Source organism: Bacillus sp. Leaf49, assembly GCF_001426125.1.
Classification (GTDB): domain Bacteria; phylum Bacillota; class Bacilli; order Bacillales; family Bacillaceae; genus Bacillus; species Bacillus altitudinis.
Genome location: NZ_LMRK01000023.1, coordinates 1 through 115,343, shown reverse-complemented (window position 1 = coordinate 115,343; position 115,343 = coordinate 1). Strand labels below are relative to the sequence as shown.

The window sequence follows — 115,343 nt, the reverse complement described above, 5'->3', positions numbered from 1 at the left end:
GAAAAGCCATTCTTTACGTCTCAACATATGCAGCTTTCAAACTGTCAAGAAAAGGCGTCCTAAATAGGGGTTGCCTGCTGAATGAAACATGATATGTAAAGGGGAGAAAGGTATGAAAAAGTGGATGAAAATGTCTGGGAGTATTCTTTACGCGCTGGTCTTCACGATGATGATTGTGTGTATTATTGTCGTGTTGTCATCAAGGACAACAGGCGGAGATCCTCAGATTTTTGGTTATGAGTTCAAGCAAGTATTATCTGGATCAATGGAACCGGAATTTTCGACTGGTTCATTGATTGTTGTGAAACATGTCACCTCACCTGAAACACTCAAAAAAGGGGATATTATTACGTTTCAAACGAAGCAAGACCAATCCTTTGTGACTCACCGCATTGTTGGGGTGAAAGGAAAAGGAGTAAATAAAGCCTTTGAGACAAAAGGAGACCACAATATGTATCAAGACGGCACGCTCGTCAAAGCGAATCAAGTGACTGCGCAGTATACGGGCGTGAACATTCCTTATGCAGGAAAGCTTCTTTCGTATGCAGGAACTTCTGCTGGGACCGCTCTTTTGCTCATTATTCCAGGGGTGATGCTGCTTGTTTATTCAACCATTCATTTTGTTGGTGCTGCCAAACATCGAAGACATACGGCTGAGTTACATATGTCAGAGGAACAAGCATAAATTTTCGTTTGTAACCTAAATCAGGTTTCAATAAAACAATTTATTAGGGGGTTCAATCATGGCAATGAAAAAATCAATTCGTTTAGGTGTTTTATCGGGAGCGTTAGGTCTTGCTTTAATTGGCGGGGGAACGTGGGCTGCATTTAATGATGTTGAGACGGCAAACGCGGTCTACTCTACAGGAGAGCTGAATCTATCTGCAAAAGAGAATTCCGGCGCCATCAACCTTGCGAACATAAAACCTGGTGACCGTATAAAGAAGGAATTTAATTTTGAAAATAAAGGGTCTCTTGCAATTAATCAAGTGCTGATGAGTCTTGATTATAGCCAGTTTCAAGATGGAACATCAGCGAAGAATGGCGGGAAGAATACAGCTGAAGAATTCCTCAGCCAATTTCAGGTGAGTGTTCTAACGGTTGGAGCCGAAGGTGGGAATGGATACCCGAAAAATATTATTTTAGACCATGCAAACCTGCTTGACCTGCATCTATTAACGTCAAAGCAGGATCAGACCGCATTTGAAAAGCTTCGTCATGCCGTCGATGAGAAGTTTTTACATGAAAGTGGTAAAATTAATGTTGCCACCGTTGATGGATCAACAGCTCCAGAGTATGACGGCATTCCAAAGAATCCGTTTGATTACGATAAAATGGAAATGATCATTGAATTTGTCAATGACCAGACGAAGGATAAAGCGGGTAACTATATCCAAAATAAATACCAAGGCGATGCGATTCAAGTTGATCTTTCCTTCGAAGCGACTCAGTGGAATGGTTTAACGATCAATCCAAAAAAGCATACGGATGAAAAAGGCTACGTGAAAGAAAACGAAAAAGCACACAGCGAAGATAAAAAATAAAGTCAGTCTTTAGACTGATAACAAGATCTGCATAGCAATTGGAGGAGTATGCGCTAAAATATGCGCATTACTCCTCTTCTTGCTTTTTTTTCCAGATTTGATAATCTAAAAATTCACGAAATTGCTTTTTCGAAACCCCTGATGTCATTGCATCTCGAACTAGTTTTTCCCATTCACTATCTAATTGACCATCGTATTCGGTTTCATCATTTTCGTTTAACAGTGTATGAACCGAGACGTCCAGAACAGCGGAGACTTTTTCAAGAAATTGAATGGAGGGGTTTGTTTGCAAGTTTCTTTCTATTGAACTTAAATAAGACTTCGCTACCCCAGCCTTTTCGGCCAGTTCTGATAGTGAGTAGCCTTTTTCATTGCGGTATTGTTTAATACGCTGGCCAATCAATGTCATCACCTTCCTTTCGATATTATAGCACATTCAGAAAGGTTTGATAGAATGACTTCTTGCCATAGGGGGAGACTCAGAGGACTTTTCGCGTGATTTGAGAAAATGACGGACTTCTTCTGCTGTTAGTCCTGCTTTGCGCGCTTCGCGTAATAATTGAACCCATTCACTGTCTAATAACTTCGTTTTCTTTTCCATACAAATACCCTCCTAAAATACTGAATCGTGTATTTCAGGCACTTAACGCATGAAATGGAAAAACACAGGTGATAAGACCTCATAGATTGCTTGCGTCATGTTTCCGCCCAATACAAACAGACAAACGTTGCTTTTGATTGATCGAAAATTTGATATCACATGAAAGGGAGGGAGACTCGCTAAGTCAGCCTCCTCTTTTTTGCTGTAAGTAAAAAAGTCCGCCATTTTCAATCGTAAGACTGATTTTTGGTTCGTATAAAGTTTTAAGTGCTTGTCTTTCTATTTCATATTCTACAGATGTGTCTGAAGTCCCTTCATAAAATTGGTTTAAAAGTTCCGAGTCTTCTTTCCACTTTTGAACAGCTCTTACCGCCCAATCATCCGGCTCTTCATTGGCATAACGTTCCATCAGGCTGTAAAGCCGTTTGACGCCGCTCTCTGGCTTAATCATCGTACTCATTGTGAAGCAATAATCAGGAATTTGAGACGATAGCTCACGTGCTTCTAGCTTCTCTTGAAATTGTTCGATGACTTCTCCGCGTATTAGATGAAGTCCAAGAGACAGCAGTTTGTCTTTTTTACGGTCTGCCAGATAGGATATTTTGACATTGAGACCAAGCCACGGCTCCAGTGCGATCTGGCTGTTTGTGAGCGGTCTGACTTTTTCGTACAGCCGAATAAAACGGCCTTGCTGTTTCACAACCTCGAATATTTGGAATAAACGAGGGGAGCCGAAGTGGACAAATTCTCCTTCGACCGAGTCATCAGCTTTTTTTTGATCGGTGATCAAAGTCAATTGCCGCGGCTCAGGTACGCCTCCCGTTTTTTCGAGCCAATGCCAATAAAAAGGACGGTTCATGATCAATTTATCCATTTCGATTGTCAGCTGTACGGTTAGGTGCCCTGCACTTTCTTCAAGTATGTCGCATTGATTTGCCTGAAAGAAACGGAGAAGAAATGTGTGAATCTCGCGCTGCTCCATTGGTCAACTCTCCTTTATGAACCTTGCTGTCTTTCTTCTAAAAGCGGTGTTTGTGTTTCTGTTAAATAGGAAGCAAATTGGGTTAATTTCTTTTTCATGTCTACGTCAGACTCGTGTTGGAAGAGAATTTGATGCAATTCTGTTTCAGCATCTTGGATATCAATTCGGGTTAAAATATCATCTAGATCGCCAATGACGTTTTCAAACAGCTGAATTTTTTCATATAAAAGTTTTAAAATATGTTCTTCGACTGTCCCGCTAGTTGCCATATTGTAAATGTGGACATCCCGCTCTTGACCGAGCCGGTGAATACGTCCAATTCTTTGTTCCAAGCGCATTGGGTTCCACGGAAGGTCGTAGTTGATGATTTGGTTGCAAAACTGAAGGTTGATCCCCTCGCCGCCTGCTTCTGTCGCGATGAGCACTTGCGCCCGCTCTCTAAATAAATCTTTCATCCAATCTTTTTTACTCCGTTTAAACCCGCCTCGAAAAGGAACCGAACTGATGCCGTTTTGCTGGAGAAACCATTGTAAATAAATTTGTGTCGCACGGTATTCAGTGAAGATAATGACTTTTTCATTTAATTGTTGAATGAGTTTAACGACTTCAAGTGCTTTAGAATTTTGTTCTACCTGGTTGATTTTCTCCATGATGTGCATCATCGCAGAAGCACCTAGAATGTGTTTTTCCTCTTCTTGCATTTTTTTAATGGTCATATAGACGGCCTCACGACTCGAACAGCATTCTCGTTCTAAGGTCATAATTGAAAACATGTGCTTCGTATAGGAAGGGTTTTCTTTTAACTGACAAATTTCATCATATAGTGCTTGTTCTGTCGGGGAGAAATCAATAGAAATCGTCTTTACATGCCGCTTTGACCATTCGATGCCAGTGTCTTGTCTACGGTTCCGAATCATGACTTTATTGACTAACTGTTTTAGCCGGTCATGGTCCTCAAGTTGAAGGTCTTTTTTGGCAAAGAGATCTTTAAACTGTGTTTCATTACCTAAATGGCCTGGCTTCAACAGAGAAACGAGATTAAAAATTTCTCCTATCCGATTTTGGATAGGTGTGGCTGTGAGCAGTAAGCAGAACTTTTTATTCAAATTTCTCACAAACTCATAGTTTTTCGTTTTATTGTTTTTCAGTTTGTGTGCTTCATCAATAATGACCATATCGTAGGAGATGGATAAGATCGTGTCTCGATGTGGCTGTCTTTTGGCTGTATCAATTGAGGAAACCACAACATCGCACTGCTCCCACACATAGCTCTTCTTTTGCTCGACAGCATCTATGTAAAATTTCGTCCGCAGTTCTTGTACCCATTGGGACACAAGGGATGCGGGTACGAGAATGAGAATCTTCTTGGCCAGTCCGCGAATCATGTATTCTTTGATAATTAGTCCTGCTTCAACGGTTTTTCCAAGACCCACTTCATCTGCTAAAATGGCTTTCCCATTCATCTCTTCTACAACTCTTCTAGCGACTTCGAGCTGGTGTTTTAAAGGAGTAAATGCAGGCAGGTGCGCAGGTGCTTGCAGTCCTTCAAATGAATCAATGGCTGTCACTTTTTGTACTTGTGCTGCTAAACGGTACATATCCCAATTCGCCCAGGGACCGTCTGCTGTAAGCCGCTTTTGAAATTCACTTGCCCATTTTTGATCAAATATCGTTTGAATATTCAATGTGACCGCCTGCCTTTCTGGTAGAGTGATGATAAAATCGTTCTGTTTTTAAACGCTTCATTTTTTCATAGCGATTTAAAAGATGTTATATATCAATAAAAGCGAACGATAATGAATGATTATTTTAAAAATGTTAATGATTTTTCTGTTGCTCTTCATCCATTTCTAATGGTAGGATGTTGGTAAGTGATCTAGAGAATAAGTCACCCATTTTGATAGTATGTCCAATAAAGGTGAAGAATATGAGCGGATGATGGTATGGGGAGAGACCTAGCGGTTATTTTGCACTGACAGGCGCCGAAGGAGCAAGCTGAATTGGTTCAGTGAATCTCTCAGGCAAAAGTACTCTTACCGGACGCAACTCTGGAGAGTGTTTGCGCAGCGATTTTTAGCAAACCACCAAAGGGGAAAACGCACAATGATGTTGTGCTGTAAACTTTCAGGTGCAAGGACAGAGACTTCTTTTTGATAAAAGGGAGCGCTCTGTCCTTTTTTTGCTGTGATTTTTTTTCTGAAAATTCAGCTTGTAATGTGCACTGTAAGAAAAAAGGGGGAAACGATTGATGTTGAAACGAACACCGCTTTTTCATGCGTATGAAACGTTTGGCGCAAAAACCATTGACTTCGGGGGCTGGGAATTACCTGTCCAATTTTCTTCCATTAAAGAAGAACATGAAGCTGTTCGAACAAAAGCAGGGCTGTTTGACGTGTCTCACATGGGTGAGGTGGAAGTCACAGGTCAGGGAGCCCTTCCTTTTTTACAAAGGTTATTAACCAATGATCTGTCAAAGCTGACAGACGGTAAGGCACTATATACAGCCATGTGTTATGAAGATGGCGGAACGGTGGATGATCTGCTTGTCTACCAAAAAGAAAAGAACAACTATTTACTTGTGATCAATGCTTCAAATATTGAAAAAGATGTGGATTGGCTGTTGAAACATCAAGGTGAGGAAGACGTTTTCATTAAAAATGTCTCTGATCAAACCGCCTTGTTAGCCCTTCAAGGACCTCTTGCTGCTGACATCATCAAAGATGTTGCGGATGAAGAGGTAACATCACTGAAACCATTTGCGTTTTTATCAAAAGCGATAATTGCGCAAAAAGAGGTGCTTGTCTCAAGAACCGGCTACACAGGAGAAGATGGCTTTGAAATCTACTGCCAGTCAGAAGATGCTGTTCACCTTTGGAGCGCTTTATTAGAAGCCGGACAGCCGAAAGGACTGATCCCATGTGGACTCGGTGCACGTGACACCTTAAGATTTGAAGCAAGACTCCCGCTTTATGGCCAAGAGCTCACGAAGGATATTTCTCCTTTAGAAGGCGGCATTGGTTTTGCTGTTAAAACGGATAAAGAAGCAGATTTTATCGGAAAAGATGCACTTAAAAAACAAAAAGAAGAAGGACCGAAGCGAAAGCTTGTCGGGATTGAAATGATAGATAAGGGGATTCCTCGGACAGACTATCCGGTCTTCTCAGGAGATAAGCAGATTGGTGTAGTCACAACCGGTACACAATCTCCAACATTAAAGAAAAATATTGGGCTTGCCTTGATTGAAACATCAGAGGCGCAGCTTGGGACAGAAGTGGAAGTGCAAGTTCGTAAAAAACGTCTAAAAGCCAAAATCGTCGCCACACCATTTTATAAAAGAGCCAAATAACGAGGAGGAATAGAGGATGAAGCACAGGTATTTGCCGCAAACAGAGCAAGATCAAAAAGAAATGCTGGATGTCATCGGTGTTCAGTCAATTGATGAGCTTTTCTCAGATATCCCAGAGAAAGTCAGATTCAAAGGTGCGTACAACATCAAAGAAGCCGCATCTGAAACAGAGCTAGTGCGGGAATTGTCTCGTCTTGCTGCAAAAAATAAAGATACAGTGGCCTATGCCTCGTTTTTAGGTGCTGGTGTGTATGATCATTACCAGCCTGTGATTGTCGATCATGTGATTTCACGTTCTGAATTTTATACAGCGTACACACCTTATCAGCCTGAAATTTCTCAAGGTGAATTGCAGGCAATTTTTGAATTCCAAACAATGATTGCTGAGCTGACTGGCATGGATCTTGCCAACTCCTCGATGTATGATGGCGGAACGGCATTAGCTGAAGCGGCGATGCTGGCAGCAGGACATACAAAAAAGAAAAAGATTGTGGTCTCTGAGACGGTTCATCCTGAATCAAGAGCGGTGCTGAAAACATATGCGAAAGGACAGCATATTGAAGTCGTCGAGGTACCTGCGCGAAAAGGTCAGACCGATCTAGCCGCATTAGAAGAAGCCGTCTGCGACGAAACAGCAGCGGTCCTTGTACAATACCCAAACTTCTTCGGTGTTGTTGAACCATTAAAGGACATTGAACCGATTGCGCATAAAGGGAAAAGTTTATTCATCGTCTCAAGTAACCCGCTTGCACTTGGTTTACTGACACCACCAGGAAAGCTTGGGGCAGATATTGTCGTTGGTGATGCGCAGCCATTTGGCATTCCAGCTGCATTTGGCGGACCTCATTGTGGATATTTCGCTGTGACGAAAAAATTAATGCGGAAAGTGCCGGGGCGTTTAGTCGGGCAAACAGAAGACGAGAACGGTGTGCGAGGATTTGTGCTGACCCTTCAAGCGCGAGAGCAGCATATCCGAAGAGACAAAGCGACTTCAAATATTTGTTCAAACCAAGCATTAAATGCGTTAGCCGCTTCTGTTGCGATGACGGCGCTTGGGAAAACAGGTATCAAAGACATTGCCTATCAAAACGTACAAAAAGCCCATTATGCCAAGACGCAGGCAGAAAAACATGGGTTACAGGCTGAAATAGAGGGCGCTCATTTTAATGAATTTGTGTTGAAACTGAATGAACCTGTGAAAGAAGCGAATGAGCGATTGCTTAAAAAAGGAATCATCGGTGGATATGACTTGGAACGGGATTATCCAGAGCTTCAGCAGCATATGCTCGTCGCTGTGACAGAACTAAGAACAAAAGAAGAAATTGATACGTTCATCAAGGAATTGGGGGATCGTCATGAATAAACAAGATCAGCCGCTTATTTTTGAATTATCCAAAGAAGGAAGAATTGGTTACAGCCTGCCTGATTTAGACGTACCTGAGGAGAAGCTCCCAGATTTATTTGATGAAGCGTATATCCGCCATGAAGATGCGGAGCTGCCAGAGGTTTCTGAACTGGATATTATGCGTCACTACACAGCATTATCTAGGCGTAATCACGGGGTCGATTCTGGCTTTTATCCTCTAGGCTCTTGTACGATGAAATATAATCCAAAGATTAACGAAAAGGTGGCACGTCTTGCAGGTTTCTCGCATGTGCATCCACTTCAAGAGGCAGACACTGTGCAAGGTGCATTAGAGTTACTTTATGATTTAGGTGACCATTTAGAAGAAATTACAGGAATGGACGCCGTGACATTACAGCCTGCGGCAGGAGCACATGGCGAATGGACGGGGCTCATGATGATTCGTGCATACCATGAAGCAAGAGGAGATCTTAAACGAACAAAAGTCATCGTGCCTGATTCTGCTCATGGAACAAATCCCGCATCTGCAACAGTAGCAGGATTTGAAACGATTACGGTGGCATCTAATGAACATGGGCTTGTCGATTTAGACGACCTGCGCCGTGTTGTCAACGAAGAAACAGCGGCTCTCATGCTCACAAATCCAAATACACTCGGCCTTTTTGAAGAAAATATTTTAGAAATGGCTGAAATCGTTCACGGAGCAGGCGGGAAGCTTTATTATGATGGAGCGAACTTAAATGCTGTATTAAGCAGAGCAAGACCGGGGGATATGGGATTTGATGTGGTTCACTTAAATCTTCATAAAACCTTTACAGGTCCACACGGAGGAGGAGGCCCTGGTTCAGGTCCAGTTGGCGTGAAAAAGGATTTGATTCCATATTTGCCAAAGCCAGTGCTTGTGAAGAAAGAAGGTCGTTATTTCTTTGATTACGATCGTCCAGAATCCATCGGCCGTGTGAAACCGTTCTATGGCAACTTTGGCATCAATGTCAGAGCGTATGCGTATATCCGCTCTATGGGACCAGACGGCTTAAAGGCTGTAACGGATCATGCGGTGTTGAATGCAAACTATATGATGCGCCGCTTATGTGCTCATTATGATTTGCCATTTGACCGCCACTGTAAGCATGAATTTGTCCTTTCAGGTAAACGTCAAAAGAAACTAGGTGTGCGGACACTTGATATTGCCAAACGATTACTTGATTTTGGCTATCATCCGCCAACGATTTACTTCCCGCTAAATGTAGAGGAATGTATCATGATTGAACCAACTGAAACAGAATCAAAAGAAACCCTTGATGCATTTATTGAAGCGATGATTCAAATTGCAAAAGAAGCGGAAGAGAACCCAGAAATCGTACAGGAAGCACCACATACAACCGTTGTGAAACGAATGGATGAAACAAAGGCTGCACGGAATCCAGTGCTGGTTTTTGAAAGAAAATAAAAAGACTCATGGGGGCAATAGCTCCCAGAGTCTTTTTTGTTAGTTCTTTGTTTTAATGCGGCCGCCCCATTTTTTAAAGCCACCCTTTAAATTATAAATCTCACGACAGCCATTTTTACGTAACGTTTGAGCAGCTTTTCCGCTTCTCAAATTATTTTGGCAATAGAGATAAACAGGCTTGTCAGGGCGTATTTCATTTTTGCGCTGCTTTAATTGTGAAAGGGGAATGTTTCTTGCGCCTAAAATATGTCCGCCTTCAAACTCATTTGGTTCTCTCACATCAATGAGTTGGGCTTTGCGGTAACCTTTGATAAATTCTGCTTCCGTCAGCGTTTTCATTATGCGCTGCTGATAAATGTAACTGCCGATGGAATAAAGAACGAAAAGTCCACAAAGTGAGAGGACGATATAGTTGAATATTGGCAATACGACTCGACTCCTTCTTGAGCATCAGCACAGTCACCTGTCTGATGGTACGTTTTAGACAAATACTATTATAGTAAAGCAAAAGAAACTTGTCATCATAAATGGTAAGAATTATTTTCAATTCCTTCCCTATTTGATAGACTGATGAAGAGAGAAAATCGGTGGTCACCACCATTATCTAACATTGACTACGTAAAAGAGAAGGGATTTTATATGCAAAAAGAGAAATGGTGTTTCATTGATACAGGAAACCAAGACCCTGCCTTTAACATGGCCATGGACGAAGCCTTGCTTTATTGGCATAGCGAGAAGCTGATCCCGCCTGTGATCCGTTTTTATGGTTGGAATCCAGCGACATTATCTGTTGGATATTTTCAACATGTTGAAAAAGAAATCAACATGGAAGCGGTTGAGCGCTATGGTCTTGGATTTGTCCGCAGGCCTACAGGAGGTCGCGGTGTTCTTCATGATCAGGAATTGACCTACAGTGTGATCGTGTCAGAAGAGCACCCAGAGATGCCGGCGACGGTGACAGAGGCATATCGCGTCATTTCAGAAGGGATTTTAGAGGGCTTTAAAGAACTAGGACTCGATGCGTATTTTGCCATTCCTCGTACAGAAAAAGAAAAAGAAAGCTTAAAAAATCCAAGATCGTCTGTATGTTTTGATGCGCCTTCATGGTACGAGCTTGTCGTAGAAGGCAGAAAAGTAGCAGGCAGTGCGCAAACAAGACAAAAAGGTGTGATCCTCCAGCATGGCTCGATCTTAATTGATCTTGATGAGGACAAATTGTTTGATTTATTTCTGTATCCAAACGACCGGGTGAGAGAGCGGATGCAGCGCAGCTTTAAAAACAAAGCGGTGGCGATCAATGAAATTTCAGATCGAACATGTACGATAGACGATGCGCGTGTTGCATTTAAACGAGGGTTTGAAAAAGGATTAAATATCGAGCTTGTGCCTTATGAGCTGACAGATGAAGAGTTGGCATTTGTTCATCACCTCGCCAAAACGAAATACGCCACAGATGATTGGAATTACAAGCGTTAAGACGAAGGACTCTTCTTGTTTTTTAATGGGCGATGGTGTAGAATTGTTATGATTATTAAGTAAAGGTGCATTTTGGAGGGGTTTTATGACTACACCTAGTATGGAAGATTATATTGAACAAATTTATATGCTGATAGAAGAAAAAGGATATGCAAGAGTATCTGATATTGCAGAAGCCCTCGCTGTCCATCCCTCCTCTGTAACAAAAATGGTTCAGAAGCTAGATAAAGATGAATACCTCATTTATGAGAAATATCGTGGTCTAATTTTAACCCCGAAAGGCAAAAAAATTGGAAAACGTCTCGTATACAGACATGAACTGCTAGAGCAATTTTTAAGAATCATTGGTGTAGATGAAGAGAAAATTTATGATGATGTAGAAGGTATTGAGCATCATCTCAGCTGGAACAGCATTGACCGCATCGGCGACCTCGTCCAATTCTTTGAAGAAAACGATGAGCGATCCGTTCAGCTGAAAGCGATTCAAAAGAAAAACGAACAAACAAATCAAGAATCTTAAGAAAAAGGACACCTGGCGAAGGGTGTCCTTTTAAATTGTTGACAAAGGGGTAAAATGTACTTTATTTTAGCTCTTTGTCTTCTTTTCAGCGTGAAAGAAAACCTTTGCAGTCTAGGAAGGACGAGCATCGGAGCGGAGCGAATTTGACATTCGTGAGCACCGGAGCGCAGGACTGACACCGAATGCGAGGGTTTGTCTACACGCTGAAAGGACACCTGGCGAAGGGTGTCCTTTTTGAATATAGTTCTAATGAAAGGCAAATGCTCCTACACTATTAATAGTGTGACAGAAAAGGGGGCTCCTTGATGAAGATAGATGGTGTGTTCTCAGGTGGAGGCATTAAGGGTGCAGCACTTGCAGGCGCCTATGAAGCGCTTGAAGCAAGAGGATTTCAATTTGTCCGTCTCGCTGGAACAAGTGCGGGAGCGATCATTGCTTCACTCATCGCAGCGGGTTTTACGAGTCAGGAGATTCGGGAGCTGTTAGACGAAATGGATGAGCATCAATTGCTTGATCGAAGGTGTCAATTCATCCCGTTTAAAATGCTCAGGTGGGTGTCTATTTATTGGCGTCTTGGCCTTTACAAAGGTGACCGTCTAGAAAAATGGCTGACAGACGTGTTAAAACGAAAAGGCGTCACCGTATTCGGTGATCTGAAAAAAGATACGCTCAAAATCGTCGCTTCTGATTTAACAAATGGCAAAATCCTTGTCCTTCCAGATGACCTTCCTTCCTATGGGTTAAATCCAGAACGGTTTTCTGTCGCCAGAGCCATTCGGATGAGCTGCAGTCTGCCGTATTTTTTCGAACCTGTCAAACTGAGGTCTTCAAAAGGAATTTGTACCATCGTGGATGGCGGCGTGCTCAGCAACTTTCCGATTTGGCTTTTTGCTGAAGAGAAAAAAAGACCGTTTGTCGGTGTCACATTAACCCCAAACGAAAAAGAACGCCCTCAACATTCCATCCGCAATGCGTTTGAACTGTTTGGCGCTCTATTTGAAACGATGCGTGGTGCTCATGACGAAAGACATATTGCCACAAAACACGAACGTCATATTATTTTTATTCCTGTAGAACACGTCATTGCCACTGATTTTCAGCTGATGACAGAAAAGAAAAAGGTGCTCGTCGATCTAGGCAGACAGAAGGCCGAGCAATTTTTAAAGAGCTGGACATTTTAAAATAAGGCGCGATTTTTCTTTTTGTTTTTCTTGCCTTCAATGACTGTCAAATGTGTTTGGCTTTTCTTTTTGAGAAGGACGGGCTTAGACTTGTGGTCAGTCGGCACGCTTCGCAAATGAGTGACCCGGTTTTTCATCTGGCTTTTCGTTTTTGGTTTAGGCTGCTGGTAGCGACGTTTTGATTGTTTGACTGCTTTACGATAAAGATTTCCTTCTGTTCCAGTTCTTCGATTCATCAGCCATCTAAATAAGAAAAATAGAACCGCTCCAATGATCACAACTGATAGCAGCATCGTAAAGAGTCTGCCTGGATTCGTTGTGAGTAAATACACAAATCCCAAAACACCTAAAGCGAAAATAATGGTAAAAGCAGGATGTACTCGGCGATTCATAACTGTCCACCTCCGAAAGAATTTACCGGATTTATAAACTAGATCACTTGATGAGCAGAATCTGATGCTTGTTTCGCAGATGCTTCCTCTAAACGAAGAAGTTCATTAAAACTTGCAATGGCTACCTCGACTTGATCATCAGAGGGTTCTTTTGTTGTGAGCAATTGCAGCCAAAGGCCAGGATAGCCAAGCACTTTAAGCACTGGCACGTCACGGAGTTTGTTTGTGAGCTGAAGCACTTCAAATGAAATGCCCAGAACAACCGGAATAAGCGCCAAGCGATTCAGAACTCTCACCCATAAAGGATCTGTCGGTACGAGTAAATAGACGAACATGCCGACAATGACAGTGAATAAAATAAAGCTGCTGCCGCATCGATAATGCAGGCGAGATTGGCTTTGGACATTTTCCACTGTGATGTCAAGATTCTGTTCATAGCAGTTTATGACTTTATGTTCTGCCCCATGATATTGAAATACCCTTTTAATTAAAGGGGTCATGGAAATAAAGTAAATATAGCCTAATAACAGGATCAATTTAAAGAATGTTTCCACTGCAATTTGTGCGAAGTTTCCAGAAAACACCGGACGCACAAGTTCGGCTAAAAAGACAGGCACTAAAGTAAAGACAAATTTACTAAAAAGAAGAGAGAGAACTCCGATCACAGCAATGCCAAAGATCATTGATAATTTCGAGCTTTTTTGTTCTTTTTCAAGAGAATGATCTTCAGAAGGATCTAAGTCATAGCGCTCGCTGGAGAAGTTTAAGTGCTTACTGCCGTTTGCGCTTGCTTCAACAAGTGCAGCAACACCCCTGACAAAAGGGATTTTCTTAAGAAAGGCGGTTCGTTTATTGGAGGTCCGGGGAAGCTTTAAAAACTCAATCGACTCATCCTTACGCCGAATCGCTGTCACATAGTTCTTTTTACCTCCGAACATGACACCTTCCACAACTGCCTGCCCTCCATATGCTGGAGGTTTTGTTTGATTGGACATATTTCATCAACCTGCCTGTTTCCTGTAATTTACATGCATTTCCTTATACCTTTATTGTACAGGAAAAGAGGGGAAATCACTAGCTCACAGGTCGATTATCTACTAGAATTCTATCTACCTCTTTTTAGCCAGTATACCCTGTTATAAAAATTTTACACTCTCACACGGAAATCCTTTTTTTTCATGACATTTTGGACATACTACTTGCTGGAGGTGTTCATATGAAACGTGATGAAAAGAAAAACCAAGAAGAAAAAAATCAATCAGTACAAACGTCTTCAATGGTGGCAAGGGCAGCAGCCACAGGTTTTGTCGGCGGAGTTTTTTGGGGCTTTATCGGATTTCTGACCCATATGTTTCATTTTTCAGAGGTGAGTCCAAATATGCTGTTGCAGCCATTTGTGCTTGGTGAATGGAAAAAAGGCGGACTTGGTACATTTATGAGTATTGTACTTTTAGGGATTTTATCTATTGGAGCAGCCTTTATTTATTATGGACTGCTCAAACGGCTCAAAGGTTTTTGGATGGGACTGATTTATGGCGCAATTTTGTGGCTGCTTGTTTTTTATGTATTTAATCCTATATTCCCCGATGTGAAGCAAGTGCAAGATTTGCAGCAAAGCACCATTGTGACGACATTTTGCCTATATATTTTATATGGCATGTTTGTCGGGTACAGTATTTCATTTGAATATAATGAATTAACGAGTCAGAAGCTTGCAAGGGCACTCGGGAAAAAGACAGAATAAAGTGTAAATCCACCTTTCATATGATAAAATTATTTTTGGAAACGAAAGGTTTCTAAGGAAAAAGAAACAGACATCGATATAGAGTGAATTAGGGTGAAGGAGTGGTCATATGCCTCATTTTCTAGTGCTGAATGGGCCCAACTTAAATAGGCTCGGCAAGAGAGAGCCAGGAGTTTATGGAAGTAAAACATTAACAGATTTAGAAACGGATTTGTTTCAGTTTGCAGAAAGAGCAAATATTCAATTGACGTTCTTTCAATCGAATCACGAGGGAGATTTGGTCGATGCGCTCCATGAAGCAGAAGATCAGTACGATGGCGTCGTGTTTAACCCGGGTGCTTTTACCCACTATAGCTATGCACTGAGAGATGCCATTGCAAGTATTACGTTACCTGTCATCGAAGTACATATCACAAATGTTCATAAGAGAGAGGAATTCCGCCATCATTCGGTTCTTGCTCCAGTATGCCAAGGTCAAATCGTTGGACTTGGTTTAGAAGGATATAAATTGGCGATTCGTTATTTAGTCAGTGAAGGGGGAGCAGTATCATGAAACTTGAAAAACTAAGAAAACTTTTGGCCGAATTAGACATAGATGGTTTAGTGATTACAAGCAGCTTTAATTTACATTATATGACGAGTTTTACTGGATCAGCCGGTCTTGCCATCGTTTCAAAGGATCGAGCCGCCTTTATTACGGATTTTCGTTACACGGAACAAGCCAAGGATCAAGTAAAGGGCTATGACATCATTGAACATAAAGGAAACATTGTGGAAACTGCTGTCCAAACGGCAAACGAATTTGGGGTGAAACGTCTTGGTTTTGAACAAAACCATATGACATTTGCCACCTACCAGCAGTACTCGGGGAAAGCAAGCGGTATCGAGCTTGTTCCAGTCTCGGAATCAGTTGAAAAGTTGCGCTTGATTAAGTCTAATGAAGAGATTAAGATATTAGAGGAAGCTGCGAAGATTGCAGATCATGCCTTTGATCATATTCTCACGTACATCAAGCCGGGCCTGACAGAAATTGCGGTCATGAACGAGCTTGAATTTTTCATGAGAAAAGAAGGGGCAGAAGGATCTTCATTCGATATGATTGTTGCCTCTGGCGTTCGTTCAAGCCTGCCACACGGGAGAGCGAGCGAAAAGGTGATTGAATCTGGCGACTTGGTGACACTGGATTTCGGTGCCTATTATAAAGGCTATTGTTCAGACATGACAAGAACCATTGCTGTAGGAACACCAAGCGACAAATTAAAGGAAATATATCATATCGTATTAGAAGCAGAAAACGCTGGTGTGGATAAAATCAAGCCAGGCTTAACAGGAAAAGAAGCTGATCGCATCACACGAGACATCATTGAAAAGTATGGCTACGGTCAATACTTCGGGCATTCGACTGGACATGGTCTTGGTATGGAAGTACATGAAGCACCTGGCCTTTCCTCACGCTCAGATGTCGTGTTAGAAGAGGGAATGGTTGTGACAGTTGAACCAGGCATTTACTTGCCAGATGTCGGCGGCGTGAGAATTGAGGATGATATTGTCCTGACAGCTGACGGCAATAAACGATTGACCCACTCACCGAAAGAACTTATCATATTATGATGGTGAAATGTAGGAGGATGACAAAATGATTTCAGTAAACGATTTTCGTACAGGCCTGACAATTGAAGTGGACGGCGGTATTTGGCGTGTAGTGGATTTCCAACACGTAAAACCAGGAAAAGGCGCAGCGTTTGTCCGTTCGAAACTGCGTAACCTACGTACAGGTGCGATTCAAGAGAAAACATTCCGTGCAGGTGAAAAAGTAGCGAAAGCTCAAATTGAAACAAAAACAATGCAATATTTATATGCAAATGGCGATCAGCATGTATTCATGGATACAAGTTCATACGAACAACTTGAACTAAGCGAAGCGCAAATCAAAGATGAGCTGAAATATTTGCTTGAAAATATGTCGGTTCAAATCGTCATGTACGGTGATGAAACACTTGGAGTAGAACTTCCAAACACTGTAGAACTAGAAGTAGTAGAAACAGAGCCTGGTATTAAAGGTGATACGACATCAGGTGGATCAAAACCTGCAAAAACAGAAACTGGTTTAATCGTGAACGTTCCTTTCTTTGTGAACCAAGGTGATAAACTAGTGATCAATACATCTGACGGTTCATACGTTTCAAGAGCGTAATGAACGGAGAGAGACTGTAAACCTCGTGTTTACGCGTGCTGGTGCTCACGAATGTCAAATTCGCTCCGCGCCAGTACTCGTTCTTCCTAGACTGCAAAGGTTTTCTATCACGCTGAAAAGAAGACAAAGGGATAAAATCAAGTTCATTTTATCCCTTTGTCAACTATCTGAGACTGTAAACTTCGTGTTTACAGTCTTTTTTTATTTGAAAAATAGGACGCCTCGTTATGACACCCCTTACTCTATTCTCTCATCCATCTCTCTTCCTTTTGAAAAACAAGACTACTTCTAGCTAGTGAAGCATATAGTGTAAAAAAAGCTGGAGGTTCTATATGAAACAATTTCTCCCGGGTATACACCCATCAGTCGCTGCCATGGCAGGGATGAGGTTTTTATCTGCTGCGATTGAACTGACGGCCGCCATCCTCATTTTAGTGACAAATGATGTGCGTAAAGCGGTTGTCATCAATAGTATATTAGCGATCATCGGGCCGCTCATTTTTATTATCACGATGACGATTGGAATCTATCAAATTGCAGGGCAGTTATCCTATGCGAAGCTTGTGTTTATTTTCATAGGTGTCGTATTTATTCTTGTTGGAATTTATAAGTGAAATGGCTTGGCATAATTAACGGCATACATCATACATTTTAGAGAAGAAAAAAAGGAGGGGAATTCGTTGCGGAGTTTGTTGGATATTCTCCCGCACTCAATTGGACAAGAACTCAGCATGTTAAAAGAAGCAGAGTGGGCGCAAATAGAAGAAATCCGCATTCGCACCGATCGCCCGATTGAGCTGATGCAAGGTGGAAAACCACGCTTTCTTTCCTATCATACAACAGGTGAAGATGCGGCTCAGCTATTAGGCAGGCTCAGTAATTACAGCATGTACACACTTGAGGAAGAGTTAAAACAGGGCTATATCACCATATCTGGCGGACATCGGGTTGGGCTTGCTGGAAAGGTGATCGTCGAAAATGGATTCGTCAAAGGCTTAAGAGATATTTCTTCATTTAATATTCGCATCGCAAAAGAGAAGATCGGAATTGCTTTGCCGTTTCTCCCTTATTTATATGAAAAACATTGGTGTAACACACTGATTATAGGTCCGCCGCAAACCGGGAAAACGACATTGCTGCGTGATCTAGCACGTCTTGTCAGTACAGGAACAACAGCCATTTCTCCTAGAAAAACAGGGATTGTAGATGAACGATCTGAAATCGCAGGTTGTATAAGAGGAGTGCCGCAGCATTCTTTTGGGCACCGGATTGATGTACTTGATGCGTGCCCAAAGGCTGAAGGATTAATGATGATGATCAGATCCATGAGCCCAGAAGTCATCATTGTCGATGAAATCGGAAAAAGTGAAGATGTACAGGCACTGTTAGAAGCAATCCATGCTGGAGTCACCATTATCGTCTCAGCTCATGGGTATTCACTTGAAGACTTATCTAAACGGCCATCATTTGAACCGTTATGGCAGCTTCGTGTGTTTGAGCGATATGTGGAATTAAATAGAGAAAAAGGGCCTGGCACGATCGGACGGATATTTGACCAAGAGGGACAAGAGCTGAAGCGGAGGCGGGGAGTGGACGTATGTTAAAGCTTATTGGTGCTATTTTCATTGTTGCGGCTACGACATGGGGAGGATTCGAGTTTGCGAAGCGGTACAGTGATCGGCCAAAGCAAATCCGCCAGCTCCGATTTGCACTCCAATCTCTTGAAGCTGAAATTATGTATGGTCAAACTCCTTTAGCTAGAGCCGCTGACCAAATTGCGTCCCAAGTAGGACCGCCTGTGAATCGGCTATTTGAACAATTTGCAGAAAAACTCAACGTCGGAACTTTTTCTGCGAGGCATGCATGGAATGAAAGTCTAGAGGATGTATGGAAAAAAACCGTATTAAAAAAAGGCGAATATGAGGCGCTGAAGCACTTTGGAGAAACCCTTGGTCAGCATGATGTGACGGCTCAACAAAAATATATCAAGCTAGCTTTAGGCCATTTGGAATCAGAGGAGAAAGAAGCTGAAGTCGCCCAAGCAAAAAATGAAAAAATGGTGAGAAGTCTTGGTTTTCTAAGTGGGTTACTACTGATTCTGTTATTGATGTGAGAGGAAGGGAGTCGAGAGCATGGGCGTTGATGTAAACGTCATATTCCAAATTGCGGGAGTGGGTATCGTCGTGGCTTTTCTCCATACGATTTTAGATCAAATGGGGAAAAAAGAGTACGCACAGTGGGTGACACTGCTTGGATTTATCTACATTTTATTTATGGTTGCTACCATTGTGGATGATTTGTTTAAGAAGATTAAAGCCGTATTTCTATTTCAAGGATAGGGGAGGGCTTACAAATCGAAATCATTCAAATTGTTGGACTTGGTTTAATCGCTACTTTTCTAGCATTAATCGTCAAAGAACAAAAGCCAACCTTCGCCTTTATGCTTGTTGTGTTTACTGGGTGTGTCATTTTCCTTTATTTAATCGATCAAATCTATGCCATTATCTCCATGATTGAAAAAATTGCAGCAAGCGCAGGCGTCAATATGAAATACGTTGAAACCATTTTGAAAATCATTGGCATTGCCTATATTGCAGAATTTGGTGCCCAGCTCACAAAGGATGCTGGACAAGGCGCCATCGCTTCAAAAATAGAGCTTGGCGGCAAGATTCTTATTTTGGTCATGGCGGTACCGATTTTAACGGTCATCATTGAGACGATCCTAGGTATGATCCCGTCCATGACTTGATGGAAAAGAGGTGATGATGATGAAACGGGTGACAGCTGTGCTGGGGTTTATGATGTTCTTTTGGATGATCGTTCCGTATGCAGGTGCAGAAGAAAGTGTGCCTTTATCAAGTGAAGAACCGGTCGCAGAAGAAGTTGCGGGTGGACAGGCTGATGCCTTAGAGCTTCATTCTATCAGTGACTTTTGGGAAACGATATTGGACGAGTATGGCGGCTTTCTGCCTGAAAGCCAAAAAGGTACAGTGAAGGAAATGATCGATGGCGATAAAGAGCTGTCTCCCCAAACGTGGCTGAAGGCTTTTGTTCATTATCTGTTTCATGAGCTGATTGCCAATGGAAAGCTCTTAGGCACACTTATATTACTCACCATCTTTTGTTCGCTTTTGCAGCTTTTGCAAAATGCGTTTGAACAAAGCACTGTTAGTAAAGTTGCATACGCTCTTGTTTATATGGTGCTTATCATTATTGCATTAAACAGTTTTCATGTTGCGATCTCTTATGCAACAGAAGCCATTCAAACGATGACTAGTTTTATTCTTGCTCTTATTCCTCTTTTATTAGCACTTATTGCCTCATCAGGCGGGCTTGTCTCAGCCGGATTCTTTCATCCTGTGATTTTGTTTTTAATGAACACGAGCGGTGTTTTTATTCAATATGTCGTTCTTCCGCTCATCTTTTTATCAGCGATCTTGAGCATAGTCAGTACATTGACCGAACAATACAAAGTGACCCAGCTTGCCCAGCTGTTAAGAAATGTGGCCATTGGCGGGCTGGCAGTTTTTTTAACTGTATTCCTCGGCGTCATTTCTGTACAGGGGGCATCTGCTGCTATCACTGATGGAATCGCTCTTCGTACAGCCAAGTTTATTACCGGAAATTTCATCCCTGTCCTTGGCAGAATGTTTACTGATGCGACAGATACCGTTATCAGCGCCTCTGTGCTGCTGAAAAATACGGTTGGCCTTGTAGGCGTCGCCATTTTGATTTCAATTGCGGCTTTCCCAGCGATTAAAGTGCTGTCGCTCGCTCTGATTTATAAACTGGCCGCTGCGATTCTTCAGCCTTTAGGGGGCGGGCCAATTATTAGCTGCCTTGATGTCATTTCAAAAAGTGTTCTTTATATATTTGCTGCATTAGCTGTTGTATCGCTTATGTTCTTTTTAAGCATTACCGTTATCATCACAGCTGGCAACCTCACCATGATGATGAAGTAAGGAGGGGAGACCATTTGAGTTTTCTCACAGAATGGATCACAAGTATTATCCTATTTATTTTATTTGCGATTGTGATTGATCTTTTGCTTCCCAATTCAAGCATGCAGAAGTATGCAAAAATGGTCGTGAGCTTATTGTTAATTGTCGTGATGCTCAATCCGATCTTTGCGTTATTCCGGGCAGATCCGGACCAAATTTTCTCAGAAATCATGAAAGGGAAGGACCAAGCGCAATCAGAAGAAATAAAAAATCAGATGAATTTAGAAAAAAAAGAAATACAAGCTTCACAGCGTGCATATATTTTAAAGCAAATGGCTGTCCAACTAGAAAAAAGCGCAAAGGAGCCACTGGAGAAGGAGAGCTATGAAATGAAACACGTAGAAGTGTTGGCAGATGAGGAGCACCTTGATCAGAATATGGAGGCAGATCAATTTCGCATCAAAGCAGTCCTTGTCCCGCTCACAGGTGATGCTGTAGAAACGGTGGCAAAGGTCGACATTGATCTCTCCAGGCAAAAGGAGGAAAGCGCCGAGACGTCAGCAAAAGAGATGGCGAGGGTGAAAGAGACGCTTGCAGATGTATGGAATACACGGCCTGAACACATTGCGCTCAACATTGAGGGAGGTGACGCAGCAGATCATGAATAACAAGGACTGGAGACAAAAACTGAAATCAATGTTCCAAGCACCTGAAAAAGGTGAAGGGAAACCAAAATTAACGAAGCACCATTACTTACTGCTTGTCTTCATCATCGGCGTGTCATTCATGTTAGTCAGTCAAATTCTGTCACCGCCATCAAGCAAACAAGAGGCTGCTGTTCCTGCGTCTAAAAAAACATCCTCAGAAGAGCAGGCGGTGTTCAAACCATCCTCTTCAGGTAAGTCAAACAACTCGATAGAGGATGTTGAACAAGAATACGAAAATCAGCTGAAAGAGATTTTAGAAACGATCATTGGTGTTGAGGATGTTTCCATCGTGGTAAATGTAGACGCAACTTCTTTAAAAGTGTTTGAAAAAAACAAATCCAATAAAAGCACTACGACCGAGGAAACAGACAAAGAAGGCGGCGTGCGAAGTGTCACGGATCAAACAAAAGAAGAAGAGGTTGTCATTATTAAAAATGGCAATGAAGAAACACCTGTTGTTGTCCAAACGAAAAAGCCAGACATTCGAGGTGTCCTCGTTGTTGCTCAAGGAGTAGACAACGTTCAAATAAAGAAAACCATCATTGAAGCGGTTACACGAGTGCTTGATGTACCGAGCCATAGAGTGGCTGTTGCCCCTAAAAAAATCAAGGAGGATTCGGAATGATGTTAAAAAAACAAACGGTTTGGCTATTAACGATGCTAAGTTTAGTTGTCGTATTAAGTGTGTACTATATCATGTCCCCACAAGGTGAGAATGCTGTGACAGTAGAAGATACAAAATCAAAAGGAATGGAAGAGAAAAAGGCTGAGCCAGAAAAAGGGACTGATAAAGGAACCGAAAAGAACGCAGAAGAGAAATCAACTGACAAAGAAACCAATGCGAAACAAGAAGATGTTGAAACAAGTGGAGAAGAAGGAAAGGCTGTTTCAGAGCAGACCGACGATGAACTTTTCACAACCTACAGACTTGAACTTGAAGATAAGCGCAGCAAGCAGCGTGAAGAGTATAACGAAATCGTGTCTAGCGATGATGCAACAGCGCAAGAAAAAAGTGAAGCTTATGATCAAATGACAGCGCTTAGTGAGGCCGAAGGAACAGAGCGTCAGCTGGAGACATTAATCAAAACAAAAGGGTATAAAGATGCGCTCGTCAGTGCAGAAGGAGATAAAGTGAACATCACGGTTCGTTCTGATAAAAAATCAAAGTCCCAAGCAGCAGATATTATTGATTTGGTCACAAAAGAAATGAGAGGGCTTGATAACGTAGCCGTCACTTTTGAGCCATCGAATCAATAAAAAATGCACAAGCGCCCTTTTCTGAAAAGGGCGTTTTTTCATGCGGGTTGACGCCCTTTTTCAGGTGCTTGCGCGAGGTGTCTCATCACATTAATAGTTGAATTCAACGAAATCCTCCTGTAAGATGGTTATAGTATGTACTTTTAGTACTAGCCTATAAAAAAAGATAAATCCATACATAGGGGTGCAAATCCATGTTAAAAATTGAAGAGATTCATGAACTAATTAAATTAATTGACGAATCAACAATTGATGAATTTACGTACGAAAATGAAGGCGCAAAAATCAAGTTAAAGAAAAATAAAGAAGTCGTTCAGCAAGTTGCGGCACAAGCACCAGTGGCTCCTGTCCAAGTAGCTCCAGCTCAACAAGCTCCTAAAGCACAAGCTCCAGCTCAGACCGAAGCCCCTGCACAAGAGGGAGCCGCGTCTGAAAACCTGCATAAAATCACATCCCCAATGGTTGGCACATTTTACGCTTCTTCTTCACCAGAAGCAGATCCATATGTGACAACAGGTTCTAAAGTGAAGGAAAACTCAGTTGTATGTATCGTTGAAGCGATGAAACTGTTTAATGAAATCGAAGCAGAAGTAAAAGGCGAAATCGTCGAAGTATTAGCTGAAAACGGTCAGCTTGTAGAATTCGGACAACCCCTCTTTCTAGTGAAAGCAGAGTAAGGAGTACGATCATGATTAAAAAGCTATTAATTGCAAACAGAGGAGAAATCGCAGTTAGAATCATCCGTGCTTGTAAAGAGCTTGGAATTGAAACAGTTGCGGTATTTTCTGAAGCGGATCGTGATGCGCTGCATGTTCAAATGGCTGATGAAGCATATTGCATCGGACCGACTGCTTCAAAAGATAGTTATTTAAATGTGACAAATATTGTCAGTGTGGCAAAACTAACAGGTACTGATGCCATCCATCCAGGATATGGTTTTCTTGCTGAAAATGCAGACTTTGCAGAGCTTTGCGAGGAATGTAATGTCATCTTTGTTGGACCAACTGCGTCAGCAATTTCCAAAATGGGAACGAAAGATGTGGCAAGAGAAACAATGAAGCAAGCTGGTGTTCCAATTGTCCCTGGTTCTCAAGGAATTGTAAAAGATCTTGATGATGCTGTTTCAACAGCAGCTGGTATTGGGTATCCTGTCATTATTAAAGCAACTGCAGGCGGCGGTGGTAAAGGTATCCGTGTGGCTCGCACAGAAGAAGAGCTCATTAACGGTGTCACCATTACGCAGCAGGAAGCAGCACAAAACTTCGGGAACCCAGGTGTCTATTTGGAGAAATTCATTGAAGACTTTAGACACGTTGAAATTCAAGTCCTTGCTGATCAGCATGGGAATACCATTCACTTAGGTGAACGTGATTGTTCTATCCAAAGAAGAATGCAAAAGCTTCTGGAAGAAACGCCATCACCTGCACTAAATGCAGATATTCGTGAGCAAATGGGTGAAGCTGCCGTAAAAGCAGCCGAAGCTGTTGAATACACAGGTGCTGGAACGGTTGAATTCATTTACGATTATAATGAAGAGAAGTTTTACTTCATGGAAATGAATACACGTATCCAAGTAGAGCATCCTGTAACGGAAATGGTCACTGGTGTTGATTTGATCAAAGAACAGATCAAAGTAGCTTCAGGTGAAAAGCTTTCCCTTACGCAAGAGGATGTCGTATACGAAGGCTGGGCGATTGAATGTCGTATTAATGCAGAGAACCCTGAGAAAAACTTCATGCCTTCTGCTGGTGAAATTAAAATGTACCTCCCGCCAGGCGGTTTAGGAGTACGTATTGATTCTGCCGCGTATCCTGGTTATGTGATTCCGCCATATTACGATAGTATGATTGCGAAAGTGATCACATATGGTAAAACGAGAGAAGAAGCAATTGCAAGAATGAAACGTGCGCTGCAAGAGTTCGTCATTGAAGGAGTCTACACAACGATTCCATTCCACCACAGATTACTAGAGCACGAAACATTTGTGAGCGGTAATTTTAATACGAAGTTTTTAGAAACGTATCAAATTATGAAATAATAACAGCTTTCGGAGGTGAATGATCGTGTCAGAAAACAATTTGCTTGAAATGAACCTTGATGAAGATCAATTGGGAAAAGTGCAAATTGCGCCAGAAGTGATTGAAGTCATTGCTGGGATCGCTGCATCAGAGGTCGAAGGAATTGCGGAAATGCGCGGCAACTTCGCTGCTGATGTGGCAGAACGCTTTGGGAAGAAAAATCACCGTAAAGGTGTGAAAGTAGATGTCTCTGATGAAGGCATCACAATTGATGTGTATTGTGTGGTTGAATTTGGCCTATCCATTCCAAAGGTATCCACTGCTGTTCAAGAAAATATCCGTCAAACCCTTTTAAACATGACGGCTTTAACGATTAATGAAATCAACATTCATGTCGTTGGCATTCAATTTGATACAAAAACAGCTGAAGCTGAAGTTGATCAAGAAATGTAAAAAGGGTTGAAGTGAAACCAAGGAGGCATTGCCTCTTTGGTTTTTTAAAGCCCATTTTTGGGAAAATTCCACATGATGATTACGTCACGCATGGAGTGATTCGTTTTTCGTCACAGCTCGCATGGATCTTGGTGCGACTACGGTCAAAATATGTTATGATCTCTGTATGGCTTAACGACAAGCGGATAAAGTGGTTAAAGGAGTAAATAATGAAAAGAAGAACTGCAAGAGAAAAGGCGCTACAAACATTATTTCAAATTGATGTCAGCAATATTGATCCGAAAGAGGCCATTACACATGCGCTGGATGAACAAGAATCAGATCCTTTTTTCGAGGAACTGGTTTTCGGTGTGCTCGAACAAAAGGACAAGCTCGATGACATGATTTCACAGCATCTTGTGAATTGGAAACTTGATCGTATTGCGAACGTAGACAGAGCCATTTTAAGGCTGTCTGTGTACGAAATGGTATATCAAGAAGATATCCCGTTGAGTGTTTCAATGAATGAAGCCATTGAACTGGCTAAATTGTTCGGTGACGATAAGGCGCCGAAATTTGTAAATGGTGTACTTTCAAACATTAAAAACGACCTAAAGCAGCAATAGGAGGATTCGACATGACAGCAACAATCATCGATGGGAAAGAAACAGCAAAAGAAAAGCGTGAACAATTAGCAAAAGAAGTAGAAGAGCTAAAACAAAAAGGAGTCACACCTGGTCTTGCCGTTATTCTAATCGGTGATGATCCGGCTTCACTTTCTTACGTACGCGGGAAGAAAAAAGCAGCAGAAGCCATGGGCATGCATTTCCAGCTTGATCATTTAGATGCTTCTTTAACAGAAGAGGAATTGCTAAAGATGATTGATCAGTACAATGCGAATGATCAATTCCACGGAATTCTTGTTCAGCTTCCACTGCCAAAACATATTTCTGAAAAAGCCGTCATTGAACGAATTTCACCAGAGAAAGACGTAGATGGTTTTCATCCGCTGAATATCGGGAAAATGCTACTTGGGGAAGACACATTCCTCCCTTGCACACCAGCAGGTATTGTTGAATTATTGAACAAAACAGGTGTGGATCTCTCTGGCAAAGAAGTGGTCGTTGTAGGACGAAGCAATATCGTCGGCAAACCAGTTGGACAATTGCTACTAAACGAAAATGCAACTGTCACCTACTGTCATTCAAGAACGGCGAACATTTCAGAACATACGTTAAAAGCGGACATTTTAGTTGTTGCCGTCGGTCGAGCAAACTTTATTAAAGCTGACCAAATTAAAGAAGGCGCTATTGTCATTGATGTAGGAGTCAATCGTCTAGAAACAGGGAAACTTGTAGGCGACGTTGACTTTGAAGCAGCAAAAGAAAAAGCTTCTTACATCACACCAGTCCCTGGCGGAGTAGGTCCAATGACAATTACGATGCTTGCACACAATACGGTTAAATCAGCAAAACGTACATTATCATAAGCTTGATCCATTCATCCACCTGCGTGCTGCCGGTGGATGAATGTGCGTTTTTGAAGAGGAGGAATACGTCATGAGTGAAAAAGCCTTTGTGACGGTCACAGCCCTTACAAAATACATAAAAAGAAAATTTGATGTTGACCCTCATTTAGAAGATATTTGGATCAAAGGTGAGTTATCAAATGTGAAGATTCATTCAAGAGGTCATGTTTATTTCACCTTAAAGGACGAAAATGCACGTATGCAAGCTGTTATGTTCCAGCGCTCCGCGTCCAAGCTGCCTTTTTCACCAAAGAGCGGAATGAAAGTGTTCGTACGTGGCGGAATTCAAGTCTACGAACCGAGCGGAAGCTATCAATTATATGCAAAAGAAATGCAGCCTGATGGTGTTGGTGCTCTTCATCTTGCCTATGAAGAGCTGAAGAAGAAACTAGCAAGTGAAGGCTTATTTGATGAGCGCTATAAAAAAACAATTCCTGAATATCCAGAGGTTGTTGGTGTCATTACATCCCCAACAGGAGCAGCTGTTCGAGATGTCATTACCACGATCAATCGGCGCTATCAGCAGGCCAAGATCATTGTGCTTCCGGCATTAGTCCAAGGAGAAAATGCTCCGCGTTCGATTGTGGAACGGATTAAAGAAGCCAATGAAAAACAGCTTTGTGATGTCTTGATTGTCGGGAGAGGCGGAGGATCGATTGAAGAACTTTGGGCCTTTAATGAAGAAGCAGTCGCAAGAGCGATCTTCGCATCAGACATTCCAATCATTTCTGCAGTTGGGCACGAAACAGATTTTACCATTAGTGATTTCACTGCAGACATGAGAGCACCCACACCAACAGGAGCAGCAGAACTAGCTGTTCCAAGCACCGCTGATTTAATTGAACGAATCAAATCAATCGACATTCGGTTAACAAGAGCAGTAAAAAATCGAACGTCACAAGCAAAAGACCGTCTTGTGGCACTTCAATCCTCTTATGCTTTCCGATTTCCAAAACGATTACAAGAGCAAAAAGAGCAACAATTCGATATGGTATTTGATCGTTTTCAAAAACAGCTGACAAGACAAATGGAACAAAAACGCAGTCAACTGGACCGCCAAACATATAGACTGAAGCCGCTTCATCCTAAAGAGCAGCTGCTTCAGGCGAAAAAACGTCATGCCAATGAAACAGAACAGCTCGTTCGGAGCATGAATGTGCAAATGAAAACAATTCATTCGCAGTTCCAATCGGTTCTTGGTAAACTAAATGCATTAAATCCGCTTCAAGTCATGGAAAGAGGCTATAGTTTAGCTTATAAAGAAGATGAGCTCATTAAAAGTGTGAATCAAGTAGAAACGAAGGATCAACTGACGATTACAATGAAGGATGGACGTCTGATTTGTGAGGTTATTGAGAAGGAGGGCAATCATCATGACAGAATCAAATAAACAAAAAGAAGAACAAATGACATTTGAAGAGGCCATGAAAGGACTTGAAGAGATTGTGGGAAAGCTCGAAGAAGGCGATGTACCGCTAGAACAAGCTATCCACTATTTCCAAGAGGGTATGACGCTCTCAAAACTTTGCCATGAAAAATTACAGCATGTTGAAAAGCAAATGGATTTCATTTTAAAAGAGGACGGTGAACTGGCTCCTTTTTCTGTGAAGGAGGCAGATGCTGGTGACAAGTAACTTAAACGAATTTTTAACAACACGAAAACAAGCAATTGAAGACTATTTATTTACATATGTGCAGGAATTGTCTATTCCAGAAGAGCTGAAATCTTCTATGCTTTATTCTCTGAAAGCTGGCGGAAAAAGACTGCGTCCTGTGCTTGTTCTTGCTCTTTTAGATGCGTATGGGAAAAAGGAAGAAGACGGTATACCAGTAGGTTGTGCAGTGGAAATGATTCATACGTATTCCTTGATACACGATGATCTTCCTTGTATGGATGATGATGATCTGCGCCGAGGAAAGCCGACCAACCATAAAGTATACGGCGAGGCAACAGCTGTTCTTGCAGGTGATGCGCTGCTCACTGAAAGCTTCCGTCTCATTACATCGCAATTATCTGACGATGTACCTGCTGATCAAAAGCTTCGAATCATCGATGAACTTGTTACATCAGCAGGTGCACTCGGAATGGTTGGCGGGCAATTTGATGATATGGAAGCAGAACAGAAACAAATCCCTCTTTCTGAATTAGAATCGATTCATGCCCGCAAAACAGGAAAGCTACTCACCTTTAGTGTGGTTGCTGGTGCGATACTGGCAGGTGCATCTGATGATGAGATCGAAAAGCTGAGAGAATTCAGCTATCATATTGGCATTGCTTTTCAAATCCGTGACGATATTTTAGATCTTGAAGGCAGCGAAGAGAAAATAGGAAAGCGGATCGGCTCCGATACAGCAAATGAAAAGTCGACATATCCTTCTTTATTAACGCTTTCAGGAGCAAAAGAAAAGCTGGATGAACATATCACTCGTGCGAAAGAAATTGTCTCAAATCTTGAGTTGGAGCAAAACTTGCTGCATGATTTATGCGATCTGATTGCCTCACGAGATCACTAAAAACAGCCTAGATTTGAGGGTCCTCGAGCAATTGTGGTAAACTGTAAACAGTTTATCATGATGAGACAACTCTTATTCCTGAATTGGTTTTCATAGGAATAAGGCATTATATATGTAGATAGAAATTTTGTTGAAAGCGAGTTGATCCTGATTGGATCTTTTATCAATAAAAAATCCAACGTTTCTAAAAGGAATGTCTAATGCAGAATTAGAGGAGCTTAGTGCGGACATTCGCACGTTTTTAATTGAGTCGTTAGCGAACTCTGGTGGGCACATTGGTCCAAACCTTGGTGTCGTTGAACTTACTGTTGCACTTCACAAAGTATTTGACAGCCCGAAAGACAAATTTCTTTGGGATGTTGGACATCAGTCTTACGTTCACAAGCTGTTAACTGGAAGAGGCGCCGAGTTTGATACACTTCGTCAATATAAAGGGCTCTGCGGTTTCCCTAAACGAAATGAAAGTGAACATGATGTTTGGGAGACTGGACACAGTTCAACCTCATTATCTGGTGCAATGGGAATGGCGGCAGCGCGTGACATTAAAGGAACAGATGAATACATTCTCCCGATTATCGGCGATGGTGCACTAACCGGCGGTATGGCGTTAGAAGCACTGAACCATATCGGGGATGAAAAAAAAGACATGATTGTGATCTTAAACGACAATGAAATGAGTATTGCACCAAACGTTGGTGCGATCCATACAATGCTTGGCAGACTACGTACAGCTGGTAAATACCAATGGGTAAAGGACGAGCTTGAATACTTATTCAAGCGTATCCCAGCAGTAGGCGGGAAGCTTGCTGCAACAGCAGAACGTATCAAGGACAGTCTGAAGTATTTGCTTGTCTCTGGTATGTTCTTTGAGGAAATGGGCTTTACTTACTTAGGACCAGTAGATGGACATTCCTATGAAGATTTGTTTGAGAATCTTGAGTACGCAAAGAAAACAAAAGGCCCGGTTCTCCTTCATGTCATCACGAAAAAAGGAAAAGGCTATAAGCCGGCCGAATCTGATAAGATCGGCACATGGCACGGAACAGGACCATACAAAATCGACACAGGTGACTTTGTGAAACCGACAGCAGCCGCACCGTCATGGAGTGGTCTCGTCAGTGAAACCGTCAGAAAGCTGGCACGGGAAGATGGGCGAATTGTCGCAATTACACCTGCAATGCCCGTTGGCTCAAAGCTTGAAGGGTTTGCAAAAGAATTCCCAGAGCGAATGTTTGATGTTGGAATTGCAGAGCAGCACGCTGCAACAATGGCAGCTGGACTTGCTACACAGGACATGAAGCCATTTTTAGCGATTTATTCAACGTTCCTCCAAAGAGCCTATGACCAAGTGCTGCATGATATTTGCCGTCAAAATCTCAATGTGTTCATTGGAATTGACCGTGCAGGTCTTGTCGGTGCAGATGGAGAAACGCATCAAGGTGTGTTTGACATTGCTTTCATGCGTCATATGCCGAATATGGTTCTCATGATGCCAAAGGATGAAAATGAAGGACAGCACATGGTCAACACAGCCATTCAATATGATGATGGTCCAATTGCCATGCGCTTCCCGCGTGGAAATGGACTAGGCGTCAAAATGGATGAACAGCTGAAAACCATCCCAATTGGTTCTTGGGAAGTTCTTCGTCCCGGGAAAGATGCTGTCATTTTAACATTCGGTACAACCATTAAAATGGCGCTGCAGGCAGCAGAAGAACTGCAAAAAGAAGGAAAATCAATTCGTGTTGTCAATGCACGTTTCATTAAGCCTCTTGATGAAGGCATGTTAAATGAGATACTGTCTGAAGGTTTGCCAATTTTAACAATAGAAGAAGCGGTGCTTCAGGGTGGATTTGGCAGCAGCGTACTAGAATATATTCACGACAAAAAAGCGTCTCATATAAAAGTAGAACGTATGGGCATTCCAGATGAATTTATTGAGCATGGAAGTGTCGATGCGCTACTTGAGGAAATTGGACTGACGAAAACACAGGCTGCTGAAACGTTACGTGACCTGCTTCCCGCAGCACCAAGAAAAGGAATTGGATCATGACATCAAAGAAAGAACGACTTGACGTTTTATTAGTCGAACAAGGACTAATGGAAACGAGAGAGAAAGCAAAACGCGCCATTATGGCAGGGATCGTTTACTCAAATGAAAACCGTTTGGATAAGCCAGGAGAAAAAATCGCTCGTGATACCCCGCTGACTGTGAAGGGGAATCCGCTGAAATATGTCAGCCGAGGTGGGCTAAAGCTCGAAAAGGCACTTCAAGAATTTGATTTAACCGTTGAAGGAAAGCTTTTAATTGATATCGGCTCATCAACAGGGGGATTTACAGATTGCGCACTCCAAAATGGAGCAGTCAAATCCTATGCTGTGGATGTTGGCTACAATCAGCTTGCGTGGAAATTACGACAGGATGATCGGGTGATCGTCATGGAACGCACCAACTTCCGCCATTCTGTTCCGGCAGATTTCACCGAAGGATTACCAGAGGTTGCATCTATTGATGTATCATTTATCTCGCTCAAACTCATTCTTCCCGCATTAAAGCATATTCTTATCCCAGGCGGCGACTGTATTGCGCTAGTAAAGCCGCAGTTTGAAGCGGGCAGAGAGCTTGTTGGAAAAAAAGGCATTGTGCGAGAACCTTCTGTACATCTTGGTGTGCTAGAAGAAATGAATCAATTTGCTGCAAAAGAAGGCTATGATGTAAAGGATGTTTCGTTTTCACCGATTACAGGTGGAGATGGAAATATCGAATTTCTCCTCCACTTGGTCCTGCATCCCGATCAAGAAGAGAATACGGCACTTCCAGTATTTGAACTTGAAAAAGTCGTCAAAGAAGCCCATGCCGTATTGAAAGAAAAGAAAAACAGTCCTGAGCCGGCTGACACATGAATTATTGAAACAAAAGGAATAATAGCTCGCTATTATTCCTTTTAGATTGTTGACAAAGGGCTAAAATGAACTTGATTTTAGCCCTTTGTCTTCTTTTCAGCGTGATAGAAAACCTTTGCAGCCCTAGGAAGGACGAGTACTGGCGCGGAGCGAATTTGGGATTCGTGAGCACCAGAGCGCAGGACTGACAAAGAATGCGAGGGTTTGTCTACATGCTGAACGGAATAATCGCTCGCTATTATTCCTTTTTACATGGTCAAAAGATCAGAATTGACCGTTTCTCACGTAATGCTTGTTTTTTGAAGTGTGCATCATATAACATAGAACGTAAAGACAAACTGAGATTCTAACGTCTAGGGGGGTCAAAATGAACAAAGGTCAAAGACATATTAAGATTAGAGAAATTATCGCAAGCCAAGAAATCGAAACACAAGACGAATTAGTCGATATTTTGAAAGCGGATGGATATAACATCACACAGGCGACCGTATCAAGAGATATCAAAGAACTGCATTTAGTCAAAGTGCCAACAAATAATGGAACATATAAATACAGCCTTCCTGCAGATCAGCGGTTTAACCCGCTATCGAAATTAAAGCGTTCCTTAATGGACGCATTTATTAAAATGGATGCTGCCAGTCATTTAATCGTTCTAAAAACAATGCCTGGGAACGCTCAAGCCATCGGTGCTTTAATGGATAATTTAGATTGGGAAGAAATTATGGGAACCATTTGTGGGGATGATACCATCTTAATCATTTGCCGCACGCCAGACGATACGGATACCGTTTCGTCCAAAATTTTAGAGCTTCTATAAAGAGATCAGGTTTACAAAAAGAGGTGTCAAATGAGTGTTAGCAGAACTAACCATTAAAAACTTTGCAATCATTGAGGAGTTAACGGTTTCGTTTGAAAAAGGACTCACAGTTCTAACAGGGGAAACAGGTGCCGGAAAATCAATCATGATTGACGCTGTCTCACTTCTCGTAGGGGGAAGAGGATCATCTGAATTTGTCCGTTATGGCGAAAAAAAAGCAGAGCTGGAAGGTCTTTTTCTTGTACCAGCAGATCATCCTGTATTTGCCCTTTGCGAGGAGCAAGGAATTGATGCATCTGATGAAATGATGATTCTTCGCCGTGATATCAATCAAAGCGGGAAAAGCATTTGCCGCATTAATGGTAAGCTTGTCACCATCTCGCTTTTAAGAGAAGTTGGCCGGCTTTTGCTTGATATACATGGACAGCACGATAATCAGCTGTTAATGGAGGATGAAAATCATTTGCATTTGCTTGATCAATTTGGAGCAGATGAAATTGCACCTGCTCTCTCGCAGTATCAAGAAGCGTATGATCAATATATGAAGACGGCGCAAAAACTCAAACAGCTGTCTGAAAATGAACAAGAAATGGTTCACCGGTTAGACTTATTGCAATTTCAGCTGGAAGAGATTGAAGCGGCACAATTAGAGCCTGGAGAAGATGAGAAGCTTCAAGAGGAACGTCATCAAATCAGCAATTTTGAAAAAATCTTTTCCTCGCTTCAAAACGCATATAATGCTCTGCGTAATGAGCAGGGAGGACTTGATTGGGTTGGAATGGCTTCAAGCGAGCTTGAGCAAGTTTCTGAGATCAACGACGATCTGAAAAAGCTCTCTGAGCAAGTGTCAAACTCCTATTATTTATTGGAAGATTCTACTTTTCAAATGCGCAGCATGCTTGATCAATTAGAATTTGATCCAGCCCGTCTTGATTTTATTGAGTCTAGGCTAAATGAGATGAAGCAGCTGAAGCGAAAGTACGGCACAACCGTTGAGGAAATTTTAGAATATGCGGCTAAGATTGAAGAGGAGATAGACCAAATCCAAAATCGAGACAGCCATTTGCAGACACTTAAAAACAAACTTGATGCGATAAGCCGGGATGCATTGCTTGAAGCGCTCAACGTGTCAGAGCTCCGTAAAAAATGGGCGAAAAAACTGGCGAAGCACATTCAAGCTGAATTGAAGGATTTATATATGGAGAAGTCTTCTTTTGATACCGCTTTTACGATTCGATATGCACCTTTTGGCAGTACGGACTGCCCGCTTTTAGATGGAAAACCCGTACAGCTCGGGAAAAATGGCATAGATCAAGCGCAATTTGTCATTTCTACAAATCCGGGTGAACCGATGAAATCTTTGTCAAAAGTAGCATCTGGAGGAGAAATTTCACGTGTCATGCTGGCAGTGAAAAGTATTTTCTCAGCGAAACAAGAAGTGACGTCCATTATATTTGATGAAGTGGATACGGGTGTTAGCGGCAGAGTCGCACAAGCCATTGCTGAAAAAATTTATAAAGTAGCAGCAGGCTCACAAGTACTCTGTATTACCCATCTGCCGCAAGTTGCAGCAATGGCTGATACACATCTTTTTATTTCTAAACGCGCTAAAGCTGGTAGAACAATGACGAATGTCAAACCACTCAGTGATGATGAAAAAGTGAGTGAAATTGGCCGAATGATTGCTGGTGTAGAAGTCACTGAGCTCACAAAACAGCATGCAAAAGAATTACTGCACCAAGCAAATGATGTCAAAACGACAGGGTAGCTGAAACAACAGCTGCCTTTTTTATATTGTCTCATATTCGCCGTATATACGCATGAAATCGTCTTTTTCTTTTATCAATTTATCCAATCATTTTCTAAAGGTGTCGGTTATAAATCCTCGCTAAGAAGGCAAAAGTAAAGATGTAGCCAAAACATTAATGTTCTGGTGTGGGTAAGGAGCGAGGAGAGTGAAAAATGAATGCCCGAAAAGATGAGAAAAGCCATTGGTGTGATTCTCCTTGTTTCTTTAATAAGTACAGGGTTTATGAGCATAGTGAAGGAATATATCAGCATTCCAACAACTGTCGCAGTATTTGAACACGAGAAGCATTCGATTGATACATCCATTGAAGCGTCAGCCAATGCTTCTTCACCAGCCTTTAGTCTTTCAGAGAAAAAGAATCAACTTGAAGTAACGGGACAAAAGGCGGGAAAAGCCGAAATTGTTTATGATTTTAAAGGATTTCCTATTAAGAAAACAAAAGTCGATGTTCTTCCCGAATTAAAAGTCATTCCTGGAGGACAATCCATTGGCGTCAAACTCCATTCTGTCGGAGTTCTCGTTGTCGGTTTTCATCAAATCGCAACAGCAGACGGCAAAAAATCACCAGGTGAAGCTGCAGGCATTCAATCAGGGGATATGATCATTGAGATCAATGGTCAGAAAATGGAGAAGATGAATGACCTCACCCCATTTATTCAGAAAGCCGGAAAAACGGGGGAAACCCTTCATTTACTCATAAAAAGAGACCATAAAACCTTTCAAACGACATTAACACCCGCGAAAGATGCAAGTGAAGGTACTTATCGAATCGGTCTTTATATTCGTGATTCCGCAGCAGGAATCGGGACGATGACCTTCTTTGAACCATCTTCTAAAAAATATGGCGCCCTTGGGCATGTGATTTCTGACATGGATACAAAAAAACCAATCGTGGTCGACAATGGTGAAATTGTCAGATCAACTGTCACATCCATTGAAAAAGGGACAGGAGGCAACCCTGGAGAAAAATTGGCCAGGTTTTCTTCCGAAAGAAAAACGATAGGTGATATTTCACGTAACAGTCCATTTGGTATATTTGGTACGTTAACCGAAAAACTTGAAAATCATGTAGCAGACAAACCACTTCCAGTCGCATTATCAAGTGAAGTAAAAGAAGGTCCAGCCGAAATATTAACGGTTGTGGACCATGATAAAGTAGAGAAATTTGATATTAAAATCGTCAGCACAACACCGCAAAAATTCCCGGCAACAAAAGGAATGGTGCTTAAAGTAACAGATGAACGCTTATTAAGCAAAACAGGAGGGATCGTTCAAGGAATGAGCGGAAGTCCGATCATCCAAAATGGCAAAGTCATTGGAGCGGTCACTCACGTGTTCGTCAATGACCCGACAAGCGGATACGGCGTACACATTGAATGGATGCTGTCAGAAGCAGGAATTGATCTTTATCAAAAAAACAAAAAAGCAAGCTGATGAAAAACTGCCGCGAATCTTCCGGCAGTTTTTTTCTACCCTTTCTTTCTCTTCCATCATGTTATAAAATAAGGAAAAAGAGATTTTTCGACAAAATGGAAAACAGTTTGTTGTCAAATTGCAATAATCGTCGATTCATTAAGAAAAACGTAGAAAAAGCTAGATAATGCTCTATTATTCGGAAAATTAAACTTTTTTAAAGGGGATAGCATGGTTTTGTCGAATTGAACACTCAGAAGAGAAATGCAAAAGACTAAGGAATCGACATTGGGGAGGAAAGAACGTGGAGAAAATTAAAGTGTGTGTAGCTGATGACAATCGAGAACTTGTTGGCCTTTTGACAGAGTATATTGAGGGACAGGAAGATATGGAAGTACTTGGCGTGGCGTATAATGGTCAGGAATGTCTGACATTATTTAAAGATAAAGAGCCCGACGTTCTCCTCTTAGATATTATCATGCCTCATTTAGACGGTCTTGCTGTACTGGAACGCCTCCGTGAAAACAATGAAATGACCAAACAGCCAAGTGTCATTATGCTGACGGCTTTCGGACAAGAAGACGTAACGAAAAAAGCAGTCGATTTGGGCGCATCCTATTTCATTTTGAAACCATTCGATATGGAAAACCTCGTAGGTCATATTCGTCAAGTCAGTGGAAACGGCACACAAGTCAGCCATCGATCTTCATCTATCCAAAACAGTGTCCTTCGCAGCAAACCTGAACCGAAACGTAAGAACTTAGATGCGAGCATTACGACGATTATTCATGAGATTGGCGTGCCAGCTCATATTAAAGGCTATTTATACTTAAGAGAAGCCATTTCGATGGTGTACAATGATATTGAACTACTCGGCAGTATTACAAAAGTGTTGTACCCAGACATTGCAAAGAAATTTAACACGACAGCCAGCAGGGTAGAACGAGCGATTCGTCATGCCATTGAAGTGGCTTGGAGCAGAGGGAATATTGACTCCATTTCGTCACTCTTTGGTTACACAGTCAGCATGTCAAAAGCCAAACCGACCAATTCCGAATTTATTGCCATGGTGGCTGATCGTCTGCGCTTAGAGCATAGAGCAAGCTAAGTCACCTTCCATAAAAAAACGTTTCTTCAATGAGGCGTTTTTTTATTTTTGTAAAATATTGCTAAAAAATGGTTATGTTGATAAAATCATCTTTAATGTTTAAATTGGACAAACGGGTCGCTTTATTTTCAGAATAAAATGAAAAATAAAGCATGAAAGAAATGAATAGGACATAAAATAGTGGTAATCAGCTACGCTAATCAATTGGCTTATAGAAGAAGAAAACGCTCATTCGTAAGAAAAAGGATGAGAGGAAAAGGTCTTATGTAATTAGTAAATAAAGTAAATGAGATCGAAAGTTCTATTTCTATTGACCTGATTGGTTGGCGTTTTAAAGTCACTGGCTTCTTAGAGATTGTGCCATTTGAACTGAATATTCCCATTGTCGAATTTAATAATTTTCACATTCTTTTACTATGCTATAATAATGAAAAGAAGAGGGTGAGGTTATGGGAAAGCTGAAAATCCACTCTGCTGAGGTTGCGAACGAAATTAGCAAGTGGACGAGGGTCATTTCTCAGAATGACCTAGAAAAATCTGCTGTCTATAAAGAGAAAATTCAGAATTTGCTAAAAAATACAGATGAGGATCGAGAAGTTCTTCTTTATTATCAGCTAGTCGACGGCAGACATGAAATGTTACTTGGAAATATTGAAAAAGCCAATCAGATTATGAAAAGTGTCGGAACGCTGGATGAAAAAGCAGATGACATTATTAATTTTTATTTTTACTTTTATAAAGGCCAATATGCTGCCTATGTCAAAAAATATGATGAGGCGATTAGTTTTTATAAGATTGCTGAGCAGCGGCTAAAACGTGTGAATGAAGATCTTGAAGTAGGAACTTTTCATCATAAAGTCGCTTCCATTTATTACGAACTGAAGCAAAATTTCATTTCCATTAATCATATTAAAAAAGCCATTGATACGTTTAAAGCGCATGAGGAATATACCGCACAGGCGATAGACAGCTTAATTTTACATGCGAGCAACTGTATTGATTTACTACAGTTTGATGAAGCTGAAGAAAAGTACCAAGAGGCACTTGAGAAAAGTAAGCGCATTAACAATGAAGTGCTGATTGGAAAGTGCTATCACAATTTAGCGGTTCTTTATTACGCAAAACATGATTATGAAAAAAGCGCACAATACGCCAAAAAAGGGATGAGCATTCAAATTCATCGCGACAATAGCCATTATTTCATCCAATCTTTATATGTTCTCGCAAATGCCTTAGTTCATTTAGGAGATCATGAGGCGAAAGAATATATTAAAGAGGGGATTCAATATAGCTGCGATATCCAAAATAATGAATATATAGTAAAATTTGAAATTTTGGATTTGATGTGCGAAAATAGTGGAGCAGCAGACGTATTCTCTGAAAAATTAGACTACATAGAAAAAAATAGATTATATGTGGAGCTTGAGGATTTGTCTGAACAAATATCGAAATACTTCAAGGAACGAAATGATTATCAAAATGCCATTCGTTTTCTTGAAAAGAAATTCGATGCACAAATACTTCAAAAGAAAGTGGAGGTTATCTTATGAAAAAGTTGTTGTTAAGTGTAACAATCGTTACAGCAGTCGCAGTTGTTTCTTCCCTTTTTGCTCTTGACGCAGAGACGACAGAGCAAGCCATCAGAGCGATTACGTGATCGAATTTACCTGTCAACCTCTTCTCACTTATCAGAAGAGGTTTTTTTATGTACTCAAACTGGCAAAACGAAAAAAGACACGTCATAATATAGGTAATCATCATATTTAGAGGTGGCATATGACGAAAATTTTTGCACATAGAGGCTTTAAAGGAAACTATCCAGAGAACACCATGATTGCCTTTGAGCACGCACTCCATTCTGGAGCGGATGGGATTGAGCTTGATGTTCAGCTCACCAAAGACGGCAGGCTGGCTGTCATTCACGATGAAAAGCTGAATCGAACGACCAATATGAAAGGGTTAGTGAAAGACTATACATATGAAGAGTTAAAAAGAGGAGATGCCAGTCATTCTTTCTATGAAGAAACGGGTGCGGTCACCATTCCTCTTTTAGAAGAAGTATTAGAGTTAGTGACGCAGAGATCATCCTTTATGATCAACATTGAATTAAAAAACTCTATTTATCGATATCCAGGGATTGAAGAGAAAGTAAAAGAGCAAATTGAGCACTTTCAAATAGAGGATCGTGTGCTTGTCTCATCATTTCATCACGGCAGTTTAGCTCTTTTTCACAAGCTGATGCCGCACATTGAACTGGCGGTCCTCACAATGGATGTGATTCATCAGCCGGACATGTATTTAAAAACAATCCCGGCAAAGGGCTACCATCCGAATATAAAGGGCGCTGGGGTGACAAAAGAAGTAGTAGCCGCTCTCCATGCGGACCAACAAGTGATTAGACCGTTTACTGTAAACAGTGAGAAGCAAATAAAAAATATGTTGAGATTGGGTGTTGATGGAATCTTTACTGATTTTCCTGATCGAGCCGTCAAAATAAGAGAAGAAATCAAATAAAGACCCGCTATCAACAGCGGGTCTTTTTCATGATTACCTTTGCTTAAAACGAGTTGTTACTTTATTTCGTTTACGGTCCCTATATAAAATAAATCCTGCAACAACATAAAGACCTCCCCCTAAAAATAACAACCCTGCAATTCCTTGCAGCCATAAATATGGAAATGGTGCAATGATGATGCCGAAAACAGTGTCACGCAGCAGCTTAATGCCAAGTGCTGCAAAGGCTCCAGGTATTAAAATAATCACTAATGCCAGTATTCTCCCCATCAAATGTCCCCTTAAACGTCATTTACTTCCATTGTCTAATTCAAAAAATATTTTGTCAAGAAAGGAAAACGTGGTAATATAGGTGTTGTGCAATTTTTTGCAACGGAAAAATATGGTGTGCAAATTTTTTCATATAAAGGGGTAACGGGATGCAGAGAGTCTTGATTGTCGGTGCAGGACAAGGTGGATCAGCACTGCTTGAAACATTGCTGAAAACAAATACGGTTCAAATCATTGCGATTGCCGACCTTGATCTCGAGGCACCGGGGATGGATGAAGCGAAAAAGAATGGAATTGAGACGACGACGGATTGGAAAGAATACATAAAAGATGACATTGATATCATCATTGAAACCACAGGCAGTTCTGCTGTACTGAAAGAATTAATTGAACAAAAACCAGAGCATGCTGTGATTGTGCCAAGCTCGATGGCATACGTCATGTCAGAATTAATGGCAGAGAAACAACAGCTTATTCAAATATTGAAGGAACAAACCTATAAACATGACCGCATTTTTAATGCAACGAATGATGGCATGATTTTTATTAATATGGACGAAGAAGTGGTCTTGTTTAATCGATCGGCTGCCAAAATGGTGGGGTGTTCGCAAAAGGATGCGATTGGCCGTCACATTCGAGAAGTGATTCCGAACACGAAACTTCCCGATATATTAAGGTCAAGGGAGCCGGAATTTAACCAAAAGCAATTTTTGAATCAGCAAATTCAAATTGTGACCACCCGTCTGCCGATTATTGATGACGCGGGGAGAATGTTAGGTGCTTTATCCATCTTTAAAGACATAACAGATGCGGTGGAGCTTGCGGAGGAAGTAACGAACCTCAAAGAAGTAAGAACGATGCTTGAGGCTATTATTCAATCATCAGATGAAGCCATATCGGTTGTTGATGAGCAGGGGAAAGGTATTTTGATCAACCGTGCTTATACGAAAATGACTGGTTTAACGGATAAAGAGGTCGTAGGTAAACCAGCAGGTGCTGATATTTCCGAAGGGGAAAGCATGCACTTAAAGGTGCTTGAAACAAGAAGACCTGTTCGAGGCGTCAGAATGAAGGTTGGTCCAAATAAAAAAGATGTCATCGTCAATGTAGCACCTGTTATTGTGGACGGCATTTTAAAAGGCAGTGTCGGGGTCATTCACGATGTATCCGAAATTCAATCATTGACGAATGAATTAAATAAAGCAAGGCAGCTCATCCGAACACTTGAAGCAAAGTACACATTTGAAGACATTATTGGAGAAAGTGAACAAATGCTTGTCGCACTTGAGCAGGCAAAGCTGGGTGCAAAAACGCCGGCAACCATTTTACTCCGCGGAGAATCAGGTACTGGGAAAGAGCTGTTTGCACATGCCATTCACAATGAAAGTGATCGCAAGTACAACCGCTTTGTCCGTGTCAACTGTGCTGCCTTATCAGAAACCCTTTTAGAGTCAGAACTGTTTGGCTACGAGGAAGGAGCGTTTTCTGGTGCAAGGCGTGGCGGGAAAAAAGGGCTGTTTGAAGAAGCCAATCACGGCAGTATCTTTTTAGATGAAATCGGTGAAATGACGCCAAGTACACAAGCGAAATTGCTGCGTGTCATGCAGGAAAAAGAAATTGTTCGGGTAGGCGGAACGAAAGCGATACCGGTCGATGTGCGTGTGATCACAGCGACAAATGTCAATATTGAAAAGGCGATGGCAGAAGGGAAGTTCAGAGAGGATTTATATTATCGAATGAATAGATACCCGATATCGATCCCACCGCTCAGACAGCGTCTCGAAGATATTGAATCATTAAGTAAACGCCTCATCCAGAAGATCAATTTAGACTATGGGCGAAACGTCAGCGGCTTAACAGATCGTGCGCTTCATAGACTTCGATCATATAGCTGGCCAGGCAACGTGAGAGAGCTTGAAAACGTGCTTGGACGAGCGATGATCTTTTTGAATCCGCAAGAAGAATGGATCGATGAAGCGCATATCGCCTTCATGGAGTCAGACGAGCATGAGGAAAAAGAGCAGCAGGAACTGGCTGTTAGTCAATTTGAGGGGGAGACGCTCTCAGATGCTGTAGAAGCATTTGAAGCGCAGCTGATCAAACAAACCCTTGAAAAACATCAATTCAATCGCACAAAAACAGCGAAAACGTTAGGGATCAGCATTCGAAATCTTTACTATAAAATGGATAAGTATCAGCTTGCAAAAGATAGCATGCAGTAACATGCACGTAACCTGCAAGAAATTGCATAATTTCTTTGCGGAAAGGCTTATTTTTCACACATTTCAAGCTGGCACGGAACTTGCATATAAAAAGAGGAACCGAGCACAAGGAAAGGTGGGCAAGTATGAAGCTTGACGATCTGATTATCAAAGCCTCGCAGCTGCAGAATAAAACAGCGGCTGTGGCTCATGCAGAAGACGAAGAAGTGCTTCATGCCATCAAAATGGCAATCGAACGAAAAGTCGCTCGCTTCCTGCTGGTTGGAAACAAACGCAACCTAAAGGAGCTAGTCAAACAGCATGAGATTAATGAAGACTGGATAGATATTATTCATTCAGATTCACCCGAAGAATCTGCCAAAATTGCCGTTCAGGCAGTAAGTGAAAATCATGCAGATATTCTCATGAAGGGGCATGTCCCGACAGCCGTACTGTTAAAAGCTGTCCTAAATAAAGAATATGGGCTTCGGACAGCGAGTGTCCTTTCACATGTTGCAGCCTTCGAAGTACCGGGCTTTGACCGTTTTATCTATGTGACGGACTCTGCGATGAACATTGCGCCTGATTTAAATATGCTGAAAGAAATTACGGTGAATTCCGTTCAAGTCGCACAAGCTGTCGGAAATGATATGCCCAAAGTGGCGGTATTATCAGCGGTAGAAGTCGTAAACCCAGCGATGGATTCGACGCTCACAGCTGCAAGCCTTGCGCAAATGAATCGAAGAGGTCAAATTTCTGGCTGCCTGATTGATGGACCGCTGGCTTTAGATAATGCCATTTCTCAAACGGCAGCTTCTCATAAAAATATTACGAGTGATGTGGCTGGTCATGCAGATATTTTGCTTGTGCCAACCATTGAAGCAGGCAACATTCTTTATAAATCTCTCATCTACTTTGCTCATGCAAAAGTGGGAGCTGTGGTGGCAGGAGCGAAAGCACCGATTGCTTTAACAAGCCGGTCTGATTCAGCTGAAAGCAAGCTCTATTCAATTGCACTTGCCATCTGTACATCTAATTAAGCGAAAGTATTAGGAGGAATAGAAAATGGAACTTTTTAAATATATGGAACGATACGATTATGAACAGCTTGTATTTTGTCAGGATGAACAGTCTGGTTTAAAAGCCATCATTGCCATTCATGATACAACACTTGGGCCAGCACTCGGCGGAACAAGAATGTGGACATATGAAAATGAAGAAGCAGCGATCGAAGATGCCTTGCGTCTTGCAAGAGGTATGACTTATAAAAATGCGGCGGCAGGGCTTAACCTTGGCGGCGGTAAAACGGTCATCATTGGTGATCCGAGAAAAGACAAGAATGAAGAAATGTTCCGTGCTTTTGGCCGTTACATTCAAGGATTAAATGGCCGTTATATCACTGCTGAAGATGTCGGTACAACGGTAGAAGATATGGATCTTATCCATGAAGAAACAGACTTTGTCACAGGCATCTCTCCTGCATTTGGTTCTTCAGGAAACCCATCTCCAGTGACTGCTTACGGTGTATATAAAGGCATGAAAGCAGCTGCAAAAGCAGCATTCGGTACAGATTCATTAGAAGGAAAAACAATTGCCGTTCAAGGTGTTGGAAACGTGGCTTACAACCTATGTAAACACCTGCATGAAGAAGGCGCACAGCTTATCGTTACTGATATCAACAAAGACTCAGTTCAGCGAGCTGTAGAAGACTTCGGTGCAAAAGCGGTAGACCCTGATGATATTTATGATCAAGAATGTGATATTTACGCACCATGTGCACTCGGTGCAACCATTAACGATGTGACGATTCCTAAATTAAAGGCAAAAGTCATTGCAGGTGCAGCGAATAACCAGCTGAGAGAAACACATCATGGAGATCTTATTCATGAAATGGGCATTGTGTACGCACCGGATTATGTGATCAATGCAGGCGGTGTGATTAACGTTGCAGATGAGCTTTATGGCTATAATGCCGATCGTGCAATGAAAAAAGTAGAAGGCATTTACCAAAACATTGAGCGAGTGATTGAAATCTCTAACCGTGATGCCATTCCAACTTATAAAGCGGCAGACCGATTGGCTGAAGAGCGAATTGAAAGAATGCGCAAATCAAGAAGCCAATTCCTGCAAAATGGTCAACATATTTTAAGTCGTCGCTAAATGGATGAATGAGTTGAAACGGAGGTTTTGTTTTTGCTGACAAAAGAATGGCGTATTCTCACGATTAATCCTGGCTCTACCTCAACAAAAATCGGTGTGTTTCATAATGAACGATCTATTTTTGAAACGACATTAAGACATACAGATGAGGAAATCAAGCAGTTTCCTCATATCATTGATCAATTTTCATTCCGTAAAGAAACCATTTTAAAAACACTGCATGAACAGGGGATGAACATCTCAAAGTTTGATGCAGTTTGCGCACGCGGTGGTCTGCTTCGCCCGATTGAAGGTGGCACATATGAAGTAAATGAGCAAATGGTTGAAGATCTAAAAGAAGGGTATGCTGGCCAGCACGCCTCTAATCTAGGCGGAATCATTGCCCGAGAAATTGCACTTGGTCTTAACATCCCAGCTTTTATTGTTGATCCCGTAGTCGTAGATGAACTACAGCCAATTGCTCGTATTTCAGGACTGCCAACAATTGAGCGGAAAAGCATTTTTCATGCGTTAAATCAAAAAGCAGTCGCAAGAAAAACGGCTGCTTCGTTTGGAAAACGTTATGAAGATTTGAACATGATCATTACCCATATGGGCGGCGGAATTACGATTGGTGTACATCAAAAAGGAAAAGTCATTGATGTGAATAACGGTCTTCATGGTGAGGGTCCTTTCAGCCCAGAGCGGGCAGGTACTCTCCCAACAGGTGACCTTGTCAATTTATGCTTTTCTGGTGAATATTCGCAAGAGGAAATGCTCAAACGCATTATTGGCGAAGGCGGTCTTGCGGGCTATCTTGGCACGACAGATGCAGTAAAAGTAGAGCGAATGATTGAAGCAGGCGATGAGCGTGCGGCGCTTATTTATGAAGCGATGTGCTATCAAATTGCCAAAGAAATTGGTGCGGCTAGTGCGGTTTTAAAAGGAGCTGTTGACGTCATAGTGTTAACAGGTGGCCTTGCATACAGCAAACAAATTACATCAAGCATTAGAGGATACATTGACTGGATTTCAGATGTTGTTGTGTACCCAGGCGAAAATGAATTGCAATCCTTAGCAGAAGGAGCGCTTCGCATTTTAAAAGAAGAAGAATCACCAAAAGAATACCCAAATGATCAAAAGGCGGAGAAAGGAGTGACAAGTCATGGCAACTGAATATGACCTCGTCATTCTTGGTGGAGGCACAGGCGGCTATGTAGCGGCCATTCGTGCCTCTCAACTTGGATTGAAAACAGCAGTCGTAGAAAAATCAAAGCTCGGTGGAACATGTCTTCATAAAGGCTGTATCCCATCTAAAGCGCTGCTTAGAAGTGCAGAAGTCTATCAAACGGTCAAACGTGCCGCTGATTTTGGCGTTGAAGCAAGCGGAATTGCCTTACAATTTGCCAACGTACAAAAAAGAAAAACAGAGATTGTCGACAAATTAGCAGGCGGCGTCAAACACTTAATGAAACAAGGAAAAATTGATGTATACGAAGGAATAGGCCGTATCCTAGGCCCTTCGATTTTTTCGCCAATGCCGGGCACCATCTCGGTAGAAATGGCGAATGGCGATGAAAATGAAATGCTGATTCCTAAGCAGGTCATCATTGCGACTGGATCAAGACCGCGCGTCCTGCCCGGACTTGAAGCGGATGGAACACACATCCTTACATCAGACGAAGCACTTGAACTGCAAGAACTCCCTCAGTCCATGCTGATTGTCGGCGGAGGCGTGATTGGGATCGAATGGGCTTCCATGCTTAACGATTTTGGCGTAAAAGTCACAGTGATCGAATTTGCAGATCGCATTTTGCCAACAGAGGATCAAGATATTTCTAAAGAAATGGAAAAGCTTTTAACGAAAAAGGGCATCACCTTAGTGACAAATGCGAAGGTTCTGCCAGATACTGCCGAAAAGCATGAGAATCTGGTCAAGATCCAAGTGGAACAAGGTGGAGACACTCAGTCGTTTGAAGCAGAGAAACTGCTTCTTTCAGTTGGCCGAGTGCCAAACGTGGAAGGCATAGGTCTTGAAAACACGGACATCCAGACAGAAAATCATGGCATTGTCGTGAATGAGCATTACCAAACGAAAGAGTCGCATATTTACGCAATAGGTGATGTCATTGGCGGTCTTCAGCTGGCGCATGTCGCATCACATGAAGGCATGATTGCAGTAGAACATATGGCTGGTCAAGATCCAAAGCCGCTTGATGAAACGCTCGTGTCTAAATGTGTGTACTCTCACCCAGAAACCGCTAGCGTTGGACTGACTGAACAGGCGGCAAAAGAGCAAGGCTACGAAGTCAAGATTGGGAAGTTTCCCTTTATGGCCATCGGAAAAGCGCTTGTATTTGGAGAGTCTGATGGATTTGTCAAAATCATTGCTGACCAAAAGACAGATGATATCTTAGGGATTCATATGATTGGTCCTCATGTAACAGATATGATATCTGAAGCTGGATTAGCCAAAGTATTAGATGCAACTCCGTGGGAAGTGGGGCAGACGATCCACCCGCACCCAACCTTGTCAGAAGCAATTGGCGAGGCAGCACTGGCTGTTGACGGAAAGGCGATCCATTTTTAATCAAGGAGGGAAACATGATGAGTAACATGCGTCATCAGGAATTAGGATTATCAGATGAACAAGCGATTGACATATATAGAACCATGCTTTTAGCAAGAAAAATTGATGAACGGATGTGGCTGTTAAACCGTTCTGGAAAAATTCCATTCGTCATCTCTTGTCAAGGACAGGAAGCGCAGCAAGTCGGTGCCGCTTTTGCCCTCAATAGGGAAGAGGATTACGTTTTACCTTATTACCGTGATATGGGGGTTGTCCTTGCATTCGGGATGACGGCGAAAGATTTAATGATGTCTGGTTTTGCGAAAAAAGACGATCCAAGCTCAGGCGGGAGACAGATGCCAGGTCATTTTGGGCAAAGATCAAACCGAATTGTGACTGGATCATCACCTGTGACAACACAGGTTCCTCATGCGGTTGGAATCGCACTTGCCGGGCGTCTAGAGCAAAAGAATTTTGTTAGCTTTGTCACGTTCGGTGAAGGCTCTTCAAACCAAGGAGACTTCCACGAAGGCGCCAACTTTGCTGCGGTGCATAAGCTGCCTGTTATTTTCATGTGTGAAAACAATAAGTATGCGATTTCTGTCCCGTATGACAAACAAGTGGCATGTGAGCGTATTTCAGATCGTGCAATAGGGTACGGAATGCCTGGTGTGACGGTTGATGGAAATGATCCGCTTGAAGTGTATGCAGCGGTCAAAGAAGCGAGAGACCGTGCGGCAAGAGGCGAAGGCCCAACATTGATCGAAACCATTTCTTACCGGTTAACTGCGCATTCAAGTGATGACGATGATTCTAGCTATCGAGAAAAAGAAGAAGTGCTCGAAGCAAGAAAGAAAGATCCGCTCATTCAATATGAAACGTACTTAATCGAAGGAAATGTCATGACTTCTGAAATGAAAGAAGAGATGACAAAAGAAATCATGCAAATCGTAAACGAAGCCACTGATGAAGCGGAAAACGCAGCTTATGCCGATGCAGAAAGCGCACTTCGTTACGTGTATGCGGAGTAAGGGGGAAGAAAAATGCCTGTTATGTCATATATAGACGCTATTACACTAGCGATGAAAGAAGAAATGGAGCGAGATCCGAAAGTGTTTGTGCTCGGAGAGGATGTCGGGAAAAAAGGCGGCGTATTTAAAGCAACAGCGGGTCTTTACGAGCAATTTGGAGAAGCGCGCGTCATGGATACACCTCTTGCCGAATCAGCGATTGCAGGTGTAGGTATTGGGGCTGCTATGTATGGAATGCGTCCGATCGCAGAGATGCAATTTGCGGATTTTATTATGCCAGCCATCAACCAAATCATTTCAGAGGCTGCAAAAATTAGATATCGTTCCAATAATGATTGGAGCTGCCCAATGGTCATTCGTGCTCCTTACGGGGGCGGCGTACACGGGGCGCTTTATCATTCACAATCGGTCGAAGCCATTTTTGCCAATCAGCCAGGCTTAAAGATTGTGATGCCTTCTACACCTTATGATGTCAAAGGGTTGTTAAAAGCCGCAGTGCGTGATCCAGATCCTGTATTGTTCTTTGAACACAAACGTGCATACCGTCTCATTAAAGGAGAAGTGCCTGAAGAGGATTATACGCTCCCTATTGGAAAAGCGGATGTGAAACGAGAAGGCGATGACATTACGGTCATTACATATGGCCTTTGTGTTCATTTTGCCCTTCAAGCAGCAGAGCGCCTTGCGAAGGACGGAATTTCTGCTCATATTCTCGATTTACGTACAGTGTACCCGCTTGATCAAGAAGCGATTATTGAAGCGGCATCAAAAACAGGGAAAGTACTCTTGTTAACAGAAGATACAAAAGAAGGAAGCATCATGAGTGAAGTAGCTGCCATCATTTCAGAGCACTGCTTGTTTGATTTAGATGCGCCAATTAAACGTCTAGCAGGACCTGATATCCCTGCAATGCCTTATGCACCGACAATGGAGAAATTCTTCATGGTTAATCCGGATAAGGTAGAAGCTGAAATGAGAGAACTAGCGGCGTTTTAAGAAAGAGGAGGGTTTCAAAGTGGCAACTGAACAAATGAAAATGCCTCAGCTTGGTGAAAGTGTAACAGAAGGAACCATTAGCAAATGGCTCGTTTCACCTGGCGATCATGTGAATAAATACGATCCGATTGCGGAAGTCATGACAGATAAAGTAAATGCAGAGGTTCCGTCATCCTTTACAGGAACAATCACTAAACTAGCGGCTGCAGAGGGTGATACACTTCAAGTAGGAGAAGTGTTTTGTGAAATTGAAGTAGAAGGCAGTGCGCAGCAGAGTGCGAAAACAGAAGAGGCGCCTGCGCAAGATGATGCACCAGAACCTGACCAAACAAATGTGGATCAGAGTCAAAAGAAACGATACTCTCCGGCAGTCCTGCGTTTAGCAGATGAGCACGGAATTGATTTAGCGGTTGTTCAAGGAACGGGAGCTGGCGGCAGAATCACAAGAAAAGATTTGCTGAAGCTTATCGAAAGTGGAGGCGTAAAAGAAACGGCAGCACCTGTGAGTGAAGGTACGGGTCAAACAGAACCTGCAAAGCCGTCACAAGCAAAAGCGGCTCCTTCCATCTCTTCAATGCCTGGAGATGTTGAACTGCCGGTCACTCCGATTAGACAGGCGATTGCCGCAAACATGCTAAGAAGCAAGCATGAAATTCCACATGCCTGGACGATGATGGAAGTGGATGTGACAAACCTTGTGACAAGAAGAAATCAGCTAAAAGATCAATTCAAAGCAAAAGAAGGCTTTAATTTGACGTTCTTTGCATTCTTTGTCAAAGCAGTGGCTCAGGCCTTAAAGGAATTCCCTGAAATGAACAGCATGTGGGCTGGTGATAAAATTGTTCAAAAGAAAGCGATCAATGTCTCCATTGCTGTTGCGACAGATGACGCTCTTTTTGTCCCAGTGATTAAAGATGCGGATGAGAAAACGATTAAGGGAATCGCCAAAGAAATTCATGAACTTGCTTTCAAGGTCAGACAAGGCAAACTGAAGCAAAGTGACATGGAAGGCGGCACTTTCACTGTGAACAACACAGGCTCATTTGGTTCGGTTCAATCAATGGGGATTATTAACTATCCGCAAGCAGCCATTTTACAAGTAGAATCTATTGTAAAGCGCCCGATGATTGTAAATGGTATGATTGCCGCAAGAGATATGGTGAATCTTTGTCTTTCATTAGATCATAGAGTACTCGATGGTCTTGTATGCGGTAGATTCCTGCAAAGAATCAAACAAATTCTTGAAGGTATTGACGAAGAGACGTCCGTCTATTAAGCTCATTTATATGTCCCCTTCTCACAATGAGAGGGGGATTTCCATATCAATCAGAAAGGAGCGATGAGATGTCTGGACTAGATTTTTTTGCTTTTCTTACGATCGGTCTGATGTTTATCACAGCCATTGCGTTCGCTTTTCTTCGGTATATTTCCAAATCACGCAATCATCCTGAACGCTTACTGCTCATCATATCGATCGTTTCAATCATTCAAATCGCCTATTGCTTGTTGATGATAGGAGGATTTAAAGGAGTCGCCAATAGTTTATTAGGCATTTCCCTTCTGATAGGTACACTGCTAGGGTATGCACTTGAATATTTATACAGACGTTATATCAAAAAAACGCCCGCATCGAAATGATGCAGGCGTATTCTTTATTCTGCTGGAACGATAAAGGTCAAATGCTGTTTTAATACTTCAAGGGAAGAAGGAGCGGTCATGTATACTTCACCATCTGTATCTGCATCCATTTCCTCTTTAGTATGAATATGAATGCGGGATGCTTGTATAAGAGACAGGTCACCTTTAAAATCTTCTAGCTCTTCGCGGTTCATTGAAAAAATCTCTTTTAAAGCAGAGAAACTCGTATTTCTGCAAATTAAAATTTCGGCTTTTCCATCATCAATTGAAGCATTTGGCAGATCTAATTTATTTGTACCGATAAAGTGCCCATTCATGACAAGGACAATCACAGCTTCTTCTTCCCAGTTTTCCTCTTCGGTTTCAATGCGTACGTAGAAAGGTTCTGTCTGCTGAAGGGTTCGAAGAGCGCTCGTGAAGTAGCTGATTTTTCCGAGGACAGCTTTTTCTTTATCATTAATATTGTTTGAGGTATCTGCGATGAGACCAATCCCCCAAAAATTTAAAAGGTATCGATCCTCTGCTTTGATTAAATCGACCTTTTTTTCAGTGCCATCTATCACCATTTGAGCGGCCTTTGGCATCTGCTGGGGGATGCCCAGCGTTCTAGAAAAGTCATTGCACGTCCCGCCAGGTAAGATCGCTACAGTCGGCCTTTTTTCTAAACCGCCAATTCCATTCATGCATTCATGGACGGTTCCGTCTCCGCCTAGTATAATCAGCAATTCAACCGACTCATCCATCTCACGGCAGAAATGATAGGCATCATTCGGCTGTTTTGTAGGCTTAAGGATGAGTTCATCAATATGTAAAGAAAGAAGAGGTACTGTTTGACCTAGTGTTTTTTCCATGTTTTTTTGTCCAGCATTTCCATTATAAATGAGTATCGCTTTTTTGAATAGTGCCATCACGCAGTTCTCCCTTTCATCACTTTACTATCACTTTTCCCCAATTCCACAGGTCATAAACGACGTTTGAAAAAAGTGAAGGGGGCGAAACAAGACATTTGCCCGCCGGCGTTTTCCTTGATATGATGTAGTTAAAATGGTTTGGTACGTAGAAGGAGTGGACGGTTATGAATATTGATTTTAATTTATTTATGAATGATATTGTGAAACAAGCACGAGAAGAGATTAAACAGGCAGGTTATACGGAACTGACAACAGCTGAAGAAGTCGATGAAGCACTGACGAAAAAAGGAACGACACTTGTCATGGTGAATTCAGTGTGCGGCTGTGCAGGCGGTATTGCTAGACCAGCGGCTGGTTATTCTGTTCATTACGATAAGCGTCCAGATCAATTGCTCACAGTGTTTGCTGGACAGGACAAAGAAGCAACCGCAAGAGCACGTGAATACTTTGAAGGCTTCCCGCCATCTTCACCATCATTTGCTCTATTAAAAGACGGGAAAATCATTAAAATGGTCGAACGTCACGAAATCGAAGGACATGAACCGATGGAAGTGGTGTCAAAACTTCAAGCCGCTTTCGATGAGTATTGCGAAGAAGTGTAACATGTTACTTTTGAATGAATTATTCAAATGCAGTCCGGTCTTTTGATCGGTCTGTTTTTTTGTTTTACATGACATAAGAATCAAAATAATTTTAGCAAAATACTATTGCATATCAAAAAGAAAGTGTTTAAAATACATTATAGTGAATAAATATTCAAATCTACTCATGATTTTAAATACTAGGAGGCATTATCATATGAAAAAGTGGTTATTATTACTTATGACAGCTGGTCTTGCAGCTGCATTAGCAGCATGCGGAACTTCTTCTAATAATTCAAACGCATCAGGAGACGACAAAACACTCATTATGGCGACTTCAGCAGATTATCCGCCATTTGAATCAAAAGACGGTGATAAAATTATCGGTTTTGATGTCGACCTTGCTACAGCTCTAGCGAAAAAGAACGGCTACAAGCTAGAAATTCAAGATATGGACTTTGCAAGCCTCGTGTCAGCTCTTAAAACAAATAAAGCTGATATTGTGCTTGCAGGCATGACACCTACTGAAAAGCGTAAAAAACAAGTTGATTTCTCAGATGTTTACTACAATGCTGAAAACTTGGTTGTATCAAAAAAATCTAGCGGTATGAAAACAGAGAAAGATTTAAAAGACAAAACGGTTGGCGTTCAATTAGGTTCTATCCAGCAAGATGAAGCAAATGGATTGCAAAAGAAATATAACTTAACGGTCGAAGATCGTAATAAAATCTCTGATATCATTCAAGAAATTAAGGCAGGCCGTTTTGATGCAGCCATTATTGAAGATAAAGTAGCGGCTGGCTACTTGAAAAAGGAAAAAGATTTCCAAGCGTTTGGATTGAATAGCTCAAACGAAGGTTCAGCCATTGCATTCAAAAAAAATAGCGACTTAACAGCGAAATTCAATAAATCATTAAAAGAAATGAAGGATAATGGCGAACTTGATAAACTAATTAAAAAATGGTTTGCTGATGAAAAGTAAGTCAGGAAAAGGATCAGCGTCATTCATGAAAATCAAGTAGAAAGCGCTGAAAAGTTCAACATGTGTTGAACTTTTTTCCTGTTTTATTCTTTGATTTTATCTGAAGGAAAAAAAGGAGAATATCATGATGGATTTTAAAGATGTAATACCTCAGATGCCCTTTATTTTAGAAGGTCTTAAAGTAACGCTTTCTATTGTTGTGGTATCACTGTTCCTTGGTTTTATTTTAGGAATCTTATTAACGCTCTGTAAAATTAGTGTATTTAAGCCGCTTATCTGGCTAGCAGATTTTTATACGTCAATCTTCCGAGGCACACCGCTTGTGCTTCAGCTTTTGATTATTTATTTTGGTCTTCCCCAGCTGCTCGGCTTTCAAATTGATCAATACTGGGCAGCTGTAGCCGCATTTTCACTAAACTCGGCGGCGTACGTTTCTGAGATCATTCGTGCAGGAATCAATGCCATTGATAAAGGGCAAAAAGAAGCGGCCGTTGCTTTAGGTATTCCGTATGCTAAAATGATGAAGGACTTATTGCTTCCGCAAGCATTCAAAAATATTTCACCAGCACTTGTGAACGAAACGATTACACTGACAAAAGAATCAGCGATTGTCACAGTCATTGGACTGGGCGATGTCATGAGACGAGCTTATCAAGCAGGTGCCGTCACCTATAACTATCTTGAACCGCTTATTTTTGCAGGTCTCATCTATTATGTCATCGTGCTTATTCTTACCTTCGTCGGCAAATCGGTGGAAAGGAAGTTAAAATCAAATGATTAAAATAGAGAAACTCACAAAATCTTTCGGTAAAAATGAAGTGTTGAAAGGGATTGATACCACGATTAAAGAAGGCGAAGTGGTAGCTGTCATCGGGCCGTCTGGTTCAGGAAAATCAACATTTCTTCGCTGTATTAACTTACTTGAAAAACCGACTTCTGGAGTGATTACGATTCAGGGGACGGAAATTACCAATCCAAAAACAAATGCATTAAAAGTGCGCGAAAATATTGGTATGGTGTTTCAGCATTTTCACTTATTCCCGCACAAAACAGTGCTAGAAAATATTACGTATGCGCCAATGAATGTAAAGAACCAATCGAAGGAAGACAGCATCAAGCAGGCAGAGGAGCTTTTAAAAAAGGTCGGACTTCTAGAGAAAAAAGATGATTATCCGAATCGGCTGTCAGGTGGTCAAAAGCAGCGTGTCGCCATTGCACGTGCCCTTGCGATGACACCAGATATCATGCTTTTTGACGAGCCGACGTCTGCTCTTGATCCAGAAATGGTAAAGGAAGTATTAGAGGTCATGAAAGAGCTCGCTCAATCTGGGATGACGCTGATGATCGTCACACATGAAATGGGCTTTGCAAAAGAAGTGGCAGACCGTGTGATCTTTATGGATGATGGGAAAATTGTAGAGGATGCAAATCCTGTAGAATTCTTTGAATCTCCGTCTTCACAGCGTGCTCAAGATTTCTTACAAAAAATATTATAATGAAAAAAATGAGGAGGAGACTTAACATCTCCTTCTTTTTTTGATTATAATGGGGAAAGTAAAAAAAGTTCATCATTTCACAAAAGTAGACAGAAAAGAGTGAATCACATCATGTTTAAAATCGGCTACCGAACGCTGAAAACAGCATTAGGAACAGCTCTAGCCATTTACATTGCACAAATGCTCGGTCTGCAAAACTATTCAGCTGCCGGCATTATTACGATCCTTTGTATTCAGGTGACGAAAAAAAGGTCACTCCTCGCATCTGGGGCCCGCTTTGCCGCATGCAGTCTTGCCATCTTATTTTCTTATTTATTTTTTGATCTGATTGGGTATCATCCTTTCGTCATTGGACTAATGCTGCTCGTCTTTATTCCAACAACGGTCTTGCTTCGGATTAAAGAAGGGATTGTCACAAGTTCAGTGATTATCCTTCATTTGTATATGTCTGGAGGCATTACGCTTCATCTCATCTGGAATGAGCTTTTACTCATCACCATTGGTGTAGGGGTCGCACTCATTATGAACCTGTATATGCCTAGCGTTGATAAAAAGCTGAAACAATACAGTGAACAGATTGAAGCGAATTTTGCGAAAATCTTTGAAGAAATCGAGCAATATTTAATGACCGGAAAACAAGACTGGACAGGAAAAGAAATACCAGAGACGCATCAATTGATTAAAGAAGCGAAAGCTCTTGCATACCGTGATGTTGAAAACCATGTCTTAAGACATGAAAATCTGTATTATCATTATTTCAACATGAGACAAAAGCAATTTGAAATCATTGAGCGGGTGCTTCCGAAAATTACGTCCATTTCTGTTACAACGGAGCATGGGCAAATCATTGCAGAATATATTAGAGATTTACGAGAACATATTCACCCAGGGAACACGGCGCATAAGTTCTTAAGACGCCTGATTGATATGAAAGAAGAGTTTGATGCACTGCCGCTTCCGCAAACACGTGAAGAATTTGAAGCTAGAGCCGCACTCTTTCATTTTCTCGGGGAAATGGAACAATATTTGGTGCTGAAAAGTTATTTTAAAGGGATGAAAGAATAAAGACGCATGAGTTCCTCCTTCATTGGTCAATCTAATGAAAAAGGAGGAGCCTATGCGTCTTTTATTTTATACTCTGCTGGCCATGTCCCTTTCACCCATCTGGCCGCTCGGGCAAAACCCGCTTCCAGGTGATCCGTATGTCATTATTAATAAACAAACGAATGAGCTTGCGTATATTGATCATGGGAAAATTCAAAAAGTCTACCCGGCTTCTACTGGCAAAACAGCTGATTTAACGCCAGAAGGTGAATTTACGATTATGATCAAAGCGAAAGATCCTTATTACAGAAGAAAAAATATTGAAGGCGGCGCAAAGAATAACCCACTCGGCCGAAGGTGGATTGGATTTGATGCGCGAGGAACCGACGGGAGAACCTATGGCATTCATGGAACAAGTGATGAGACATCGATAGGGAAATTTATTACGGCAGGCTGTGTACGTCTTCATAATCAAGATGTAGAACGGCTGTTTGATCAGCTTCCAGTTGGTACAAAAGTATGGATCACGACATCAAGCGATGCATTTGAAAAACTGGCCAAAGACAAACAGGCCATTCGTTAAAAAACGAATCATCTGCTTGTCTGCTTTTTTATCAACACTTTATAAAAAGGCTGCCGCTCCTGCTAAAAGTGAAGAAATTAACAGTAAGCTAATCATGAGCAATACCATAAATTTCATGAATTTCTGAGACATATCGCACCCCTATAATCAAATGTTTTTGCGACGAGCGCACCTTTCTTTATTCTAGCTCGTTTTTACGCAGGCGACAAGTGATGTACAAAGGAAGTGAACGGATGAATCAAATCGATCATATAGCCATTGCCGTTTTCTCAATTCAAAAAACAGCACGTACGTTCTCTAGGCTGTTTAACTGGGAATTTTCAGACATAGAAGTACTTCCGAATCAAGGGGTCAAGGTATCTTTTGCTTCCCTAGGTGATCTGCACATTGAGTTGATTGAACCGATGTCGGATCACAGCACATTACATACCTTTTTAATAAAAAGAGGAGAGGGGCTTCATCATATTGCATTAAAGTCAGGTGACATTCAGGCTGATCTCAGTCAACTTGACGAGCTCGGCATGCAGCTCATTCAAAAAGGCGCACAAAATGGTGCGAACGGAAAGCGCATTGCGTTTATTTCACCAAAAGAAACGTCAGGTGTGCTAATTGAATTGTGTGAGCCTTTGAAAGGAGAGAAACAGGAAGATGCATGAATCGTTCAATGACTTGTCTGAATGGCGCGAGAAAGCTTTAAGGGGCGGCGGTGAAAAACGAGCAGCGGCTCACCGAAACAAAGGAAAGCTGACTGTTCGTCAGCGGCTTCATGAACTTCTTGATGAAGGCAGCTTTATGGAAATCCAGTCATTTGCTAAAGGCTGCCGCTCAGAACATTTAGGGGATGGCGTTGTCACTGGGACGGGACTGATTCATGGGAGACAAGTAGGCGTTTATGCACAAGATGCGACCGTGTACGGGGGTTCGCTAGGGGACATGCATGCGAAAAAAATAGCGGCTTTAATGGATTTGGCTGCTAAAAATCAAATGCCTGTTATCGGTCTAAAAGACTCAGGTGGTGCGAGAATTCAAGAGGGTGTGGTATCATTAGAGGGATACGGTCAGATTTTTAAACGGAATGTGCTGTACTCTGGTCAAATTCCGCAAATATCCGTTATTTTAGGCTCCTGTGCGGGAGGTGCAGTATATTCACCTGCATTGACGGATTTTGTATTCATGACGGAGCAAACAGCTCATATGTTTTTAACTGGTCCGAAAGTGATAGAAAAAGCAACAGGAGAGACGGTCTGTCCTGACTGGCTTGGAGGTGCAGCGGTTCAGCATCAAACAAGCGGGAATGTGCACTATACAGGGAAAGATGAGAGAGACGTGTTAAAAGCAGTTCGAACGCTTTTAACGTACATACCAACGAAACGACGGCCTGTCATTCATCGTAAGGTGCAAAAGCATGATGCGAGCGATCTTGGGAACATCTTGCCAAAGGAGCCATCACGTACTTATGATGTCAAACAAGTGGTGACAGCGATCACCGACCACGGCTCATTTTTTGAAACGCAGCGTTGTTTCTCCAAAAATATCGTCACAGGTTTTGCCAGATTACAAGGGTCTTCCATTGGTCTTGTAGCCAATCAGCCTAAGGTGCTGGCAGGAAGCCTTGACCTCGATGCAGCTGATAAAGCGGCTCGGTTTATTCGATTTTGCGATGCATTTCATATTCCCATTTTAACCCTTGTGGACGTTCCTGGTTTTTTGCCAGGGGAGAAAGCTGAGCATGCAGGCATTATCCGCCACGGCGCAAAGCTTCTGTATGCGTACGCTGAGGCGACCGTTCCAAAGATCACTCTGATTTTGCGAAAGGCATTTGGCGGTGCATACGTTGCGATGAATAGTAAGGGCTTAGGTGCTGACTTTGTGTATGCATGGCCAGAGGCAGAAATTGATGTCATGGGAAAAGCATTTGCAGACGAAATTGTTCATCCTGCTTTGCGTGAGGTGGACAATGAAGCTAGTGTCATGAAGGCAGCACAATTAGGATTAATCGACGATATTTTAATGCCAGATGAAACGAGAGAGCGGCTCATTCGCTCATTTGACCTGCTTCGCAGTAAGGAAGAAGATAGACCGTTAAAAAAGCATGGAAACATGCCGCTATAAGAGGAGGAACATCATCATGATCAATGAGAAACGCTTATTAGACGAATTTTTAGAACTTGTTCAAATCGATTCAGAAACAAAACATGAAGAAAAAATTGTTGAAGTCCTAAAAGAGAAATTTACTGGTTTAGGGCTTAATGTAGTAGAAGATGATTCAAAAGAGACAACCGGCCATGGAGCAGGCAATCTTATTTGCACACTTGAAGGGAATCAAGAGGCAGATACGATTTATTTTACTTCTCATATGGATACAGTTGTACCAGGTAATGGTGTTAAGCCAGTCATTGAAGACGGCTATGTCAAGACAGATGGCACAACCATTCTTGGTGCTGACGATAAAACAGGGCTTGCTGCAATGTTTGAAGCGATCCGTGTCCTAAAAGAGAAAAATGTACCGCATGGCAAGATTGAATTTGTCATTACAGCTGGTGAAGAATCAGGACTTGTAGGAGCAAAAGCGTTAGATCCGAAACTGATGACAGCAAAATATGGTTATGCGCTTGATTCAGATGGCAAAGTCGGTACTATTATCGTGGCTGCGCCAACACAGGCGAAAGTACGTGCAACCATTTACGGAAAAACAGCTCACGCAGGTGTGGCACCTGAAAAAGGCGTCTCTGCGATTACGATTGCATCAAAAGCGATCGCGAGCATGCCGCTTGGCCGTATTGATGAAGAAACAACGGCGAATATCGGCCGCTTTGAAGGCGGAACACAAACGAATATTGTCTGTGATCAAGTGGATATTTTGGCAGAGGCACGTTCTTTAGAACCGGCAAAAATGGAAGCGCAAGTAGCGAAAATGAAAGAAGCCTTTGAAAAAACCGCTAAAGAAATGGGCGGAAGTGCCGATGTACAAATTGACATCATGTATCCAGGCTTTAAATTCTCACACGGCGATCAAGTCGTTGAAGTGGCGAAAAAAGCGGCTGCGAAAATTGGCCGTCCTTCAGAACTACAGACAAGCGGGGGAGGCAGTGATGCAAACGTCATTGCTGGAAACGGCATCCCGACCGTCAACCTAGCTGTTGGATATGAAGATATTCATACGAAAAATGAGAAAATGCCGATTGAAGAATTAGTCAAGACAGCTGAAATGGTTCTCGCCATTATCGAAGAAACGACAAATCCATCGTAAAGGCAGGAGACTCTGTGAGCACGCAAAAGATCATTATTTTCCAGGTGGGACAAGAGGATTTTGGTATCAGCGTAGAACATATACGCTCAATTGAGAAGGTCCCTTATTTACAAGAAGTATCGAACCTTCCAAAAGAGATTAAAGGACTCATGTCGTTAAGAGGAGAGGTCATTCCAGTCAGTGACACAGGTGTCATGCTGCACGGAAAACCTCTGGATGTAACCGAACAGTCTAAGGTTCTACTATTTGAATTAAACGATCAAATGATTGGCTGCCTTGTTTCTGATGCAAAAGATATCATAGATATCGAGCTAAGTGAGATCAAGCCATTTCATATGAACACAAAAGCATCTGAATATTTCTTCGGCGTCGTTGAGAGAGAGAACAAGATGATTTTACAAGTGGACCCTAATAAGTTTCTAGGGAAAATTGAGGATCTTGATCAATTGCCTGAGCGATTGAAAGAGGAATTGGCATAAACAAAGGCCCCTTATCCATGGATAAGGGGTCATTTTGCGTGCCGGAGCTCACGCATCTTTTATTTGTTGCGCTCTACAGAAGACAAATAAAGCCCCCTTATCATGTTCCGGTAAGGGGGCTATAATTTATTCAGCTGCTGGGTTAACTGAATCGTTTGCCGCAGCTTTTGTTTTTGATTTTTGGTACATCACATTTAAAATAATCGTTTGAATGGTGAGTAAAAGTCCACTTGTCATCCAATATAAAGGAAGAGCAGCGGGAGCATTAATTGATAGAAACAGCATCATGACTGGGAAAATCATGCCCATGATTTTTGCTTGTTTCAGTGCAGCTTCTGTTTGGGTGCCTGATTGTTTTGCGAATTTTTGTGTGACATAAAATTGCAAGAAATACATGGCCCCTGCAAAGATCGCCACCAAAAGATCAGTTTGTCCTAAGTTAAACCATAAGAACGAATGTGTTGCGATCTCAGGTGTTGAGCGGATTGCTGAGTAAAAGCCAAGAACAATTGGGATTTGAATCAGCATCGGCAGACAGCCCATTGCCAGCGGGTTCACATTGTTGTCTTTATATACTTTCATCATTTCCATTTGCAGTTCTTTTTGTTTTTCAGGTTCTTTCGTTTTTTTCAATTTGCTTTGTATTTGGTCAATCTGAGGTTTAACGAGTGCCATTTTCTCTTGCATCACTCTCTGCTTTTTAAATTGGTTTGCAAAAAGCGGGAAAATAAGCAGCCGGACAATCAATGTCACGAACATAATAGATAAACCGTAGTCATCATGGAAAAAGTTCGCAAGCCAGATAATCAACTCAGAAAAAGGCTGAACAAAATAATGATGGAAAAACCCATCAGAGCTTGTATTTGTTTGCGCACTGGCAGCAAATGCCGGTGACGCTACCATCATCAAAAATAAAGTCGTACAAATAGTCAATAAACGTTTCAATTCGTTTCCTCCTCAATAATAAAGTCTAATAAGAGAGAGGAAGCGAATGGTCTTCATCATCATTTGATGATCTTTTCATTCGAATGACTTTACTAATCCAAGTTGTAATGCGATCATATATGATAAACAGAAAGTCTGTTCGATTCAAACAAGATGCATCCAACTCTTCTAAACGATGTCCTCCGAGGTGCTCGTTCATTCGGCAGTCTTTTAATAAGAAAGCAATACCGATGGCGGTCAGCGCTGGAAGAATAATCGTAAAGAATTCAACAAGGAAAAAGACTTCATTGAATGTATCAATAATCATGATTATCACATCCATTTCATTACTCACAGTGTACTATACACCATATGAAATGTCTAATGGAACAAACAGGTGAAATCAAGGTGAAGTGAAGGAAAGTAGATCACCTAAGGAGGCAAGCAAATGGCTGATTCTCAAAAGAAGGGGCGAATCATTTTTCATATTGATATGAATAGTTTTTATGCATCGGTAGAAATGGCGTATGATCCTTCTTTGAGAGGGAAACCTTTAGCCATTAGCGGAAATGCAAAAGAGCGCAAAGGGATAGTTGTGACCTGCAGCTACGAGGCAAGAGCACTCGGGGTGAAGCCGCCGATGCCACTCTGGGAAGCGAAGCGGCTATGTCCGGGACTGATTGTGCGTACACCCAACTTCGACCGGTACCGCAGCTCCTCACAAGAAATGTTTACCATACTAAGAGAATATAGTGACTTAGTTGAACCCGTTTCAATTGATGAAGGCTATATTGATTTAACCGATACACCTTATGCTGAGCATGCCGTGAAAACCGCTCATGATATTCAAACGAGGCTCGTAGAAGAGCTCATGCTTCCATCGAGTATTGGCATTGCACCGAATAAATTTCTAGCGAAGATGGCGTCTAATTGGAAAAAGCCAATGGGCATTACCATTTTGCGTAAACGAGATGTCCCGACAATGCTCTGGCCGCTCCCTGCAGGTGACATGCATGGGGTTGGACAGAAAACGGCAGATAAGCTGAAAACCATCGGAATTCATACTATTGAAGATTTAGCAAAAGCGAATGAATATGCGCTGAAAGAGTTATTAGGCATCAATGGACCGAGGTTAAAGCAAAAAGCAAACGGAGAGCATGACGGCATTGTCGACCCAGAAAGAATATACGAATTTAAATCTGTCGGCAATTCTTCCACTCTTCCTCACGATTCTGATGATACAGATGAACTCGTCTCATTAATAGAAAAACTGTCGCAATCGGTGAGTGCCAGATTACGAAGAAAAGAAGTGATGGCAAATCGGCTGCTCATTATGATTCGGTATGCAAGCTGGAAAAATATCACACGGAGCGTCACACTCACGAATCCAACTGATGGAAAGGAAGATCTATTTGAGGCGGCAAAGCAGCTATTCCTAAAGCATTGGAATGACCAGCCAGTAAGACTTTTAGGTGTGACGGGGACCGATCTTGTGGAACGAAAATCAGCCGTCAAGCAGCTTGATTTATTCTCTTATACAGAAGATGCAAAAGACGAACCGCTCCAATCTCTTTTAGACGGACTGAAAGAAAAATACGGTAAACCACTCATCCAAAGAGGAGTAACCATTAAGGAAAAAGAGAGCAAAACAAGTGGTACAAGTTTTAATAAAGACTTTTTTCAGGACGAAAGAGGAAATGACTAGCCTGAAAACTTGATAAAAGAGGTGATGTTGTGGTAATTTCAAAGGGTACATCATTTCAGCAGTAATCAATATAGTGTGTTAGAAGGGACGTCAGAATTATGTCAAAACAACAAATCGGTGTCGTTGGACTAGCCGTTATGGGGAAAAACCTTGCCCTAAATATTGAAAGCCGCGGTTTCTCCGTGTCCGTTTATAACAGATCTAGCAGCAAAACAGAAGAGTTTCTTCAAGAATCACAAGGGAAAAACGTTGTAGGCACATACAGCATTGAAGAATTTGTTCAATCGCTTGAAACGCCGCGTAAAATTCTTTTAATGGTAAAAGCGGGTGCAGCAACAGATGCAACCATTCAATCATTATTGCCTCACCTAGAGAAAGGTGACATTTTAATTGATGGTGGAAATACATATTACAAGGATACACAAAGACGTAACCAAGAGCTTGCGGAAAGTGGTATTCACTTCATTGGTACAGGTGTTTCTGGCGGTGAAGAAGGCGCACTTAAAGGTCCTTCTATCATGCCTGGCGGTCAAAAAGAAGCGCACGAGCTAGTGAAACCAATTTTAGAAGCCATCTCTGCGAAAGTAGATGGTGAGCCTTGTACAACGTATATCGGTCCAGATGGAGCAGGACATTATGTCAAAATGGTTCATAACGGTATCGAGTACGGAGACATGCAATTGATCTCTGAATCATACTTTATCTTGAAGCATGTGGCAGGATTGTCAGCAGAGGAGCTTCATGAAGTATTCTCAGAGTGGAATAAAGGCGAGCTTGACAGCTATTTAATTGAAATTACAGCTGACATTTTCACAAAAGTGGATGAAGAAACAAATCAGCCGCTTGTGGATGTGATCTTAGATAAAGCTGGACAAAAAGGAACTGGGAAATGGACGAGCCAAAGCTCTCTTGATCTAGGTGTTCCGCTTCCAATCATTACTGAATCTGTTTTCGCGCGTTACATTTCAGCAATGAAAGATGAGCGTGTTGAAGCAAGTCAATTAATTGAAGGTCCTAAGCCAGCGCAATCAGCAGAGAATAAACAAGAGCTGATCGAAGCGGTTAGAAAAGCCCTATTCATGAGTAAAATCTGCTCATATGCACAAGGTTTTGCGCAAATGAAAGCAGCGTCTGATGAGTATAACTGGGATTTGAAATACGGTGAAATTGCCATGATCTTCCGTGGTGGATGTATCATTCGTGCAGCCTTCCTGCAGCAAATCAAAGAAGCATATGACCGTAACCCTGAATTGAAAAACCTATTGCTTGATCCTTACTTCAAGGATATCGTAGAAAGCTATCAATCATCACTTCGTAAAGTGATTTCACTTGCAGTAGAACAAGGTGTTCCTGTTCCTTCATTCTCAAGTGCACTAGCTTACTTTGATAGCTATCGTACAGCTGTCCTTCCAGCTAACTTAATTCAAGCACAGCGTGACTACTTCGGCGCACATACATATGAGCGCACAGATAAAGAAGGCGTCTTCCATACTGAATGGATGAAATAAATATAAAACCTCAAAAGACCTTACCTTTGGTAAGGTCTTAGATTGTTGACAAAGGGCTAAAATGAACTTGATTTTAGCCCTTTGTCTTCTTTTTAGCGTGATAGAAAACCTTTGCAGGACTGACACCGAATGCGAGGGTTTGTCTACACGCTGTGACCTTACCTTTGGTAAGGTCTTTTTTGTGTTTACATCTATTCGGCTAAAAATCCGAAAAAGAGGGATGCTAAGTAAAAAAGAACAGAAAGTAGGGATAGAAGTGGGCATTTTATATGCACTTCTCCCAGCGATATTTTGGGGAAGTATTGTTCTCATCAGTGTCAAACTTGGCGGGAATGCCTATCAGCAAACACTCGGCATTACCCTCGGCGCTTTTTTGTTTTCAATCGGCGCCTATTTGATCAAAATGCCGGAACTGACACCGCTTATTTTTGCGGTTTCCGTTATCTCTGGGATCTTTTGGAGTATTGGGCAAATGAATCAGCTTTCAAGTGTCGCCTTTCTAGGGGTGTCAAAGGCTGTTCCTTTATCAACGGGTATGCAGCTTGTGAGCACGACATTATTTGGTGTCATTGTCTTCAAAGAATGGCAGACCATGACGGTCATACTTATTGGTTCTTGTGCCATTTTATTTATTATTGCTGGCGTTGTCATGACATCCCTCGGTCAAAAAAAGAGTGGCGGAAACGAGGGCGGCAATTTTAAAAAGGGAATCATCATTTTGCTCATCTCAACCGTAGGCTACGTCGGATACGTCGTCATTTTAAGATGGTTTCATATAGATGGTTGGTCTGCGCTCGTTCCGCAATCTGTCGGCATGCTGCTTTCATCGTTAGCGATTAGTCTAAAGCAAGACCCGTTTAGCAAATATACGTTTAGAAATATCATTGCTGGTCTTGTGTGGTCGACAGGAAATCTAGGGCTTCTTTTGGCGATTCCACTCATTGGCGTAGCAGTAAGTTTTTCCATGTCTCAAACAGGAATTGTCATCTCGACTTTAGGCGGTATTTATTTATTAAAAGAGAAAGCATCTAAAACAAGCTTTGTCATTGCAGGCTGCTTGATGATTATCGCAGGTGGTGTGCTACTAGGTTTTACAAAATAGGAGGTTTTAAGCGAATGTATCCAGATTTGGAAGGAAAAACAGTTCTCATCACAGGAGCAGGTACAGGGATAGGTCAGGCGATGGCGCGCCGGTTTGGACAAGAAAAAGCCAATGTAGTGATCAATTATTTCTCAGATAAAGAAAACCCGGACGACACGATTGCTGAGATTCAAAAAAGTGGCGGACAGGCTGTGAAAATTCAAGGGGATGTATCAAAAGAAGAGGATATGAAGGCGATGATTAATCAAGCTGTTGATACATATGGCAGTCTTGATGTCATGATCAATAATGCAGGAATTGAAAATGAAGTTCCTTCAACTGAAATGACGCTAGATAACTGGAACAAAGTGATGTCCACCAATTTAACAGGTATGTTTTTAGGGTGCCGTGATGCATTAAAGTATATGACAGAACACGGGATCGAGGGGTCGATTATTAATATGTCGTCGGTCCATCAGCAAATTCCGTGGCCTCATTTTGTCCATTATGCAGCAAGTAAAGGAGGCGCCAAGCTTTTGACAGAAACGCTGGCACTAGAATATGCCCCTAAAAAAATCCGTGTAAACAGTATTGCACCAGGTGCAATTGATACCCCCATCAATGCCGAAAAATTTAATGATCCAGCATTGAAAAAGGGCGTCATTGAGCTGATACCAATTGGCTATATCGGAAAGCCTGAAGAAGTGGCAGCATGTGCTGTCTGGCTTGCATCAAAAGAAGCGAGCTATGTGACAGGGTTGACGTTATATGTAGACGGCGGTATGACCAAGTACCCGGGATTCCAAGCAGGAAAAGGATAATCGTGCATATGTTGATCACGGGCTGGGCTCAGAGGATAACACAACATCAAATTATGATCTAGTATGTTGTCATGCTAGTGAAAAGCGTGAGCATAAACATTGCACACGCTTTTATCCATTTATTCGCCTTTTTTAAATATGGCTTCTTTGTTCTTCACGATGATGCCTACTTTCGTTTTGACACGAGGAACGCCATCTTTTTGAAGATAATCATATAAAATGGGTTCTATTTCATTGATATCTGTACGAAGTATTTTAGGTGATAACTCCTCGATAAATGGATCGTTTTGAACTGCTAGACAGTTCGCCATTGTATCGAGTGCAATTAAACTGAAAGGTCTTCCTTTGTTTAGCCAAGATTTCATTCTGAGCCATGTTGGAAAGCATGCTGATGCCAACCTGCCCCAACTGTCGTTAAAAGAGGAGCAATGAGACTCCATCCAATCAAGTATGTGATGTGAACGGAAACGATATAGGCTGGAGAGAGCCATCATTGGCAATTCCTTTTCACTTACACATTTCAATTGATCAAAAATACGTCTCATTCCTTCCTCGGCTGGTAAACTACTGGCTGCTGCCCAAGAAAGCGGATGAAAAAATTTATCGGCATCATTCTCCCAAAGCTCTCTTACCCAATCCGAAGCTGCAGTACCTAAAACATCAGCTGCGATCTCCAGCATTCTTGATTTGACTTCATGATTTTCCGTTCCATAAAATCTAGCTTTTACAGACATCAAAATTTTTTGTGTATCGTGTTTTTTCAGGGCATTGATGACATCGTATTGAAGAAACCATCTTGTGATTGAGAAATCTAATAAAGACTCCAAATCATGTTGAACCGCTTGTAATGTGGGTATTTTCTCTTCTGCTGTGACCAATACATCTTCTTCTGGCTGACAAGTCTCTCCGTCTTCTTCATAAAAATCATCGTGCAATAAAAATTTCTTTGGAGAGTGGATGATCGCTAAGTGATACCATTCAATTGGCCGTAAAGAATAGGTTAACAGCCGCCTGTGACAATCATTGCATAAACGATAAGGCTGAGCTGGTTCATCAGAAATTTTTACAACATCAATCTCGTTTCTTTTACAGGCTTCACACAAATGAGTGACTGCCATGATATCGACTCCCTTTGATTGCAAAGATATGAATAGATTCGAAAAGTAGCAGCAAAAGACGTTTACCTATCCGTCAAATTGAGTGGGAATAGAATCTGTTTCCATCTCTGGGCAGTTACTTCTCATGATTTATGGGTTTTTGAATGAGCTAAGTCATTCGCACTTATTTTAACAAAATTCTCAAAGACTGTTTTCTGAAGAAGAAGCTACTTTATGGTTCATTCGGAGAGTATTTTTTAAAAGAAAAGGGCTCTCGTTCATATCTGGATGAGATCTTTTTTGTTCTGAAAGCTTGTTGTGAGTATTGATACGGTCATTTTTAAAATAAAATACAGACATATATAATTAAATGTCTAGACATTTAAAAATAAAAATATATAATATTAACTGGAAGCGCTTTTATTACAACAATGGGGTGAGAGAAATGAAACGTATTTTATTAGCATGCAGTTCTGGTATGTCTACGAGTTTACTAGTCACAAAGATGAAGGCACATGCTGAGTCTATAGGGGAAGAAGCAGAGATTTGGGCAGTCGGACAAGACCAAGCGAAAAAAGAAATGGCACATGCCGATGTTGTATTAATTGGACCGCAAATGAGCTTTTTAAAAGGGGATCTTCAAAAAGAAGCTCAAAAATATGGGATTGAAGTAGAGGTCATCGATATGCAGGCGTATGGGCTAGCAGATGGACAAAAAGCGTATGAACAAGCGGTTTCATTGATGGGGGAATCTTAAAGGATGGAAAAGAAAACGCTCGAAGGACTCACGGAAGAACAAATCAGTTTTCAATTGATCTTACACAGCGGAAATGCACGAAGCAAATTGCTTCAATCTCTTAAACAATTCAGAGAAGGTCATGAAACAGTAGCATCTGACCTTCTCAAAGAAGCGGAAGATGACTTGCGGAATGCACATGATATTCATTTTCAAATGGTACAGCAAGAGGCAAGCGGAGAAACGATTTCATTCTCCTTGCTGCTCATGCATGCCGAAGATCATTTCATGTCAACGATGACAATAAAAGAGCTTGTGGGAGAGCTCTTACCGATATTGCAATCACTGAAACAATAAAGGGTGTAAACAAGGGGGGAAACCAATGTTTGATAAAATAAGTGCGATTTTGGTTCCGATTGCTGGGAGATTGAACAACAATCGCTATCTAGGTGTATTAAGGGATGCCTTTATGCTTGCGTTCCCATTAACGATTTTTGGTTCCATCATGGTCGTATTAATGAATTTGCCATTTTTAGATAAGATCATGAGTCAAACAGCACTGGAAGGTGTTCAGTCTGCACTGAATATTGCACCTAGTGCGACCATCAGCATTATGAGTGTGTTTGTTGTATTTGGGATTGGCTACTATTTATCGAAAAGCTATGATGTGGAAGCTGTCTTTGGCGGTGTGATCGCTTTAGCCTCTTTTCTGCTCCTTACGCCATTTTTACTAGAACAAGAGGGCGGTGCATCCATTGCAGGCGTCATCCCAGTCGATCGTTTGGGCGCAAAGGGAATGTTCCTTGGAATGATCACAGGCTTTTTGTCTGCTGAAATTTATCGCTATTTTGTCCAAAAGAAATTTGTCATCAATATGCCGCAAGGGGTTCCGCCAGCTGTTTCTAAGTCTTTTGCTGCACTCATCCCGGCTACTTTGACACTCACAACCTTTCTACTGATCAATATCATCATTACACAAGGGTTCAAAACCAACATGCATGACTTGATTTACAATGCGATTCAGGCGCCGCTTGTCGGACTTGGAAGCGGTATCATTCCGACCTTGATCGCTATTTTCTTTATACAAATTCTTTGGTTCTTTGGGCTCCACGGCCAAATTATTATCAACTCTGTCATGGACCCGATTTGGAATACATTGTCCATTCAAAATCTAGAAAGCTACACAAAAACAGGTGAGGTTCCGAACATCATCAGCAAGCAGTTTATCGAAATCTATACAGTGGGTATGGGTGGAACCGGTATGACGCTAGCTGTTGTGTTTACGATTTTAATTTTTCTTAAAAGTAAGCAATTGAAACAAGTAGCAAAGCTCGGCTTAGGACCAGGTTTATTTAACGTCAATGAACCCATTATCTTCGGTTTACCGATTGTGATGAACCCGCTTATTCTCATTCCATGGATTTTGGCGCCAATGGTGATTACTTGTATTTCTTATTTTGCGATGGCCGCAGGTATTGTGCCGCCTCCGACAGGCGTGAATATTCCATGGACAGTACCGATCTTTATTAGCGGAGTCATGGCAACGAATTCATTAGCGGGCGGTCTGCTTCAGCTGTTTAATTTAATGATTGTGTTTGTCATTTGGTTCCCGTTCCTAAAATTTATTGATCGTATGAATGTGAAAAATGAAAAAATAGTCACGACAGAAAAAACGAAACAAACAAACATCAAAGGTGAAGGAGACTCAATACATGTCGATGGAAACTAACAGTCAATCATATACATTTCCAGAAGGTTTCTGGTGGGGATCTTCTGCCTCTGCTACGCAAACAGAAGGCAGTTATCCAGGAGATGGAAAGGGACCGAACATTTGGGATCACTGGTTTGAAAAAGAGCCGAATCGTTTTTTTCAGGGCGTCGGTCCAGCTGTGACCTCGCAATTTTATCGTAAATACAAAGAGGATATCCGACTCATGAAGGAGATTGGGCACAACTCGTTTCGTCTATCTATTTCATGGTCACGCCTTTTACCTGAGGGAAAAGGGGCTGTTAATGAAGAAGCTGTGGCTTTTTACAATGATGTGATCAATGAACTGATAGCGAGTGACATTGAACCGTTTGTGAACTTGTATCATTTTGATATGCCAATGGCGCTTCAGGAGACGGGAGGATGGGTAAACAGGCAGGTCGTAGACGATTATGTCAGCTATGCGACATTGTGTTTTCAGCTATTTGGCGACCGGGTGAAAAAATGGTTTACCCATAACGAGCCGATTGTTCCTGTAGAGGGTGGATATATGTATAGCTTCCATTATCCAAACGAAGTTGATTTCCAAAAGGCAGTGCAAGTTGGATTTCATGAGATTTTATCAAATGCTAAGGCCATTGCGGCTTATAAAGAGATGAAGCAGGATGGGAAAATAGGCATTATCCTCAACCTTACTCCTTCGTATCCGCGAAGCCAGAATCCGCGGGATGTCGAAGCAGCTGAGATGGCTGACGCCTTCTTTAACCGGTCCTTCCTAGATCCAGCAGTGAAAGGACATTTCCCTGAAAAGCTAGTGGACGTGTTAAAGAAAGAAGGATTGATGCCAGCTATGGAGGAAGGAGACCTTGAACTCATTCAAGAGAACACGATCGACCTTCTCGGCATCAACTATTATCAGCCCAGAAGAGTGAAAGCAAAGGAACATATGCCTCACCCTGATGCACCATTTATGCCAGACCATTATTTCGATTCTTTTGAAATGCCGGGCAGAAAAATGAATGTGTACCGCGGCTGGGAAATCTATGAAAAGGGTATTTACGATATATTGAAAAAAGTCCAGACAGACTATGGGAATATTGAATGCTTTATTTCTGAAAATGGAATGGGTGTCGAAGGAGAAGAGCGGTTTCAGGATGAAGAAGGAATGATTCATGACGATTACCGCATTGATTTTATTTCTGAGCATCTTAAATGGGTGCATCAAGCCATTCAAGAAGGAAGTCATGTAAAAGGCTATCATCTGTGGACGTTTATGGATAATTGGTCATGGTCGAATGCCTATAAAAATCGCTATGGATTTGTCTCAGTGGACCTTGAGAAAGACGGGAAACGTACCATCAAAAAAAGTGGCTACTGGTTTCAATCGGTTTCAGAGAATAATGGTTTCTAATCAAGATACTTGCTCTTTCCTTGAAAAGGGCAAGTATTTTTCTTATGTAAAGATGAAAGGATTGAAATGAAAGTGGCTCGAACCTTTTAAGCGCACTAGGCTTAGTGTAGAATGAGAGGAAGGCTAGAAAGCGCTATGATAGGATATGAAAAAACAAGTCAGTTGGTGGTGTGAGATGACAAAGTACGAACTCATTTCAGAAGAAATTAGAAAAAGAATAGGAACAGCATATTATCCAGAAGATCAACCCATTCCAGATGAAAACTCGCTTGCCGCTGAATTTAAATGCAGCAGAATGACGATGAAGCGTGCGCTTGATCTTTTAGTGGCGGAAGGTCTGCTCTTTAGAAAAAGAGGTCATGGCACATTTATTGTGAAGGCAGCGCTAAATCAAGGTGCGATCAACGTATCAGGTCATGAAAATAAAGGGTTCACGAAAGTGATGGCAGATAAAAACGTGACGAGCCAAATCATTCGCTTTGATGTGCATTTTCCAAGTGAAGAGGTGGCAGCTCATTTATCCATTGACTCAAGCACACCCGTCTATGACATTATTCGGCTCCGTTTGGTGGAAGAAGAGCCATATGTATTAGAAAAAACCTTTATGCCTGTCAATGTCATTAAGGGAATAGATGAAGAGGTTTTATTGGGGTCTATCTATAGCTACATTACAAACACACTTCATTTAAAAGTGGCAGGAGCGCACAAAAAAATTAGAGCGGCTAAATCAGATCAGCTTGATCAGCAATATTTAGGTTGTGACCCTACGGATCCGGTGCTAGAAGTGGAGCAGGTGGCTTATTTAAACACAGGCCGGCCGTTTGAATATTCCTTTAGCCATCATCGCTATGATAAATTTGATTTTTCAACGGTTGAAATTACGAAAACACGACTTTAAAAAAAGAGCAGAACCCCCTCAATCGGGAGACTGCTCTTTTTTCGTTGATTTTATATATTCCACCAGTGATATCCATCTTTTTCAAGAAGCTGATCTGCTTCTTTTGGTCCCATAGAACCAGCAGGGTAATTTGGTTTTAACGTTTTGGTTTCAGCCCATTTTTTTGAAATTGGATCAACAAAGTTCCAAGACAGTGCCACTTCATCCCAGTGGGCAAAGTTTGTTGCGTCACCTAGCAAACAGTCATGAATCAGCTTTTCATACGCTTCTGGTGTATTCATGATGTCGTTGTAATTTGTTTGATAGTCCAGCTTAATTGGTTTAGCATACGTTCCGCCATCAAGCTTGCGAGCATTCAGGTGAAGGGTAATGCCTTCGTCTGGCTGAATATGAATCACAAGTAAGTTTGGATGCATGGAATTCCCGTTTCCATAGTACAGGTTCATCGGAATGTCTTTAAATTGCACCACGATTTGAGTGGATTTCTTTTCTAGACGTTTTCCTGTACGAATGTAAAATGGTACCCCGGCCCATCTAAAGTTATCGATGAGAAGTTTCCCTGCAACGAATGTTTCTGTGTTGGAGTTTGGGTCCACATTTTGCTCTTCAAGATAGGAAGGAACCATATTGCCATCAATCGTTCCTGCATCATACTGTCCGCGGACAAAGAATTGATCCACTTCATCTTTCGAGAAAGGACGAAGCGCACGCAATGCTTTCCGTTTTTCGCTACGGATTTCCTCTGTATTGAGCTTAATCGGCGGCTCCATGGCTAGTAGTGCAACCATTTGAAGCATATGGTTTTGGACCATATCTCTCAGTGCACCAGAACTCTCGTAATATCTCGCACGGTCTTCGACGCCTAATGATTCACTCGATGTGATTTGAATGTTTGAAATGTAACGGTTTGTCCAAAGCGGTTCAAAGATCGCATTCGCAAAACGAATCACCTCAATGTTTTGCACCATCTGTTTACCGAGGTAGTGGTCAATACGATAAATTTGATCCTCTGTAAATGCATCTCGGATCTCTTCATTTAATGTTTTGGCACTAGGGAGGTCATGACCAAACGGTTTTTCAATGACAAGTCGAGACCATCCAGTCGTTTCTGATACGCCTTCACTTTTTAAAAACTTCGCAATGGTTCCGAAGAATTCCGGTGCCATCGCTAAATAGAACATCCGGTTATTTGGGATACTGTATGTATCTTCAAGACCAGAAAGAAGTGTGTTCAGTGCTTGATAGGAAGCAGGGCTTGAGACATCAAAGTCATGGTAATAGAAATGAGAAATAAATTCCTCTGCTTTTGCTTCTGCATCATCAGAAGAGACCGATTCTTTTACCACAGCTCTTAGGTCTTCATGAGACCAAGGACGACGTCCAACACCTACAACAGCGAATTGATCTCCAAGCTTTCCGCTATGATAAAGTCTATGTATAGAAGGGTAGAGCTTGCGTTTTGCAAGGTCTCCTGTTGCGCCAAAGATGACAATGACTGCTTTTGGATAGTTAGTTTCTGTATTCACGAAAAGTACCTCACTTTATTCGTAGCATTGTTGTAAAAACCGAGAATGTATGTACATTTTCTTTATTTTAAAGGTTCATTGTTCGTAAAGCAAACATTTGATTCGACTTTTTCTGCCCAAGTTTGACTTTTTTCAAAAATTCCGCTGAATTCACATTTATCCTGTCTTCATGTATTCTATATGAATGAAGAGATTGTATACCGGCTGTAGGAGGAAATCGTAATGGAACTGCTCTTTTTAGGAACAGGTGCAGGCATTCCTGCAAAAACAAGAAACGTCACTTGCACTGCGCTGAAGCTTTTAGAAGAGAGAAAAGCCGTGTGGCTTTTTGATTGCGGAGAAGCGACGCAGCATCAAATATTACATACAACGATTAAACCAAGAAAAATTGAGAAGATCTTTATCACGCATATGCACGGTGATCATGTATATGGTCTCCCAGGTCTGCTTGGCAGCAGGTCCTTTCAAGGCGGAGAGGATAAATTGACGATATATGGTCCAAGCGGCATTAAAGCTTTTGTAAACGCGGCACTTTCAGCGACGCAAACGCATTTGACTTATCCGCTGCATATCATAGAAATAGAGGAAGGGATCGTTTTTGAAGATGATACCTTTCAAGTAGAAGCAAAACGAGTGTCTCATGGGATCCCAGCTTACGGTTATCGGGTCGTGGAAAAAGATGTACCCGGTGCACTAAAAGCCGAAGACCTAAAAAAAATCGGTGTAAAACCTGGACCTTTGTATCAGAAGTTGAAAAATGGGGAAACCGTTACACTCGAAGATGGAAGAATGATTGATGGAACCGATTATTTGGAACCCCCTAAAAAAGGGAGAATCGTTGCATTTTCAGGAGATACCCGTTTGTGCGAGAATATAACAAGGCTTGCCAAGAATGCGGATGTGTTAGTCCATGAAGCAACATTTGGGAAAGAAGATGCAGAACTAGCCTATAATTATTATCACAGTACGACAGAACAGGCAGCAAAAACAGCGCAGGAAGCAGGCGCAAAAAGACTGATTTTGACTCATATTAGTGCACGGTACCAAGGGGAAGAGTCAATGAAACAATTACTCAAAGAAGCCCGCGATATATTCCCGCTGACTGAAGCTGCACATGATTTCTTTTCTTTTCCTATTGACCGTACCCTGTAAAAATTGGATGAATCGTCAAAAATAGTTGTGTGATTTTTTTGATATTTATGATGACGCTCTTTTTCAGGTAGTGGTAAAATGGTGAAGAAAAAACAAATGACGAATTACACTATGAAGAATACGGGAGGCACAATCAAAGATGAGCGGTTTTACAGCGTTAAGTGAAGCAGAATTAAATGACCTATATGCAGCACGACAAAAAGAGTATGAAACGTACAAAAGTAAAAACTTACACTTAGACATGTCTAGAGGGAAACCTTCACCAAAACAGCTCGATTTATCTATGGGCATGCTCGATGTCGTGACATCAAAGGATGCAATGACAGCTGAGGATGGTACAGATGTGCGAAACTATGGCGGCTTGACAGGCCTTCCTGAAACAAAGAATTTTTTTGCAAGTGTGCTCAATCTGAAGCCAGAACAAATCATCATTGGCGGTAATTCTAGCCTAAATATGATGCATGACACAATTGCCCGTGCCATGACTCACGGCGTATATGGCAGCAAAACACCTTGGGGCAAGCTTCCAAAGGTAAAATTCCTAGCACCAAGCCCAGGGTATGATCGTCATTTTGCCATTTGTGAGCATTTTAACATAGAGATGATTACGGTAGATATGAAGTCGGATGGACCTGACATGGATCAGGTAGAAAAATTGGTTGCAGAAGATGAAGCCATCAAAGGGATTTGGTGTGTACCGAAATATAGCAACCCTGACGGCATTACGTATTCAGATGAGGTTGTCGACCGTCTTGCTTCCATGCAGACAAAAGCAGACGACTTCCGTATTTTTTGGGATGATGCCTATGCAGTCCACCATCTAACAGATACGCCTGATACGTTAAAAGATATTTTTCAAGCAGTAGACAAAGCAGGACATGCAAACCGTGTGTTTATGTTCGCCTCTACTTCTAAAATTACGTTCCCAGGCTCGGGTGTTGCACTGATGGCATCTAGTCAGGACAACGTCAGCTTTATTCAAAAACAGTTATCAGTTCAAACCATTGGGCCAGATAAAATCAATCAATTAAGACACCTTCGTTTCTTCAAGAATCCAGAAGGATTGAAGGAACATATGAAAAAGCATGCAGCGATTATTAAGCCGAAATTTGACCTCGTTCTTTCGATCCTTGATGAAAAGCTTGGTGGAACAGGCATCGCTGAGTGGCACAAACCAAATGGCGGATATTTTATTAGCTTAAATACACTCGATCATTGTGCAAAAGCTGTTGTGCAAAAAGCGAAAGAAGCCGGTGTGACACTAACAGGTGCAGGGGCGACATATCCTTATGGAAACGACCCGCTTGATCGTAACATCCGTATTGCGCCAACGTTCCCAACGCTTGAAGAACTAGAGCAGGCGATTGACATCTTTACGTTATGCGTTCAGCTTGTCAGCATTGAAAAGCTGCTGTCTGAGAAAAGTCAATCAGCACCAACGGTATAATGAAAAAACTCCTTGACTGATGTCCGGTCAAGGAGTTTTTGTTTTTAGTTGGCTGTTTGATAATAAGTGGCAGGCTGTTTTGCTGCACACCATACATCATAAATCGCAAGCTGCACAATATGTGGTTCATCGTGATGAATATAGTGCGAGCTGTTCTGCGCCTGAATCCATCCGCTTTGGGATGACAATGTGAGCATTCGTTTATGAAGCCTGAGCCAAGCTTCATGTGCTGGATGAAACAAGCGGCTTTTGCCTGATGAAATGACAAGAAGGGGCATCATCCCATAATGCGTTTGCTCCTCTTTGGTCGTACGCAGCATTTGCTCAAAGTCCTCATGTGTACATTCTGCTGTGAACTGCGTCATATATGAAGTGCGTTCTTCCTTTGATAAGAGCGGCAGAATGACCTGCTCTTGCTCCTCACTTGCTGGGTCTAGAAGGACCATACCGATAACATCTTCTTTTCTGCGGCTTGCCCATAAGCGGCTGACAAGAGAGCCAAATGAGTGCGCCACAATGAGAAATGGCGGCTGAATATTGGCTTGATGTAAGAGTGTATCTAAATCATCCGCAAGATCATGCAAAGTTCTTCCTTCTTTGCTTTCGCTGCTTTTTCCATTGCCTAAACGGTCATATAAGAAAACACCAAGCTCTGGGTCAATATCACGAGCGATATTCGCCCACGTATCGCCTGAAATTCCATATCCTGCTTCAAAAATAATGGTGGCTTCCTTTTTCCCTTGACGATGCTTTGTATAAAAGTGATGTCCATCTATATGATACGTTCTTTCAATCAATGCCGAGTTCATTCTTCCATCTCCTCTAAGTGGTTCTTTAGCTAAAAGACGGCACAAAAGGCAAAGATGTTTCTCTTAAAAACAAAAAAGATGCCTATTTCAAAAAATAGACACCTTTTTGCTTAGAGATGTTACCAAGCACGATCGTATTGGCGCGGGCTTTCGATGGATGTACGAAGCTCTTTAGCGGCTGTTTTTGGGAAATACGGATCCCGTAAAAATTCTCTGCCGATAAAGATCAAGTCAGCACGCTGATTTTGTAAAATTTCTTCGGCCTGTATACCAGATGTGATCATACCGACAGCGGCTGTTTGGATGCCGGCACCTTCTCTTATTTTCTCAGCAAAGGTGACTTGGTAGCCGGGGAATGTGTTAATGCTGGCTTGCACCACAGCGCCTGAGCTCACATCAATTAGATCGACTCCTTGCTCTTTCAGCCATGCGGCAATGCCAATATAATCTGCAATATCTAGTCCCTTTGTTGTGTAATCAGAAGCGGATACACGGACAAATAATGGTCCATCCCACACTTCATTGACTGCATCAACCACTTCTCTCAAGAAGCGATAACGATTTTCTGGTGAACCGCCATATTCATCTGTCCGGTGATTGGCAAGCGGTGAGAGAAATTCGTTAATCAAATAGCCATGCGCACCATGAATCTCAATGATGTCAAATCCAGCTTTCTTGGCGCGGACAGCGGCATCTTGAAACGCCTGAACTGTGTCTTTTATTTGATCGATAGACATCTCAAGAGGTGTTTTAGATTGCTCGTCAAATGGAATGCTGGATGGAGCAAGAATGTCACCATCTAGCTCAGCCTTGCGTCCTGCATGGGCTAGCTGGATGGCCGTTTTTGTTCCGTACGCTTTGATTTGTTCGTTTAATGAGGCAAATCCTTCAATGTGCTCATCACTCCAAATTCCGAGGTCCTGATCACTAATTCTTCCCTCAGGTGAAACAGCACTTGCCTCGACCATAATTAATCCGGCCTGACCTTGCGCACGGGAAATATAATGTGCAAAGTGGAAAGGCTGTAATTTTCCATCACGGTCATAGGATGAATACATACACATCGGGGACATGACGATGCGGTTTTTGAGTGTGACACCTTTTAATGTCCAAGGTGAAAAAAGCTTTGTTTCCAATTACCTTCGCCTCCTCATAGAATGGTATAGCCGATTATAACAGCCATTCAAACATTCGTCATAAAAGGTGCTCAAACCATATAGCTTTTGTACATGATTTTGTATAATGAAAGATATGGACATCAAAGGGGGATAAACGGATGAAATGGCAAACGGAAAGTGAACTAAAGGAGCTACTCACAGCTCTTATGCAGTATGAAAGCATATCTGGTACAACGGGAGAAGTCGCATTAGCGGAATATTTATATTACTTGCTGAGGGAGCGGCCGTATTTTGAACAGCATCCTGATCACTTGGCTTTGCATCCAATGAAAGATGGCCGGTATTTTTTAACGGCACTTGTCAAACGAAGTACGTTGCCACGTACTGTTTTACTCCTCAGCCATTTTGATGTCGTGGATACAGAGGATTACGGAGAATTTCAAAATATGGCGTGTAAGCCCGAAGAGTTAATGGCGTCCTTTTCTCAAAAAAGTGCACTTCTTCCAAAAAGGGCAAGAGAGGATTTAGCTTCAGGTGACTGGCTGTTTGGACGAGGGTCCATGGATATGAAAGCAGGCCTGACTGTCCAGCTTTCCATGCTAGAAAGAGCGATGGCGGGGAGGTTTGAAGGAAATATTCTGCTCGTCACAGTGCCAGATGAAGAAGTGAATTCACAGGGGATGCTGGAGGCTGTTCCGAAACTAAAGGAGCTCAAGCAGAAGTATGACCTTGATTATACCGCGTGTTTAAACAGTGAGCCGATGTTTGAAAAGTATCCCGGGGATGCGCACCAATACATCTATACAGGTAGTATAGGGAAGGTACTTGCGGGATTTTTCTGCAAAGGAATTGAAACACATGTAGGTGAGCCCTTCTCAGGATTAAATGCAAATTTTATGGTATCTGAATTAAACAGGCTGTTAGAACTGAATAGTGATTATTGTGAGGAAGTAGATGGTGAAGTGACACCACCTCCGACCAATTTGATGCAAAAGGATTTGAAAGAAGCTTACTCTGTTCAAACGCCTCACACGGCTGTTTCTTTATTTAATGTGCTGATGATGAACCGCTCTAGTGAAGAGCTTCACGGGCTCCTCTATGAAGCTGCGAAACAAGCAGCAGCCCAAATCGAAGCCAATCTCAAACAGAAAACCGCTGCATTTCAACGCTTTAAACATTTTACACCCATCGATACAAACATCACGGTGTTAACGTATCATGAGCTGTACGAAAAAGCTGCTGAACGATCCGGCAAGCAGGAGGTCGAGCGAATTGTCAACTACGCCTTTGCCAACCGGGGTGAGCTTGGGGATCGTGATTTTTCAACCAAAATTGTATCAGAACTGACGACCCTTTGTAAGGAAGATGGAGCACTGATTGTGTTGTTTTATAGTCCGCCATTTTACCCATCTGTTTCTTCAACAAACGATCTGCATATTCAAACGACCTTAAAGAAGATTCAAAGAGAAGCAAAAGAGATCTATGGAATCGAAGTAGAAGAAGTCAAATATTTTCCTGGTTTATCTGATTTAAGCTACTTACAGCTTGAAAATCAAGATATAGACGATTATACAGCCAACATGCCGCTATACCAAAAAGGTTACTCGTTACCACAAGGAGAAAAAGAAGCTCTTAACGTTCCTGTCATCAACGTTGGTCCATTAGGAAAGGATGCGCACAAATGGACAGAACGGCTGCATGTCCCATTCTCTTTTGGCGTTTTGCCGTCGCTCTTACAATCAACAATTCATGCTTTATTAGAAAAGAATTAAGTGAAAGCTCTATCGTCATGATAGGGCTTTTCTTGATATCAATCACCTTCTGTCTAAAGAAATAGAGTATGATATAGAATAATACTTACATATATTTGAAGGGGGATTGTGAGAGTGAAAACAGGAGTACTAACAAAAACAGAGATCATGACATCACTTCATGAGAGTTCGCGTAAGCTTGAGGAGTTAGTATGGACATGTGATGAGGATACATTAGATGAATCTTTTGGGGAAGGCAAGTGGTCGATTAAACAAATTGTTGGACATTTGTATGATACGGAAGAAGTCTGGTCAGAGCGGATAGAGCAGGCAATATCAAATGAGCACACGCTTTTCGCATCATATGATCCAGAGATATATGTGAAGGGAAGAGCTTATGAAACGTATACCGCACAAGAGGTCAGTGCATTGATTGAACGCCTAAAAGAAAGCAGAAACAAAACACTGCAGCTATTAGAAAAGGATACATGGGATTTTTCAGGCCTCCATCCTGAAGAAGGGATGATGACAGTCCAAATTTTAGCTGAAACCATTGCTTTACATGAAATTCATCACCTCGATCAAATCAAAGCCATTATGTCCATGAGAGCATCGAGTGATAGATGAAAAGCACCTGTCATCAAGGCAGGTGCTTTTCTCACTTACTTATACGTACTCGCTGAAAACATGTCGTTTAATTCTGCTGCGCGTTTTGTCGCTGTTTTCACACAATCGACAATTGCTTCTTCAAATTGATAGGAAGCAAGCGTTTTAAGTCCTGCTTCTGTCGTTCCACCTTCGCTCGTAATTTCTTTGCGCAATTCAGCAGGTTCCTTACCGCTATCCTGAAGCATATTTGCAGCGCCTGCAATCATTTGACAAATGAGCAATTTCGCTGTCTCTTGGTTCATCCCAAGTTCCGATGCACCTCGCTCCATTCCTTCAATCAAATGATAAATAAAGGCAGGACCGCTGCCGGCAATCGCTGTGACCGCATTCAGCTGTGATTCATCTAAAACCGTCACATGACCGATCGTTTCAAACAGCTGAACTGCTTTTTCCTTTTGCGCCTCTGTGACTTCATCACTGACAGCAATGCCAGTAGCTGATTGTTGTATGGCCGCTGATGTATTTGGCATGGCACGAACCACCGCCGTTTTTGCGCCAGCATAATGCTGAATGGTTTCAATAGAAATGCCCGCTAAAATAGAAATAATCAGCTGTCCATTTAAATGGGGCCTTACTTCAGAAATGCCACTTTCCGCATCTTTTGGTTTTAAAGCAAACACCAGCATATCGGCTTCTTCATAAATAAAGGAACGAGCGAAATCTGTTTTGACTCCATAACGTGCATGTAATTCTTCTAATCGTTTTTCATTTGTTTTATTTGTGACAATGATATCTTCATTTGACATAATGCCGCTCTTTAAAAGACCTTTAATCATAGACTCGGCCATTGAGCCTGCACCAATAAATCCAATTTTACTCATAAGCTGCTCCTCCTTGTAGTAAATAAAAAAACCTCTCGTCTGCAAAGGACGAAAGGTTTTTCGCGGTACCACCCTCAATTAGCATGCAATCATGCATACTCAGCTCTAGTCCCTTAACGCGGGAAACGTTTAGGTTTGCCTAACAGCTCAAAGGGCAGGTTCAGCAAATAAGAGGATGGTGAAGCCTTACAGCCGGCGGACCTCACTCTCTTGCATCATTATTTTGCTTACTAATCCTTGTCATCGCGCATCTTATATTTGTTGTTCATTATGCAACGATGGACAAGTTTGTGTCAATAGGGAAAGATAAAAAAATGACCATCTAAACCGCATGACAGTCTGCCCTTTGCAAGATACAATGAATAAAGAAGAGGAAGTTCAGATGATCTATGAGTCAAAAAGCAGGAGATGACGTATAAAAGTGAAAGAAGAAATGATTCAATTATCCATTCCCACACCGTTTGCGGTTGGGGATGTCCATGCATATGTATTAAAAGGCGATGCCGTGACCTTAGTCGATTGCGGACCGATGACACAAGAGGCGCAGCATGCCTTTGTCACGCAATTAAAGGAACATCATTTATCAATAGATGATATTGATCAAGTGGTTTTGACACATCATCATGCAGATCATGTCGGTCTTTTAGATCTGATGAAACCCCATGTCCGTGTCATCGGACATGAGTTGAATGAGCCCTATATTAGTCAGGATGCAGCGTTTAAACAGCGTCAAATCCATTTTATGAATGATTTTTTTCAGCAGTTAGGTGTGCCGCTTCGTCAAGGAGAGTGTGAAAGAATGGTGAGGCAGTCCTATACATATTCATGTACGGCACATGTCGATGACGTCATAAAAGAAGGTGATCGTTTGAAGGGACATGAGCATTTCCAAGTGCTGGAGACCCCAGGACATGCACAATCTCATCTTTCTTTTTTAGATGAAACAACAGGGAATTTCATCGGCGGTGATCTGCTGCTTACGACCATTTCTTCCAATCCGTTAATGGAAGCGCCGGTGAAAGGAACAGAACGTCAAAAATCGCTGCTTCAATATAAAGCATCACTCAAGCGTTTATTGCATTTGCCCATTCAGGCGATTTATCCAGGGCATGGCCAGCTCATTACCTCTCATCACGAATTGATCGAAGAAAGATTTAAAAAACAGGAAAAACGGGCAAATACGATGTATCAGCTGCTTCAACGAAAGGAAATGACCGCCTTTCATCTTTGCCGCACCTTATTTCCGGGCCTGTATGAAGAAGCATTATTTCTGACAATGTCTGAGACAGTCGGGCAGCTTGATGTGCTTTTAGCGGCTGGACAAATTGAAGAAGTGCAAAAAGACGGAACCCTCTATTATCGAGCAAATGAAGGAGTGAAATAAATGGGGCGACTAACAGGAAAGAGAATATGGATTACAGGTGCTTCAGGCGGTATTGGTGAAAAGATGGCGTACTTGGCAGCAGCCGAAGGAGCAGAAATCATTGTGTCAGCAAGACGAATTGAAAAGCTCACAGGTGTAAAAGAAAAGATTATAAGTGCTGGCGGCGTATGTCACATCGTTCAGCTTGATGTCAGTCAGCTTGAGGACATTGATCAAGCCTATCAACAAGTGGGAGCTGTTGATATTTTGGTGAACAATGCCGGCTTTGGTGTGTTCGATCTCGTCGAGGACGCATCCATTGAGGAAATGGTGTCGATGTTTGAGGTCAATGTCTTTGGTTTAATTGCCTGCACAAAAAAGGTCCTTCCTGAGATGAAACAAAGAGGGAAGGGACATATTATCAATATTGCGTCACAGGCAGGCAAAATTGCCACCCCTAAATCCGCCATCTATTCCGCATCAAAGCATGCGGTTCTCGGATTTTCAAACAGCCTCAGAATGGAGCTGGCAGACAGCGGAATTCATGTCACAACCGTCAATCCAGGACCGATTGCCACAGACTTCTTTACCATTGCAGACCGCAGTGGTGAATATGTGAAAAATGTTGATTTTATGATGCTCAGTGCTGACAAGGTAGCAGGGAAGGTCGTATCCGCCATGATGACGAAAAAAAGAGAGATTAATTTACCAGGATGGATGAATGCTGGCAGTAAATTGTATCAATTATTCCCGTTTTTATTTGAAAAAGCAGCACGGAAAGCGATGATGAAAAAATAACAAAAAAAGAAACCGGTCACAGGCTGGTTTCTTTTTTTGTTTGATGGGGCTTAATATTGGTGACGCCAAAGACATTGCCATCAACATCTTCGAAGCTAAAACCGCCTAAGTCTGGGTCAGCTAATATTTGAATATCCGATACGGTGACGTTATGCTCGCTTAAATACTGGTGAAAGTTTTTTAAATCCTTCACAAATAAATCAATCATACTATGCCGAACTCCTGTAAAAGAGTTCATAAAGTAGATTCGTTTCTCGTGTTTTGTTTTGACGAGATAAAAAGAAGGTCCCTCGCCATGAGTAAAAGTGAGCATGGCGGCTTCTTCTGATTGATGTAGAACGATCATCTCTAAAATCTGTTCATACCAAGAGACAGCCCGGGGGATATCAGTCACAGGAATTTCAATAGTAGCAATTTGTTGAATGGTCAATGGCTTCACTCCTTTTTCTATATTCGTCTTGCCGCTTGCTGAAGTGGGTCCCATACACTGTTAAAAGGAGGGGCATAGCTAATATCTAAATCTTCAAGGTCTGTCACAGTCAGCCCTTGATAAAGAGCCGTTGCCATGACATCAATTCGTTTATCAACACCTTCTTTACCGATGATTTGTGCGCCAAGCAAGGTGTGATCATCGCTTCTGTAAATCAGTTTCACTTTCATTTTCTCTGCATCTGGGTAATATCCAGCGTGGTCAGTGCTGTCGATGGTGATGGTGGAGAAAGGAAGGCCCGCGTCTTTTGCTTCTTTCTCTGATAAACCCGTTCGTCCCGCTGTCACGTCCATAAATTTCATCACCGCTGTGCCGGTTACGCCTTGAAACGCGCGGTTTGTTCCTGTCATATGAAAGCCTGCGATTCTTCCTTGTTTATTTGCTGTCGTGCCGAGCGGAATATAGTCCAGTTCTTTTTTGATACGGTGATAGGTCGCTGCGCAGTCCCCCGCCGCATAGATATCTTGTACATTCGTCTGCATGTATTCATTCACAACGACTGCACCATTTTGAAGTCGCTGAATTCCTGTGCTGTCTAAAAAGGATGTTTGCGGAGTGACGCCAACGGCAATGATGACCATATCTGTTTCAATGGTCTGTTTGTCTGTTTGAACAGCTGTTACATGTGTCTTGCCCTTTAATTTTTGCACTGTTTCACCAAGTACCACGTGAATGCTTTGATTGTCCGCTTCTTCTTTCAGATATTTTGCCATATCGGGATCAAAGCCTGGCCCAAGTGTTGCACCCCGCTGAATGATATGAACGTCTTTGCCTAGCGCTTTTAAATTTTCTGCCATTTCTAAACCGATATATCCTCCGCCGATGATCGTGATATGTGTGACGTCTTTTTTGAGATTGTCTAAAATAGACAGCGCATGCGGGATTGTTTTTAATACGTGGACACCTTCTAATGAATGACTGTCTAGATCAAGTGTGACGGGGCTTGCTCCTGTCGCAATTAACAGACGGTCATACGTTTCTGTAAAGGGCTCTTTTGTTTTAGAATGAATACCCGATACTGTTTTTTGCTCTGGATCAATTGAGGTCACTTCGTGTAAGCATCTGGCATCAATTCCGTATTTGTCACGAAAGGTGTCAGCGCTGCGTGCGATGAGTTTTCTGTGATGATCAATGAGACCGCCGATCAAGTAGGGGAGTCCGCACTGTCCATATGAGAAAATCTCTCCTTTTTCAAAAGCTACAATTTGCGCGTCTGGATCCTCCCTATATATTTGCATAGCGCAGCTCATTCCTGCTGCATCTCCGCCAATCATCACATATTTCATTTGGTGTGCTCCCTTCTATCTATCAAACTGAATACTCTTATTTACCCTCATTTTCCTTTATTTAATGCTTTTTTTTCGCAAAAGAAGCAAACTTTCGTTGAAAAATAAAGACAGCGCCTTCATTTTAAGCTACAATCGGATTATCGTCTTTTTGGTTATGAGTTTAGTTTAGATTGGTGGGAAAGACTTTGGGTGACGAACGACTAGATTTTAATACACTATATACACGCCATACGAGAGAGGCATGGGCCGCTCTTGGAGAATATATGCCGGTATCTGTTTCAGAAGAAGAAGTGAGAGCACTTCAAGGATTAAACGACTACTTATCGCTAGAAGAAGTTCGAGATATTTACATACCGCTTATTCGTTTTCTGACATTACATGTCTTTGCAGAAAAACAAAAAAATCAGCATGTCAATGCTTTTTTAAACTACCCGCATCATGCGAAAATCCCCTTTTTAATTGGGATTGCAGGAAGTGTGGCCGTCGGAAAAAGCACGACAGCACGTATTATTGAAACACTTTTATCTAGGCTTGGAGATGGGCTGAAGGTGAGTCTCGTAACAACGGACGGCTTTTTGTATCCTCAAAAAGAGTTAAAAGATCGGGGGCTGATGGAAAAGAAAGGCTTCCCGGAAAGCTATGATGTTAAAGCGCTACTTTCGTTTTTAAATGAATTAAAATCAGGGAAACAAACTGTTCATGCACCTGTATATTCACATCTGACCTATGACCGTCTTGAAGGGGTGTATGAAACAGTAGAAGATGCAGATATTGTCATCATTGAAGGGATCAATGTGTTGCAATCACCGGCACTGGATGATCTGAAGGATGAGCCGCGCGTGTTTGTATCAGATTACTTCGATTTTTCGATTTATGTAGATGCCGCTGAGACGCAAATTCAATGCTGGTATAAAGAACGGTTCCGTTTGCTGCGGGAAACAGCCTTCCAAGACCCTGAATCCTTCTTTCATCAATACAAAGATTTGACGGATGAAGAAGCAGATCAGATGGCAAGCACGATTTGGAATACAGTGAACCGGCCAAATTTATATGAAAATATTTTGCCGACAAAATATAGAGCCGATTTGATTTTAAAAAAAGGCGATCAGCATAAGGTGGAAGAGATCGCCATCCGCAGGGTATAAAGAAAACCGCTCAATTGAGAGCGGTTTTTTTAATGACCTCCACTTACTTTCACAGCCACGGCAGCCGCCGTTCGTTTTTTTAGGCGGTAGTATCCGATAAGTAAAAACGGAACGCCTGCAGCGGTGACAATCGCCAAGACTGAAAAAATAGAAAGGGGATGGGCTGCGCCAAATAAGTCAATACACAATCCTCCGACAAACGGTCCGACGACGCTGCCGAGCTGAGAAAACCCCATTGCGCCGAAGTATGATCCTTTCACTTCAGGTTTTGCAATATTGTCTACAAACAGATCCATCATTGCAAAGAGCAGCACTTCACCAATCGTAAACACGACAATAATAAAAGCAAGCGTACCGAGACTTTGTGAAAAAGCAATGGCAAACAAACTGCCTGCTAGAAGCACGTTTCCAGTCGTTAACGACAAAATCGTTGAATAGCGCTTAGCGATCATAATCAGCGGGTACTGAACGACAATGACAACCACTGCGTTTAAGGATAAAAGATACCCAAACAGTTTAGGGCCATCCTCAATCATAGGGGATGCCGATAAATATTGAGGCAGTGTTGAGCTTAGGTGTGAATAGCCAAATGAACATAAAGTAACGCCAATGAGGATGATGCTAAAGACCGTATCTTTCTGAATAATGGAAAGAGCTTTTTTGACACCGATTTGTTTGGTGCTTTCTGGAGCAGCCACTGGATGCTTTTGAAATTGCCATGCCAGCGTTAACCCGTACAACAAGTAAATGAGGGCAGCGACGAGAAATGGAAAAGTCGTTTTTGATGACCCGAGATATAAGCCAAGCAGCGGGCCGAAAATGACACCAATGTTAATGGCCGTATACCGTAAGTTAAAGACAAACAACCGAATGCTCGATGGGGTGACATCGGATAAGAGTGCTTTAGACGTTGGTTCAAACAGCGCCCGGCACAGTCCATTTAAAGCATTCATAAAAAAGAAGACCCAAATGGCATCTGCAAATGCGAAGCCAACAAAGACAAGTGTCCAGCCAAAGATGGATAAAAGCATGACCTTTTTTCTGCCGATTCGGTCGGAAACATAGCCGCCGTAAAAACTCGCAACAATCCCAATAAGAGAGCTGACGGCAATGATCAATCCAGCTGAAGAGGCTGAGGCGCCTTTGACTTGTGTCAAATAAACGGCTAAAAAGGGAATGCTCATGGATGTCGCCATTCGGCCAAATATCGTGCCGATGATGATCGTCCAACTAAGTGGATGTAAAGTGCGTAAGTTATTTTTCATGCTGTGTCTCCCCTGAGTTTGTAAGATGTTCCAATCATACATGAAAAATTGTGCAAATTAAATACACAATTTGATGGAGGAGTCATCCGTCAAATGACAGAGAAGCTTGAACCGTTCCGTTCATTCGAAGAGCATATGCCTCGTTTTCAAGGTTTTAAGCCTTGATGGGTCATAATTTTTTCGGAAAAACGAAGCGGGTTTTTCAATGATCATGTTTTCGTTTTGCGAAAATCAATTGAGATCGATGGCAATAATTTGATGTAAGGAAAGGTTTAGAACATCTTCGTCATTCACGATTTTCATTTGGCGTGTTTCATAATGAATGGCTTTCACCCAGCCCCAAAACTGTGCTTTCATGCCTGATGAGACATATGTCACGCAAATCGCTTGATCCTCGGTAATCGACTGTGTGATCAAAACATTCATTTCCTCTAGCTGATCGGAGCTGAGCGGTAGAGGTGTATATTCTTTTTTCTTTCGTTTTTGAGCAAGTAGTTGCTCTCGGTGCTCTGGTAGCATCATTCGGCTTGATTCCCACATGATGTTGTATCCAGGTGTTAATTTATTGGGATTCATGCTTGTTCGCCTCCGTTATTTGTAATGCCCGCCAATTTTTTCGGCGCGGTGATATGCCTGCCCTGCGCTTGTCAGTGACGAAGCATGCAATAATGCCGCAGGTCCATATTTCAGATGGATTTCATCAAATACTTTGCTGAGTTGATCTTTCTTCAAATGATGATCAAATAAAGTCAGCTGATAGTGGCTGTCAGGCTGCAGTTGTGAGAGGGTAATGCCTACACTGCGAATGGGCTGGCCATCCCAGTGCTGCTGGCATAGCTGAATCGCTGCCTCTGCAATATCTGAGCCATACTGTGTCGGTGAATGAAGCTTCATTTGTCGATGAAAGCCTGTTGGATGTGAAAAATCAGCCCCTCTTACACCAACAGACACCGTTTGACCGAGATAATGCTTAAAACGTGCCCGCCTAGCGACTTCCTCACTCAATTCAAGAAGAGCGACTTTGATCTCCTCAAAAGATGCGTAATCACGGGGAAGGGTCATATGATGCCCAACGGCTTTTTGTTGATCATGTGTGTGAATAGTGACTGGGGAGGGATCGTGTCCTAAAGCTGTTCGCTGCAGAAGCTCCCCATTGATTCCCCAGCGTTTTTTTAATCGGTCTAACGGATAAGTAGCAAGTGTGCCAATGGTACTGATACCCATTCGTTTCAAATGATGCTCCATTCGTTTGCCGACGCCAAATAATTTTCCAATTGGAAGCGGCCATAAATCAGCAGCAACCCGGTCGGCACTCAGTTCATAGATGCCGGATGTGTTTTTTTTGGCAAAATGGTCACAGGCCATTTTAGCGAGCACTTTATTAGGGCCGATGCCCACACGTGCGTAAATGCCAGTCTGATTCATAATCGTTGTTTGTATATGTTGAGCGATCTCATGTGGAGAGCCGAATAGTGTAAGACTGCCTGTAATATCAAGAAACTGTTCATCAATGGAATATGGCTCGACAAGGTCTGTGTATTGTTCAAGCAGTTCTGTAATCATGACAGAGACATCGAGATAGCGCTGCATACGTGGACGTACAACCACTGCTTCAGGACATTTCTCCTGTGCTTCCCATAACCTTGATGCATTTTGTACGCCACGTTTCTTCGCGAGAGGGCAGGCTGCCAGGACGACTCCGCTTCTTCGTTCTGGATCTCCAGAGACAATGAGCGGTACATTCTCCAAATGAGGCGCCTCCACCTTCTCGACTGATGCATAAAATGACTGCATATCCACAAGCAGAATGGCTCGTTCATTCATTGTACTTCACCTCTTAGAACGTATGTTCTGTATCTATTGTAAACAACATGAGGTGAAATTCATACTGGTAAATCATTCAAAAGCTGTCCATACAAAAAAGACGAAGTGGTGAACACTTCGTCTCGTCTGCTGCAACGATTGTTAGGCATGTGCCATGTTGTGGAATGTTTGGAGCGGTTCAGAACGCAGACGATAAGCCATCAGCTTTTTCTTTGGCTTATGTGTAAACTGCCGAACCACATCCACATGGTCATCATAATGGAACAGATAAAGGGTGACATCATGTTTCCCATGCTTTGTTTGCATAGTAAGCGGCGCTGGCCCTTCATTCGGATGAAGAAAGCGTTCTTCATCACCAGGGTAAATATAATAGCGTTCAATAAAGATCGCATCATTAAAATGTTGAATGATTTCAGATGCTCGCTGCTCATCAAGCGAACGACCTTGAAAAGTAATATTTGTTTGCTCACTTGTTACTTTAGCATGTACGGCGTAGCGGCTAAAAAGGCGCTCAACAACACCAGAAGGCAAAGAGGTGACAAGCAGCTTTAAAAGACTAAACACAACAAGCGAAATAACAACCCAAACCAATCTCATCATCTCCAATAAACATTTGTACCATTTCCTATATGAACCATCTTAACATAACAAATGAATGAAACTTTCGCACAAAAAGTGAACTTTTTGAAATAAGTGTGAAGATTTAAAAGGAGATGACGGCTGAAAGACGAAGAACCAACAAGTGAATATGAAAAAAGACAGGCATACTGTCTTTACAACCATTTGATCAGACAGTAGACTATTGAAACAATCGCATTTTTGAGAAAAAACGAATCAAAGGAAAGCCAAAAAGGAAAAAGGGGCGAGGCCATCATGATACGTCAAGTGAAACCGTCAGATTTTTACGCAGTCACATCCGTCATTCAAAGCTGGTGGGGAGGCAGAGATTTGCGTGCAAAATTGCCAAAGCTCTTTTTTGAACATTTCCAGCAAACAAGTTTTGTTGTCGTTGAAAAGGGAGAGCTGATCGGCTTTTTGGTTGGCTTTTTATCGCAATCTCATTCGGATGAAGCCTATATTCACTTTGTTGGCGTCCATCCAGATCACCGTAAATTAAAGATAGGCAAAATCCTCTATCAAGCTTTTTATGAAGCGGCTGAAAAGGAAGGAAGAACAACCATTAAAGCTGTCACAGCTCCTATCAATAAAGTCTCCATTGCTTACCATACAAAACTCGGGTTTCAGATAGAAAAGGGAGATAAAACAGTAGATGGCATCTCAGTCTTTTCAGATTACGATGGCATTCATGAAGACCGTGTGTTATTTGTGAAGAAGCTGGAGGCAATGAAATGATTGTTCATTTAGATCACACAATAAGTGATGTAGCAAAGCAGATCTTACATATTCAACTAGCTGCATACCAACAAGAAGCTGAACAAATTGGCTATGCTGATCTTCCGCCATTAAAAGAGACCATTCAAGATGTCATGAAAGCAAAAGAGCAATTTATTGGTTTTGAGCAAGATGATCTCTTATTAGGTGTAGTCTCCTATGAAGAGCTGAAAGATTGTTTGATCATTAGTCGATTGGCTGTGCATCCAAAAGCGCTAAAGCAGGGTATTGGAACAAGACTTATGTCGACAATTATGGAGAAGAATGTCCCGATAGAACTGACCACAGGGCAAGAAAACACCCCTGCAAAAAGGCTATATGAAAAATTGGGGTTTTTTGAAACAAATGTGATTCATGTGGCAAAAGAGCTCACCCTATCAAAAATGAAATGGACACCGCGACGCAAGGTTGAGGTTGTCGAATTCAAAAAAGAATGGCATGAAGAATTCCGTCAAGAAAAGCAGCGACTCAAGCAAATCATTCAAAAGAGCTGGATAGAAGGATACCATATTGGCAGCACGTCAGTTACAGGACTTGTTGCCAAACCAATTATAGATATATTAATAGAAGTAAGCGATATAGAAGAGATTGATAGGAAAAAAGAGAGATTTGAACACCTTGGATACGAAGTGCTCGGTGAAAATGGTATAAAAGGGAGACGTTTTTTTCAAAAGGGTGGCTTGAATCGTACGCATCATGTCCATGTGTATGAAAGAAATCATCCTGATGTGAAAAGACATTTATTGTTTCGAGATTACTTAAGAGTCCACCCAGAACGAGCTGTAGCGTATGCGTCTGTCAAGGAACAATTAGCAAATCAGTATCCGGAAGATATACAAAGCTATATGGCAGGAAAGAATGAAATCATAAAAGAAATAGAAAATGAGGCATATCGCTGGGATAGAGAAGGAAGAGAGGAAGCTCTTAAATAAGCTGCCTCTTCATCTCGTTAATTAGGAAACTGAACATTGCCTTTTACAATATAGGCCTGTGAAGCAGCAGTAGACGGAAGAGCGGGTAATTGATCCTTTACTATGACCCCGCGGATATCTGTGATTCGAACAGGAAGAGATGTAGACCCCATATGAAAGCCAAGGAAATGGTTGTAGTCTGTCTTTTCCATGTTCACCCATTTTCCATCTTTGTAATATTCCATTTTCATAACCGGATATTTATGATTGCGCACTTGAATCGCAGCCCACCACTCACTGCTACCTTCTTTTATTCTGTAAGCTACATTTCCGCTAATCGGTGCTTTTATAATTTTCCAACTAATCGGGATTTTCCCATCTTCCATATTGCCAATTTTGGTAAAGGCATTAGGAGAAAGATCAAGAGCTCCTTTTGCTCCTTCTGGATATTTATCGGTTACATACACAACGGTTTTTCCTTTTGGCCCCGTTACTTCAAGGTAAGCCCCTGCAAGTGCCGCATTTACCCCTTTATAGTTATAGTCATGGGGATTTAAAGCTGTAATTTTCATGTCAGAGGGAATAGGATCTAATAAAGCGGCGCCCCCTGAGTAACCAGATCCCGTATAAGTCGCATAGCTTTCTCGTACTTCATCAAGGATAGATGCCGCTTTCATGTTTGGCATAGTGAAACTCAACATCAATATCAGCGCCCCGATAAAGCAGAGAGATAATCTTTTTTTCACGATCTAAAACCTCCTGTTTCTTCTTTTAAAATGGATAGCGTCATCAGTATAATTCTAAAAAACAGGATGCAGAAAGAGCCAATAGATAGATATAATCCTAGTGAGAAGAGCGTGTATTTCAAAGAGTATGACTTTCGGATTTAGTCGTGTGTCATGTTTTATGGTGTTTTATGTGTTACAATGTAAGCATCAATTTAAAAAGGGTGTTCGCCATGTATATTCACATCACAGAACTGGCTAAAACATATATAGAAAAACAGCAAACAGGAAACGAGACGAAGGAGTTACTGCTTCGCTACGATTCAGAAGGTTGTGGCTGTGCAGTGAGTGGCGTACCAATGCTTTGGTTAACAAGTGAAAGAACAGGTGAATGGGAACCACTTAAAAATAGCCAACATTTAAAACTATATATACACACAGCACAAAAGGTGTTTTTTGACGAGGAAATGACGATTGATTTTAATGAAAAAGCCAATACACTTATGTTGAAAAGTCCTCAACAAATACTCAGCCCGAGAATGGGTATACTTGTAAAGTAAGGTGGAAACGTAGTGGATCAAAAGCTGAAAGTGATACAAAATACGGCACAAAATAAAACGTGGGTGTCGTTTTTAAATAATAATCATCCATATAGCCTTTTGCACTGGTCAATCGGTGGAATGGATTCAGTAAAAAAGGACGTCTGGCTTCTCCAAGATGAAGTCACATTTGAAACGGAAGAATTTCCAACGCTTGAATTAGCAGTCAGTTGGATAAAAGAGAATATGGAACACGTAACAGATGTGTTATAAGCCCTTTGCTGAAGAGGGCTTTTTTTGTGCCATCATCATCTCATCAAACAGAAGAACTGTCTAATTTGAAAAATGAGATTTTTCAACGATAAAAAGTCATTTTTAACAAACATTTCGACAAAATGAGAAAAGTAGAAAGAGAAAAATAGAGACTGTTAATGCCGAAAAATCGGCAATGGAAGCGGTTATTGCGGGATACCGAAAACTTTACGAAAAACGACATTTCATATTTCTTCCATTCGAGGAAATATGATAGAATACAACATGTATCGTACATGAGGAGGGAGGTGCTAAGGTGAATTGAAGCTCAAGCTGTCATCGCCTCAGGTTGGAATCAAAATAAACGAATGGTATAGGCAGATTTGCGGATTTCATGTCATGAAAGCAGAGAAGCTAAAGGCCGAGATCGAGCAGGAAATCCTTGAGATGGAGCAAGATCAGAACTTGCTGCTTTTTTACCAGCTAATGGATTTTCGACATAAGGTCATGCTTGAATATTTTGAACCGGCAAAAAAAGCCTCAAATGATGAGGAGATTAAGAAGCTTCTAGAAACAATTGAACATTCGCAGACCAAATTAACAGATATGCTTGAATACTATGTTCATTTTTTTACAGGAATGTTTGAATTTGAACAGAGAAACTATTTGAGTGCCATTGCTTATTACCGTTCCGCAGAAAAAAAGCTCAATCTCATATCAGATGATATAGAAAGAGCAGAATTTTATTTTAAATTAGCAGAAATATACTACCACATGAAACAAACCCACTTTTCGATGCACTATGCTTTGCAAGCGTTAGATACGTACTCTGCCTACAGAACGTACACGCTGAGAATCATCCACTGTGAATTTGTCATCGGTGCAAACTATGATGATTTGAAATGCTATGAACATGCATTGCCCTACTTTAAAAATGCTCTAAAGCGAGCACGCTCAATTGGAAACCCTCGAGTCATAGGTTCGGCCCTTTTCAACTTAGGTAACTGCTATTACCAAATGAACGATCTTGCTACAGCAAGTCGCTATCTCAAAGACTCTCTTGAAGTGTTTGAAAAGGAGAATTTAACCCATCTAAATCGCTCTCTAGACCCACTATTTATGCTGACCCAAATCCTGTTTAAACAAAAACAAATAGAAGAGTCGTTAACCCTCTATCAACAAGGTATTATGAAAGCCTGTGAATTAGAAGATGAAATTTACATCTGCAAGTTTCAGTTTTTAAAAGCATTATACGTTGATGCAGAAATAAAAATCATAGACGATACATTAGATTTGTTGGAGGACAAGCGCTTATACCCAGATATTGAGGAACTGGCACTTGATGCGGCTCATTATTATAATGAGCTTGGATTATTTGAAGTTTCTACCCGGTATTACGAAAGGAAAATTCAAGCCATATCAAAAATTCAAAATGGAGGTCATTTATATGAAAATGAGTTTGATAGTTCTTTTATTGGCAGCAACTGCAGGGTTATCGGTCATGAGTCAGCAGCAATCGGAAGAGAGCCATATGGAGCTGGCGGGCAGACACCATACAACAGTGGTGACTATCGTATAAGTTAGCAAAAAGAGGAGACGAACGGCTGTTCATTCTCCTCTTTCATTTTGATTGAATTGAAATGCTTCCAGAAATGCTTCGATCTCTTGTTCATAGACTTCCTTATTGTCACTATAAGACATCGCATGCGCACCATGTGGCGCAATAAATAGCCGTTTATCACCCTTTTTGCGTGCGTATAACTGCTCGCTTTGCTCACAAGGGATATAGTCATCATGGAGGCTATGAATAAAAAGGATAGGTTCTTTCACCTGGTCGATTACATCAAGTGGAGAAACTTGTCGAATGCTGTATCCGTCCCGCCATTTCAACACTTGATCACTTAGTGGAAGAATCCACTGTCCTGAAAGACGAAAATCTGTTTTTAATCGATACAGAAGCTGATCCTCAAAAGAAGCAAAAGGACAATCAGCGATGTAAAAATTGGCGTTTGCATCCGGTTTTGCAGCATATAATAAAGTTGTGACTGCGCCCATCGATTCTCCGTGTATCCCAATGATTGCTTTTTCCCCAAGCTTTTTTCTCAGCCACTTGACGACTTGAGCCAAATCTTCTTTTTCATAATATCCATAGCTCGTTGTTTTTCCGCCGCTCATCCCATGTCTTCTATGATCATAAAGCAGCACATTCCATCCAAGCTTTTGGAATAATTTCATATACTTCACGGAATTGATCAAACTGACGGTAACCCCGTGACAAAGAACGATGGTGCGTGTTGTATGAGGGAGCGGTACAAAATAGCCATGAAGATCGTAACCAAATGCTGAAGGAATACAAACTTTCTCTTTTTGCAGCTGTTGAAACTCCTCGTGATGATAGTGCCCTTCATCTGATTCTCGTTTGATGAGCTCTTCATCCGTTAATTTTCGTATATACATCATTTTATTGGTAAAAAAAATGCCGATTGCAGCGAGTGGAAATAATATCAAGGCGAGTATAGCGAGCCATTTCTTCTTCAAGCTGATTCTTCCTTTCCGAAGGGTTTCTATGAAGATCATACCACATGTTGGGAGTTTGGCGTGACTCTTGCTGAGCAAATAAAACGGATGATACACTAAAGCAAAAGGAGAGAGGCAAAGTGAAAAAGACCAATCAAGATCAAGCAAAGCTAAAGGACGGCATAAAGGATGATGTGAAACAGCAGCTCCTTCAAATGAAGCAGAACCTGGCCGCCGAGACAGAAAAAAGAGAAGAACAAAAACGACAAGACCTCCTTCGGCAACAGAAAGAAAAAGAAAAAAATAAAAGCTTCTCAGAGCTGCTAGATGAAAGTCATTTAGACTGGAGAAAGTATAAAAGTTAAAAAAGGGAGCTGCGATGCTCCCTTTTTTATGTTATATCATTGAGATGAATACATACTACATGAGCCTGAGAGAAAACACGTCTGACTCCCTCGTATCACTTCATTTCAGAATCGCACCAATAGGGTTGTACATTCAAAATAAAACATAAGTGACAAGCTGTTCTTCCATTTGTCTTCTATTGATTCAAACGATGCGTCTCATACACAGACTGTTTTGTGAAATATGACAAAGCTTTTACTTCTTGATCGCTTAATGAACGTGCATTTGCCGCTGCCACATTTTCTTTTAACTGTTTCACCGAGCTTGCGCCAAAAACAACAGAGCTGACTGCAGAATGCTTAAGCAAGTATTGAATGGACAGCTCTGTCAGTGATAGGTCATAAGCGACTTTCTTTAACGAAGGGATGATTTGCTGGAGCTCTTCAAATGAATAGTCAAGATACCCGTTCTTTTGAATCGCCGCACTTGCTTGCGAAAGGGGTTTTTCAGTTAATAATCCTTTTGCTAAAGGACCTCTTGCCACGACACTAATGCTTTGTTCTTCAAGAAGAGAGAACCATTCTTCTGGGCGACGATCGAGTAAACTATATTGCATCATCACACTCACGATATTTGATTTTTTGGCGTATTCTTTAATGACATTTGGACGGATTGACGATATGCCGTAATAGCGAATGACACCTTCTTCAACCAATTCTTCAAATGCCTCGATGGTTTCGTCAATTGGATCGTCAATTGTGCCGCCATGCAATTGATATAAATCAATATAATCTGTTTGAAGTCGTTTCAGGCTTTGTTTCACTGCCTCTTTTATATATGCTTTTGAAGGATCCCAGTCCCAGCCAGGTTTGCCTTTTTCAAAGCGGTTGCCGCCTTTTGTGGCCAAAATCAGATCTTGGCGTCTGTTCTTAATGGCTTCCCCGACGATCTCCTCATTTGTTCCAAAATCATATAAATCAGCTGTATCCAAATAGTTAATCCCAAGATCAATGGCTTCATCTAATAAAGAGAGCGCTTTTTCTTTTTCAGTCCCAAGGGACATACATCCTAGTGCCGCCTCACTAACCAAGAGATCAGAGGTGCCAATTCGTCTTTTTTTCAATTCAATCACACTCCTATCCTTTCACATTAAGTGAAACAATTCTGGAATTCAAGCTAGGTGATTTCAAAAGGCGCATTGAAGCAGGCATCCGCATTTTGGCTTCTCCTAAAACATCTATGTTAAAATGAATGAAGTAAAAAGTGAAAGTAGAACGAGGAGCTGACAAAATTGAAGGACTTTGAAGAAAAAACATTATCGTCAAAAACATTATATAACGGAAAAATCATTGACTTGGTTCTTGAAGATGTAGAATTGCCGAACGGAAAACCAGGCAAACGCGAAATCATTAAACATCCAGGTGCGGTAGCAGTCATTGCACGTACAGACAAAAATAAAATCATTTTGGTCAAGCAATACCGTAAAGCACTGGAGAGATCCATCGTTGAAATTCCGGCTGGAAAATTAGAAAAAGGAGAAGCGCCGGCACATACAGCACTGAGAGAATTAGAAGAAGAAACAGGTTATACAACTCAGGCGCTCCAAAAGCTGACAGCCTTTTATACATCACCAGGGTTTGCGGATGAAATTGTTCACATCTACCTTGCTGATCAGCTCGTCCCGCTTGAAGAAAAACGAGAGCTGGATGAGGATGAATTTGTCGAAGTGATGGAAGTTTCACTAGAAGAAGCACTGCACCTCATCGAAAAACAACATATTTATGATGCGAAAACAGCCTATGCCATTCAATACTTACAATTGCAAGAGGTACTTAAGTCTACAAAATGAGGGAATTCTTTGCAGATATCCATATTCATATTGGTCGAACAAGAACAGGTAGGGCTGTCAAAATTACAGGTGCAAGGTCACTGACCATTGACCAAATTCTCATTGAAGCGTCTCAAAGTAAAGGGATGGGGATGATTGGTGTGATTGATGCACAATCTCCTGAAGTCCTAGAAGAATTGATAGAAGGTGTAGAGGAAGGCACGTACACGGAACTAAGCGATGGCGGGTTATCATTTGGAAAGACCGTTTTGCTTTTAGGCAGTGAGCTAGAAATCAATGATGACCAATCAAAAGGCCCGATTCATGTGCTTGCCTTTATGCCCACGCTTCGTAAAATGTCTGAGTTTTCCGCATGGCTTTCTCTTCATATGAAAAATGTGCATTTGAGTTCACAGCGGTTATATGTGGATGGGAGAACGCTTCAGCATAAGGTGAAGGAACTAGGGGGATTATTTATTCCTGCCCATATTTTTACGCCGCATAAAAGTTTATACGGTAAAGGGGTCAATACGTCTTTAACCGAAGTATTCGATCCAGAACTCATTGATGCTGTTGAGCTTGGCCTTAGCTGTGATACGTCTATGGCCTCCCAGCTAAGTGAGCTAAACCGTTATCCTTTTTTAACAAATTCAGATGCCCATTCTTTAGGGAAAATTGCGCGGGAATATACGAAGATCCGAATGGATCATGCCTCCTTTGCTGAATTTGAGCTAGCGCTTCAAGGAAAAGATGGAAGAAACATCACTGGAAATTATGGGCTCGCTCCGCGGCTCGGAAAGTATTATCATACGACCTGTGAGAAATGCGGGGTAAGACCTGACAGTCAGGATCAAGAAAAGTGCCAAGCATGCGGCCATACCCGAATGACAAAAGGGGTGAGTGAGCGGTTAAAGGAGCTTGCTGACCAAGAAAGTGACAAAGGAATAAGGCCTCCTTATGTTCACCAGCTTCCCCTTCATTTTATTCCGGGTGTTGGAGCCAAAACATTAGAAAAGTTAAAAGTTGTCTTTCATACAGAGATGAATATTCTTCATCAAGCAACAGAACAAGAATTAAAAGCGGTCCTGCCTGAGAAAACAGCCGATTACATCATCAAAGCAAGAAGAGGTGAAGTTGGACTGATCGCTGGCGGAGGCGGAGTCTACGGTAAGGTGGATATCAATCATGAATCAACTTAAATGGACATGTCACACATTTGAACAACTGTCTAAAGAGGACCTTTACCTGATTTTAATGGAAAGAGTGAATGTGTTTGTTGTAGAACAAACATGTCCTTATCCTGAAATTGATCATCGTGATCAAGAGGCGCTGCATGTAATCGCCAAAGAGAACGGCACGATTGTCGCTTATTGCCGCATTTTCCAAAGCGGGATCATGTACAAAGAGGCGTCCATTGGTCGTGTCCTTGTGACGAAGGCCGGCCGGAAAAAAGGTTACGGGAAGATCCTGCTCGATCAGGCGATAAAAAAGCTCAGTGTATTAGGCGAAACAAAGATTAAAATCCAAGCACAGGCTTATTTGAAATCGTTCTACGAATCGTTTGGCTTCGAAGCTGTCTCAGATTGTTATGATGAGGATGGAATTCCGCATCTTGATATGGTGAGAAAAGAAAGATAGGCGTGTATACGTCTATCTTTTTTAGATGCGTTCATGTATCATAACGACAACGAAAGGGGTTTTGCGAAATGGGAAAAAGCAAAGCAAAGAAAAAGAGAGAACACCTTCAAAGGCAGCACAGCCGAAATCCAGAACAATCGAGAGGAAATATGCCGCATTTTAGTACACACGAAAGAAAGACAAAAACAAAACAAGAAGCCTTGCAGCATATGATGAAAAAACATAAAGGTAGGAATGCTTATGATCGCTATGAACAGGATCATAAGCATTTTTATTTTGCTTTTTTGTGACAAGTAGATCAAATAATTGGAAAAATTTTAAAAAATAGGACAAACGGTCGTTTCTTTTTGTCTAAAAATGTAGTTAAATGACAAAAAGAAATGAAAGGGAGAGTGGGTATCGTGAAGGTCAAATCATTTGGAGCAGGGCTTTGTATGGCAAGTATGCTACTGGCATCGATGACATTCGGCGCATCAGATGTATCTGCAAAGGATCAAGCAAAAAAAGAGTATATGATCGGTTTTTCTTCTTCCGTTCAAGACAAAACACAAAAACAGCTTGTTGAAAAAGCCGGCGGTCATGTGAAAGAATCAATAGAGAAAATAGATATGATGAAAGTTTCGTTGAACGAAGCATCAAAAGAAAAACTACATCAAGCAAAAGAAGTTACTTTTATTGAGGAAGACCAAAAAGCAAAAACAAGCGGTCAAAGCGTTCCTTATGGCATCAAAAGCATCAAAGCACAAAAGGTACATAAACGAGGATATGCCGGACAGAATGTCAAAGTAGCTGTTCTTGACAGTGGAATCGACGGCAAGCATGAAGATTTACATGTAACTGGTGGTGTCAGCTTTGTTCCAACAGAGTCCGATCCGCTCGTTGACCCGCATGAACACGGAACTCACGTTGCAGGCACGATCGCAGCATTAGATAATAAAGTAGGCGTCGTTGGTGTGGCACCAAAAGCTTCGATCTATGCGGTGAAAGTGGCAGATGAAAATGGTGACGGCTACTATAGCTGGATCATTAAAGGCATTGAATGGGCGATTGAGAATGAGATGGATGTTATCAATATTAGTATGGGGGGAGCAAGTGAATCGGAGGCGCTGAAAGAAGCGGTAGATCGAGCTTATGACAACGGGATTCTCATTGTCGCATCTGCAGGAAATGCTGGGAGCTACGGGTCACTTAATACGATAGATTACCCGGCCAAATACAGCTCTGTCATGGCAGTCGCATCTGTGGATCAACGAAAGCAAAGAGCCTTTGATTCCTCTGTTGGGGAAGAAGTGGAAGTATCAGCACCAGGTGTTTCAACATTAAGTACCATTCCTCATAACGAATATGGATATAAGAGTGGAACGTCTATGGCATCACCTCATGTAGCTGGTGCTGCGGCAGTCATTCTATCAAAACATCCGAATCTGACAAATGATGAATTGCGTGAAAGGCTGACAAAAACGGCAACAAAACTTGGCGAACCTTTTTATTATGGCGCTGGGCTTGTGAACGTACAAAAAGCTGCACGATAAAGGAAACGAGAGAGCGGTGTACAGCTGCTTTCTCGTTTTTCTTTTTATAAAACTGTCATGTTTCGTCTGCTCTCTCATAGAATCTAGTAACCTTTACTATTTGGGAGGAAGGCGCATGCGGAAAAAGTCTTGGAAAGAACATCTTCTTCAGCACGTGAAAGATCATGTATCGATTTATTTGTTTGTTTCTGTACTATTTTTAATGGGCGTCATTTTTGGAGCCATTATCGTCAATAGTATGACAATGAGTCAGAAAGAGGATTTATTCTACTATTTAAATCAATTTTTTGGTCAACTGACGAATGAGAAAGCAGCAGAATCAAAAGAAATGTTTTTGCAAAGCTTTTTACATCATATGAAATATTTGGGCCTCATGTGGATACTCGGAATTTCCATCATTGGCCTGCCGCTTATTTTTCTTATGATTTTTTTAAAAGGGATTGTAGTTGGGTTTACTGTCGGTTTTTTGGTCAATCAAATGGGGCTTAGCGGTTTTTTTCTATCTTTTGTCTCGGTGCTTCCTCAAAATATCTTGCTCATTCCAGCGTATTTAGTGATCGGAACTTGTGCGATTGCGTTCTCCATTCGTTTAATTGGTCAGCTTTTTATGAAAAAAACCATCAGTCAAGCGCCAATCCATTGGTTTGGCCGGTATGCTTCTGTTCTACTGATGATTTTAACCCTCGCTGCTCTTTCGTCCTTTTTTGAATCATACTTATCATTCATGCTGATGAAAAAGCTGGCAGGTGTTCTGTTTTGATGATTTTATAATCGTTATTAAATAATAATCAATTTATTTATCAATTTAAAATGATTATAGTTGGCTCTCTGCACATCATTTGATATAATGATCAAGTAATGTGGCGTAGGAGGGAAAGTCAATGGAAAATCGGATTGATCGAATTAAGAAACAGCTTCATTCTTCCAGCTATAAGCTCACGCCACAGCGTGAAGCAACAGTAAGAGTACTGCTTGAGAATGAAGAAGACCATTTAAGTGCAGAAGATGTATACCTCCTCGTAAAAGAGAAGTCTCCTGAAATTGGTCTTGCTACTGTTTATCGGACGTTAGAATTGCTTACTGAACTGAAAGTTGTTGATAAAATTAACTTTGGAGACGGCGTTTCGCGATATGATCTTCGCAAAGAAGGAGCCGCTCACTTCCATCACCATCTTGTCTGCATGGAATGCGGTACAGTCGATGAGATAGAAGATGATTTATTAGAAGATGTTGAAGAGATTATTGAACGCGACTGGAAATTTAAAATTAAGGATCATAGATTGACATTCCATGGTATTTGCCACCGGTGTCATGATGATGAATCCGGCAAATAATCCGAATTGGAACCTTTTCATTCAAAATGAAAAGGTTTTTTGCATGTTCGCTGTATATTCCTTGTCCCACCTGGCATATGCTGAAGTAATGAGAACACGAGAAAGGACATGAAGAACATGCGAAAATGGCTCAAAACAACAGGTGAAGTAATGAAAGTATTTATCTTGTTCACTGGTTTTACCGTCCTGTTCTATTATGCTATGATATGGATAAATTCAGAATATGAAAGCTATCATCGTTATGATAAACCAGAAGGTGCAGCGATAAAAGTGATGGAAATGGATCAGCCGAAACAAGACAGCTGGCAGGATCGATTGATTTATTTTTATCAAAACGGGGAGTAGAAACCATTGAAGGATCAATTATCCGACTTTATTCATTTTATGACAGTAGAGAGAGGACTCTCTGAAAATACCATTGTCTCTTATAAAAGAGATTTACAGAGCTATTTGTCTTTTTTAATGACGCATGAACAATTGACAGATGTAAAAGACGTCACACGCCTTCATATTATTCATTATTTAAAACAGTTAAAAGACGAGGGGAAATCGAGTAAAACGTCCGTCCGTCATCTATCATCGATACGCTCCTTTCATCAATTTTTGCTCCGTGAAAAAGTGACAACAGATGACCCGTCATGGAACATTGAATCACAAAAAACAGAGCGGAAATTACCGAAAGTTCTATCATTAGATGAGGTAGAAAAGCTGCTCGATACACCTAAGCAGCAAACACCATTTGACTACCGTGACAAAGCCATGCTCGAACTTTTATATGCAACAGGTATTCGCGTAAGTGAAATGCTTGATCTGACTCTTGCGGATGTGCATCTGACCATGGGGTTTATACGCTGTTTTGGAAAAGGAAGAAAAGAGCGGATCGTGCCTATTGGTGAAGCTGCTACAAGTGCGATTGAAGTGTATATAGAAAAAGGCAGAAACAAGCTGCTCAAAAAACAGCCGGCCGATGCCTTATTTCTGAATCATCACGGAAAAAAAATGTCGCGGCAGGGCTTTTGGAAGAACTTAAAGAAACGAGCCATAGAAGCAGGTATTCAAAAAGAATTGACGCCTCATACGCTCAGACATTCATTTGCGACACATTTGCTTGAAAACGGTGCGGATCTTAGAGCCGTACAGGAAATGCTCGGACATGCCGATATTTCTACTACACAAATTTACACACATGTCACAAAAACAAGATTAAAAGACGTGTATCACAAATTCCATCCAAGGGCATAAGTAAAGCATGGCACGGTGAACGTGTATCATGCTTTTTTATGTTTGGACCGTTTATGGTTGTCAATTGACTTGAAAACGGTTTATACTTGAGATGTCTGACCTCTCCAGTTGTGAAAGGTGAAAGGACAAGAATATTGAAGGAGGCGCTTTTTTATGCCTGATTATCAGTATAAACGTATTTTCCTCATTGTGATGGATTCAGTAGGAATCGGGGAAGCACCTGATGCTGCTGATTTTAATGATGTAGGTGCAGATACACTTGGACATATTGCTGAAAAAATGAACGGGCTTCATATGCCGAATATGGCGAAGCTTGGGCTAAGTCATATTAAAGAAATTAAAGGAATTCCAGCGGACGAAAAACCGCTTGCGTATTATGGAAAAATGCAAGAAGCATCCAACGGGAAAGACACAATGACAGGGCATTGGGAAATCATGGGTCTTTACATCGACACACCATTTAAAGTCTTTCCAGACGGCTTTCCAGATGAACTGTTAAATGAATTAAAAGAAAAAACAGGGCGTGGCATCATTGGAAATAAACCAGCGTCTGGTACAGAAATTCTGGATGAGCTTGGCGAAGAGCATATGAAAACAGGCGATTTAATCGTTTATACTTCAGCAGATTCTGTGCTGCAAATTGCTGCACACGAAGAAGTTGTGCCATTAGACGAACTTTACCGCATTTGCGAAATCGCACGTGAACTGACTTTAGATGAAAAATATATGGTAGGGCGCATCATCGCTCGTCCATTTGTCGGGGAGCCGGGGGCATTTGTTAGAACACCAAATCGTCATGACTATGCATTAAAACCATTCGACCGTACCGTCATGAATGAATTGAAAGATGATGGACTTGATGTCATTGCGATCGGAAAAATCTCTGATATTTATGATGGTGAAGGAATCACCTCTTCACTCAGAACGAAATCCAACATGGATGGAATGGACAAGCTAGTGGAGACGCTGAAAACAGACTTTACTGGGCTGAGCTTCTTAAATCTTGTCGACTTTGATGCGCTTTATGGACATAGAAGAGATCCAGAAGGCTACGGTAAGGCACTAGAGGAATTTGACGCACGTCTACCTGAAGTGTTTGATCTATTAAAAGAGGATGATCTGCTTGTGATCACAGCAGATCACGGAAATGACCCGGTTCATCACGGAACAGATCATACAAGAGAATACGTTCCGCTTATTGCTTACAGCAAAAAGCATCAAGAAGCGAATGAGCTACCAACAGCGAAAACATTTGCTGATCTTGGGGCAACGGTAGCAGATAATTTTAAATCAACGCTGCCAAAATACGGAACAAGCTTTTTATCTCAACTCAAATAGGGGGAAATCACGTGGGAGCACAGTTTTCAGAAGCGGCGGCATACATTAAACAAGCATCGACATATGTACCAACAGTTGGATTGATTTTAGGTTCAGGTCTTGGCATTTTAGCCGATGAGATTGAAAATCCAATCAAATTGAAATATGAAGATATTCCTGGATTCCCTGTTTCAACAGTAGAAGGGCATGCAGGCCAGCTCGTCATTGGAACGCTGAAAGGCACGGTCGTTTGTGCCATGCAAGGACGTTTCCATTACTATGAAGGGTATGATATGAAGCAGGTGACATTTCCTGTCCGTGTGATGAAAGAAATCGGCATTGAGACATGTATTGTGACAAATGCAGCGGGCGGTGTGAATACGTCCTTCCATCCTGGCGATCTCATGCTGATTACAGATCATATCAATATGATGGGAACCAATCCGTTAATTGGACCAAACGACAGTCAAGGGGTTCGTTTCCCTGATATGTCTGCACCGTATGATAAAGATTTGCTGGCACTTGCAGAGAAAACGGCTAAACATTTAGGCATATCTGTGCAGCAAGGGGTTTATGCAGGAATGACAGGCCCTTCATATGAAACACCGGCAGAGGTTCGTTTCCTCAGAACGCTAGGCGCTGATGCAGTCGGTATGTCGACTGTGCCAGAAGTGATTGTGGCACGTCATGCAGGCATAAAAGTACTTGGTATTTCATGCATCTCTAATGCGGCTTCAGGTATTTTAGATCAGCCGCTTTCTCATGATGAAGTGATCGAAGTGACGGAAAAAGTGAAAGCAAGTTTCCTTGATTTAGTGAAAGAAGTTGTCAAACAACTCTCATAGATCGCGTGAAAAAGCCTTCTGTTCATGAAACAGAGGGCTTTTTTTTATGGCAATCAAACGATCTCTGAATAAAACAGCCTTTATGAGGAAAAAATAGAAAGGATTACGATAATGGAGGTCTGCCACTTGAAACGTCATATATGTGCATTGTTTACTTTAATGATCCTTATCTCAATGGTTTCACCATCAGCGATGGCAAAAGAAAAGATTGAAAAGCCAGGAGAAAAACAAACATCAGAATTGGCGCATGAAGCCAAATCAGCGATTTTAATGGAACGTGACACGGGAAAAGTGCTTTACAACAAAAACAGTGATGAAAAGCTTGCCCCTGCAAGTATGACCAAAATCATGACGATGCTTCTCATCATGGAAGCGATGGATCAAGGGAAATTAAAAATGACTGATAAAGTAAGAACGAGCGATCATGCAGCATCTATGGGAGGCTCACAAATTTTCCTTGAACCGGGAGAAGAAATGACGGTTAAAGACATGCTAAAAGGCATTGCGATTGCGTCAGGAAACGATGCTTCGGTTGCCATGGCAGAACATATTGCTGGATCTGAAGAACAGTTTGTTGAGCAAATGAACAAAAAGGCAAAAGAGCTTGGGCTCACCTCAACGGTCTTTCAAAATCCAACAGGACTTCCTGAAAAAGATCATTACAGCACGGCTCATGATATGGCAAAAATGGCGAAAGAGCTGTTGAAATATGAAGAGATCACCAAGTTCACAGGTGTATACGAAGACTATCTTCGTCAGAACACGGATAAAAAATTCTGGCTTGTGAATACAAACCGTCTCATTAAATTTTATCCAGGTGTGGATGGGGTGAAAACAGGGTTTACAGGCGAGGCGAAATACTGTCTAACGGCTTCCGCTAAAAAAGGGAACATGCGCGTCATTGCTGTTGTATTCGGCGCAAGCACGCCAAAAGACAGAAATGCCCAAGTCGTCAAAATGCTGGATTACGCCTTTAGTCAATATACAACGCACCCTCTGTACAAGCGTGGTCAAGATGTAGCAGAGATCAAAGTGAGCAAAGGGAAAAAGAAAAAAATTCAGCTTGTCACGTCTGAACCGATTTCTCTTTTAACGAAAAAAGGCGAAAATGTCGATCAGATCAAAAAAGAAATTAAATTAACTCAAGATGTCACAGCCCCATTTTCAAAAGGAACGAAACTTGGCACCATCATCTTGAAAAAAGATGGAAAAGTGCTTCATGAAAGTCCTGTTGAAGCGAAAGAAGATATGGAAAAAGCCGGTGTTTGGACGTTCTTCAAACGGGCGATGGCCGAATTTGTTAAATGGAAGTAAAAGGTGAAAGACTGCTGCAACTGGCAGTCTTTTTTGCTATGAACGAAAAGAACATCTAAATGTGACGAATGATCACTAGTTTTGTCATGGTGAAGGATTTGCATGTGAAGAAAGAGAAACATTCTTTATCCGAAAATAGAGCAAGGAGGAAGAAAAGATGAGCCTTGGTATTGATTTTCAAATAAAAGAGAGCGTACTTTGCATTCGGTTGACAGGGGAGCTTGATCATCACTCCGCAGAGACATTGAGACAAAAGGTGACGAATTATTTGGAAACAGAGGACATTCGCCACATCGTGCTGAATTTAGCTGATTTATCGTTTATGGACAGCTCTGGGCTCGGAGTGATTTTAGGAAGATACAAAGAAATTAAACAGCTTGGCGGTGAAATGGTCGTCTGTGCGATCTCGCCAGCAGTGAACCGTTTATTTGATATGTCCGGCTTGTTTAAAATTATTCGTATGGAGCCTTCAGAGCAAACTGCGCTGCAAACATTGGGGGTGGCATCATGACAAATGAAATGAATCTGACTTTTTCTGCTTTAAGTCAAAACGAATCCTTTGCGAGAGTAACGGTGGCAGCATTCATCGCTCAGCTCGATCCAACATTAGATGAGCTAACAGAAATCAAAACCGTCGTATCAGAGGCGGTCACGAACTCGATCATTCACGGGTATGACGGGAATCCAGACGGCAAGGTGCACATTAGCGTCACACTGGATGACCATATTGTGTATCTGACGATTCGAGACGAAGGCATGGGCATTTCAGATCTTGAGGAAGCAAGGCAGCCGCTTTTTACGACGAAACCAGACTTAGAGCGTTCCGGGATGGGTTTTACGATCATGGAGAACTTTATGGATGATGTCATGGTGGACTCATCTCCAGAAATGGGCACAACAATCCGCTTAACAAAGCATCTATCAAAAAGCAAAGCGCTTTGTAATTAAGGAGCTGCTCATATGGATGTGGAGGTAAAAAAGCAAGCAAAAAAAGCACAGCTGTCTAATGATGAAGTGAAACAGCTCATCAAAAAAAGCCAAGACGGAGATCAACAAGCAAGAGACCTCCTCGTAGAAAAAAACATGCGTCTTGTTTGGTCCGTTGTTCAGCGCTTTTTAAATAGAGGATATGAACCAGATGATCTGTTCCAAATAGGCTGTATTGGCCTGCTGAAATCTGTTGATAAATTTGATTTGTCTTATGATGTGAAGTTTTCGACCTATGCCGTTCCAATGATCATTGGTGAAATTCAGCGTTTCATTCGTGATGATGGAACCGTCAAAGTCAGCAGGTCCTTAAAGGAACTTGGAAATAAAATTAGGCGGGCAAGGGACGAATTGTCTAAATCTCATGGACGAATGCCGACTGTTCAGGAAATCGCTGAATATCTGGACATCACACCTGAGGATGTTGTCCTCGCTCAAGAAGCGGTCCGCTCACCATCATCTATTCATGAAACCGTGTATGAAAATGACGGCGATCCGATTACGTTGCTCGATCAAATTGCCGATCATTCAGAAGAAAGATGGTTTGATAAAATTGCGCTAAAAGAGGCGATTAAAGAATTAGAAGAGCGTGAGAAACTGATTGTCTATTTAAGGTATTATAAAGACCAAACACAATCAGAAGTAGCAGAAAGACTCGGAATTTCCCAAGTGCAAGTCTCACGGCTTGAAAAGAAAATTTTAAAACAAATCCAAATGCAAATGGATCAAAAAGACAGCTAGCCAATTCGGCTGGCTTTTTTTGTGTGGTAATTACCGGTAAATCAAGTTCTTTCAGTATGAGAACCATTTTTCACCACATACTATTTTTAACCCATCGTATAGGAAGTGACTTGGATGGACGGACAAATCTTTATTCGGCTGCGCCATCGGATTAAGACTGGTAATGATCAGCTTATCTATTTAGAGGATATTGCCCAAATCACTGGAGATGACAGTGCTGTGCAAAAGCTGAGCAAAATGCCAATATACCATGTCAGCAAAAAGGATCGTCACATCGTTGTGTTAGATATCATGCATGTGGTCAAAACGATCAAAAAAGCGTGGCCTGACATCGACATTCAAACAGTCGGAGGCTCAGAGGCCATTGTTGAAATAGACACAGGCAAACGTCAGCTGTCCCCCGTATTATTCGTGTTTGTATGGCTCCTCTTATTTGTCGGAGCGGCCCTTGCCATCATGAATTTCCATGAGGATGTTAGTATGCGGCTTGTTCATATCCGCCTTTACGAGATGATTACTGGAAACACGGTTGAGCATCCGTATTTATTACAAATTCCATATAGCTTTGGACTCGGTTTGGGCATGATTTTATTTTTCAATCATGTGTTTAAAAAGCGTTTAAACGAAGAGCCAAGTCCGCTTGAAGTGGAAATGTTTAAATATCAGCTCGATCTTGATCATTATGTCGCACTCAATGAAAACAAAGAAACATTGAAAGATATCCATGATCGGTAAATGGCTTTTTGTGGTGCTTGTTGGGCTCGGCGGCGGTTTAACGGTAGGGGCAGGATTTGTGGCGTTTCTCACAGTGCTTGGTATTATCCCTCGATTAATGCAATTAACGAAAACGCAGCGTTTCATTCAAGGATATGAGGCTGCCGTGATAAGTGGAGCGGTCGTTGGCGGCTGGGCTACTTTAAGTCAAGTCCATTTGCATTTATCCAAATGGCTAGCGCTTCCGATCGGTCTTTTATCTGGCATTTTTGTCGGCATGCTTGCAGCCGCACTCACTGAAGTGTTAAATGTACTTCCTATCTTAACGAAAAGAATTGGAATGGACGGGAAAATTGTGCTGTTGCTCATGGCCATCGTCTTAGGAAAGGTGTTTGGCTCGCTATTTCATTGGCTTATTTATATTTAAAAATGTGGAGGGAACAACACGTGTCAAGTTTAAAAGAGAACTATCCATCTAAAGTGAAAACGTATCAGCCGAAACCTCCTTATGTACTGAACTGCATCAAGGCTTTTCTTGTCGGCGGTTTGATTTGTGCGATAGGCGAGGGATTGCAAAATTTCTATATTACTTTTTTTGATTTTAATGAGAAGACAGCAGGGAATCCAACGGTGGCGACCCTTATTTTAATTTCTTCTATTTTAACTGGTATTGGTATTTACGATAAAATCGGCCAGTTTGCTGGAGCGGGATCAGCTGTCCCGGTGACAGGATTTGCAAATAGCATGACAAGTGCGGCTCTTGAGCATAAAAGTGAAGGGCTTGTGTTAGGTGTAGCGACCAACATGTTTAAACTGGCTGGGAACGTCATTGTGTTTGGCGTCGTCTCGGCATATGTCGTAGGGATTATTCGATACGTCTTGGAAAAGATGTTTTCGTAGGAGGAATAAAACGTGAAACTAACAGGTAAGCAATCTTGGGTATTTGAACACAAGCTTTATGTGAATGCGGAAGGAACAGCTGCAGGACCGAAAGAAAAAGAAGGCCCAATCGGTCATCTTATTGATAAAACCTATGATGAAATGCACTGTTATCAAAAGAACTGGGAAATGGCTGAAAGGCAGCTCATGGATGATGCCATATCAATGGCCTTATCAAAAGCGAATTTGCAAAAAAGTGATATTGACCTTCTGCTGGCAGGAGATTTACTGAACCAAAACGTGACTGCCAACTATGTGGCAAGAGAACTCAAAATCCCGTTTCTTTGTTTATTTGGTGCCTGCTCCACATCAATGGAATCAGTCGCCATTGCCTCAGCGCTAGTAGATGGTGGCTTTGCCAATAGAGCACTTGCTGCGACAAGCAGTCACAATGCGACGGCAGAGCGGCAATTTCGTAATCCAACAGAATATGGCGGGCAAAAACCCGATACAGCCACAAGTACAGTGACAGGGAGCGGTGCTGTCGTCATCAGCCAAGAACCTTCCCAAATTCAAATTACAAGTGCCACCGTCGGACGGGTGATGGATCTTGGGATTACAGATCCATTCGATATGGGTTCGGCTATGGCGCCTGCAGCGGCAGACACAATCAAACAACATTTAGAAGACTTAGGAAGAACAGTAGATGATTATGATCTCATCCTAACAGGAGATCTATCTGGAATTGGATCGCCTATTTTAAAGGATCTTCTGAAAGAAGATGGCATTCAGCTTGGACGGAAGCATGATGATTGCGGATTAATCATATACACACCTGATCAAAATGTATTCGCTGGAGGCAGCGGCTGTGCCTGCTCAGCTGTCGTGACATTCAGTCACATCTTTCAAGAAATGAAAGCAGGGAATTTACAAAGAGTATTGGTTGTAGCAACCGGGGCGCTTCTCAGCCCAATGATGGTTCAGCAAAAAGAGACCATTCCAACCATTGCGCACGGAGTTGTATTTGAGCGTGCAGGAGGAGAAAGCTAATGGATTATTTGATTGCTTTTGTTGCAGGCGGTCTGATTTGCGTGATCGGCCAGCTTTTACTTGATGTACTGAAACTCACACCAGCACATGTCATGACGACCTTTGTTGTGGCAGGGACGATTTTAGACGGGTTTGGTATTTATGATAAATTTATTGAATTTGCAGGAGCGGGTGCTACCGTCCCTATCGTAAGCTTTGGTCATAGCTTGCTTCATGGGGCGATGCATCAGGCTGATGTCCACGGATTTATTGGAATCGGAATTGGGATTTTTGAGTTAACCTCTGCTGGAATATCAGCTGCAATTTTATTTTCATTTATCATTGCACTTATCTTTAAACCGAAAGGATAACCTAATATGGGGCAAAGACGCAAAGTCATTTTAGTGACAGACGGAGATATATATGCTGCCAAAACGATTGAGCTTGTCGCAAAGAAAGTCGGCGGAAGATGTATTTCCAGCTCAAAAGGGAATCCGAGCAAACGAACAGGACCAGAACTGGTCCAGATGATTTTAAAAACGCCGTATGACCCAGTGTTTGTCATGTTTGATGATTCTGGCTTAACAGGTGAAGGAACAGGGGAGACGGCGATGAAGCACGTAGCTCGTCACCCTGAAATTGAAGTGATTGGCGCCATTGCAGTGGCATCTAAAACCCATCAAGCGGAATGGACAAAGGTACATGTCTCCATTGACCGGGAAGGTGAACTGACAGAATACGGCGTTGACAAACATGGACTTCCAGAAATGGAACCACACAAAATGAGTGGAGATACAGTGTATTGTCTCGATTCACTACAGCTTCCGATTGTTGTCGGCATTGGAGATATTGGCAAGATGGGACGGAAAGATGATCTAAGCAAAGGGTCCCCCATCACAATGAAGGCAGTCGAATTAATTTTAGAAAGGAGCGGTTTCCATGAAGAAAGACAAGGTACACGTGTACCGAGATCCGAAGAAAAATGAAGATTTTTTCAAAGACAATGTCGGGATGGGTCTCAGCTTTGACCTTGGCGTTCGGAAAATTTATGTCCATGATCAGGAAATCCAGCTTTACTATGTAAATGGATTATGTGATACACAATATGTGATCTATTTATTAAAAGAACTGATTGAAATCAATGACAATGAACCTGAATCAGATGATCTTGCACGTGTGGTAGAAAACCGTCTTGTCAATCAGCAAGTCTCAAAAGTTGAAACGCTTGATGAAGCAGTGGATCAAGTGCTGTCTGGACTTGTGGCAGTCGTTGTCGAAGGTGAAAATTACGCATTTATTATTGACGTCAGGAGCTACCCTGGCAGAATGCCGGAGGAACCGGATACAGAAAAGGTTGTCAGAGGTGCAAGAGACGGCTTTGTTGAAAACATCATTGTGAACACAGCACTCATTCGCAGAAGAGTGCGGGATGAAAAACTGCGATACAAAATGCTTAAAGTGGGCGAGCGTTCTAAAGCAGACGTCTGTGTTTGTTATATTGAAGACATTGCTGATCCTGATCTTGTTGATATTATCGAAAAAGAAGTGTCTGGGATCAAAGTTGACGGACTGACGATGTCTGATAAAACAATAGAAGAATTTATCATTAAGCAAGGATATAATCCCTTCCCGCTTGTACGATACACCGAGCGCCCAGATGTAGCCGCTAACCATATATTAGAAGGGCATGTCATCATCATTACGGATACATCCCCTAGTGTCATCATTACACCAACCACTATTTTTCATCACGTTCAACATGCTGAAGAATACCGCCAGGCGCCAGCAGTTGGGACTTTTTTAAGATGGGTGCGTTTTTTAGGCATCTTATGTTCTACTTTTCTTTTGCCGATCTGGTTTCTTTTTATTCTAGAACCGAATCTTCTGCCAGACAATCTAAGCTATATTGGATTTAACAAGCCCTCCCATATTCCTGTCATTCTCCAAGTATTCCTTGCTGATTTTGGGGTGGAATTTTTACGAATGGCGGCGATCCATACGCCGACCGCCTTGTCGACTGCCATGGGCTTGATTGCGGCCGTTTTAATTGGACAAATCGCGATTGATGTCGGTTTATTTACACCAGAGGTCATATTATACGTCTCGCTAGCAGCCATCGGCACATTCACCACTCCAAGTTATGAACTGAGTGTCGCTAATAAAATCATCCGGCTGATCATATTAGCACTAGTAGCGATCTTTAAGCTGAATGGATTGATCATCGGTTTTACGCTGTTACTTATTTATTTAACATCCATTCGTTCCTTACAGACACCTTATATGTGGCCGTTCATTCCTTTTAATGGAAAGGCTTTGTGGCAAGTGCTCATTCGGACGTCTGTTCCTGGCTCAAAAGTAAGGCCAAGCATCGTTCACCCTCAGAACAGATCAAAAATTCCGCCAAATTCTTAACGCTCGTTGAAAGTGGCTGAAGATTGTGATATTGTATTTTTAACTTTGAGAAACGGCAAAAGGCAGCTTGTGCAGCTGTCTTTTTTCAGCCGAGGCGGAGAAAGAGGGAATGACATTGTATTTACACGGCACTTGCAGACAAAATGAACTCGGACATTTAGAAATTGGTGGTGTTGATGCCGTTTCTTTAGCTGAAACGTATGGGACACCACTTTATGTATATGATGTGGCTTTAATACGGGAGCGTGCAAAAAGCTTTCAGAAAGCATTTATTGAAGAAGAACTAAAAGCTCAGGTGGCATATGCGAGTAAGGCGTTTTCTTCTATTGCCATGTTCCAGCTGGCAAAAGAAGAAGGCTTATCACTTGATGTCGTTTCAGGCGGGGAGCTGCACACAGCCATTTGTGCCGGGTTTCCAGTAGAAAAAATTCATTTCCATGGTAACAACAAAAGCAGAGAAGAATTAAAGATGGCATTAGCGCATGGAATCGGCTGTATTGTTGTTGATAATTTCTATGAAATCAACCTCATTGAACAGCTTGGTCAAGAGCTGTCAAAACAGGTGAAAGTACTCCTCCGCATCACGCCGGGTGTTGAAGCACATACGCATGACTATATTACAACAGGTCAAGAAGATTCAAAATTCGGTTTTGATCTTCATAATGGACAAGCAGACGAAGCGGTGAAACGAGTGCTTAAATCAGAAGTGATCGAGCTCTTAGGTGTTCATTGTCATATCGGCTCACAAATTTTTGATACGGCTGGTTTTGTCCTTGCGGCAGATAAGATTTTCTTGAAGCTAGATGAATGGAGAGAATCATTTGGCTTTATTTCCACAGTGCTGAACTTAGGCGGAGGCTTTGGCATCCGTTATACAGAAGAGGACGAACCACTTCCAGCAACTGAATACGTGGAGAAAATTATTCAAGCGGTGAAAGAAAATGTAGCCCGCTATGAATTTGAGATGCCTGAAATTTGGATTGAGCCAGGCCGTTCCCTTGTTGGAGATGCAGGAACCACTCTTTATACGATCGGCTCATCCAAACATGTACCTGGCATTCGCGATTATGTAGCCATTGACGGCGGAATGAGTGATAACATTCGACCTGCTTTATATCAAGCAAAATATGAAGCAGCGAGCGCCAATAAAATGAGCCAAACGCATGATCAAACGGTGTCCATTGCAGGGAAATGCTGCGAGAGTGGAGATATGCTCATTTGGGATATTGATTTGCCAGAGTTATCACAGGGAGACTTATTAGCTGTCTTTTGTACAGGAGCTTATGGCTACAGCATGTCAAACAACTATAACCGCATCCCGCGCCCGGCTGTAGTATTTGTAGAAGATGGGGAAGCGCAGCTTGTCGTTGAGCGTGAGACATATGAGGACATTGTCAAATTGGATTTACCTTATCAATCAAAAGTGAAATCATCGACTTAAAAAAAGCTGCCTGATCATCAGGCAGCTCAGCTTGTAGACAAAGTCTACAAGCTTTTTTGTATAATAAGGGTAATAACACAATTCTGTGGGGGATGAACATGTTATCGAAACGTGAAGAAGAAAG

General features: G+C 41.8%; 128 protein-coding genes, 2 riboswitches and 1 other annotated feature (1 of these 131 running past the window's edge). Of the genes, 102 read left to right on the top strand and 26 right to left on the bottom strand.

Features of this window, described 5'->3' with window-relative positions; genetic code table 11:
* The 3 genes in view from tapA to tasA are tightly spaced (at most 58 nt apart) and all read left to right on the top strand, a layout consistent with a single transcriptional unit that may run on beyond the window.
* Positions 1-63 carry the final stretch of an amyloid fiber anchoring/assembly protein TapA gene (tapA, locus tag ASG46_RS16640; RefSeq protein WP_056705241.1) on the top strand. It extends 465 nt beyond the left edge of the window, so only the last 63 of its 528 coding nucleotides appear in the window; its start codon lies beyond the left edge, outside the window; its stop codon occupies positions 61-63.
* Between the two features lie 49 nt (positions 64-112).
* Entirely contained in the window at positions 113-685 is a 573-nt protein-coding gene (gene sipW / locus ASG46_RS16635) for a signal peptidase I SipW (protein WP_017357979.1), read from the top strand.
* A gap of 58 nt (positions 686-743) precedes the next feature.
* Complete coding sequence (gene tasA / locus ASG46_RS16630; protein ID WP_008342195.1) at positions 744-1,544, top strand: biofilm matrix protein TasA; 801 nt, start codon at positions 744-746, stop codon at positions 1,542-1,544.
* 67 nt (positions 1,545-1,611) lie between these two features.
* Here tasA and sinR read toward each other — a convergent pair whose 3' ends face one another.
* The 4 genes from sinR to ASG46_RS16615 form a co-directional block, all read right to left on the bottom strand.
* Entirely contained in the window at positions 1,612-1,947 is a 336-nt protein-coding gene (gene sinR, locus ASG46_RS16625; protein WP_017357978.1) for a transcriptional regulator SinR, read from the bottom strand.
* Between the two features lie 33 nt (positions 1,948-1,980).
* Entirely contained in the window at positions 1,981-2,145 is a 165-nt protein-coding gene (locus ASG46_RS20755; protein WP_082515509.1) for an anti-repressor SinI family protein, read from the bottom strand.
* Between the two features lie 184 nt (positions 2,146-2,329).
* A complete protein-coding gene (locus ASG46_RS16620) occupies positions 2,330-3,127 on the bottom strand; it encodes a YqhG family protein (protein WP_007501215.1) in 798 nt (265 codons plus the stop codon).
* Positions 3,128-3,141: 14 nt separating this feature from the next.
* Positions 3,142-4,812, bottom strand: coding sequence for a DEAD/DEAH box helicase (locus tag ASG46_RS16615; RefSeq protein ID WP_007501213.1), 1,671 nt, complete (start codon positions 4,810-4,812; stop codon positions 3,142-3,144).
* 250 nt (positions 4,813-5,062) lie between these two features.
* Positions 5,063-5,170: riboswitch (glycine riboswitch) on the top strand.
* A 3-nt stretch (positions 5,171-5,173) separates the two neighbouring features.
* A riboswitch (glycine riboswitch) is annotated at positions 5,174-5,269 on the top strand.
* 106 nt (positions 5,270-5,375) lie between these two features.
* Between ASG46_RS16615 and gcvT the strand changes: the two genes are divergently transcribed.
* From gcvT to gcvPB, 3 genes are read left to right on the top strand one after another with little or no spacing between them, the layout of a single operon-like run.
* Positions 5,376-6,473 carry a glycine cleavage system aminomethyltransferase GcvT gene (gene gcvT, locus ASG46_RS16610; RefSeq protein ID WP_056705240.1) on the top strand — a complete coding sequence of 366 codons (1,098 nt, stop codon included), beginning with the start codon at positions 5,376-5,378 and terminating at the stop codon, positions 6,471-6,473.
* Positions 6,474-6,489: 16 nt separating this feature from the next.
* Entirely contained in the window at positions 6,490-7,836 is a 1,347-nt protein-coding gene (gcvPA, locus tag ASG46_RS16605; protein WP_056705238.1) for an aminomethyl-transferring glycine dehydrogenase subunit GcvPA, read from the top strand.
* On the top strand, positions 7,829-9,289 hold the full coding sequence (gcvPB, locus tag ASG46_RS16600; protein WP_039166001.1) for an aminomethyl-transferring glycine dehydrogenase subunit GcvPB: 1,461 nt from the start codon (positions 7,829-7,831) through the stop codon (positions 9,287-9,289). The genes gcvPA and gcvPB overlap by 8 nt, the downstream gene beginning before the upstream one ends.
* 39 nt (positions 9,290-9,328) lie before the next feature.
* Here the strand turns inward: gcvPB and ASG46_RS16595 are convergent, their stop codons facing one another.
* Entirely contained in the window at positions 9,329-9,709 is a 381-nt protein-coding gene (locus tag ASG46_RS16595) for a rhodanese-like domain-containing protein (RefSeq protein WP_024718853.1), read from the bottom strand.
* A gap of 219 nt (positions 9,710-9,928) precedes the next feature.
* On the opposite strand from ASG46_RS16595, the gene ASG46_RS16590 reads away from it, so the two are divergent.
* From ASG46_RS16590 to ASG46_RS16580, 3 genes are all read left to right on the top strand, one after another.
* Positions 9,929-10,765: a lipoate--protein ligase family protein gene (locus ASG46_RS16590; RefSeq protein ID WP_017357972.1), complete on the top strand. Its 837-nt coding sequence runs from the start codon at positions 9,929-9,931 to the stop codon at positions 10,763-10,765.
* An 85-nt stretch (positions 10,766-10,850) separates the two neighbouring features.
* Positions 10,851-11,285 carry a transcriptional regulator MntR gene (gene mntR / locus ASG46_RS16585; RefSeq protein ID WP_003215946.1) on the top strand — a complete coding sequence of 145 codons (435 nt, stop codon included), beginning with the start codon at positions 10,851-10,853 and terminating at the stop codon, positions 11,283-11,285.
* A 305-nt stretch (positions 11,286-11,590) separates the two neighbouring features.
* Positions 11,591-12,466: a patatin-like phospholipase family protein gene (locus ASG46_RS16580; RefSeq protein ID WP_056705233.1), complete on the top strand. Its 876-nt coding sequence runs from the start codon at positions 11,591-11,593 to the stop codon at positions 12,464-12,466.
* Here the strand turns inward: ASG46_RS16580 and ASG46_RS16575 are convergent.
* On the bottom strand, positions 12,463-12,858 hold the full coding sequence (locus ASG46_RS16575; protein ID WP_024422959.1) for an SA1362 family protein: 396 nt from the start codon (positions 12,856-12,858) through the stop codon (positions 12,463-12,465). The genes ASG46_RS16580 and ASG46_RS16575 overlap by 4 nt on opposite strands.
* A gap of 38 nt (positions 12,859-12,896) precedes the next feature.
* The gene (locus ASG46_RS16570; RefSeq protein WP_039165998.1) at positions 12,897-13,853 is read right to left on the bottom strand and encodes a DUF1385 domain-containing protein; all 957 of its coding nucleotides are present in this window, start codon (positions 13,851-13,853) and stop codon (positions 12,897-12,899) included.
* 221 nt (positions 13,854-14,074) lie between these two features.
* Here ASG46_RS16570 and ASG46_RS16565 point away from each other — a divergent pair, with 221 nt between their 5' ends.
* From ASG46_RS16565 to ASG46_RS16425, 29 genes are all read left to right on the top strand, one after another.
* A complete protein-coding gene (locus ASG46_RS16565) occupies positions 14,075-14,602 on the top strand; it encodes a YqhR family membrane protein (RefSeq protein ID WP_056705232.1) in 528 nt (175 codons plus the stop codon).
* Positions 14,603-14,711: 109 nt separating this feature from the next.
* Positions 14,712-15,155, top strand: a complete 444-nt coding sequence (gene aroQ, locus ASG46_RS16560) for a type II 3-dehydroquinate dehydratase (protein ID WP_007501195.1) — start codon at positions 14,712-14,714, stop codon at positions 15,153-15,155.
* Positions 15,152-16,213: a M24 family metallopeptidase gene (locus tag ASG46_RS16555; RefSeq protein WP_007501193.1), complete on the top strand. Its 1,062-nt coding sequence runs from the start codon at positions 15,152-15,154 to the stop codon at positions 16,211-16,213. Before aroQ ends, ASG46_RS16555 begins: the two co-directional genes overlap by 4 nt.
* Before the next feature lie 25 nt (positions 16,214-16,238).
* Positions 16,239-16,796, top strand: a complete 558-nt coding sequence (gene efp / locus ASG46_RS16550) for an elongation factor P (protein WP_007501192.1) — start codon at positions 16,239-16,241, stop codon at positions 16,794-16,796.
* Between the two features lie 332 nt (positions 16,797-17,128).
* On the top strand, positions 17,129-17,410 hold the full coding sequence (locus tag ASG46_RS16545; RefSeq protein ID WP_017367580.1) for a YqhV family protein: 282 nt from the start codon (positions 17,129-17,131) through the stop codon (positions 17,408-17,410).
* Positions 17,411-17,476: 66 nt separating this feature from the next.
* A complete protein-coding gene (gene spoIIIAA / locus ASG46_RS16540) occupies positions 17,477-18,400 on the top strand; it encodes a stage III sporulation protein AA (RefSeq protein WP_041506965.1) in 924 nt (307 codons plus the stop codon).
* Complete coding sequence (spoIIIAB, locus tag ASG46_RS16535; RefSeq protein WP_007501189.1) at positions 18,394-18,909, top strand: stage III sporulation protein SpoIIIAB; 516 nt, start codon at positions 18,394-18,396, stop codon at positions 18,907-18,909. The genes spoIIIAA and spoIIIAB overlap by 7 nt, the downstream gene beginning before the upstream one ends.
* Before the next feature lie 19 nt (positions 18,910-18,928).
* A complete protein-coding gene (gene spoIIIAC / locus ASG46_RS16530; RefSeq protein WP_003153142.1) occupies positions 18,929-19,135 on the top strand; it encodes a stage III sporulation protein AC in 207 nt (68 codons plus the stop codon).
* Positions 19,132-19,545 carry a stage III sporulation protein AD gene (gene spoIIIAD, locus ASG46_RS16525; protein ID WP_087978339.1) on the top strand — a complete coding sequence of 138 codons (414 nt, stop codon included), beginning with the start codon at positions 19,132-19,134 and terminating at the stop codon, positions 19,543-19,545. The genes spoIIIAC and spoIIIAD overlap by 4 nt, the downstream gene beginning before the upstream one ends.
* 19 nt (positions 19,546-19,564) lie before the next feature.
* On the top strand, positions 19,565-20,758 hold the full coding sequence (gene spoIIIAE, locus ASG46_RS16520) for a stage III sporulation protein AE (protein WP_017357967.1): 1,194 nt from the start codon (positions 19,565-19,567) through the stop codon (positions 20,756-20,758).
* Positions 20,759-20,772: 14 nt separating this feature from the next.
* Positions 20,773-21,405 carry a stage III sporulation protein AF gene (gene spoIIIAF, locus ASG46_RS16515; protein WP_024718859.1) on the top strand — a complete coding sequence of 211 codons (633 nt, stop codon included), beginning with the start codon at positions 20,773-20,775 and terminating at the stop codon, positions 21,403-21,405.
* A 28-nt stretch (positions 21,406-21,433) separates the two neighbouring features.
* Positions 21,434-22,069, top strand: a complete 636-nt coding sequence (spoIIIAG, locus tag ASG46_RS16510) for a stage III sporulation protein AG (protein WP_370529232.1) — start codon at positions 21,434-21,436, stop codon at positions 22,067-22,069.
* Entirely contained in the window at positions 22,069-22,701 is a 633-nt protein-coding gene (locus ASG46_RS16505) for a SpoIIIAH-like family protein (RefSeq protein WP_024718861.1), read from the top strand. The genes spoIIIAG and ASG46_RS16505 overlap by 1 nt, the downstream gene beginning before the upstream one ends.
* Before the next feature lie 194 nt (positions 22,702-22,895).
* Positions 22,896-23,378: an acetyl-CoA carboxylase biotin carboxyl carrier protein gene (accB, locus tag ASG46_RS16500; RefSeq protein ID WP_056705231.1), complete on the top strand. Its 483-nt coding sequence runs from the start codon at positions 22,896-22,898 to the stop codon at positions 23,376-23,378.
* A gap of 11 nt (positions 23,379-23,389) precedes the next feature.
* Positions 23,390-24,739, top strand: coding sequence for an acetyl-CoA carboxylase biotin carboxylase subunit (gene accC / locus ASG46_RS16495; protein ID WP_056705230.1), 1,350 nt, complete (start codon positions 23,390-23,392; stop codon positions 24,737-24,739).
* A 25-nt stretch (positions 24,740-24,764) separates the two neighbouring features.
* On the top strand, positions 24,765-25,172 hold the full coding sequence (locus ASG46_RS16490) for an Asp23/Gls24 family envelope stress response protein (RefSeq protein WP_017357965.1): 408 nt from the start codon (positions 24,765-24,767) through the stop codon (positions 25,170-25,172).
* A 209-nt stretch (positions 25,173-25,381) separates the two neighbouring features.
* Positions 25,382-25,777 carry a transcription antitermination factor NusB gene (gene nusB / locus ASG46_RS16485; protein WP_034661255.1) on the top strand — a complete coding sequence of 132 codons (396 nt, stop codon included), beginning with the start codon at positions 25,382-25,384 and terminating at the stop codon, positions 25,775-25,777.
* 11 nt (positions 25,778-25,788) lie between these two features.
* Positions 25,789-26,640, top strand: a complete 852-nt coding sequence (folD, locus tag ASG46_RS16480) for a bifunctional methylenetetrahydrofolate dehydrogenase/methenyltetrahydrofolate cyclohydrolase FolD (RefSeq protein ID WP_007501171.1) — start codon at positions 25,789-25,791, stop codon at positions 26,638-26,640.
* 70 nt (positions 26,641-26,710) lie between these two features.
* Positions 26,711-28,069, top strand: a complete 1,359-nt coding sequence (xseA, locus tag ASG46_RS16475) for an exodeoxyribonuclease VII large subunit (RefSeq protein WP_024718864.1) — start codon at positions 26,711-26,713, stop codon at positions 28,067-28,069.
* Positions 28,053-28,313: an exodeoxyribonuclease VII small subunit gene (locus ASG46_RS16470; protein WP_003215880.1), complete on the top strand. Its 261-nt coding sequence runs from the start codon at positions 28,053-28,055 to the stop codon at positions 28,311-28,313. The genes xseA and ASG46_RS16470 overlap by 17 nt, the downstream gene beginning before the upstream one ends.
* A complete protein-coding gene (locus tag ASG46_RS16465) occupies positions 28,297-29,193 on the top strand; it encodes a polyprenyl synthetase family protein (RefSeq protein ID WP_196760493.1) in 897 nt (298 codons plus the stop codon). Before ASG46_RS16470 ends, ASG46_RS16465 begins: the two co-directional genes overlap by 17 nt.
* 151 nt (positions 29,194-29,344) lie before the next feature.
* Positions 29,345-31,246, top strand: a complete 1,902-nt coding sequence (dxs, locus tag ASG46_RS16460; RefSeq protein WP_056705228.1) for a 1-deoxy-D-xylulose-5-phosphate synthase — start codon at positions 29,345-29,347, stop codon at positions 31,244-31,246.
* Complete coding sequence (locus tag ASG46_RS16455) at positions 31,243-32,097, top strand: TlyA family RNA methyltransferase (RefSeq protein WP_041506970.1); 855 nt, start codon at positions 31,243-31,245, stop codon at positions 32,095-32,097. Before dxs ends, ASG46_RS16455 begins: the two co-directional genes overlap by 4 nt.
* Positions 32,098-32,464: 367 nt before the next feature.
* A complete protein-coding gene (gene ahrC, locus ASG46_RS16450) occupies positions 32,465-32,914 on the top strand; it encodes a transcriptional regulator AhrC/ArgR (protein WP_007501163.1) in 450 nt (149 codons plus the stop codon).
* Between the two features lie 34 nt (positions 32,915-32,948).
* A complete protein-coding gene (gene recN / locus ASG46_RS16445) occupies positions 32,949-34,682 on the top strand; it encodes a DNA repair protein RecN (RefSeq protein WP_041506971.1) in 1,734 nt (577 codons plus the stop codon).
* Between the two features lie 198 nt (positions 34,683-34,880).
* On the top strand, positions 34,881-36,158 hold the full coding sequence (spoIVB, locus tag ASG46_RS16440; RefSeq protein ID WP_041506972.1) for a SpoIVB peptidase: 1,278 nt from the start codon (positions 34,881-34,883) through the stop codon (positions 36,156-36,158).
* Between the two features lie 283 nt (positions 36,159-36,441).
* Positions 36,442-37,245, top strand: a complete 804-nt coding sequence (gene spo0A / locus ASG46_RS16435) for a sporulation transcription factor Spo0A (protein ID WP_008342226.1) — start codon at positions 36,442-36,444, stop codon at positions 37,243-37,245.
* Between the two features lie 449 nt (positions 37,246-37,694).
* Positions 37,695-38,795 carry a Rap family tetratricopeptide repeat protein gene (locus ASG46_RS16430; protein ID WP_007501159.1) on the top strand — a complete coding sequence of 367 codons (1,101 nt, stop codon included), beginning with the start codon at positions 37,695-37,697 and terminating at the stop codon, positions 38,793-38,795.
* Positions 38,796-39,021: 226 nt separating this feature from the next.
* Positions 39,022-39,759 carry a glycerophosphodiester phosphodiesterase gene (locus ASG46_RS16425; RefSeq protein WP_045034364.1) on the top strand — a complete coding sequence of 246 codons (738 nt, stop codon included), beginning with the start codon at positions 39,022-39,024 and terminating at the stop codon, positions 39,757-39,759.
* Positions 39,760-39,792: 33 nt separating this feature from the next.
* Here the strand turns inward: ASG46_RS16425 and ASG46_RS16420 are convergent, their stop codons facing one another.
* Entirely contained in the window at positions 39,793-40,029 is a 237-nt protein-coding gene (locus ASG46_RS16420; RefSeq protein ID WP_017357960.1) for a DUF2627 domain-containing protein, read from the bottom strand.
* A gap of 149 nt (positions 40,030-40,178) precedes the next feature.
* Here ASG46_RS16420 and ASG46_RS16415 point away from each other — a divergent pair, with 149 nt between their 5' ends.
* The 9 genes from ASG46_RS16415 (at position 40,179) to ASG46_RS16375 (ending at position 50,603) form a co-directional block, all read left to right on the top strand.
* Positions 40,179-42,251, top strand: a complete 2,073-nt coding sequence (locus ASG46_RS16415; protein ID WP_056705225.1) for a sigma-54 interaction domain-containing protein — start codon at positions 40,179-40,181, stop codon at positions 42,249-42,251.
* 125 nt (positions 42,252-42,376) lie between these two features.
* Complete coding sequence (gene yqiS, locus ASG46_RS16410; RefSeq protein ID WP_008342231.1) at positions 42,377-43,270, top strand: phosphate butyryltransferase; 894 nt, start codon at positions 42,377-42,379, stop codon at positions 43,268-43,270.
* Positions 43,271-43,295: 25 nt separating this feature from the next.
* Positions 43,296-44,390, top strand: coding sequence for a branched-chain amino acid dehydrogenase (gene bcd, locus ASG46_RS16405; RefSeq protein WP_007501155.1), 1,095 nt, complete (start codon positions 43,296-43,298; stop codon positions 44,388-44,390).
* A gap of 33 nt (positions 44,391-44,423) precedes the next feature.
* A complete protein-coding gene (gene buk / locus ASG46_RS16400; RefSeq protein WP_017357958.1) occupies positions 44,424-45,545 on the top strand; it encodes a butyrate kinase in 1,122 nt (373 codons plus the stop codon).
* A complete protein-coding gene (gene lpdA, locus ASG46_RS16395) occupies positions 45,535-46,959 on the top strand; it encodes a dihydrolipoyl dehydrogenase (protein ID WP_056705223.1) in 1,425 nt (474 codons plus the stop codon). The genes buk and lpdA overlap by 11 nt, the downstream gene beginning before the upstream one ends.
* 17 nt (positions 46,960-46,976) lie before the next feature.
* Complete coding sequence (locus tag ASG46_RS16390; RefSeq protein WP_039165916.1) at positions 46,977-47,969, top strand: thiamine pyrophosphate-dependent dehydrogenase E1 component subunit alpha; 993 nt, start codon at positions 46,977-46,979, stop codon at positions 47,967-47,969.
* 12 nt (positions 47,970-47,981) lie between these two features.
* Positions 47,982-48,965, top strand: coding sequence for an alpha-ketoacid dehydrogenase subunit beta (locus ASG46_RS16385; protein WP_007501148.1), 984 nt, complete (start codon positions 47,982-47,984; stop codon positions 48,963-48,965).
* Between the two features lie 19 nt (positions 48,966-48,984).
* Positions 48,985-50,241, top strand: coding sequence for a dihydrolipoamide acetyltransferase family protein (locus ASG46_RS16380; RefSeq protein ID WP_056705221.1), 1,257 nt, complete (start codon positions 48,985-48,987; stop codon positions 50,239-50,241).
* Positions 50,242-50,309: 68 nt separating this feature from the next.
* Positions 50,310-50,603, top strand: coding sequence for a YesK family protein (locus ASG46_RS16375; RefSeq protein ID WP_008342236.1), 294 nt, complete (start codon positions 50,310-50,312; stop codon positions 50,601-50,603).
* A 14-nt stretch (positions 50,604-50,617) separates the two neighbouring features.
* Here the strand turns inward: ASG46_RS16375 and ASG46_RS16370 are convergent, their stop codons facing one another.
* On the bottom strand, positions 50,618-51,511 hold the full coding sequence (locus ASG46_RS16370; RefSeq protein WP_056705219.1) for a YegS/Rv2252/BmrU family lipid kinase: 894 nt from the start codon (positions 51,509-51,511) through the stop codon (positions 50,618-50,620).
* Positions 51,512-51,678: 167 nt separating this feature from the next.
* On the opposite strand from ASG46_RS16370, the gene ASG46_RS16365 reads away from it, so the two are divergent.
* The 6 genes from ASG46_RS16365 to ASG46_RS16340 all read left to right on the top strand — a co-directional run bounded on the left by ASG46_RS16365 (position 51,679) and on the right by ASG46_RS16340 (position 56,200).
* Complete coding sequence (locus ASG46_RS16365; protein WP_007501138.1) at positions 51,679-52,116, top strand: BrxA/BrxB family bacilliredoxin; 438 nt, start codon at positions 51,679-51,681, stop codon at positions 52,114-52,116.
* Positions 52,117-52,312: 196 nt separating this feature from the next.
* The gene (locus ASG46_RS16360) at positions 52,313-53,077 is read left to right on the top strand and encodes a transporter substrate-binding domain-containing protein (protein WP_017357953.1); all 765 of its coding nucleotides are present in this window, start codon (positions 52,313-52,315) and stop codon (positions 53,075-53,077) included.
* 127 nt (positions 53,078-53,204) lie between these two features.
* A complete protein-coding gene (locus ASG46_RS16355; protein WP_008342239.1) occupies positions 53,205-53,858 on the top strand; it encodes an amino acid ABC transporter permease in 654 nt (217 codons plus the stop codon).
* A complete protein-coding gene (locus ASG46_RS16350; RefSeq protein WP_017357952.1) occupies positions 53,851-54,573 on the top strand; it encodes an amino acid ABC transporter ATP-binding protein in 723 nt (240 codons plus the stop codon). Before ASG46_RS16355 ends, ASG46_RS16350 begins: the two co-directional genes overlap by 8 nt.
* A 111-nt stretch (positions 54,574-54,684) precedes the next feature.
* The gene (locus ASG46_RS16345) at positions 54,685-55,638 is read left to right on the top strand and encodes an aromatic acid exporter family protein (RefSeq protein ID WP_007501130.1); all 954 of its coding nucleotides are present in this window, start codon (positions 54,685-54,687) and stop codon (positions 55,636-55,638) included.
* A 52-nt stretch (positions 55,639-55,690) separates the two neighbouring features.
* Complete coding sequence (locus ASG46_RS16340) at positions 55,691-56,200, top strand: L,D-transpeptidase (protein ID WP_056705218.1); 510 nt, start codon at positions 55,691-55,693, stop codon at positions 56,198-56,200.
* Between the two features lie 39 nt (positions 56,201-56,239).
* On the opposite strand, the gene prli42 is transcribed toward ASG46_RS16340, so the two are convergent.
* Positions 56,240-56,332 carry a stressosome-associated protein Prli42 gene (prli42, locus tag ASG46_RS21000; protein WP_017357951.1) on the bottom strand — a complete coding sequence of 31 codons (93 nt, stop codon included), beginning with the start codon at positions 56,330-56,332 and terminating at the stop codon, positions 56,240-56,242.
* Positions 56,333-56,433: 101 nt separating this feature from the next.
* On the opposite strand from prli42, the gene mce reads away from it, so the two are divergent.
* From mce to ASG46_RS16320, 4 genes are read left to right on the top strand one after another with little or no spacing between them, the layout of a single operon-like run.
* Positions 56,434-56,856: a methylmalonyl-CoA epimerase gene (mce, locus tag ASG46_RS16335; RefSeq protein WP_056705217.1), complete on the top strand. Its 423-nt coding sequence runs from the start codon at positions 56,434-56,436 to the stop codon at positions 56,854-56,856.
* Entirely contained in the window at positions 56,849-58,312 is a 1,464-nt protein-coding gene (locus ASG46_RS16330) for an acyl-CoA carboxylase subunit beta (RefSeq protein WP_056705215.1), read from the top strand. Before mce ends, ASG46_RS16330 begins: the two co-directional genes overlap by 8 nt.
* A gap of 16 nt (positions 58,313-58,328) precedes the next feature.
* Positions 58,329-59,450, top strand: a complete 1,122-nt coding sequence (locus ASG46_RS16325; RefSeq protein WP_035390776.1) for a tripeptidase T — start codon at positions 58,329-58,331, stop codon at positions 59,448-59,450.
* Between the two features lie 14 nt (positions 59,451-59,464).
* Positions 59,465-59,929: a chemotaxis protein CheW gene (locus ASG46_RS16320; RefSeq protein ID WP_008342245.1), complete on the top strand. Its 465-nt coding sequence runs from the start codon at positions 59,465-59,467 to the stop codon at positions 59,927-59,929.
* 126 nt (positions 59,930-60,055) lie between these two features.
* Here ASG46_RS16320 and ASG46_RS16315 read toward each other — a convergent pair whose 3' ends face one another.
* A complete protein-coding gene (locus ASG46_RS16315; RefSeq protein WP_056705214.1) occupies positions 60,056-60,874 on the bottom strand; it encodes a membrane protein insertase YidC in 819 nt (272 codons plus the stop codon).
* A gap of 25 nt (positions 60,875-60,899) precedes the next feature.
* On the bottom strand, positions 60,900-61,181 hold the full coding sequence (locus tag ASG46_RS16310; RefSeq protein ID WP_008342247.1) for a hypothetical protein: 282 nt from the start codon (positions 61,179-61,181) through the stop codon (positions 60,900-60,902).
* Between the two features lie 120 nt (positions 61,182-61,301).
* On the opposite strand from ASG46_RS16310, the gene ASG46_RS16305 reads away from it, so the two are divergent.
* From ASG46_RS16305 to ASG46_RS16290, 4 genes are all read left to right on the top strand, one after another.
* Complete coding sequence (locus tag ASG46_RS16305) at positions 61,302-62,558, top strand: DNA polymerase IV (RefSeq protein ID WP_024718903.1); 1,257 nt, start codon at positions 61,302-61,304, stop codon at positions 62,556-62,558.
* A gap of 98 nt (positions 62,559-62,656) precedes the next feature.
* The gene (gene gndA / locus ASG46_RS16300) at positions 62,657-64,066 is read left to right on the top strand and encodes an NADP-dependent phosphogluconate dehydrogenase (protein WP_017357947.1); all 1,410 of its coding nucleotides are present in this window, start codon (positions 62,657-62,659) and stop codon (positions 64,064-64,066) included.
* A gap of 256 nt (positions 64,067-64,322) precedes the next feature.
* A complete protein-coding gene (locus ASG46_RS16295) occupies positions 64,323-65,168 on the top strand; it encodes a GRP family sugar transporter (protein ID WP_024718904.1) in 846 nt (281 codons plus the stop codon).
* A gap of 14 nt (positions 65,169-65,182) precedes the next feature.
* Positions 65,183-65,968, top strand: coding sequence for an SDR family oxidoreductase (locus tag ASG46_RS16290; RefSeq protein ID WP_056705213.1), 786 nt, complete (start codon positions 65,183-65,185; stop codon positions 65,966-65,968).
* A 119-nt stretch (positions 65,969-66,087) separates the two neighbouring features.
* Here ASG46_RS16290 and ASG46_RS16285 read toward each other — a convergent pair whose 3' ends face one another.
* Positions 66,088-67,086 (bottom strand): hypothetical protein, encoded by a 999-nt coding sequence (locus ASG46_RS16285; protein ID WP_056705211.1) that lies wholly within the window; start codon positions 67,084-67,086, stop codon positions 66,088-66,090.
* Between the two features lie 424 nt (positions 67,087-67,510).
* Here ASG46_RS16285 and ASG46_RS16280 point away from each other — a divergent pair, with 424 nt between their 5' ends.
* The 5 genes from ASG46_RS16280 to ASG46_RS16260 all read left to right on the top strand — a co-directional run bounded on the left by ASG46_RS16280 (position 67,511) and on the right by ASG46_RS16260 (position 71,818).
* Positions 67,511-67,822, top strand: coding sequence for a PTS sugar transporter subunit IIB (locus tag ASG46_RS16280; protein ID WP_017367558.1), 312 nt, complete (start codon positions 67,511-67,513; stop codon positions 67,820-67,822).
* Positions 67,823-67,825: 3 nt separating this feature from the next.
* Entirely contained in the window at positions 67,826-68,158 is a 333-nt protein-coding gene (locus ASG46_RS16275; RefSeq protein ID WP_017357943.1) for a PTS lactose/cellobiose transporter subunit IIA, read from the top strand.
* 25 nt (positions 68,159-68,183) lie between these two features.
* Entirely contained in the window at positions 68,184-69,530 is a 1,347-nt protein-coding gene (gene celB / locus ASG46_RS16270) for a PTS cellobiose transporter subunit IIC (RefSeq protein ID WP_007501108.1), read from the top strand.
* The gene (locus ASG46_RS16265; RefSeq protein ID WP_056705209.1) at positions 69,514-70,920 is read left to right on the top strand and encodes a glycoside hydrolase family 1 protein; all 1,407 of its coding nucleotides are present in this window, start codon (positions 69,514-69,516) and stop codon (positions 70,918-70,920) included. Before celB ends, ASG46_RS16265 begins: the two co-directional genes overlap by 17 nt.
* A 175-nt stretch (positions 70,921-71,095) precedes the next feature.
* Complete coding sequence (locus tag ASG46_RS16260; protein ID WP_017357941.1) at positions 71,096-71,818, top strand: GntR family transcriptional regulator; 723 nt, start codon at positions 71,096-71,098, stop codon at positions 71,816-71,818.
* A gap of 50 nt (positions 71,819-71,868) precedes the next feature.
* Here the strand turns inward: ASG46_RS16260 and zwf are convergent, their stop codons facing one another.
* Positions 71,869-73,344, bottom strand: coding sequence for a glucose-6-phosphate dehydrogenase (gene zwf, locus ASG46_RS16255; protein ID WP_035390764.1), 1,476 nt, complete (start codon positions 73,342-73,344; stop codon positions 71,869-71,871).
* Between the two features lie 222 nt (positions 73,345-73,566).
* Here zwf and rnz point away from each other — a divergent pair, with 222 nt between their 5' ends.
* Both rnz and ASG46_RS16245 read left to right on the top strand, forming a co-directional pair.
* Entirely contained in the window at positions 73,567-74,496 is a 930-nt protein-coding gene (gene rnz / locus ASG46_RS16250) for a ribonuclease Z (RefSeq protein WP_035702824.1), read from the top strand.
* Between the two features lie 139 nt (positions 74,497-74,635).
* Positions 74,636-75,943 carry an aminotransferase class I/II-fold pyridoxal phosphate-dependent enzyme gene (locus ASG46_RS16245; RefSeq protein ID WP_035702826.1) on the top strand — a complete coding sequence of 436 codons (1,308 nt, stop codon included), beginning with the start codon at positions 74,636-74,638 and terminating at the stop codon, positions 75,941-75,943.
* Positions 75,944-75,987: 44 nt separating this feature from the next.
* Here the strand turns inward: ASG46_RS16245 and ASG46_RS16240 are convergent, their stop codons facing one another.
* Both ASG46_RS16240 and namA read right to left on the bottom strand, forming a co-directional pair.
* Entirely contained in the window at positions 75,988-76,752 is a 765-nt protein-coding gene (locus ASG46_RS16240) for an alpha/beta fold hydrolase (protein ID WP_017367554.1), read from the bottom strand.
* Between the two features lie 119 nt (positions 76,753-76,871).
* The gene (gene namA, locus ASG46_RS16235; RefSeq protein ID WP_017367553.1) at positions 76,872-77,888 is read right to left on the bottom strand and encodes an NADPH dehydrogenase NamA; all 1,017 of its coding nucleotides are present in this window, start codon (positions 77,886-77,888) and stop codon (positions 76,872-76,874) included.
* A gap of 140 nt (positions 77,889-78,028) precedes the next feature.
* On the opposite strand from namA, the gene ASG46_RS16230 reads away from it, so the two are divergent.
* Together ASG46_RS16230 and ASG46_RS16225 are read left to right on the top strand one after the other, a co-directional pair.
* Complete coding sequence (locus tag ASG46_RS16230; RefSeq protein ID WP_056705207.1) at positions 78,029-79,642, top strand: M20/M25/M40 family metallo-hydrolase; 1,614 nt, start codon at positions 78,029-78,031, stop codon at positions 79,640-79,642.
* A gap of 114 nt (positions 79,643-79,756) precedes the next feature.
* Entirely contained in the window at positions 79,757-80,248 is a 492-nt protein-coding gene (locus ASG46_RS16225) for a DinB family protein (RefSeq protein WP_056705205.1), read from the top strand.
* 35 nt (positions 80,249-80,283) lie between these two features.
* On the opposite strand, the gene proC is transcribed toward ASG46_RS16225, so the two are convergent.
* On the bottom strand, positions 80,284-81,111 hold the full coding sequence (gene proC / locus ASG46_RS16220) for a pyrroline-5-carboxylate reductase (protein WP_056705203.1): 828 nt from the start codon (positions 81,109-81,111) through the stop codon (positions 80,284-80,286).
* A 41-nt stretch (positions 81,112-81,152) separates the two neighbouring features.
* Positions 81,153-81,364 (bottom strand) — a binding site (T-box leader).
* A gap of 168 nt (positions 81,365-81,532) precedes the next feature.
* Here proC and ASG46_RS16215 point away from each other — a divergent pair.
* Together ASG46_RS16215 and ASG46_RS16210 are read left to right on the top strand one after the other, a co-directional pair.
* Positions 81,533-82,495: an MBL fold metallo-hydrolase gene (locus ASG46_RS16215; protein ID WP_056705201.1), complete on the top strand. Its 963-nt coding sequence runs from the start codon at positions 81,533-81,535 to the stop codon at positions 82,493-82,495.
* The gene (locus ASG46_RS16210) at positions 82,496-83,272 is read left to right on the top strand and encodes an SDR family NAD(P)-dependent oxidoreductase (protein ID WP_007501086.1); all 777 of its coding nucleotides are present in this window, start codon (positions 82,496-82,498) and stop codon (positions 83,270-83,272) included.
* Positions 83,273-83,288: 16 nt separating this feature from the next.
* Here the strand turns inward: ASG46_RS16210 and ASG46_RS16205 are convergent, their stop codons facing one another.
* Positions 83,289-83,711 carry a VOC family protein gene (locus tag ASG46_RS16205; RefSeq protein ID WP_235562250.1) on the bottom strand — a complete coding sequence of 141 codons (423 nt, stop codon included), beginning with the start codon at positions 83,709-83,711 and terminating at the stop codon, positions 83,289-83,291.
* Positions 83,712-83,719: 8 nt separating this feature from the next.
* Positions 83,720-85,048, bottom strand: a complete 1,329-nt coding sequence (locus ASG46_RS16200) for a CoA-disulfide reductase (RefSeq protein ID WP_035390747.1) — start codon at positions 85,046-85,048, stop codon at positions 83,720-83,722.
* Between the two features lie 188 nt (positions 85,049-85,236).
* On the opposite strand from ASG46_RS16200, the gene coaA reads away from it, so the two are divergent.
* A complete protein-coding gene (gene coaA, locus ASG46_RS16195; protein WP_008342294.1) occupies positions 85,237-86,196 on the top strand; it encodes a type I pantothenate kinase in 960 nt (319 codons plus the stop codon).
* Positions 86,197-86,225: 29 nt separating this feature from the next.
* On the opposite strand, the gene ASG46_RS16190 is transcribed toward coaA, so the two are convergent.
* The 4 genes from ASG46_RS16190 to ASG46_RS16175 all read right to left on the bottom strand — a co-directional run bounded on the left by ASG46_RS16190 (position 86,226) and on the right by ASG46_RS16175 (position 89,876).
* The gene (locus tag ASG46_RS16190; protein WP_008343828.1) at positions 86,226-87,461 is read right to left on the bottom strand and encodes an MDR family MFS transporter; all 1,236 of its coding nucleotides are present in this window, start codon (positions 87,459-87,461) and stop codon (positions 86,226-86,228) included.
* A 231-nt stretch (positions 87,462-87,692) separates the two neighbouring features.
* Entirely contained in the window at positions 87,693-88,037 is a 345-nt protein-coding gene (locus tag ASG46_RS16185; RefSeq protein WP_017367544.1) for a YolD-like family protein, read from the bottom strand.
* 15 nt (positions 88,038-88,052) lie between these two features.
* Positions 88,053-89,285 (bottom strand): DNA polymerase IV, encoded by a 1,233-nt coding sequence (locus ASG46_RS16180; RefSeq protein ID WP_024718949.1) that lies wholly within the window; start codon positions 89,283-89,285, stop codon positions 88,053-88,055.
* Between the two features lie 141 nt (positions 89,286-89,426).
* Positions 89,427-89,876, bottom strand: coding sequence for a YfmQ family protein (locus tag ASG46_RS16175; protein ID WP_024718948.1), 450 nt, complete (start codon positions 89,874-89,876; stop codon positions 89,427-89,429).
* 282 nt (positions 89,877-90,158) lie between these two features.
* Between ASG46_RS16175 and ASG46_RS16170 the strand changes: the two genes are divergently transcribed.
* Together ASG46_RS16170 and ASG46_RS16165 are read left to right on the top strand one after the other, a co-directional pair.
* Positions 90,159-90,638, top strand: coding sequence for a GNAT family N-acetyltransferase (locus tag ASG46_RS16170; RefSeq protein ID WP_007501073.1), 480 nt, complete (start codon positions 90,159-90,161; stop codon positions 90,636-90,638).
* The gene (locus ASG46_RS16165; RefSeq protein ID WP_056705199.1) at positions 90,635-91,609 is read left to right on the top strand and encodes a GNAT family N-acetyltransferase; all 975 of its coding nucleotides are present in this window, start codon (positions 90,635-90,637) and stop codon (positions 91,607-91,609) included. The genes ASG46_RS16170 and ASG46_RS16165 overlap by 4 nt, the downstream gene beginning before the upstream one ends.
* 17 nt (positions 91,610-91,626) lie before the next feature.
* Here the strand turns inward: ASG46_RS16165 and ASG46_RS16160 are convergent, their stop codons facing one another.
* Entirely contained in the window at positions 91,627-92,289 is a 663-nt protein-coding gene (locus tag ASG46_RS16160) for an expansin EXLX1 family cellulose-binding protein (RefSeq protein ID WP_175580636.1), read from the bottom strand.
* A 257-nt stretch (positions 92,290-92,546) separates the two neighbouring features.
* On the opposite strand from ASG46_RS16160, the gene ASG46_RS16155 reads away from it, so the two are divergent.
* The 3 genes from ASG46_RS16155 to ASG46_RS16145 all read left to right on the top strand — a co-directional run bounded on the left by ASG46_RS16155 (position 92,547) and on the right by ASG46_RS16145 (position 94,688).
* Positions 92,547-92,873, top strand: coding sequence for an iron-sulfur cluster biosynthesis family protein (locus ASG46_RS16155; protein ID WP_024718944.1), 327 nt, complete (start codon positions 92,547-92,549; stop codon positions 92,871-92,873).
* Positions 92,874-92,885: 12 nt separating this feature from the next.
* Positions 92,886-93,125: a YqkC family protein gene (locus tag ASG46_RS16150; RefSeq protein WP_008343836.1), complete on the top strand. Its 240-nt coding sequence runs from the start codon at positions 92,886-92,888 to the stop codon at positions 93,123-93,125.
* A 300-nt stretch (positions 93,126-93,425) separates the two neighbouring features.
* Positions 93,426-94,688, top strand: a complete 1,263-nt coding sequence (locus tag ASG46_RS16145) for a response regulator aspartate phosphatase (protein WP_024718943.1) — start codon at positions 93,426-93,428, stop codon at positions 94,686-94,688.
* Positions 94,689-94,712: 24 nt separating this feature from the next.
* Here the strand turns inward: ASG46_RS16145 and ASG46_RS16140 are convergent, their stop codons facing one another.
* The gene (locus ASG46_RS16140) at positions 94,713-95,642 is read right to left on the bottom strand and encodes an alpha/beta hydrolase (protein ID WP_080987801.1); all 930 of its coding nucleotides are present in this window, start codon (positions 95,640-95,642) and stop codon (positions 94,713-94,715) included.
* A gap of 119 nt (positions 95,643-95,761) precedes the next feature.
* On the opposite strand from ASG46_RS16140, the gene ASG46_RS16135 reads away from it, so the two are divergent.
* Complete coding sequence (locus ASG46_RS16135) at positions 95,762-95,986, top strand: YqkE family protein (protein WP_008343840.1); 225 nt, start codon at positions 95,762-95,764, stop codon at positions 95,984-95,986.
* A gap of 176 nt (positions 95,987-96,162) precedes the next feature.
* On the opposite strand, the gene ASG46_RS16130 is transcribed toward ASG46_RS16135, so the two are convergent.
* Positions 96,163-97,089 carry an aldo/keto reductase gene (locus tag ASG46_RS16130; protein WP_056705197.1) on the bottom strand — a complete coding sequence of 309 codons (927 nt, stop codon included), beginning with the start codon at positions 97,087-97,089 and terminating at the stop codon, positions 96,163-96,165.
* 168 nt (positions 97,090-97,257) lie between these two features.
* Here ASG46_RS16130 and ASG46_RS16125 point away from each other — a divergent pair, with 168 nt between their 5' ends.
* The 23 genes from ASG46_RS16125 (at position 97,258) to lysA (ending at position 115,219) form a co-directional block, all read left to right on the top strand.
* The gene (locus ASG46_RS16125; RefSeq protein ID WP_082181648.1) at positions 97,258-97,815 is read left to right on the top strand and encodes an NUDIX hydrolase; all 558 of its coding nucleotides are present in this window, start codon (positions 97,258-97,260) and stop codon (positions 97,813-97,815) included.
* Positions 97,812-98,993 (top strand): TIGR00375 family protein, encoded by a 1,182-nt coding sequence (locus ASG46_RS16120; protein ID WP_056705193.1) that lies wholly within the window; start codon positions 97,812-97,814, stop codon positions 98,991-98,993. Before ASG46_RS16125 ends, ASG46_RS16120 begins: the two co-directional genes overlap by 4 nt.
* A complete protein-coding gene (locus tag ASG46_RS16115) occupies positions 98,980-99,432 on the top strand; it encodes a GNAT family N-acetyltransferase (protein WP_046527215.1) in 453 nt (150 codons plus the stop codon). The genes ASG46_RS16120 and ASG46_RS16115 overlap by 14 nt, the downstream gene beginning before the upstream one ends.
* A 68-nt stretch (positions 99,433-99,500) precedes the next feature.
* Positions 99,501-99,722: a hypothetical protein gene (locus ASG46_RS16110; protein ID WP_008344413.1), complete on the top strand. Its 222-nt coding sequence runs from the start codon at positions 99,501-99,503 to the stop codon at positions 99,720-99,722.
* A gap of 111 nt (positions 99,723-99,833) precedes the next feature.
* The gene (locus ASG46_RS16105; protein WP_008344415.1) at positions 99,834-100,964 is read left to right on the top strand and encodes a S8 family peptidase; all 1,131 of its coding nucleotides are present in this window, start codon (positions 99,834-99,836) and stop codon (positions 100,962-100,964) included.
* A gap of 115 nt (positions 100,965-101,079) precedes the next feature.
* Positions 101,080-101,724, top strand: coding sequence for a stage II sporulation protein M (gene spoIIM, locus ASG46_RS16100; protein WP_008344417.1), 645 nt, complete (start codon positions 101,080-101,082; stop codon positions 101,722-101,724).
* A gap of 121 nt (positions 101,725-101,845) precedes the next feature.
* Entirely contained in the window at positions 101,846-102,298 is a 453-nt protein-coding gene (gene fur, locus ASG46_RS16095) for a ferric iron uptake transcriptional regulator (protein WP_003215577.1), read from the top strand.
* 117 nt (positions 102,299-102,415) lie between these two features.
* Entirely contained in the window at positions 102,416-102,643 is a 228-nt protein-coding gene (locus ASG46_RS16090) for a YqzK family protein (RefSeq protein ID WP_008344420.1), read from the top strand.
* A 6-nt stretch (positions 102,644-102,649) separates the two neighbouring features.
* Positions 102,650-103,540: a site-specific tyrosine recombinase XerD gene (gene xerD, locus ASG46_RS16085; protein WP_017357921.1), complete on the top strand. Its 891-nt coding sequence runs from the start codon at positions 102,650-102,652 to the stop codon at positions 103,538-103,540.
* Positions 103,541-103,693: 153 nt separating this feature from the next.
* Positions 103,694-104,878 (top strand): phosphopentomutase, encoded by a 1,185-nt coding sequence (gene deoB / locus ASG46_RS16080; RefSeq protein ID WP_017357920.1) that lies wholly within the window; start codon positions 103,694-103,696, stop codon positions 104,876-104,878.
* An 11-nt stretch (positions 104,879-104,889) separates the two neighbouring features.
* The gene (locus ASG46_RS16075) at positions 104,890-105,702 is read left to right on the top strand and encodes a purine-nucleoside phosphorylase (protein ID WP_019743098.1); all 813 of its coding nucleotides are present in this window, start codon (positions 104,890-104,892) and stop codon (positions 105,700-105,702) included.
* A 159-nt stretch (positions 105,703-105,861) separates the two neighbouring features.
* Positions 105,862-107,016 (top strand): D-alanyl-D-alanine carboxypeptidase family protein, encoded by a 1,155-nt coding sequence (locus tag ASG46_RS16070; protein WP_201297801.1) that lies wholly within the window; start codon positions 105,862-105,864, stop codon positions 107,014-107,016.
* A gap of 157 nt (positions 107,017-107,173) precedes the next feature.
* Positions 107,174-107,527, top strand: a complete 354-nt coding sequence (gene spoIIAA, locus ASG46_RS16065) for an anti-sigma F factor antagonist (RefSeq protein ID WP_008344431.1) — start codon at positions 107,174-107,176, stop codon at positions 107,525-107,527.
* Positions 107,524-107,964 carry an anti-sigma F factor gene (gene spoIIAB, locus ASG46_RS16060; RefSeq protein WP_007501052.1) on the top strand — a complete coding sequence of 147 codons (441 nt, stop codon included), beginning with the start codon at positions 107,524-107,526 and terminating at the stop codon, positions 107,962-107,964. The genes spoIIAA and spoIIAB overlap by 4 nt, the downstream gene beginning before the upstream one ends.
* Positions 107,965-107,976: 12 nt before the next feature.
* The gene (gene sigF / locus ASG46_RS16055; RefSeq protein WP_007501051.1) at positions 107,977-108,744 is read left to right on the top strand and encodes an RNA polymerase sporulation sigma factor SigF; all 768 of its coding nucleotides are present in this window, start codon (positions 107,977-107,979) and stop codon (positions 108,742-108,744) included.
* Between the two features lie 114 nt (positions 108,745-108,858).
* Positions 108,859-109,479 (top strand): stage V sporulation protein AA, encoded by a 621-nt coding sequence (locus ASG46_RS16050; protein WP_046343891.1) that lies wholly within the window; start codon positions 108,859-108,861, stop codon positions 109,477-109,479.
* On the top strand, positions 109,469-109,885 hold the full coding sequence (locus ASG46_RS16045) for a stage V sporulation protein AB (RefSeq protein ID WP_007501049.1): 417 nt from the start codon (positions 109,469-109,471) through the stop codon (positions 109,883-109,885). The genes ASG46_RS16050 and ASG46_RS16045 overlap by 11 nt, the downstream gene beginning before the upstream one ends.
* A 20-nt stretch (positions 109,886-109,905) precedes the next feature.
* On the top strand, positions 109,906-110,358 hold the full coding sequence (spoVAC, locus tag ASG46_RS16040) for a stage V sporulation protein AC (protein ID WP_024718929.1): 453 nt from the start codon (positions 109,906-109,908) through the stop codon (positions 110,356-110,358).
* A 12-nt stretch (positions 110,359-110,370) separates the two neighbouring features.
* A complete protein-coding gene (gene spoVAD / locus ASG46_RS16035; protein ID WP_008344437.1) occupies positions 110,371-111,387 on the top strand; it encodes a stage V sporulation protein AD in 1,017 nt (338 codons plus the stop codon).
* Positions 111,387-111,737, top strand: coding sequence for a stage V sporulation protein AE (gene spoVAE, locus ASG46_RS16030; protein WP_007501045.1), 351 nt, complete (start codon positions 111,387-111,389; stop codon positions 111,735-111,737). Before spoVAD ends, spoVAE begins: the two co-directional genes overlap by 1 nt.
* Before the next feature lie 6 nt (positions 111,738-111,743).
* The gene (locus ASG46_RS16025; protein WP_035702864.1) at positions 111,744-112,352 is read left to right on the top strand and encodes a stage V sporulation protein AE; all 609 of its coding nucleotides are present in this window, start codon (positions 111,744-111,746) and stop codon (positions 112,350-112,352) included.
* Complete coding sequence (locus ASG46_RS16020) at positions 112,306-113,778, top strand: spore germination protein (protein WP_007501043.1); 1,473 nt, start codon at positions 112,306-112,308, stop codon at positions 113,776-113,778. The genes ASG46_RS16025 and ASG46_RS16020 overlap by 47 nt, the downstream gene beginning before the upstream one ends.
* A 115-nt stretch (positions 113,779-113,893) precedes the next feature.
* A complete protein-coding gene (gene lysA / locus ASG46_RS16015) occupies positions 113,894-115,219 on the top strand; it encodes a diaminopimelate decarboxylase (protein ID WP_056705191.1) in 1,326 nt (441 codons plus the stop codon).
* Positions 115,220-115,343 lie beyond the last annotated feature (124 nt).

Bases quoted from the DNA above. Each gene is read 5' to 3' on its own strand.
- ASG46_RS16425 (WP_045034364.1), top strand. From the start codon at position 39,022: ATGACGAAAATTTTTGCACATAGAGGCTTTAAAGGAAACTATCCAGAG.
- ASG46_RS16200 (WP_035390747.1), bottom strand. From the start codon at position 85,048: ATGAAATATGTGATGATTGGCGGAGATGCAGCAGGAATGAGCTGCGCT.
- ASG46_RS16180 (WP_024718949.1), bottom strand. From the start codon at position 89,285: ATGAATGAACGAGCCATTCTGCTTGTGGATATGCAGTCATTTTATGCA.
- ASG46_RS16555 (WP_007501193.1), top strand. From the start codon at position 15,152: ATGAAACTTGAAAAACTAAGAAAACTTTTGGCCGAATTAGACATAGAT.
- ASG46_RS20755 (WP_082515509.1), bottom strand. From the start codon at position 2,145: ATGGAAAAGAAAACGAAGTTATTAGACAGTGAATGGGTTCAATTATTA.
- ASG46_RS16375 (WP_008342236.1), top strand. From the start codon at position 50,310: ATGTCTGGACTAGATTTTTTTGCTTTTCTTACGATCGGTCTGATGTTT.
- yqiS (WP_008342231.1), top strand. From the start codon at position 42,377: ATGAAGCTTGACGATCTGATTATCAAAGCCTCGCAGCTGCAGAATAAA.
- spoIIIAE (WP_017357967.1), top strand. From the start codon at position 19,565: ATGAAACGGGTGACAGCTGTGCTGGGGTTTATGATGTTCTTTTGGATG.
- spoIIIAC (WP_003153142.1), top strand. From the start codon at position 18,929: ATGGGCGTTGATGTAAACGTCATATTCCAAATTGCGGGAGTGGGTATC.
- folD (WP_007501171.1), top strand. From the start codon at position 25,789: ATGACAGCAACAATCATCGATGGGAAAGAAACAGCAAAAGAAAAGCGT.
- ASG46_RS16155 (WP_024718944.1), top strand. From the start codon at position 92,547: ATGTATATTCACATCACAGAACTGGCTAAAACATATATAGAAAAACAG.
- accC (WP_056705230.1), top strand. From the start codon at position 23,390: ATGATTAAAAAGCTATTAATTGCAAACAGAGGAGAAATCGCAGTTAGA.
- gcvT (WP_056705240.1), top strand. From the start codon at position 5,376: ATGTTGAAACGAACACCGCTTTTTCATGCGTATGAAACGTTTGGCGCA.
- spoIIM (WP_008344417.1), top strand. From the start codon at position 101,080: ATGCGGAAAAAGTCTTGGAAAGAACATCTTCTTCAGCACGTGAAAGAT.
- ASG46_RS16165 (WP_056705199.1), top strand. From the start codon at position 90,635: ATGATTGTTCATTTAGATCACACAATAAGTGATGTAGCAAAGCAGATC.
- ASG46_RS16385 (WP_007501148.1), top strand. From the start codon at position 47,982: ATGCCTGTTATGTCATATATAGACGCTATTACACTAGCGATGAAAGAA.
- ASG46_RS16160 (WP_175580636.1), bottom strand. From the start codon at position 92,289: ATGTTGAGTTTCACTATGCCAAACATGAAAGCGGCATCTATCCTTGAT.
- celB (WP_007501108.1), top strand. From the start codon at position 68,184: ATGTTTGATAAAATAAGTGCGATTTTGGTTCCGATTGCTGGGAGATTG.
- deoB (WP_017357920.1), top strand. From the start codon at position 103,694: ATGCCTGATTATCAGTATAAACGTATTTTCCTCATTGTGATGGATTCA.
- ASG46_RS16240 (WP_017367554.1), bottom strand. From the start codon at position 76,752: ATGAACTCGGCATTGATTGAAAGAACGTATCATATAGATGGACATCAC.
- ASG46_RS16390 (WP_039165916.1), top strand. From the start codon at position 46,977: ATGAGTAACATGCGTCATCAGGAATTAGGATTATCAGATGAACAAGCG.
- gcvPA (WP_056705238.1), top strand. From the start codon at position 6,490: ATGAAGCACAGGTATTTGCCGCAAACAGAGCAAGATCAAAAAGAAATG.
- ahrC (WP_007501163.1), top strand. From the start codon at position 32,465: ATGAACAAAGGTCAAAGACATATTAAGATTAGAGAAATTATCGCAAGC.
- ASG46_RS16370 (WP_056705219.1), bottom strand. From the start codon at position 51,511: ATGGCACTATTCAAAAAAGCGATACTCATTTATAATGGAAATGCTGGA.
- ASG46_RS16110 (WP_008344413.1), top strand. From the start codon at position 99,501: ATGGGAAAAAGCAAAGCAAAGAAAAAGAGAGAACACCTTCAAAGGCAG.
- ASG46_RS16050 (WP_046343891.1), top strand. From the start codon at position 108,859: ATGGACGGACAAATCTTTATTCGGCTGCGCCATCGGATTAAGACTGGT.
- spoVAE (WP_007501045.1), top strand. From the start codon at position 111,387: ATGGATTATTTGATTGCTTTTGTTGCAGGCGGTCTGATTTGCGTGATC.
- ASG46_RS16020 (WP_007501043.1), top strand. From the start codon at position 112,306: ATGAAGAAAGACAAGGTACACGTGTACCGAGATCCGAAGAAAAATGAA.
- ASG46_RS16575 (WP_024422959.1), bottom strand. From the start codon at position 12,858: ATGAATCGCCGAGTACATCCTGCTTTTACCATTATTTTCGCTTTAGGT.
- ASG46_RS16070 (WP_201297801.1), top strand. From the start codon at position 105,862: ATGATCCTTATCTCAATGGTTTCACCATCAGCGATGGCAAAAGAAAAG.
- ASG46_RS16350 (WP_017357952.1), top strand. From the start codon at position 53,851: ATGATTAAAATAGAGAAACTCACAAAATCTTTCGGTAAAAATGAAGTG.
- accB (WP_056705231.1), top strand. From the start codon at position 22,896: ATGTTAAAAATTGAAGAGATTCATGAACTAATTAAATTAATTGACGAA.
- ASG46_RS16355 (WP_008342239.1), top strand. From the start codon at position 53,205: ATGGATTTTAAAGATGTAATACCTCAGATGCCCTTTATTTTAGAAGGT.
- ASG46_RS16025 (WP_035702864.1), top strand. From the start codon at position 111,744: ATGGGGCAAAGACGCAAAGTCATTTTAGTGACAGACGGAGATATATAT.
- ASG46_RS16580 (WP_056705233.1), top strand. From the start codon at position 11,591: ATGAAGATAGATGGTGTGTTCTCAGGTGGAGGCATTAAGGGTGCAGCA.
- ASG46_RS16545 (WP_017367580.1), top strand. From the start codon at position 17,129: ATGAAACAATTTCTCCCGGGTATACACCCATCAGTCGCTGCCATGGCA.
- gcvPB (WP_039166001.1), top strand. From the start codon at position 7,829: ATGAATAAACAAGATCAGCCGCTTATTTTTGAATTATCCAAAGAAGGA.
- ASG46_RS16115 (WP_046527215.1), top strand. From the start codon at position 98,980: ATGAATCAACTTAAATGGACATGTCACACATTTGAACAACTGTCTAAA.
- ASG46_RS16590 (WP_017357972.1), top strand. From the start codon at position 9,929: ATGCAAAAAGAGAAATGGTGTTTCATTGATACAGGAAACCAAGACCCT.
- ASG46_RS16620 (WP_007501215.1), bottom strand. From the start codon at position 3,127: ATGGAGCAGCGCGAGATTCACACATTTCTTCTCCGTTTCTTTCAGGCA.
- spoIIAA (WP_008344431.1), top strand. From the start codon at position 107,174: ATGAGCCTTGGTATTGATTTTCAAATAAAAGAGAGCGTACTTTGCATT.
- rnz (WP_035702824.1), top strand. From the start codon at position 73,567: ATGGAACTGCTCTTTTTAGGAACAGGTGCAGGCATTCCTGCAAAAACA.
- ASG46_RS16090 (WP_008344420.1), top strand. From the start codon at position 102,416: ATGCGAAAATGGCTCAAAACAACAGGTGAAGTAATGAAAGTATTTATC.
- ASG46_RS16230 (WP_056705207.1), top strand. From the start codon at position 78,029: ATGAAATGGCAAACGGAAAGTGAACTAAAGGAGCTACTCACAGCTCTT.
- spoIIIAG (WP_370529232.1), top strand. From the start codon at position 21,434: ATGTTCCAAGCACCTGAAAAAGGTGAAGGGAAACCAAAATTAACGAAG.
- spoIVB (WP_041506972.1), top strand. From the start codon at position 34,881: ATGCCCGAAAAGATGAGAAAAGCCATTGGTGTGATTCTCCTTGTTTCT.
- spoIIAB (WP_007501052.1), top strand. From the start codon at position 107,524: ATGACAAATGAAATGAATCTGACTTTTTCTGCTTTAAGTCAAAACGAA.
- ASG46_RS16275 (WP_017357943.1), top strand. From the start codon at position 67,826: ATGGAAAAGAAAACGCTCGAAGGACTCACGGAAGAACAAATCAGTTTT.
- ASG46_RS16470 (WP_003215880.1), top strand. From the start codon at position 28,053: ATGACAGAATCAAATAAACAAAAAGAAGAACAAATGACATTTGAAGAG.
- proC (WP_056705203.1), bottom strand. From the start codon at position 81,111: ATGAGTAAAATTGGATTTATTGGTGCAGGCTCAATGGCCGAGTCTATG.
- ASG46_RS16430 (WP_007501159.1), top strand. From the start codon at position 37,695: ATGGGAAAGCTGAAAATCCACTCTGCTGAGGTTGCGAACGAAATTAGC.
- mntR (WP_003215946.1), top strand. From the start codon at position 10,851: ATGACTACACCTAGTATGGAAGATTATATTGAACAAATTTATATGCTG.
- ASG46_RS16340 (WP_056705218.1), top strand. From the start codon at position 55,691: ATGCGTCTTTTATTTTATACTCTGCTGGCCATGTCCCTTTCACCCATC.
- efp (WP_007501192.1), top strand. From the start codon at position 16,239: ATGATTTCAGTAAACGATTTTCGTACAGGCCTGACAATTGAAGTGGAC.
- ASG46_RS16360 (WP_017357953.1), top strand. From the start codon at position 52,313: ATGAAAAAGTGGTTATTATTACTTATGACAGCTGGTCTTGCAGCTGCA.
- bcd (WP_007501155.1), top strand. From the start codon at position 43,296: ATGGAACTTTTTAAATATATGGAACGATACGATTATGAACAGCTTGTA.
- ASG46_RS16310 (WP_008342247.1), bottom strand. From the start codon at position 61,181: ATGATTATTGATACATTCAATGAAGTCTTTTTCCTTGTTGAATTCTTT.
- ASG46_RS16345 (WP_007501130.1), top strand. From the start codon at position 54,685: ATGTTTAAAATCGGCTACCGAACGCTGAAAACAGCATTAGGAACAGCT.
- xseA (WP_024718864.1), top strand. From the start codon at position 26,711: ATGAGTGAAAAAGCCTTTGTGACGGTCACAGCCCTTACAAAATACATA.
- ASG46_RS16285 (WP_056705211.1), bottom strand. From the start codon at position 67,086: ATGGCAGTCACTCATTTGTGTGAAGCCTGTAAAAGAAACGAGATTGAT.
- ASG46_RS16330 (WP_056705215.1), top strand. From the start codon at position 56,849: ATGCATGAATCGTTCAATGACTTGTCTGAATGGCGCGAGAAAGCTTTA.
- ASG46_RS16170 (WP_007501073.1), top strand. From the start codon at position 90,159: ATGATACGTCAAGTGAAACCGTCAGATTTTTACGCAGTCACATCCGTC.
- ASG46_RS16210 (WP_007501086.1), top strand. From the start codon at position 82,496: ATGGGGCGACTAACAGGAAAGAGAATATGGATTACAGGTGCTTCAGGC.
- ASG46_RS16280 (WP_017367558.1), top strand. From the start codon at position 67,511: ATGAAACGTATTTTATTAGCATGCAGTTCTGGTATGTCTACGAGTTTA.
- ASG46_RS16265 (WP_056705209.1), top strand. From the start codon at position 69,514: ATGTCGATGGAAACTAACAGTCAATCATATACATTTCCAGAAGGTTTC.
- ASG46_RS16305 (WP_024718903.1), top strand. From the start codon at position 61,302: ATGGCTGATTCTCAAAAGAAGGGGCGAATCATTTTTCATATTGATATG.
- ASG46_RS16420 (WP_017357960.1), bottom strand. From the start codon at position 40,029: ATGGGGAGAATACTGGCATTAGTGATTATTTTAATACCTGGAGCCTTT.
- mce (WP_056705217.1), top strand. From the start codon at position 56,434: ATGAATCAAATCGATCATATAGCCATTGCCGTTTTCTCAATTCAAAAA.
- aroQ (WP_007501195.1), top strand. From the start codon at position 14,712: ATGCCTCATTTTCTAGTGCTGAATGGGCCCAACTTAAATAGGCTCGGC.
- sigF (WP_007501051.1), top strand. From the start codon at position 107,977: ATGGATGTGGAGGTAAAAAAGCAAGCAAAAAAAGCACAGCTGTCTAAT.
- ASG46_RS16465 (WP_196760493.1), top strand. From the start codon at position 28,297: ATGCTGGTGACAAGTAACTTAAACGAATTTTTAACAACACGAAAACAA.
- ASG46_RS16325 (WP_035390776.1), top strand. From the start codon at position 58,329: ATGATCAATGAGAAACGCTTATTAGACGAATTTTTAGAACTTGTTCAA.
- spoIIIAB (WP_007501189.1), top strand. From the start codon at position 18,394: ATGTTAAAGCTTATTGGTGCTATTTTCATTGTTGCGGCTACGACATGG.
- tasA (WP_008342195.1), top strand. From the start codon at position 744: ATGGCAATGAAAAAATCAATTCGTTTAGGTGTTTTATCGGGAGCGTTA.
- nusB (WP_034661255.1), top strand. From the start codon at position 25,382: ATGAAAAGAAGAACTGCAAGAGAAAAGGCGCTACAAACATTATTTCAA.
- ASG46_RS16570 (WP_039165998.1), bottom strand. From the start codon at position 13,853: ATGTCCAATCAAACAAAACCTCCAGCATATGGAGGGCAGGCAGTTGTG.
- fur (WP_003215577.1), top strand. From the start codon at position 101,846: ATGGAAAATCGGATTGATCGAATTAAGAAACAGCTTCATTCTTCCAGC.
- ASG46_RS16505 (WP_024718861.1), top strand. From the start codon at position 22,069: ATGTTAAAAAAACAAACGGTTTGGCTATTAACGATGCTAAGTTTAGTT.
- ASG46_RS16455 (WP_041506970.1), top strand. From the start codon at position 31,243: ATGACATCAAAGAAAGAACGACTTGACGTTTTATTAGTCGAACAAGGA.
- ASG46_RS16290 (WP_056705213.1), top strand. From the start codon at position 65,183: ATGTATCCAGATTTGGAAGGAAAAACAGTTCTCATCACAGGAGCAGGT.
- ASG46_RS16565 (WP_056705232.1), top strand. From the start codon at position 14,075: ATGAAACGTGATGAAAAGAAAAACCAAGAAGAAAAAAATCAATCAGTA.
- ASG46_RS16365 (WP_007501138.1), top strand. From the start codon at position 51,679: ATGAATATTGATTTTAATTTATTTATGAATGATATTGTGAAACAAGCA.
- ASG46_RS16120 (WP_056705193.1), top strand. From the start codon at position 97,812: ATGAGGGAATTCTTTGCAGATATCCATATTCATATTGGTCGAACAAGA.
- gndA (WP_017357947.1), top strand. From the start codon at position 62,657: ATGTCAAAACAACAAATCGGTGTCGTTGGACTAGCCGTTATGGGGAAA.
- ASG46_RS16185 (WP_017367544.1), bottom strand. From the start codon at position 88,037: ATGAATCCCAATAAATTAACACCTGGATACAACATCATGTGGGAATCA.
- prli42 (WP_017357951.1), bottom strand. From the start codon at position 56,332: ATGTCTCAGAAATTCATGAAATTTATGGTATTGCTCATGATTAGCTTA.
- ASG46_RS16190 (WP_008343828.1), bottom strand. From the start codon at position 87,461: ATGAAAAATAACTTACGCACTTTACATCCACTTAGTTGGACGATCATC.
- ASG46_RS16415 (WP_056705225.1), top strand. From the start codon at position 40,179: ATGCAGAGAGTCTTGATTGTCGGTGCAGGACAAGGTGGATCAGCACTG.
- ASG46_RS16260 (WP_017357941.1), top strand. From the start codon at position 71,096: ATGACAAAGTACGAACTCATTTCAGAAGAAATTAGAAAAAGAATAGGA.
- ASG46_RS16245 (WP_035702826.1), top strand. From the start codon at position 74,636: ATGAGCGGTTTTACAGCGTTAAGTGAAGCAGAATTAAATGACCTATAT.
- sipW (WP_017357979.1), top strand. From the start codon at position 113: ATGAAAAAGTGGATGAAAATGTCTGGGAGTATTCTTTACGCGCTGGTC.
- ASG46_RS16045 (WP_007501049.1), top strand. From the start codon at position 109,469: ATGATCGGTAAATGGCTTTTTGTGGTGCTTGTTGGGCTCGGCGGCGGT.
- lpdA (WP_056705223.1), top strand. From the start codon at position 45,535: ATGGCAACTGAATATGACCTCGTCATTCTTGGTGGAGGCACAGGCGGC.